The following is an 82,291-nucleotide window of genomic DNA, read 5'->3' as shown; positions in this document are numbered from 1 at the left end:
CTTTTTTAACAACACCGTATGCTAACCAAAAACGCATACGGTGTTGTCGTTCATAAATTGAAAAAACCTGGATGTCTATTCATTGACAAAAAGCAATTATCGTTGGTATTATTAGCATAAAATGTGATAGTTACGACAAATCGTTGAAATAAAACTTCCAACGTCGATCAGGCAAGGAGGGATACCTGTGTCTGAATTTGAGCGCTCTAAAAAAAGCACCGAAGCGACATCGAGCGGAAAATCGAGTAAATCAGGTCAAGCGAGTAAACAGGTTGCCCAGACGCAGCAGGAGCACTTGAACGGGATATCGCAGTTGGCGCCAGTGACGCCAAATCAGGTGACACCATATCAGGTAACACAACAACAAATCCTTCAACTGCAGAGGACGATCGGAAACAGGGCCGTTTATCAATTGTTGACCCAAAGGCCGGTTCAAGCCGTCCAGGATTCTCCGGAGGAGCAAGAGGAAACGGCGCAAGGGAAGTTCGGTGAAGTGACACAGAAAAAAGAAGGGGAAGCGATACCTAACCATACGGGCTTGCCTGATCCACTGAAGGCAGGTGTGGAATCCTTAAGCGGGATCAGCATGGACGATGTAAGGGTCCATTATGATTCGGACAAACCGGCACAGTTGGGGGCCTTGGCCTATGCGCAGGGAACGGAGATCCATCTGGGTCCGGGGCAAGAGAAGCATCTGCCCCATGAGGCGTGGCATGTGGCCCAGCAGGCGCAAGGACGGGTCCAGCCGACTCGGCAGATGAAGGATGTGCCTGTGAATGATAATGAGGCCTTGGAGAATGAGGCCGATGTCATGGGGGCCAAGGCCATGCATGAAGGAGGTCAAACCAGGGACATCCCAGCGAAAAACAGTCTCGGGAGAGGCGATGTGGCGCAAGGCATCCTCTATGAATATGAAAGAGCAAAAGAACCGATGCAACAGAGCAGGCTTGAAGATATTATTAGAGATGGCAAAAACATGGTTTTGGAAAAGGATTTGCGAGATGCTTTTGCAGATCCCGACAAAAGTTACTACCTGGTCATTCACGGGTCAACGACAGGCAGGCACGGTTTTGGCGTGGAGGAAATTAGAGAGTTTATCCCTACCTCTTCTTTCAGTGTGAAAGGCAAGGGCGGTCTCGGCGTAGAACCAAACAGTTCCGATTTGGGATGGGGTTTCACAGGGAGACCGGCATGGTCGGAATACATCATGAAAGCGATAAAAACCATCAAAGGCCAGGAAAATATCCGACACATCATCCCCTATCACATGATACGAGACGCCTTCGAAAGCTACCTAAATGGGCTCGTCTCTGCGGTGACAAATGGTGATTTTTCGGGTGTGGTGAATGAATTGAAAAAAATCGCCAATGGTACGGGAACACCCCTATCGGCACAGACAGACGCGGATAAATTCATCATCGAACAATCCATGTTGATATTAACAAAGCTGAATAGCTCCCCAGGGAATTTATGGGCGGGGTCGGCAGAAGAAAATCAACGGCTCAACACATTGAGAATACGAATTGAGAACATCATTGAACAAATAAAAAGTCTTCCCAATCCGGCCGATGCGGGGCAAGTGGCTTTGCTCAAGTTGAATGAATCTCTTGCGGGGGCTGGCAGCACAATCTACAAAGAGCTGATTCAAGGGGTTATCAACTTGCTTCCGGATCCAGCGAAACCGGAATTCCAAAATTCAAATGTAATCATCAACGCGTTGCAGACGGCATGGCAGACCTGCGAAATTGATGCGATGCCATCAATGAAGGAAATCGAACGCATTCCGAGAAATGAGGATTTTTTTTCGAATTTCCCAAACCTCAGCGAAGTCTATCGTTTGCTTAAAAGCGGTGATTTCCCCAAAGCCGCAGTATTGCTGGCGACGTTAACGTCTCCTTATTAGTGTTCTCAAAGGGCTTACTTGGATCAAGAAAATGACACACCGGTCAGACGGCATCAAAGATCGCCTCGTTATGCGGCGCTCCCCCGAATCACAGAGGGTGAGGCCGCGTAGGGAGGCGATCTTTGTTTTGAAAAAGTAAAAGAGAAAGTACCAGTAATGCTCTTGACGAGAAACTCTCTCGAACACTATATTGGGATTGTGCGAATTAACACATTCGGAATGAATGCGAAGGGGCAACCGTCGACAACACCCTACCCATCATTCCAGCAACATAGGGAAAGAGAGTGATCGACCTTGCAGAACTCATCGGAGCGTTTGTACTTCATCGACAACCTGCGTGTATTCACCATTTTCCTCGTCATCGTGCTGCATGCGTCCCTGTGCTATATGGTCTATGCGCCGCAATGGTGGTATGTCGTCGATCCACAGCGCAGTTTTGTCTTTGACATCAATGTGCTGCTGATTGATATTTTCATCATGCCCACCATGTTTTTCGCCGCCGGATATTTTGCGACGCCCACATTGAGGAAGAAGGGAACGGGCGCCTTCTGGATCGATAAAGGATGGCGAATCCTTCTTCCTTGGGTGCTGGGATCGTTATGCTTGGCGCCGCTGATCGCCTACATGATCATCTTCAGTCGAACGGATACGCCGCCGAATTACATCGGATTTTGGTTCGGTGATTTTTGGGGGCCATACTTTCAACAAGCCCATTACTGGTTTCTCGGTGTCCTCACCCTTTTCTTCCTGGCATTTACGCTGGTCAACGGGTTGATCCCTCGGGTATTTCAAAAAGAGGCAAGGGCCACGCAGCCGTCCCGATGGTTGTTTCCGGCTTTTCTCATCATAACGACCGGCGCTTTTCTCGCCGGCAATCTCTTTTACTCCGCCGATGCCTGGGAGCACATCAGTTATCTCTTTGTCATTCAACCGGCCCGGATCGGCATTTATGCCGCTTATTTTGCGCTGGGGATATACAGTTGGCGTTGCGGCTGGTTTACCGCGTTCGGATATCGACCCAGACCGCTTGGCTGGAGCTTGGCCGCTGTGATCACAGCCATCGCCTATCTCGCCTATCGCATCGCCCACCCGGCGCCCACGGAACTGATCGTCAAACTCGGATGGGGCCTCCTTCAAAATGCCTTCTCCATGACCACATTTTTCGCCTTGCTCGCCCTCTTCCAGAGATATGTCAATCAGGGCGGGTACTGGTGGCGGCGATTCGGGGAAAATTCATACGGGATTTATTACATCCACAACCTCATCCTGCTCCCCACGGTGTACCTGTTGAGACCGACCGGGTTGCCTGTATTGCTGAAGTTTGTCATCGTTGTTCTCTTTACGATGCTCTTTGCCTTTGTGTTTCTGGAGTATATCGTGAAGGTCCCCCTGCGTTGGCGGAAGGGAACCATAAAATCTCCGGGGTATCCTTCGAACCAAAAATCCGATTGAGAATAACCATTTCCCTTGCATACTTCCTTTGGCCTATTAAAAAACGCAAGCCGCACCGTTTATAACGATGTCAGCTTGCGTTTTCTTTGCATGTTCCATTGCGGGAGTGGCAGGTTGCGGTACGGGATACCAAGAGCGGCTATTTTGGGGGAACGGCCCATGAGCGGGTGACAGATGGGCGATCATTTTTCACCGAGTGCTTGGGTAACCATATCGTCTAAGGCCGACCAGGAGTGAAAGTAATTCGCCCGTAAACCATCTTTCGCGTGTACCACCGCAGATGTTTTGCCGTCAAAGTCGGCGAGCGGTACGGCCGCAAAACAGCGCTCCTCGATATTGTAACCGATGATGACATCAACCTCTGTGGGTTTGTAGGGGATCTGTTTTCCTGTCTCGATGTCTGTGCATGAGGCGTCAATATTGTAAACCGGTGATGGCGATTTTTTGTATTCAGGGTCACGTTTCAGGTTCTTAACCTGGGCTTTGATGCAGACGCCCTTTTTCTCAACGATAAAAACGTACTTGGATGCGCCGGACAGGGGCTTGCTCACATTGAAGCCAGCTAATATTAAAAAACCGGCCACCATGACTTCTCGCGCATCGGCTAAGTTTTGATTGTTTGCCATGACAATCCCTCCAATAATAGGCTTCTTTCGTCTTTGATTCGAGGCAAAGGGATCATTTCCTTCAATCGGCCAAGGCCAATGTTATCTTTTCCCCACAGGAATCGACTGTGGCGGCTTGCGCTGCCGTTTGTTTACTCGATCGATGTGTACCCATGCCTACGGTTTGCCGAGGCGGCGAAGAAGCGAACAATGCCAAGATTAACTTGATTTAAGACTCAGCAGACTGGATAATAAACGTATGTAAAAACTTTTCAAGGGTTTTATCAAAATAATGGCAAGATACTTTCTGGAATTTAACTTGCTACATCACCTCATCATCAGGAGCACTAAATATGCACTTTTTACGAATGATGTTATGCGGGATTCTACTGACCTCTGCGGTATTTGCTGTTTTGTCCTCCATCTACACCTATGAGAAAAAGGATAACATCAAAAAGTATTTTTCCTATTTGAGCTTGTGCATCTCCTTTTACTCCCTTGGCTATGCCATGGAATTCTACAGCGACTCATTGGACCGGATGCTTTTTTGGAACCTTGTTCAGTATATAGGAATCCCCTTTTTGCCGGCCTTTTGGATTCTGTTTGCTTTCGAGTACAATGGTAAAAAATTAGATGTCCTATCAAGAATGGGCACATTGTTCATCCCGTGCCTAACCATGTTTTTTCGGTTTACAAGTAGCGTCAACCATCTCTATTATTCAAATGTCCAAATAGCCTTCAACAATTACTTCCCTGTTTTGTTCATACAAAAGGGCCCCTGGTATTGGGTGCAGTTCATCTTTGCGACTAGCTGCTTTGTCGTTGCGAACTATCTTTTTTTGCTTATGTATCGCAAGTCAAACGGATCCATTCGCCGGCAGACTTTGTTTTTGCTCATCGCTTCCCTACTCCCCTGGATTTCGCTCCTGTTGAACCTATTGAACCTATCGCCGCTGACGATCGATTATGGCCCTTTTGCGATCACGTCTTCGCTGATTATTTTTTTTATGTCCTTCTTCCGGTATCAGTTTTTAAATATCAAGCCTCTGGCCAGAGACAAAGTCTTTGACTCTACCGCCAACGGGCTCATTGTTCTTGATTTAAATTACTGCATCATCGATTATAATCCCGCGGCCACGTTGATTTTTGCCGATTTGAATGAAACGGCGATAGGGAAAGATGTGCGGAGGGCGCTCAATGAGTATGAGGGGCTCGTTGATTCTATCGTCCACAACCAGGAATCCCAATTCGTCATGAAACCGAAAGGGCATTATAAAGTAAATACGGTAAAAATAGTGGATAAGAACCATGAGATCGGTTATGTGGTCTCTTTAACGGATGTTACAAAGTATATGGACCTGGTGGAAGAATTGAATTATCTGGCGTCAAAAGATGCCTTAACTGGGGTCTTCAACAGGCGATATTTTGTTGAACTTGGTTCCTTGGAGTTGGAAAAATCCAAGCGGTATCGCCGTCCTCTTTCGTTGATTATTCTCGATCTCGATTACTTTAAGCAAATCAATGACAATTATGGGCATCAGGCCGGTGACGCCGTTTTGCAAGCGGTTGCGTCCATTTGTCGCTCCTCGCTTCGTTTGACCGATATCTTGGGTCGCTATGGCGGAGAGGAGTTCGTCATTCTTCTTCCAGAGACATCGCTGGACGAATGCCGCATGATTTCAAACCGGATATTGGACAATATTGCGGAAGCGGAAACGGTTTATGAAGGCAAAGAGATTACGGTCACGGCAAGTTTGGGCGTGACCGGCGTCGATTGTGTCACCGTTGAAAGCCTTGATTATTTTCTCAAATATGCCGATGAAGCCTTGTACCGGGCGAAGTCAGAGGGGAGAAATTGTGTTCGATCCCTTGCTTCGTAAGGTGCGTCTTCTGCGTGTTTCCTGAAAGAGAAAGCCAATGCCCGCCCTGGCAACAGGGGGACATTGGCTTTCTCTGTTGTTGCTGTTGTGTTCGCCGGTCCAGGGACAGAACAGGACAGGGGCAGGGATAGGGATAGAAGAGGGACAGGGGGAAAGGGGATCCCCTCCTGTCGATCGCGTCAACTCATCAGGATTTTGCGATCTGGAGCGCTTTGACGATGAGCGCGGCCGCTTCCGCCCGTGTCGCGTTCCCCTGGGGCTGGAAGGCGCCGTCGGGATAGCCGGAGATCAGGTTGTTTTTGACGGCGGTGTTGATCGAGTTCTTTGCCCAGGACGAGATCTTGCCGTCATCGGCGAACCTCGCCGGATCTGTCGCCGCCTGCAGTTTCGCCGCTTTTACGACCATCACCGCCATTTGCTCTCGCGTGATGGGTTCATCGGGCCCGAAGCAGTCGTTGTCATAACCGTTGAGGATGCCATCGGCGTTTGCTGTGGTCACAAAGGGATTGGCCCAGTGGTCTGCCGTATCGTTGAAGCTTTTGCCGCTCTTTTGTTGGAGGTGAAAGGCCTTGACGATGATGGCGGCAAACTCGGCCCGCGTGATCCGGTTGTCGGGACGGAAGTCGCCGTCGGGGTAACCGGAAATCGCCTTCTTCGCCAGCAACGCTTCAATGCTTTCCTTGGCCCAGTGGTTTGCGATGTCTGCGATCGCCCCACCCGGTGATTCAACTGCCGGGGCCGGTTTCACGGTGGTGGCAAGAACAGCAAACTTGGTGAAGTGATCCACTGCGACGGAAATGCGATCGCCATCGACGGTGCCGCCCACGGCAACCCATGTTTTTTCTTTTTCATCGTAATAGCAGATGGCGGGAGTCTGTTCCTTGCCGATCGCCGAGGGATCAAACTTCAACGTGATGATCACCGGTTTCTCGAATTTTCCTTCTGTGTCTTTTAAAAATTCGAAGATCGCACTGACCAGATTGTTGTCTGCAGGAATAAGAGAGGGAGCATCTACCTGGATAATGCGGATTTGGACTGTTTCCGCGACTGCGCCCGCAGGGATTTCGACGCCGGCCAGATCACCGTAGCTGACGGTGGCGGAAGCGTGACTGCTTACTGTCTTTGATGATTCAGATGCTGCCGTAGGGGATGGTGAACTTGAGTGACCGCCGCCGCCACCGCTTTTTGGAGAACGAGTCAGCGTCAACGTGTATGTTTTTTGGCTGATGCCATCCTGGGCGGTGACAACGATGGGGAGCACATTGTTGCCGATGTTCAAGGTCACCTCTTGACTGTATACGGCATTGCTCACCGTGAACCCGCTGACGGATGCGCAGGGATCGGACGGGGTCGCGCTGACGGTGAGTTGGGTCACCCCGTAGTCGACGCCGGTGGAGTAATTCGTTATGTTGGCGGCAAAGGCGGGGGAGAGCGTGCCGGCGCTGAGGGACAAGCTGGACAAATCGGCGTTTGTCGAAGGAAGGATCGTTACATGGACAGTGGCAATGTTGGAATCTGCCTGACCGTCGCTCGCTTGGAAGGTGAAGGCGTCCGTTCCGGTTGCGCCGGGATTGGCCGTATAGGTGTAAGCGTTAACGGCCCCGCCGGTTATGTGGACCGTTCCCTTGCTACCCTGAGCGACGATAGGATAGGTCAGCGGGTCGCCGTCGACGTCCGTCGCCGCCAGCATCCCTGAAGCCGCCGTCCCGGACGTGGTCGTAACCGTTCCGTCGGCGGCCACCGGGGCGTCGTTTACCGGTGCGATGACGAGGGAAAGGAGGAACGGGCCGGTCGTGTCGCTGCCGTCGCTCCCTTGCCAGGACAGGCTGGTGAGCCCGTACCAGTCATGGTCGGGGGTGAAAACGAGGTGATTCAAGTCGCTTTTGTAGACCCTGTCGGCAACGGTTACTGCGGAATCGTTCAGGCTGAGGACGCCATGGGCAGGCAGGGAAACCAATTGAATATGGTCAAGCAGATGGATATCGGCATTTCCATAGACAAAGTCGGTGACGGTAAAGGGCAGCGGGGTGTCTTCGAAGCCGCTCTTGACCTGACCGCTCACTTCGTTCGGCTCGACAACGTTGTTGACGGTGACGGTAAAGGATTTTTCCGAGGAGAGATTGGCAAGATCGGTCGCCCGGACGCGGATGTCATAGCTGTTCTTCGTCTCGTAATCAAATGGGGCGACGGTTTTCAGGAGATTGGTGTCAACGGAGAAACAGTGATTATCGCCGTAACCGCTGACAAGCTCATAAGTAAAGGTTACTGCGGAATCGCTGTCCGACTCGTCGGTGTCATCAGCTGAAAAAGCGCCGACCATGGCGTTCGGTGGTTGATTTTCATTGATGCTGTCGCTGGTTAAATGGATGTCCGTGGGCGCATGGCCTGTCCATTGCGCAAAGAGCCGCAGATTGGCGCTGCTTACGGTCAGTGTATCGCCAGCCCCATAATGGTCGCCCCGTCCATCGGCCTGGGTGTTCCAGCCGTCAAAGGTGTAGCCTCGCTTCACAAGAACTCCTGTATTGCCCAGCACGGTGGGTTGCTCTCCAGGCTGATAGATATGGCTGTCTGCCGGCGCGGAACCGCCGGAATTTGCGTTGCCGTCATAGTAGACGCGGTAACAGGGGACAGTGGTATAGCCATAACTGGAATAACCGCTGGCGTCGCTTGGATAGTAAACCTTAAAATCGGCATTGCAATTGGCGAAAGCGCCGGCGCCGGTGGACGGCGCATTCCCGGTGAACTTGACAGTGCTCAGCGCGGTGCAACCGGCAAAGGCATTGCTGCCGATGGAAGACAGGCGGCTGGGGAGGGTCACGCTCGGTAGACGGCTGCAATTTTTAAATGCATCCTTCCCAATGGTGGTTACGTTATCGGGAAGGGTTACATTCTTGAGATTGGTGCAACCGAAAAAAGTCGAATCGTCAATCACCGTTACACCGTTGGGAATGGTGATGCTGGTTAATCGACTGCATTTATAGAATGCGCCCCAACCAATGCGGGTCACACTGTCGGGGATGTCCACATTCGTGAGAAGAGGGCAGTTGTTAAAGGCATGAACGCCGATGGAGGTAATGCGGTTGGGAAGGGTCACACTCGTTAAGTTGGAGCAGTTTTCAAAGAGCATTTCGCCAATGGTGGTCACACTGTTGGGAAGGCTGATCGTCGCGAGATTGAAGCAGTTTACAAAAGCGGAATCGCCGATCGTCCTTAGGGAGCCAGGGAACGCCCACGTCGAGAGATGTCGGTTGCCCAAAAAGGCGCCGCCCTCAATGCTGGTCACGCCGTCAGGCACAGCAAAAGATGAACCGGTTTTCCCACAAGGGTAAGCGATTAGGCGTGTCTTCGAATGATCATAGAGAACTCCGTCATCTGTCGCAAAGGCCCCGTTTGCGCTGTCCACATTGAATGCGGTAAGGGCAAAGCAACAGCCAAAGGCGGATTCGCCAATCGACTCCACGTTCGCGGGGATCGTCACGTTTGCTAATTGATAATCGTAAGCAAAGGCATAGCTACCGATGCTCGTCAAGGTGCCCGGCAGGGTGACGCTCGTCAATGCGCCACAGCCGTAAAAGGCTAAATCACCGATGGCGGTCACTCCCTCAGGGATGCTCAAAGTCGTTATAGACGATTTGTTAATAAAGGCCTGAGAGCCGATGGCCACCACGGGATATTCATTCGTACTGTCTACAAATTTATCGGGGATGGCAATGGCGCCGCCTGAACCTGCATAGCGAGTGATGGTCGCCTTGTTATCGGTTGAAACGGTATAGGTGTAAGGTCCATCGTAGTGGTCATCCGCTTGAGACATGGTCGGATAGGTTTGAAAGAGCAGCAAGGTGAAAAGCAGGCTAAATAGTGTCTTGATGATGAGTCGTTTATGTCTGTCGATAGCGAGCAACGAAATCTCCCCATTTCCTTTTTAGTATCCAAAAAACTATCATATTTTATAATAATTCCCTTTATAGGAAAATAAAGTAATAACATAAATTACAACAACACAGAATTATTTCACTGTAACAAACGATTTCTCTTAGATATTTTACCAAATAATTAGCTAATTACAACTAATTAACTCATGCTTTTTCGAATTCATGTCATTTTGTTATATATATTGAAAATTAATGGGAATTTAACAGGGCAATAAAACAAACGGGAAGGCATGCCAATATTGCGGGCATGCCTTCGCTGACGTGATAAAAAAAGCAAAAAACCCGGAATCTACGTCATTAAGACGTTTTCCGGGTTTTTGCCCTGCCGTAATGCTCTTCCATTGCCGGTAAGGGGGAGGGAGCGATGGTCAGGCGAGGGGAAGATGCACATAAAAGGTCGTCCCCTGGGCACAGGTATCAAACTCGATTTTTCCGCCGTGCCGGTTGATGGTGTTGTAGGATAGGGCCAGACCGAGACCAGTGCCGTCGGCTTTGGTGGTAAAAAAGGGGGTTCCGATCCGGCCGATGTTTTCCGGAGCGATGCCGGGTCCGTTGTCCCTGATAGAGACGGTGACATGCCGGGGTTCCCGGTGGTCGGTTCGGACGTGGATAGTACCGCCGGCGGTCGTCACATCAAGGGCATTTTGCATAAGGTTGAGGAGCACCCGGCAGATTTCCTTTTTGTCGATGAGCACATCGGGCAGGGGATTCAGCTCCAACAGAACTTCTTTCTTGCTTTCATAGGCGTTGGCCTGAATGGAGGGAACGATGTTTTCGAGCAATCGATTGAGATTATGAGGTTGGCGGTTGGCGGGTTTGGTTTTTGACAGCGATAAAAAATCAGTGATGATCCCATTCGCCCGGTCAAGTTCCTCGATCATCAGATCAAAATGAACCTCGCTTTCCCGATGTTTCGTGCTGAGTACTTGGAGGAATCCGCGCACCGTCGTCATCGGGTTGCGGATCTCATGACCGATGCCGCCAGCCATCTGGCCGATCAGGTTCAGGCGCTCGAGGCGGTCTATTTCGTTGAGCAGCTTCTTCTGCTCCGAGATATCGCGGGAGTATATGAGCACGCCGTCTCGCGTCGGGTAGACCCGGATGCCGGACCAGCGTTCGAAAAATGGAGAGTAGGCCTCGAAACTGACTTGCCTTCGTTCGGCGATGGCGCGCCCATATTCCCGGTGAAAAATAGTGTCTTGGATATGCGGATACAAGGACCATATATTTTTCCCCAACAGTTCCGCGCGACGGTGACCGAAGGCTTTTTCCGCCTCATCATTCAAATAGGTGAACCGGCACTCTGAGTCGATGGCGAAACAGACATCGGTGATGCTCCCCAGTAAGTTGGAGAGGTTCTCGTTCGATTTTTCCAATTCCCTTTCCATGCGCTTTTTTTCCGTGATATCCCTTCCGACGCAGTACATGAATCCCCGGTCGAGTTGAGGGCTCAGCGACCAGGAGATCCAACGGTCGGCGCCGTCGGCGCAGGTATAGCGCACCTCCATGTTTTGCTTCGCCCCTTCTTGAAAAGCATGACAAAAAGATTGGATGGCTTTTTCACGGTAATTGGGGTGAATGAAGGGGATGAGCGATGCAGTGGTATTGAGAGAAACCGTATCTTCTGGAACCCCAAGGTAAAGGCGCAGTTTTCCGTTGTCTCCGATGATTGAACCATCGCGATTGACGATCAGGAACATATCTGTGGAAAGGGAAAAGAAATTGGTGCTCATCTCAAAGGCATCGATTTGCCCTTGGCGAAGGGGGCTGGGAAGTCGATGTTTGATCCGTCTTTTTTTGACCATCCGATTCTCCTCGTCTCTTGATCTTGTTCTTTACAGTAATGATAATGCAGAGATAGGGGTTATTTTGTCGAAAATCGTCGCATAAATATCAGTATTGTTATTATTGATGACGTTACAGTCGGCCTCTATAGAGAAGGGCTCTCTTCCAGGCCTCAAAGGGATGACGGGAACGGCCTGTCCAGTAGATTACTGACAAGGAAGATGCACATAGAAGGTTGTCCCGCGGGACCCTGTATCCAACTCGATCTTTCCGCCATGCCGGTTGATGATGTTGTACGAAACGGCAAGGCCCAGCCCCGTGCCCTCGGCTTTGGTCGTAAAAAAGGGGGTTCCCAGCCGCCCCACCGTGTCCGGGTGAATCCCCGGTCCGCTGTCCGTAACGGCGAAGGTGACATAGTGGGGTTCGCGAAGCAGCGTTCGGACGATCACCTTGCCCCCAGCGGCGGTTGCGTCGAGGGCGTTTTGAACCAGGTTGAGCAGCACCTGGCGGATCTCTTTTTCATCGATGAGCGCGTCTGGCAAGGGCGTCAGATCGAGGATGACCTCTTTGTCATTGCGGAAGGCATGGGCCTGGATCATGGGGAAGATGGCGTCGATGATCCGGTTTAAATTTTGGGGTCCCAGGTTTTCCGGTTTCGTTTTGGAAAGGGATAAAAACTCGGTGATGATGGTGTTGGCCCGGTCGAGTTCAGAAATCATCAGGTCATAGTGGGCTTTGCTGTCGGGGTGTTTTGTTTCAAGGAGCTGCAGAAACCCGCGCACCGTGGTCAGGGGGTTGCGAATCTCGTGGCCGATGCCGCTCGCCATTTGTCCGATCAGGTGTAAGCGGTCCAAGCGCGCCATCTCAAGGAACATCTCTTTTTGTTCGGTAATGTCCCGTGCATACACCAGCAGTCCATCGCGGGTCGGGTAAAGGCGGATACCGTACCAGCGCTTAAAAAAAGGAGCGTATTCCTCCAGGCTGATGGGTCTTCGTTCAGTGACGGCACGGTGGTATTCCCGGTATAAATGGCTGTCGACGGCAGTGGGGATCAAGTCGACAATTCGTTTGCCTAATATATCCGACCGGGGTCTTCCGAAAGTCCGTTCTGTTTCGTCGTTTAAATAGGTGAGCCGGCACTCGCGATCGATAGAAAAACACAGATCGGTGATGCTTGACAGCAGGTTGCTCAATTGTTCATTTGATTTTTCCAATTCACTTTCCACGTGTTTTCTGTCGGTGATGTTCCGTCCAACGCAGTACATGCATCCACGCTCGACTTGAAGGCTCAGTGACCATGAGATCCAACGTTGAACGCCGTCGGCGCAGATAAAGCAAATCTCCACCTCTGACATGGTTTCTCCACGGAAGGAACGCAAAAAGATTTCCCGGGACTTTTTCAAGTCGTCAGGGTGGATAAAAGGGGCGAGGGATGATAAGTTTTCAAAAGCGCTATGCCGATCAGCGACACCGAGGAACCGGCAAAGTTTCCCGTTGTCACGGAGGATGGCGCCGTCGCGAGTGATGATGAGGAAGATATCTGTCGAGAGGGAAAAAAAGCTGGTGAGGATTTCTTCGCTGCGGAAGCGCTCCGTCCGGTCGATGAGCGTCAAAAAAAGGCGTTCCACATCCCCCTTTTTGTTGAGAAGCGGCGTCAATGTCCAATCCCAGTAGGTGTGGCCCCGTTCCGGATGCCTATCATAGACAAAGGGGCGCGCAAAGGTGATGAAAACTTCCTTGGTGGCGACGACTTGCTCGAATATCTTTTTTGCATCCGATGGATACAGGTCAAAATGGTTTTTGCCGGGGAAGAAAGACACGTCTTTTCCATCGGCTCGCGCGTAGGCCTCATTGACGCGGATAAAGTTGAACTCGCGATCCAGCAACGCATACAGGATGTGCGGGTTATGCAGCCAAGCGAAAGGCAGCATTTCCGATGTCTTTTGTCCAGCGCAAAAAATACAACCGATTCGTCTCTTCACCCGTCTCTTTTTGACCATCAGACTTCCCCTCACGCGATTGCAATACCTTAAACAATATGATAATAGAGATAGGGCTACATAATTTGTCGAAATGCGTTGCAACCGGAATTATATTCAATTTCATTGTGAGTGAAAAGGTGTCAGGCATACGCAGAGGTAGACATAGATGAGAAAAGCCCCGCAGACGCTTCGGTGATCGAACGAAGCGAGCGAGGCTTTCCGTCATTTCTTCAGCAGCACTTCCAAGAAGGCCTGCATGTATTGGGGCAGATCGGGCGGGCGACGGCTCGATACAAGGTTTCCGTCGATGACAGCTGGTTCGTCCAGCCAGGTGGCGCCGGCATTTTCCATATCATCACGGATGCCGGGCGTGCTGGTGACCTGTCTGCCTTGCAGGATCTTGGCCGAGATCAACACCCATCCGGCATGGCAGATCTGGCCAATCGGTTTTTTCTGCCCATCCATGCGGCGGACCAGTTCGAGGACGGTCGGAAAGCGGCGGAGTTTGTCGGGAGCCCACCCGCCGGGCACGAGCAGGGCGTCATAATCGTCGGGGTTCGCTTCAAGAAAGGAGAGGTCCGACAGGGCCGGTACGCCATACTTGCCGATGTACTTCTCGCCGGCTTTTTCCCCGGCCAAGTGGACAGTGACACCGGCTTCACGCAGGCGCAGCACCGGATACCAGAGTTCCAGGTCTTCAAAATCGTGGTCGATCAGTTGCAGGGCCTTCAATGTTCGCTGATTCACAGGAATCCTCCTCCATGCGTGTAATGGGCATCGGGATGCCCGTGATCAGATTGTAATTGAAATCACATTCATAAAAAAGATGGTAAAAGCCCCGTAACCATCAATCGAGCCGGATTGCGGGGCCTACTTTACATATTGGGGTGATGGCGTTGTCTATGCTGTGGGTTCGCCGCCCTTAGCATCGGCCGTTTCCGGTTCTTCCTGAGTCGCCTTTATATCGGTCAGGAGCTTCTTCACGTCCTGGTAGCGGTCAGAGGCCTGGCGATTCAAGGTGGGGTTGCCGCCTCGATTGGCGATGCCGCCACGGAAGAATTTCAAGGCTTCTTCGTAATCTTCGTTTCGCATGGAAAGTTCGCCCAACAGGATGGATAAGCGCTGGTCCTGATCGATGGATGTGCTTCGATTGGTGCCGTAGTAGCTTTGACGGAAAAACTCCAGCGCCTTCAGGGCCGTGAAATGAGACATGTCCTGATCGCCCACGTCGTCATAGAGCCAGGAGATGCGCAGCCACACCTTGGCGATTCGAGATGGATCGGGCATGCCCGACTGGAGGAAGAAGAGTGTTAGGTAGTAGGCGGTAAAGACCTGATCGACTGTCCGGGGGTGGCTGTACTGGAATGGGAGACGCGGGAAAGAGAGACGGGCGGGTTTTGTTCGGAATTGCTTCTTGACGATCTCTGACAACTGTGTGTATTCAAAATTAAAGTTGGCGTAGTAGCAGTTGGGGCAGACCCAGATCATGTACCAGAGAGGTTCAAAATCGTGAAAATGCTGGCGGAAATCAGCATCGACGCTTTTTAGTTTCTGCTTCGATGAACGGATGGCCTTGATGTCGAAGTTGTGGTTGCAGATGGGGCAGGCCGTTTTTTTGTCGAAGAGATAAGCCTCATCGGCGACGGTGGTGGAAGCGCCGTATTGGCGGTGGCCTTCAGGGAACAAGCCCGAAGTGGCGAGCGCTGGAGGGAGTGGGGCGCCGGCAGAGGCGGCGGACTTGGCGGCAGGAATCGCAGCGCGGGGATCCGGCGGAGCGGTGCCGGCAGCGGGGGCGCCAGCGCCAGTGCCAGTTACAATCCCAGTGCCGGTGGCGGACGTCGTGACGGCGGTCTTCGCGCCCTGCCCCGCAGCCGTGCTGGCGGCCGGGTGCGCCTTGACCGCAGCAACGGCGTTTCCAGATGGCGACGAGGGCGACGGGATCGACGGTGCCGGGGCCGGTGATGGAGCGGGCGATGAAGGGGTTGCCAGATGGGGTCGCCGGCCTTGCTTGAGGCGGCGCAATTCTTCGTTCAGTTGCCGGATGCGGCCGCTCATTCCCTTCATGATTTTGAAGACAAGCTGTGGCTGGCGAGAGAAGATGGATTCAAAGTTGCCCTGATTGATCTCGAGGAGGATCACTTTTTCCAGGGCGCGAACGGAAGCGCTGCGGGGCAGTTCTTCCAAGAGCGACATTTCGCCAAAAAAGTCTCCCGGCCCCAAGGTGGCGACAGCGATAGGGAAGCCGTCGACGGAGTGGATAAACACCTCCACCTGACCGGTGAGGACGATATACATCTCCTTCCCCGGTTCACCTTCCTGAAAGATCACATCGTCGGCCACGAACTCGCGCAGGTGTCCGGACTGGGCCAACTGGCCGATGCCTATCAAACGAGTTACCTCCCCTATGGCTGATTCGGGGATACTATCCATTGGAAACTATGGGACTGAAGTCCTGAAAGTGACCAACTACTTCTTCAACAGAGGAACACAATCCTGCTGAAAAAGAAAAATTACGATGAATGCCCTCGCCGAGTTCCCAGCCAGGAAGGCTATGGTTGCCCGTCGGATTGTCGTATAATGAAAAATAGGGGTATCAATTCACGAAAGGGGTCCTATCGATGCATGTTTTAGACGCCCTCCGGCAACGCCGGGCTGTGCGCGCATACAATAACGAGCCGGTACCGGCGGAAGAAAGGGAGCGGCTGCCCGGGTCAGCCATCACCTCCGGTGAACGGTGCGGGCACCCCTTTGCCGGCGGTGGGAAGGAATGAAGTTTCTCCCTTTGGGCCATTCGGCTGCCGTTGAAACATGGTATCTGCCGGGACGGGTGAACATCGGCGCCATCGTCTGTGATGGCGAGGCGGTCATCGTCGACACGGGACTGGAAGCGCAGGCAGGGAAGCGGGTCTGCCGGCTGGCGAAGGAGGCGGGCTGGCGGATTGTCGCCATCATCAACACCCATACCCATGCCGATCACATCGGCGGCAACAGCGCCATCGTGGAACAGTTCGGCTGCCCCGTCTATGCGCCCGATCTGGAGCGGGACTTTGTCAAGCACCCCATCTTCATGGCCTACTTCCTCATCGGCGGTGTCGCCCCCTGGCGGGAGATGAATAACAAGTTTCTTGTGGCGCCTGCCTCTGCCGTCGCCGCCGGCCTGCTGCCCGGCCCCTTTCCCTGGCCGGGGCGAGCGGACGCTCCCGAACTGACCCTGATCGACCTGTCCGGCCATACGGGCGGGCAAATCGGCGTGGCCTGCGGCGATGTCCTCTATGCGGGCGACGCCTTTATCGGCCCGGACGTGCTGCAACTGCATGGAATCCCATTTAACGTGGACATCGATCTCTATCGGGCCTCCCTGTCGCGTATCGCCCAGTCTACCTATGTTACGGTGCTCCCCTGTCATGGCGTTCCCCTGGAGCGACCGGCCCTTGAGGAGGTCCTCGGGATCAACGAACAACAGGTGATGGCGTTGGTTGATGATGTGTACGCCCTGTTGGAGGAACCTTGCGAGGTGGAAACGCTGGTGGCCCGCCTGTGCCCCCGTGTCGGCAAAGAGGTTGCCTCTGTCGGCAGCTATTTCCTCTACCGTTCCTCCGTTCAAGCCTATCTCACCTATCTGCACCAACAAGGCAAGGTGGAGACGAAGATCTGCCACAACCGGCTCTATTGGCAACGGAGCGGACAGCGGATGTCCCGGTAGTTACGAAAGTCAGCAGGAACAATTCCCTCCCAACGACAGATCGAACAACGGTTTTTTTTCACAATCTAGAAGGATAAGCGATGAAAAAAAAGAAAGATATACTCACTACATCCCGGGAGGGATCTTAATGAAGATTTTGGTTGTCGATGATTCGATTGTCTACCGCACGCAAATCGTCAAATTTCTGCGTGCCAGTCTCCCTGAGGCCGAATTCGTCACCGCCGGAGACGGTGTGGCCGGTCTGGCCAAATATTTGGAGGAAAAACCGGATGTAACCCTCCTTGACCTGCTTATGCCGGGCATGAACGGGCAAGAGGTATTGAAAAAGATCAAAGAGGCGAATCCCGAGGCGCGCGTGATTGTGTTAACGGCCGACATCCAGAAGTTTATTGAGGCTGAAGTCCGGGAATTGGGCGCGTGGACTTTTTTACACAAGCCGATCACCCGCGAAAAGGCGGAACAGGTAGCCCAATTGATCAAGGGGGCATGACCCATGTTATCGCCGCTTCAACAAGACGCGCTCAAAGAATTTATGAATATCACGATCGGGCAGGCGGGCAATGTCCTCTCCGAGATGGTGAACCAAAAGGTGCGCTTGGAAGTTCCTGAAGTCTATCTCTTGCAAAAACTGGAAAGTTCTGAGGCGGGAGAACGGCTCTCGGGATACCTGACCGGCCATGTGGTGTCCTCCGTGTTGCGCTTTGAGATCGGCTGCAACGGTGTGGCGCGGTTGGTCTTTCCGAGAGATAAGGGAAAGTTGCTCGTCAACCTCCTCCTTGACGATGAACCCCTGTACAGCGGGGAAAACGGTGAAAACGGCTTTTCGGAGACCGATACGGACGCGATGAAGGAAGTCGGCAATGTGCTGCTCAACGTGATCGTAGGCAGCCTGGGGAACCTTCTGGAGACGCGCATCGAGTACTCCCTGCCGGAGGTGGAGTTCCTGTATCTCTGCGACGGCGAGCAGCGCCCCGACCTTTGCGATGGCTATTATACCCTGGTCATTCGCAACACCTTCGTTGTCAGCGATACCCGCATCGAAGGGGCCATTTTCGTCATGCTCTGTCTAGATTCAGCCGTTCAACTGCTCGGGAAAATTGATGAATTGCTGGTGGAATTGTATGGCTGAAGAGTTGAGTCGACAGGCGGGCGATCCGGTTGCCGGACAAATCGCGGAGCAAATGATGGAGTTGCAAGCCCATGCCCTGGCGAACGCCGACATGGGCATTGCCGTTCTTGACGAAGAGTACCGGATCCTTGTTTGGAACGTCTGGCTCGAACGGTTGACGGGAAAAAAAGCCGGCGAGGTGCAAGGGAAGAAGCTGGCCGAACTGTTCCCGCGTTTCAACCACAATGTCTTTCGCCCTATTTTTGAGCGCGCTTTTTTTGACGGTCAAAACCGTTTTTTTTCGGGCGCCTTTCACCAGTATTTTATTCCCCCGGCTGACGCGTCGCTTTTGCCGTACATACGCCAGAATATGCAGGTTCAGCCGGCCTGCATCGGCGATCGGAAGTATGTGCTGATCCAGATCACCGATATCACCCGTCAGGAGTTGCGCGTTCACCAGTTGAAAGGGCTCATCCGGGAACTGAAGCTGGCCAAGGAGGAGTTGAAGGTGTCCCGGGAGATGGCCATTGTGGCCAACCGGGCGAAATCGGAGTTCTTGGCCAACATGTCTCATGAGATCCGCACGCCGATGAATGCCATCTTGGGTTTTGTCGATCTGACTCTGGCGACGGAATTGAACGCCGAACAGTTGAAGTATCTGGGCATGGTGAAATCAGCGGCCCAGTCGTTGATGCGGCTCCTGGAGGATGTTCTGGATATCTCCAAGATCGAATCGGGGCAACTGGCGGTTGAGAACCGGCCCTTTTCGCTCAGCGCTGTGTTGCGGAGCGCTGTCGATCTGCTTTCGGTCAAAGCCAGTGACAAAGCGCTCGAATTAAAGTGCCAAATCCCGGAGGGAGCGCCGGAAACCCTGATGGGTGACGCCAACCGGCTGACTCAGGTTCTGGTAAACCTCTTGAGCAACGCCGTCAAGTTTACCGATTCCGGGGAAATCACGCTGGGGTTGGATGTGCTGGAGCAGAATCAGTGCGGCCATTCGTTGCGCTTTTTTGTCCGTGATACGGGGATCGGCATCCATCCTGATCGATTGGAAGCGGTATTTGAGAAGTTTTATCAGGTTGACAGCTCGTCGACGCGACGTTTTGGCGGGAGCGGCCTGGGCTTGGCGATCGTGCGCCAACTGGTGGAAAATATGGGCGGGCGCGTATGGGTGGAAAGCGATTTGGGACAGGGGAGCACCTTTTTTGTGACCTTGCCCTTCGGCGTTGCGGCGCAGCAGCCCGATCTGTTCAGCGGAGATGCCCTTGGGGGAGAGAAGGAAGCGGTTGCCGAAAGCCGGGACGAACCAAGAAGCGTTCATATCCTCCTGGTCGATGATGATGTCTTTAACCGGACGATCATCGGCGCCTGGATTCGCCGCTGGGGCTATACGCTCCGTGAGGCGGCCAACGGCAGGGAGGCGCTGGCGGCCCTGGCGGAGGAAAGTTTCGACTTGGTGTTGATGGACGAGCAGATGCCCGAGATGAGCGGGAGCGAAACGGTGGCCCGGATTCGGGCCGATCACCGTTGGAAGAACCTGCCGGTCATCGCTGTCACCGCCAACGCCATGAAAGGCGATCGGGAGCGCTTTTTGGCGGCCGGGATGAATGATTACCTGTCCAAACCCTTTACCTCTGCAAATCTGCTGCAAACGGTCAAACTATGGGCGTTCCGGGAGAGGGAGGGGGGATAACCCCATCATGGCTGACGGGTTGTATGAACTGCAGCAGTTCATTTCGGCGCGAACGGGATGGCGCTTTGACCAGTCTCGCCGGGACAACCTGTTGCAGGCGCTGGAAAGGCGGATGGATGCCACGGCGATCGCCGATTACGGCGCCTACCGCCGGCTGCTTATGGATGAGGGACCCGTGAGTCAAGAGGAGTGGCGGCAACTGATCGGCGTCATCACGGTGGGGGAGACCTTTTTCTTCCGGGACCGCGGTCAGTTCGCCCTGCTCCGCGAGCGGATCCTGCCTTCGCTGTTGGCGAAGGGGACGGAAAAGAAGACGTTGCGCCTGTGGAGCGCCGGTTGTTCCACCGGGGAAGAGGCCTATTCCCTGGCCATACTCGTCGATACAATGATTGGGGGCGCGCCGGGGTGGACGATCGACATCATCGGCACGGACATCAACGAAGAAGCGCTGACCATTGCCCGCGCCGGCCGTTACAGCGAATGGGCCTTGCGCGCCACCGGGCCGGAACTGCGCAACGGCTACTTTCATATGGTCGACCCGGGACGCCGGCGACGCAGCGGGGCCATCTGGGAGGTGGCGCCTTCCATCCGTTCGGTCGTCTCCTTTTACCGGTTGAACCTGCTTGATGGTCTGTTGCCGGAGCGGTTCACGCCTGCCCTGTCGACAGACTTGATCATCTGCCGCAATGTCTTCATCTATTTTCAAACTGAAGCGATTCGACGGGTTCTTACCGCTTTTTTTCGTTGCCTCAATCCCGGCGGTTTTTTACTGACCGGTCATGGTGAACTGTTGGCCCTGGAAACAGGGCCGGAAGGAATCCCCTTCGATTCGAAGGTTTTCCCGGAGGGCCATATCTGGCAAAAGCCGGTCAGCCCTAGGCCCGCCGGGTATCGATCGACTTTCTCGGCGGTACCGAGGCCTGTGGCCCCGCAGTCGTTGCCGCCGCAGCCATTATTGACTCCACGATTTCCAAAACAGCGAGCGGCCAGCCAGCCGCCTCTTCAACCACCGGCGACTCCGGCCTCAAAGGCGCGAACGCCGGACTTGACCGATCTTGATGCGAGCATGGACAGAGCCCGCGATTTTGCGGACCGGCGTGAGTTTGCCAAGGCGGAAGAGTGCTGCCGGACGGTAATCGCTGCCGATGCCCTCTATCCCGAGGTGTATTACCTGCTTGGATTGATCCGTCTCGAACAGGGCGATTGCCAGGCCGCCCACGATTTTTTGCAAAAGGCGCTTTTCCTGGCGCCTGACCATGGCGCGGCTCAGACGGAAATGAACCATGTCCGGTTGCTGTTAAAGGAGAATGAACGATGATGGGGAACAGGCAATGAGGCAAAAGGAGAGAGGGACTGACGCGTATATGCTCTTGTCGCACCAGGGGCAGCGCTATGCCGTTCCGGCCCTGTCGGTCCGGCAGATCAGTCCCCTGCCCCATTTGCAGAAGGCGGTTGAATATCCGCCGCCAGTGGCCGGTTTGCTCAACTGGCGTGAACAGGTGATTCCGGTGCTGGATCTGTCCCTTTGCCTGGGACGGCGTGGTCGGCCCCTGTCCCTGAACGACCGGTTGATCGTGCTGGAGGCGGAAGGACAGATCTTTGGGCTCATCGTCGAGGATTGCTGCGAGATGCGCGATTTTTCAGACGAGACGCTTCGCCTGCCGACAGTCTTTCAGGGACCGGCAGGCTTTCCTTCCTATATGAAACGGGCCTTTTCCGACCGGGACGGCCTCTGCTTCCTGATCGACCTTCCCCGCCTGCTGGCGGAAGCGGTTACCGAGGCAACCTGGGGTGACGATGACCCGGGCGCAGTCGGGGGAAAGAATGCCGCCGGCGCCTGGACAGAGAGAGAGCGCCGGATTCTGTTGACCCGAACGCGGGCGTTGCAACGGGGAAGACACAGGGACAGTGACAGCGGGACCCGTATGGGCGCTGTCGTTGTCATCGGTCAGGAATCGTTCTGGATCGACATTCGCTTCGTGCGGGAGTTTGCGCCAGCCGATCCGTTGATCCCCATCCCGTGCACGCCGCCCTTTGTCGCCGGTGTCAGCAAGCTGCGAGGACAACTGATCACCGTCTTTGACCTCCGGACGTTGCTGGGCGCCGCCGGGGAGGGAGATGCGCGACAGGCGGGGAAGCTGGTCGTTGTCGAGGTTGACGGGGTGCTGGCTGCCCTTCTGGTGGAATCGGTGATCGATGTTGCGCCGATTCGCCCGGAGAAGATCCGCCGTTCGCCGTTGGCGCTGCAGCGGATACCGGAAGAGTATGCCGGCGGGGAAGTCCAATACGGGGAAAAGGCGAGGGCAACCATCCTCGATGTGGCGCGAATCCTCTCCGGAGGAGACATGGAGATTCACGACGAGGTTTGAGCGGGATGAATCGGCGACCATGGGCAGATCGCCCACGATGCAACAATAACTGTGGAGAGGAGGGATCTGGCCGATGAAGATGCATAGGAATCTGCGGGCCAAGATCATCGGAGGATTCGCCCTGCTTTTTTTATTCCTGGCTGGGCTGTTTGGCGCAGATACGTACCTCAGCTACCAGGTCATCGTCTTACAGGACCAAGCGTTGGACCAGCAGAAAGAGGCTCAGTTCATGCTGGAATTGGAAAACGCCCACCTGGTCTGGATGACGGATCTGAAAGAATCGCTGCTGACAGGAAAATCCTTTACGGGGACTTTGGATCATACCAAGTGCAAACTCGGCAGCTGGTACTACGAGTATATGACCACCGCCGAGTACCAGCAGATGTCGCCGGAGATGAAGAGCGCCCTGAAGGAGTTGGAGGAGCCCCATCGCTTGCTCCATGCCTATGGTGGAGAGGCGGCGGCGCTGATCAACAGCGGGAAGCTGGCTGAAGCGGAAAAGGTCTATCAGCAAAAGCTGACACCGGTGACGGAAAAGACCTACAGCCTGATCCGGCAGTTGATGAACGACAAGCTGACCCGTTCGGCAGACCTTTCTAAACAGGCCAACGAGCAGCATGAGAAGGTGAGCCGTCTCTTTTGGATCATCTCTGTGGCTGGCTTGCTGATTGCCGGGCTGGCGGCGGCCTATCTCTCGACGGGCATCGCCCGACCCATCCAAGAAACGATCGAGACGATCGCCACGACGACGGCGGAAGTGGCGGCATCGGTGGAACAAAATGAGCGCACCGCCATCTCTCAGTCTTCCTCGGTGGCGGAAGTCACCTCGACGATGGAAGAACTGCGCATCTCCTCGGACCAATCGTTCCAGCAGGCGCGCCGTATCGCCGATAATGCCCAGCAATCGGCGCAAGCCGCCGTCGGCGGCATGGGGACGGCCGAAGGGATGATCCGGGAGATGCGGGAGTTGAAGGAGAAAGTCAATTCCATCGCGGTGCAGATGTTGAACCTGAGTGAACAAGTGGGTCAGATCGGCGTCATCAGCGGCACCGTCAAGGAACTGGCCGATCAGACAAACATGCTCGCCCTTAACGCAGCAGTAGAAGCGGCTAGGGCCGGTGAGCATGGGCGCGGTTTCTCTGTTGTTTCCGCCGAGATCCGCAAGCTGGCTGATCAGAGCAAAAAAGCCTCCCAGCGCATCGGCGCCATCGTCAGCGAGGTGCAGAAGGCTACGAACACCACGGTGATGGTGACGGAAGAGGGAACGAAAAAGGTGGACGCCACTGAGCGGTCGACTTTGCATACGGTGGAGGCTTTCAGCGGACTGCATCAGAGCATGGACGAGATCTCTCACTATGTCCAGCAGGTTTCGCTGAACCTGCAGCAGCAATCGGAAGCAGTGTCCGGCGTAACGAAAGCCATGGAGGAGATCCTCCGGGGCACCAGGGAAACGGCTTCCGCCATCAGCCAGACGAAAAGCGGCATGCAGAACCTGAACAAGGTCGGGCTCATGCTGAAAGATATGGTTTAGGGCGAGGGTGAGTCACATGCGGATCGGCGATGATGAACTGCGCGAACTGTTCCAGATCGAATCGACGGAGCGCTTGGATCGCATGGAAGCCAATCTCTTGCGACTGGAAGCGGCGGGCGCCGACCCGTCCCTGTTGACGGAACTGTACCGGGACGCCCACAGCCTCAAGGGCGCCGCCCGACTGGTCGAACAGAGGGAAATGGAACAGCTTGCCCACCAGATGGAAGACTGCTTCGATCAGGTAAAGAGCGGCGCTTTACCGATTACGCCCGATTTAGTAACAGAATTGGAGGGTTCCATCGACCATCTCCGGCAGATGGCCTACCGGGCGGTCGTCGGCGAGGCGGCGCCGGCTTTGTCGCCCGACGCGCCGCCGAGCCCGTCGCCGACTGAACAGCCCGATAGGGCGCAGGATGCGCCGCAAGACGCGCCGCAAGACGCCGGAAGCGATGAGCCGGATAAGTCGCCTGAGTCGGCAGCGGCCACCGGTTTTTCCGGAACCTCTCAGATGCCCCCTCCGCTTATCGAGACGGCTATTTCCCCTGAAAAGCAGGCCACTGGCCCGGCGACGGCCGAGTCGGCCCCCTCGCGGGAACCGGAAAGTTCGGACATCGCCCGTTTTGAAACGGTGCGCATCGCCACATCCCGCCTCGATGATCTGCTTCAGGAAACGGGCGAACTGACGGTCGTGCAGCGGCGGATCGACGATCGCACCCACCAGATCGAGCAGTTGATCAGTACCCTGGAGGAGGCTGTGATCACCTCATCCAGCCTCCAGAGGAGCGCCGGTAAGGCGTCGTCGGCGTTGGGGCTGTCCCTGTTTCACGGTCGTTTCGCCCAGGTGATCCGCGACTTTTCCGAACTGCACAAACTCCTTCTGGCCGATAGCGAACGGCTCTCTTTTATCGCCAATCGCCTTCATGACGAGGTGCGCGACTTGCGGCTCATGCCCCTGAGCATCCTCTTTGGGCAGTTTCCCCGTCTGGTTCGCGACCTGGCCCGCGATCAGGGAAAGGAGATCCGCCTCGAAATCAGCGGTGACGACATCCTGGTGGATAAGTTGCTCCTGGAACAACTCAAAGATCCCCTCGTCCACCTGATCCGCAACGCCATCGATCATGGCGTGGAAAGGGCGGACCGCCGCCGGGAAATGGGAAAACCGGCGCAGGCGACGATTCGCCTGATGGCGAGCCAGACGGAAACCCATGTCTGCCTGGAGGTGGCCGATGATGGCGCCGGCCTTGACATCACCGCCATCCGGCGCAAGGCCATGAGTCAATCCCTGCGCAGCCGCGACGAACTGGAAGCGATGACACCGCACCAAATCGAAATGCTTGTTTTCGAATCCGGCTTCACCACGCGGACGGCTGTATCCAACATCTCCGGTCGTGGGATCGGACTGGATGTGGTCAAAGACAGGGTGGAAAAACTAAAAGGCGTCGTACAGATCCGGACGACGCCTGGACAGGGATGCCTATTCTCTCTCAAACTCCCCCGTTCGCTGATGACAACGGCGATCATCGTCGTTAAGGCGGGAGGATATCTTTACGGCATACCGGCCGAAATGGTCGTCAACCTGATCCGCGTCTCCACGAAAGACATCTATAAAAGCGGTGGCGCGCCGACGATTGCTTATGAAGGACAGCCCATCTCGGTGGCAGAGCTGCGGTCTTTGTTGGAGGTGGAGGGACCGGCAAAGCCGCCCGGCGGTGACTACCGGTTTTGCGTCGTTATCTCCACCGGAGAGACGGCGGATCGCCTGGCTTTGATCGTTGACGACTTCATCGCCGAAGGACAGGTGATCGTGAAGCCCTTCTGTTCGTTGCTCAAGCGGGTGCGCAATGTGCTCGGGGCGACGACCCTCGCGACGGGCGAAGTATGTATGGTGCTCAATCCCCATGACCTGATCCGGACGGTGCGCAAGGGCGGCGGGCGACAACTGCCCGACCTGATCCCTCAGGCGGCGGCCAAGCCCAGGGTGTTGCTGGCCGACGACTCGATCACCACACGGGTGCAACTCAAGCGCATCGTCGAAAGCGTAGGCTATGAGGCGATCACCTGTGTAAATGGCGCCGAAGCGTGGCAGCGTTTGCAGCAGCGCGATGTGCAAGCGGTGCTCAGCGACGTGGAGATGCCGGAGATGGACGGTTTTGCCTTGACAGAGAAAATCCGCCAGGCGCCGGCGCTGAAAGACCTCCCAGTGATCCTGATCACATCGCTCAGCCGTGACACGGAACGGCAACGAGGCGTCGCTGTCGGCGCTGACGCCTACATCGTGAAATCATCCTTCGACCAGGAGTTTCTGCTGGAAACGTTGAGGCGGCTCATGTAGCTGGTGTCGGGGGCAGCAAGGAGGCGAGCATGAAAAAGATCCGTGTGGTCCTCGTAGACGATTCGCCGGTGGCGCTTTTCGTATTGAAGAAGCTTCTCGCCCGTTCCGACCATATCGATGTGGTCGGAACGGCGTCCGACGGGCGCCAGGCCCTGGCGCTGATCCCGATGGCGGACCCGGATGTTGTCTGCACCGACCTGCACATGCCGGAGATGGATGGCCTGGAATTGACACGCCGGTTGATGGAAGAGTTTCCGAAGCCGATCATGGTTTTGAGCGCTGTCGACGGCAACGCCGAACGGACGTTCCAGGTCCTTCAGGCCGGGGCGCTCGAGTTTGTGGAAAAACCGGCGGGACTGGCTGAACCGGAACTGAAGGACAAGGCCAAAGAGATCATTGACAAGATCAGCATCCTCGCCGGCGTGAAGGTTTTCCGCAAACGCCGGCAGGCCGGTCTGGCTGGTCTGCCCACGGTTTTGTCGCCACTGCCGGGTTTCGCTCCGGCGATGGGGATAGGGCAGGTCCTGGGGCAGACGCTCGCCACCCCGGCGGTGATCGGCATCGGCGCGTCGACGGGCGGTCCGACGGCGTTTTCGGAGATTTTACGGGAGATCCCCGCCGATTACCCTGTGCCCATCGTGGCGGTCCAGCACATGGCGGCCGGTTTCATGAGCGCCTTTGTTCACCACCTGAACGGATTCAGCCGGATCGAGGCGAAACTGGCGGAAGAAGGCGAAAAGATACGCCCTGGCCGCCTGTACTTTGCGCCGGAAGATTACCACCTGGAAGTGGAACGGAGCGGCTGCCTCCGGTTGAGCGGCGCGCCGCCGCTGGAAGGTCACCGGCCGTCGGTAGGCGTGCTGCTGGCGTCACTGGGCAGACACTTTGCCGCCGAGAGTTGGGGCGTCCTGCTGACGGGAATGGGCAAAGACGGCGCGGCAGCGCTGAAAACCATCCGCAACACCGGCGGTTTCACCGTCGCCCAAGAGGAGGCGTCCTGCGCCGTCTACGGCATGCCCGGCGAGGCGGAAAAACTCGGCGCCGCCTGCCGGTTCATGGCGCCGAGGGCGATTGGAAAACTGCTTGCCGGGTTGGCCAGACGGTAAGGGCTTTCGTGAGTCACGCCCATCATGGGTATCACGCGCCTGCCGCGAAACAGGCCACCTGATTGCCGCCTACCTGTTTGGCCGCATACATGGCATTATCGGCGCTGATCATCAGGCTGTCTGCATCAGTTCCGTTCAGCGGGAAGAGACTGACGCCGACACTGGCGCCGATCTGGATCGTCACATCGTCGTCAATGACGATCGGCTCTGCCACCTGGGCGATGATCTTTTCGCTGACATGGACAGCGTCTTTGCAAGTGATAATGTTGGGAAGAATGACGACAAACTCGTCGCCGCCCAGCCGCCCAACCGTATCGGAATCGCGGAGGGTCTTCTGCAGGCGGCATGCCACAATCTGCAACACCTGGTCGCCAGTCCGATGACCGTATTGGTCATTGACCGGTTTAAAATCGTCCAAATCGATGTACAGCAGCGCGAGCATCGCGCTGTTTCGTTTTGCGGTGGCTAAAGCCTGTCCGAGCCGGTCGTCGATCAGATACCGGTTGGGCAACTTGGTCAACGGATCATGGAGCGCTAAAAAGCGAATCTCCTCTTCGGCCTTGTGGCGATCGGTGATGTCGACGGAGAAGGAGAGGACGCCGATGATGTTGCCGGCTTCGTCCCGGTAAGGCAGTTTGTCGATGCTGGCCCAGCGGATCTCTGTGGAGTGCTTTTTCTTGATGGGATAGGTCTTATTGAGAATGGGCTGGCCCGTTTGGATCACCGACAAGGCCTCCTCGTAACGGGTCTGTCCGTTCAAGATCAAAAAATCGAGGCTCTGTTTGCCGAGCACTTCCGCTTCGGAAAAGCCTGTCATTCGTTCGACCGCTTTGTTCACCCGGACAATTTTGGCCTCGCGGTCCATGTAGTAGATGGCCATCGGCGCGTGATCGAGGATCTGTTGGAGTTCCTCTTTTTGCGCCCGCAGCTCCTTTTGCGCTTGGGCCAGGTGGTCGCGGGTGTTTTCAAAGTAGACCAGAAGGATGCTGATCGAGATCACCTGTTTCAGGAGGGAGCCGATCAGGTATCCCCAGGTGGCCAGGGCAGGGAGGTCTTGCAGAAAGGGATAATCGGCGGTATGGATCCCCCACAGGATGATAGACCACCCCGTGAGCGCCTTGCCGACGCCGTGGATTTTTTCGGACCGTAAGAAACAAATGCCGGTCCACAGATAAATAGAGGACATGAAGAGAAAGAAAAGCGCGCTGACACTATGGCTGGCGGACAGGGTGACTGTGGCCGCAGCCGCTGCCACGCCAGCGACTGGAAGGAACAACCACCATTGCGGGATGGCTTTGCCGATAAAATCATAGGTGCCCCATAAGAGAAGGCAAGCAACGAGGACGGGACAGACGGTATCGAGAAACAGAAGTCCTGTCGACGTCATGCCCAACTCACGGAGCATGTCCAGGGCATTTCGCGCCGCGTAGAAGGCCCAACTGGCGGCCCAGATGGCGGTAAAGCGTTCTCCATATTTTTTGTAGAGGTATAAGAAAACGCCGCAGAGGAGAAGGGAGCTGAACGTGGAGATGATCATAACCGTCAATAAATCCATCGCGATCACCTTCAACCATATTAATTCTGAATCAGACCGGCGTCTTCTTGCAGGAAAATAAAGGATATGAAGAACAGCGAGATCCAAATAGGGTCAATTTCGTTTCTTTCGTGACGTGCCCCCTCGAATCCTTGTCATTTGCCGTTTTTTTTCAATTAAAAAGCTTGAAATGGTTGCCGCCTCTGCGCAGTTACAGGGGACTGCTGAGGGACCGCGTATGAACAGAGGACATGGGTTAGACTAAGGGTAGACAGCCCCGATACAGCAAGGAGGTATGGGAGATTCCATGTTCTCAAAACAACTTCAGGACGAACTGAATGAACAACTGAAACACGAATTGTTTTCGGCCCACCTCTACCTGGCCATGGCCGCCTACAGCGCCGATCAGGATCTGAACGGCTTTGAAAACTTCTTCAAGGTGCAGGCGGAAGAGGAACGGTTTCACGCCATGAAGTTCTTCGACTTCATCAATGAAATGGGCGGCAGGACAGTGATCAAGGGCCTCGACGAGCCCCACAACGAGTACGGGTCGGTCCTGGACGCCTTCGAAAAGAGCTATGAACATGAGCGCTTCGTGACCAAGCGGATCTACGCCCTGATGGACATGGCCACTGAAGAGCGGGAGCACGCCACGGTCAGCTTTCTCCGCTGGTTCATCGATGAGCAGGTGGAAGAAGAGTCCATGTTTTTGGGCTTGATCAAAAAGCTCCGCTTCGTGCAGAACAACCCAAGCGGCTTGTACATGATCAATGCGGAGTTGGCCAACCGGACCTTCACGCCACCGGCGGGGGAGGCGTAAGGCGCTCCAGCTTGTAGGCTCCGAATGAGGTGATCCACTGGGTGACGGGATGAATCGAAGGGTAGCATGGTGCAACCGATGGTTAAAAGAACCCATGGAGATGCACGGTTTTCGCCGTGTACTCCATGGGTTGTTGGATTTCAATGCCTGCCTGCACAATGGGCTCTATTTTCATTAGCGCCGATTTGCCTTATTCGCTTCCTCATCTGACGGAGACTCCGGCGGCTTTTCCCCATCTCCGCCGTTTTTCTCGACCCCCATCCCGTCGCGGACCTGACGAAAGGATTTGATCATTCCATAGGACACGCCGGATACACAGGCCACATAAACGCCATACTCTGCCCCGTGTTTGAAGTTGCTCCATGATAAAGCTTCTTTCATCCAGAGTCCGTACAGACCTCCCCAGAGAAACCCTGCTCCTAATAGGACAAAGGGGAGGAGCACTTTGAACTTTTCCGACTGCCGTTTCATCATGTACTTGACGAGTTCCACTGTGGTGGTGATCAGGACGAAGAGAACGGTGGAAAGGTACTCCTGGTCGACGATGAATCCCGTTGAAGCGGGCAGTGTTTCCATCGCTTCACCTCCGTGTTCGGGCGTCTTTAAGCAGAGACAAAGAGGGGAGGCAAAAGAATAGCCAACGATCATGCGCGTGCTAAGCGTGGGGTGTAGATAGGGGATGAAAAAGGTAATATATAGTAATCTGTTTTAGTGTAATGCGAAGATGGGGAAAAAGTGCTTGAATCCTTCAAGGATTGCTTGAACTCGGAAATAGGAGAAGCGGGCAAGAAGAAAGGGACACCCTTGTGCAGAGTGTCCCTTTCTTCTTGGTTGAACGGTGATACCCGTTCGCCGATGGTGGATAGCGAATGGTTACTGGCGGACAGAAACAGAGGCCGATGGGTCCTCAAGCCAGCCGGTGCCAATCCTGGTGAACCGGCTGATACCCCTTGGCGATCAGCATCTCGCGCACCGCGTCGACGGATCGCTCGTCAGAGACGCGGAACTGGCCGTCGTCGGCGTTTTCGTCGATGTGACCGCCGACGGCAGTGACAGAACCGGCGGACATGCGGGTGATGCCGAGGGGGAGCAGGTGATCGCGCAGTTCCGCCGGCTCCCGCGTCGACAGGCTGATGCCGGCGCGGGGCATGAAGAGGCGGAAGGCGAGCAGGATCTGGACTAGGTCCTGATCAAAGACGGGTGATTCCGGCTGGTAGGCGCCGGGGCCGGCCTTGATGCGGGGGACGGCGATGCCGATCTCTGCGCCCAGGTATTTGTTTTGAAGGTAACTGGCATGTAGGCCTGTGAAGAAGGCTTCTGAGGGCCAGTGGTTTAAGCCGAGCAGAGCGCCGATGTTGACGGCCCGGAAGCCGGCCTGGCAGCCTCGCTCCGGCGCGTCGAGGCGCCAGCGGTAGTCTTTTTTCGGCCCGGCCGGGTGGAGCCGGTCGTAGACGGCGCGATCATACGTTTCATGGTAGATGGTCAGGCTGTCCACACCGGCTTCGGCCAGACGGCAGTAGGCCGCCACATCCATGGGGTTGACCTCGATCCCGACGGCGGTGAAGTGGTTTCGGACGATCTCCACGGCGTTGATCAGGTAATCGAGGGCGTCCTTGCCCGGCTTTTCGCCGGTGAGCAGGAGGATCTGTCGCAGCCCGGTGGCGGCGATGGCTTCGGCCTCCCCTTCGATCTCCGCCGTTGTCAGTTGCCGCCGCTCGATGTCGTTGCGGTGGTTGAAGTTGCAGTAGACACAGCGGTTGACACAGTAGTTGGCCAGGTAGATGGGCGTGTAGAGTTGGATGACGCGGCCGAAGTGCTGCCGCGTCAGGCGATGGGCTTTTTGAGCCATCGCCTCCAACCGCTCTGCGGCGGCGGGGGATAGAAGGGCCAGGAAGTCATGGGGCGAGAGGTAGTCTTTATTCAAGACGCCATCGACCTGGCGGAGGGAGACGCCCTCCAGAAATCGGGCAAAGTCAAAGCCCTCATAGGCTTCGATCTGTTCATAAAAAGAGTGCATGGGCCTAACTCCTCAAAAAGCCTGTCAGCGGCGAGCTGGCCCGGGCGTACTCGGTGGTTTCGCCCGGCTGGGCCAGGTAGGCGAGACGACCGGCTTCGACAGCCTGGCTGAAGGCGCGCGCCATGACGAGGGGGTTGCCGGCGGTGGCGATGGCTGTGTTGACGAGGCAGGCGGCAGCGCCCATCTCCATGGCTTCGGCGGCTTCGGAGGGCTTGCCGATGCCGGCGTCGACGATGACGGGGACGCGGCACTCCTCGATGAGGATGCGGACGATCTCCTTCGTCTTCAAGCCCCGGTTTGTGCCGATGGGCGCGCCCAGGGGCATGACGGCGGCGGCGCCGGCCCGCTCCAGTTCCTTGGCGGCATAGAGGTCGGGGTGCATGTAGGGAAGGACGACAAAGCCCTCTTCCGCGAGGACGCGGGTCGCTTTGATCGTCTCGTTGTTGTCGGGCAACAGGTATTTGTTGTCGGAGATGACTTCAATCTTCACCCAGTCGCCGCATCCGGCGGCGCGGGCCAGGCGGGCGATGCGGATGGCTTCTTCGGCCGTCCGGGCGCCTGAGGTGTTGGGCAGCAGGACACACTCCTTGGGGATGCAGCGAAGGATGTTGTCGCCGTCGCCGGAGAGGCTGACGCGCCGCAGGGCGACGGTGACGATCTCCACACCCGTCTGGGCGACGATGTCGCCGATGATGCTTTCGTCGGCAAACTTGCCGCTGCCGATGAACAGGCGGCTCTTCAGTTCCCGGCCGCCGATGACCAGTCGATCCATGGTTCAACCTCCTCCTACGAATGACAGGATTTCCAGGGTGTCGCCGTCGCTGATGCAGGTGTCGGGCCAGCGATCCCGGTGCAGGATCTGGCCGTTGTGCTCGATGACGACGACGGCAGGGTTCAGTTTGCGCTCGGCCAGAAAGGCGAGCAAGGGGGTGACGCCCGGCAATTCCACCGGGGCGCCGTTGACAGTAGCGCGCATGGAGGCACTCCTTTCCGCAATGACAGCGGGTTGACGTAAAGGGTAACGCTGAAGGGCAAACGCTGAAGAAGGGGAAAAACAAAAGGGCTTGCCGCAAAGGGCAAGCCGTTCAGAAAGCGAAAAAATGGGCGCTTCCGATTGCTTCCCTCCGCTGGTATGACCCAGGTCAGGTTCAAAGGGTTGAGAAGGGACCTTCTCTCTCAGCCGTGCGACGGCACCCCTAGCAAGGTGTGGATTGTGAAATTGTTGTGCAGTGAATTCGATGGTGACGACATAGATTATACGCCGAAAAACCGGCAGGAGCAAGCGGGTTTTAGAAGGTTTTTCCTTTCTATCGTCTCCTCCTCAACCTCCTCTGCCGAAACCGCTCCCCATCGCTCAAAAGATCATCCCGTATCCCGCGCCCTGTCAGGGATAAAAAGACATCATCCAAGGTGGGCTCATGGAGGCGGATCGCCTTCACCTGGTTGGGAAATGCGCTGAGAAAGCGCGGGATGAAAGCGTCGCCCTGTTCCACCTGAAAACTCAACGTATCGTCCGAAAGCACCGCTTCCATACCGAAGCGGTTTTTCAATTCCTCCGCCATAAATTCATTGTCGTCAGCGGTCAGCGTGATCCGGTCGCCGCCGACGGTCGTTTTCTTCAGATTTGTCGGCGTATCGAGGGCGATGATCCGGCCATGGTCGATGACGGCGATGCGGTCGCAGTGCTCCGCCTCATCCATGTAGTGGGTCGTCAGGAAGATGCAGAGCCCTAGGCTGTGTCGAAGGTGCAGGATATGTTCCCAGATGGCGGTGCGGGTCTGGGGATCAAGGCCGATGGTCGGCTCGTCTAAGAACAACACCTTTGGGTAGTGGAGGAGGCCCCGGGCGATCTCCAACCGGCGTTTCATCCCGCCGGAGTATTTCTTCACCAGATCCTTTTTACGGTCGGTCAGTTGAACCATTTCCAGAACGGCATCCATCCGCTCCTGCAAGAGACGCCGGGGCACGTTGTACAGCATCCCGTGAAAGTAGAGGTTTTCCATGGCCGTTAGGCGGTCATCGAGGGAAAAATCCTGAAAGACCAGACCGATCGACTGACGCACCTTCAAGGGATCCTTTTCCACGTCAAAGCCGTTCAAGACGGCCCGGCCTGAGGTGATCGAGAGCAAGGTGCAGAGGATCTTGATGGTCGTCGACTTGCCGGCGCCGTTGGGGCCGAGAAACCCGAAAATCTCGCCAGGCTTCACCGCGAAGGAGATGTCGTTGACAGCGGGAAAATCGTTGTACCGTTTGACTAAGTGTTCGACAGTGATAATATTATCCATAACACATGCCCCTTCGGTCATCCTGCCCTTTTCGGCGCGTTCATTATTACTGTGCTAATCCTATACTAACGAAAAGCGGCTGGAAGGGCAATCGAAGGAAAGGGCGGTTTCACCGGCAGAAGCGGAAATGAAATCAGAAGGTCATCAATGCAGAAGAGGGTGTCATCATTGGAAAATGTGCTGAAGACGATCTATGTCATCTGGTACCGCGAACTGATCCGGTTCATCCGCGAAAAAAGCCAGTGGGCCGGCATGATCCTCCAACCCACCTTTTATCTCACCTTTGTCGGCACGGGCATCGCCGCATCGATGCGATTTCGCGTCACCCCAGGCGCTGACGATGTGAACTACATGACCTTCATCTACCCCGGCATTATCGCCATGTCGGTCCTATTTACATCCATGTCCTCAGGCATCTCGATCATCTGGGACCGTGAGTTTGGCTTCTTAAAAGAGATCCTCGTCGCGCCGGTTCCCCGCTGGGCCATCTCCGTCGGCAAGGCCCTCGGCATCGGGACCATCGTCTGCTTCCAGGGCCTCGTCCTTTTGTGCCTCTCGCCGCTGGCCGGCGTGCCCATCACCATCGGCACGGCGCTGCTCGTCTTGCCCCTTTGCGCCCTGATCGGCTTTGCCATCGGGCTCTTGGGGATCTCCATCGCCGGACGGATGGAGTCGATGCAGGGATTTCAATTGATCTCCAACTTCCTGACGATGCCCATGTTTTTCTTGAGCGGCGCCATGTATCCCATGCAGAGCGCCCCCCTGTGGTTGCAGTGGCTCATGCGCGTCGACCCGCTCACCTATGGCGTCGACGCGCTCAGAAACGTCATCTACCGGGGCATCCCCGAGGCGGCGGTGATGCTTCACCACAGCCTTGCCGTCGATGTGGCGGCCTTGGGCGCCTTTGCCTTCGTGACGGCGCTCACCGGAATGACGGCTTTCAACCGGCAGGGATAAAACGAGGCGGCACAGCAGGCGGCGCAATTCCCCCGTGTCCAGTCTAGCCGTCGCGGTCCAGGCCGCTCAGTCTCGCATCGCCCGCATCCATATATAGACGAGGGGCGCCAGGAAGGCGACGGCGGCCAGCAGATAGCTGGACCAGGCGGCGCCGGTATAGCCGCGCTGCTGGAGCCAACGGCCGTAATTGACCGTATAGATGCAGATGGCGATCACGATCAGCATGCCGAATGCTTGGCTTTTGGTCATCGTACCAGATGCTCCTCTTGTTTGAGTGGTTCGTCCGGCTGAACCTGATAGCCGGGACGGCGCACATGGACGTGGATGTCCGCGATGAATTCAGCGTCGCGAAACCATTCACGCCAGGGGATGTTCCAGTACTCCCCAGTGGTCAGGGTGCGCATGCGCAGCGTGCGGACGAATTGAAAGGGATCGGCCGGGATCTTCTGCATCCGCTTGACCAGTCGAATAGCCTGGCTGTTCAGTTCTCGATTGATGAACGCCTCCATATCACGAAACCCTTCCGGTGTCGCGTAGGGCTTACGGCTGCTGATTTCCACGATGGTTCCATCCAGTTCAACTTTCACTTCGATGCGTATGGGGTGGACGGAATCGTCGACAGTGACCCGGAGAGGATCGCCGTGATTCAGCCGCATGGAAACGTATTTGCCTGGTTGATGGGGATCGGGGAACGTCCAAAGGCCGGTGTTGTATCTCCCGATCAGCATCGACCAGATGCGATTTTCTGCGCCATCCATATACGTAACCAGTTTCCCGCCAATAAAAACAGCCGAACCGATGTATTCCAGGGGGTTGCCGCCGGAACGGTGCAAATGGCCGGCAGATGTTTCCGGTTCAACGCCTGGCGTTTCCGTGCCATCCTTTCTGAACTCCGGCGTAGGCCGCGGCTTCACTTTAGAGTCCGGCTTTTCCTTAAGAATCTGATCATTGAGCGCAAAGACCGAGATGACCGTGTCCACATGGTATTCTTCAATCGTCCGGTTGATATCGAGCAGGCGGGTGACGGGGGCGTAATCGGTTCGTTCTTCTGAAGTGGCGATGCTCTCCAGGTAGCGCGCTACGTTTGTTTCCAGCACAGGCGTCGTATTCATGAAAATATCCCGGACGGCCACGTCTTTGACGATAAAGACGAAGAGCGCCCGCCGAAACTCGCGGTAACGGTTAAACACGTCAAGATAGGGCACGATTCCGTGCTGTGCGATCTTTTCGCCCAGCAGGACGGTCCGGCAGTGCATGTAAGACACCTGACGTTCGACTTGACTGTCGAGGTGGGACATGGCTTCCGGTATGGTTCGACCGGTGGCGGTGATCACCTTGGAGACTTCAGCAGGCGATGATACGCCGCCGCGCCCCGCTTGTGCCGTCAAGGATGAAGGGATGGAGATGCGGACAGTCAGTTCGATCTCCTCCTGGGGCCCCAAGTCGACGCCCATGGAGAGAACGAAGGCGTACTGATCCAGTTCCCGTTTGTCCCAGCAACCGGGCAGGATGAGGCCGCAGAGGAGGATAGCGATCACAACCGGCAGTCGTTTCTTTTTCGGCATGTTGCTCAGGGTGTCGATGGCGTCCTCCCCCTTGGGGCGGCGCTTTTTTTTTGCGCCTGCCAGTAGCTTGCGACCAGCAACAGCGAGAGAAAGGCGACAAAAGGGACGGTGGAGGCGTAGCGAAGAATCCCCCATTCCCACTCGAGGGCGGTCAGGTAGTTGGGCGCCAGGAAGCAGAAGACCACTGTCAATACGGCCATGGGCGGCACATAGGGTTGGTAGAAGGGCGCTCCGATCCCCCGAGCAAAGGCGATTGAACCGGCGTAAAGGGAGAGCGACATTTTAAATATGGACATGATCACCCAGATGAAGGTGAACAGCGCCTCGACGCGCTGCAGGTAGCGGCCGAAATAGATGTTGCGGGACAACTGAAAGAGCGGAAAACCGACGTTTTGCGTGTTTGTAGGGGGGAAGTTCAACGCATAGGCCAGAAGACCGAGAGCGAGCAATAAGACATTGAGAAAGGTTCCGTACCAGATCACCTGCCGGAACTGTTTGTTGCTGCGGAAGTGGGGAAAGAGGACCGTCAGGATGACGATTTCGAGAAAATAGGGCACCCGGTACAGCCCGCCCCAGAACAGTCGATCCAGGCCGGGACCGAAAAAAGGGGTGGCGAAAGAGGGTTCCCCGATGATGTAAGCGCTTCCCAGCAAAAGCAGGTATCCGCCCAGGGTGATGGGCAGGAGCAGGTAATTGGCCCGGCTGATCGATTCTGCGCCATGGTACGCGCCGAAGGCGATCGCGAAGACAAAGGGGATGATCAGGTACGACGCCGGTGACAGGGGAAGGATGGCGTCGTTGATCAGGGATACGAACTGGCGCAGGTAGTTGCCGGTGGAAAAGGCGAAGAAAATCGCCACAAACCACGCCAACAGCGTCGATGCCCACTGGCCCCAGAGTTTGCCCGGTATTTCTGTGAAGATCAGTTGCGGATGGTAGGCGCGCAGCCGGATGATCATCCACAGGATCGGCGACAGAAAGAGGTAACAGAATAAAGGAAGCAGGTACATGGCGCTCTCTCCGCTGGCGGCGAAATAGCGGGGGAGGCCAAGAAAAATGTTGGTGTCGAGGATCACCCAGAGCAGGAAAATGGCCTCGACGACACCGATGTGATCGGCCTGTTTCATGATGAACCGCCTGGCTTGGGGGAAGCCTTTGGCGGCCCCTTTTCCTTGACGCGAACACGGGCCGCCGGATTCCAGTCCCGTTGCAGGGGCGATTGGCGGGTTTTATCGACGGGGCGATTTTCAGCAGGCCGTTGGGACTGGCTGAAAATGGGTGGTCGCAGGATGACATCATCGCCGTGAGAACGGGCCGGGACGACGGGAGAGAGCAGCGGTACGCCGAGGGATTTCAAGGTGACCAGGTGAAAGGCCAGGATCGTCGTCGTGAGGGCGATGCCGAAAAGGCCCCATAAGGAAGCGGCGAGGACAAAGAGCAGGCGCAGGAGCCGGATGCCGTACAGCAGATCGTAGGATGGGATGATGAAGACCGCCAGGGCCGTGACAGACATGAGGACGACGAGGACTGGCGAGATCAGGCCCGCTTCGACTGCTGCCTGGCCGATGATGATGGCGCCGACGATGCCGATGGTGGGGCCGATCTGCTTGGGGATGCGGATGCCGGACTCGCGAACCAGTTCAAGGGCGAACTCGAGAAAAATGATTTCAGCGAGCACGGGAAAGGGCACTCGTTCCCGTGCGGCGGCCGTGGACAACATCAGTTCTGTCGGCAGCATCTCAGGGTGGTAGGCGGTGACGGCGATATACAGTCCGGGGAGCAAGATGGTGATCAGTGTGGCGATAAAGCGGATGATCCGGGCGAAGGCGCCGTAGGGCCAGCGCAGGTACATGTCTTCCGGCGATTGCAGCAGGCTCCAAAAGGTCACCGGCGCGACGAGGGCGTAGGGGCTGCGGTCGAGCAGGACCGCCACAGCGCCGTCGGCCAGCGCAGCAGCGACACGGTCAGGTCGTTCCGTGATCATTTGCTGGGGCAGGAAGGCGTTGGGGCTGTCTTCCACATACTGGGCCAGCAGGCCGATGTCTTGAATGGCGTCGACGTCGATCGCCTCGATGCGCCGCCGCATCTCCCGCACCAGCGCCGGATGGGTCAACCCGGCCACGTAAATGAGGCTGTAGCGGATCTGCGCCAGTCGGCCGACGAAGCCGATCTCGGTCAGCAGCCGGCTGCTGCGCAAGCGGGCGCGCAGGAGGCCGATGTTGCTGTCGATGTTTTCGTTGAATGCCTCATGGGGGCCGCGCACGACGGCCTCGGTGACCGGCTGCTCCACGCCGCGCCCTGGTATGGATGCCGCTTCGAACATCAACGCTTCTGACTCGCCTTCTACAAAAAGCGCCACATGGCCGTTGATCAGGGCATGGATGACGGCGCCTTTAGTGGGCAACGGGGAAATCTGACCCACCGATGTGGTGAAGCGGGTGGCGAGGGCGTTCAGAAGCGAACTCTTGATGGAGGAAACCTCAGCGGCTGAAGAAAATGGGGCATCCCTCGCGCCGTCTTCGATGGGGCCATCAAAAGGCATCACCAGCGGGGTGATCACCATATCGCTCAGGTGTTCATTATTGACTTGGCTCTGGAAAAAGACGAGCAGCGCCGGGACCGGCTGTGGCAGCCCCAGCGTCACGTGGCGCAGTCGCAGGTCTGGATTGAGCCGGATCGTGAATTCACGGGACAGCCATCGCCGGATCTCGCAAAGCCCTGCCGGTATCCCTTCGTCCGGGGATGTCGCCGCAGCGCTATTTCCGTGCCCCTTGTACTTGATGGGGCCGCTGGTGGCGCCCTGTTTGCCTGTGTCTGCTTTGGGTTTCGGAAAATGCCGTGAAAGGGCCGGGGCGTAGAGGCTGCTTGTGGAAAGCCGCTTGTTGGCCCCAGCGTTCTCCCTTTGCTGCGCCAACCACTTGTCATAAGGGGAGAGAGAAAAGGACTTTTTCATCATGGGTGGATCGACCCGCAGCAGTTTCTTGAACGGCTGCCAGTTAAACGGCGACATCCTGTTCCTTCTTCCTCCCCAACGGTATCCTTCACCGGTAGTCTTTGAGAATCCCTGTTCCCTCTATGCAAGTTTCCTTGGGGGCGCATTTTGTAGAGCATGCCTTCTAAAAAAAATCCACCGCCCCTCGTAACGATGGGCGGTGGATGATAAGCACTCCTATTTCAGTTAAAGCGGTTCGCCAGAATCGAAAGAACCTGTTACCCCTTCTTCCCCATGAATTCCTTCATGAATTCCGCCAGAGCGACACAGCCTTCACGGGGCATGGCGTTGTACGTGGAGGCGCGCATGCCGCCGACGGAACGGTGACCTTTCAGGCCGATGAGGCCGGCTTTCGTCGCTTCGGCGGCGAAGGCTTTTTCCAGCTCTTCACTGGGCAGGGTGAAGGTGATGTTCATGGTGGAACGGCTGTCCTTGTTGGCGTGGCCTTTGTAGTAACCGTTGCTGCCGTCGATGACATCGTAGATCAGCGCCGCTTTCTCCACGTTGTGTTTTTCCATGGCGACCAAGCCGCCCTGGGCTTTGACCCAGCGCAGGACCAGGTTGAGCATGTAGACAGAGAAGCTGGGCGGTGTGTTGTAGAGGGAGTTGTTCTTGGCGTGGATGTCGTAGCGGAGCATGGTCGGCAGTTTGGTCGAGGCTTTCTCGATCATGTCCTGGCGGATGATGACGACGGTGACGCCGGAGGGGCCGAGGTTTTTCTGGGCGCCGGCGTAGATGAGGGCGAACTTGTTGGCGTCAAAGGGTTTGCAGAGGATGTCGCTGGACATGTCGGCGATGAGGGGAATGTCGCCGAAGTCGGGGAAGCTCTGCCACTGGGTGCCGAAGATGGTGTTGTTCGAGGTGATGTGCGCGTAGGCAGGCGCCTCGCTCAGTTGGATCTCGTCGGCCTTGGGGATGCGGACGTAGTTGCCTTCCTGAGTGGTGGCGGCCACATGGGTCTGGCCGAACTTTTGCGCTTCTTTCATTGCTTTTTCCGACCAACTGCCGGTGAGGATGTAGTCGGCTGTTTGGCCGGCGCCCAGGAAGCTCATGGGCACCATGGCGAACTGGGTGCTGGCGCCGCCCTGGAGGAAGAGCACCCGGTAGTTGTCACCGAGGCCAAGCAGTTCCTTCAAGGTGGCTTCCGCTTCATTGTTGATGGCCTCATATTCTTTGGACCGGTGGCTGATCTCCATGACCGACATGCCGGTCCCTTTATAGTTCAGCATCTCCCGTTGGGCTTCTTCGAGGACAGCCAGGGGCAGGGTGGCGGGACCGGGGTTAAAGTTGAAAACGCGCTCCATCTGTCAAATTAGCTCCTTCCGTTATGTAAAGTGGGGGGATAGACATTTTTATCTATTATAGCCTGTCCGTCCGTGGTATACAATGTTTGCGACACAAAAACGTTTTCCGGGAGAGTTAAAAAATGTTATTGAATCTCCGGCGCCGGACCGCCATATATGAGGAGCTTTAAAACGAAAAAACCGGCCTGAACAGATTTCTCAGACCGGATCCCCAAAAAAGTTACGCCTGACCTTGGACGGATTCTCGCTTCGTCTCGACGAAACGGAGGCTGGCGGCGTTCCATTCAAAGCGGATTTTTTCTCGTTCTTCCTTCTCCAGGTTGTACTGGGTGGGCATCTTTTTCGGGTCGCCGGGAATGGCGTAGTGGGAAACGGTCCGATCGACGACGATCACGCCGGGCGCTGGGATAGAGAAGCGGTTTTCTTCCTTGACGCGGTGCCAGAAGATGCCCTTTGGCTGATCCCAGGCGTCATGCCAGAAGTACTCGCTCTGCTGGACATGGGAAAAGACCTGCTGGAAGGCGTTGTTTTCGTCGAGGCGGAAGATGCGTTTCCAGGTGGTCTCCTCGAAACCGCCGGTCCGGTTGTCGTAGTATTCTTCGACAGAGATCCCTTTTTGAGCGAGTCCCGGCAGGTCGACCGTGGACAGGCGATGGACCGACGCCAGGTCTTTCGATAGGCCGATCAGCCGCCCGTCGGCTTTTTGCAGGCCTGCCAGGAAGCCTTTGTTTTTGCCCGCATTGATGCCGAGGATGATCTCCTCGCCGTCAAGGGGGGAGGCGTCCACCTCCAGCCGCAGGACGCTGGTCGGTGTGAGCGTCTCCCACCCCTTGGCTTGCAGGGCTCGCCGCACCAGTTCCCCTTCGTCGGGAAGCTGTTGAAAGTTAAAGGCCGGCAAGCTCGGCGCGTTGGCGAAGATGTAGACGACGGCGATGAGCAGGGTGACCAGGCCGAACAGCAGAGAAGACTTGCGGCGCATGGCTATCACCTCCTTGAATCTTTGTATCGTATGCAGGCCCGGCGAAAGGGTGATTGCGCCGCCGGGCGTCGCTTTGAAGTCCTGTGGCGATTTTGGTAAAATGATTCTGGCGTCCATCGTTGCCGGAAGTCAGCGCGAGGTGGGCGGAAAACTGGAGGGAGTATCATCATGCTCGTTGATTATCATGTTCACGCCATGGGCCATGGCACATCCCAGCATACGGTCGAGGAGATTTCCGCCTACCTGGAAACGGCGCGGCTGCGCGGCGTCGCCCAGGTGGGTTTCGCCGACCATGACCGCTACCTCGACGAATATGATGTCGAGGCCGTCCGCGAAGCGGCGTTAAAATTTCCGGACGTGCAGGTGCGGTTAGGGGTGGAGATCGATTATATCCGCCACGCCGATAGGGAACTCCAGGCGATGACATCGCGGTATCCCTTCGATTATGTGATCGGTTCGGTCCACAAGATCGAAGACTGGGATTTTGACTGCATCGAGTTTAAGGATCGTTATGACCGGTGGGAGATGGACGACCTCTACGGCACCTACTTTGACCATGTGCGGGAAGTCGCCGAAAAAGGGTTGTTCAGCTTCATCGGCCATCTGGATCTGATCAAGATTTTTAATTTCCGCAGCCGGCGGCCGATCGTGGAGTTGGCCGAGGAAGCGCTCCAGGCGATCCGCCGGGCGGGATTGCCTTGCGAGATCAACACGAACGGCTTGAACAAACCCGTCGCCGAGATGTATCCCCAGCGCTCCTTGTTGGAACGCTGCTTTGAACTGGCCATTCCGATCGTGCTCAGCTCAGACGCTCACTTCGCCCATGAAGTCGGGCGGGACTTGGACAAAGCCCGCGATCTGGCCTGGTCTGTCGGCTATCGCCAGGTGGCCACCTTCCATCGCCGCCGGTGCATCATGGAGAACTTATAAAAAGGCATCCCCGGGAGCGGGGCGTACATAGACCTAAACCGATGATCCGAAAACGACGGATGCGGGGTGAGGTCTGTGCGTGTCTACATATCGGCTGATCTGGAAGGGGTGGCCGGCGTCGTATCGCCGGGTCAATTGATGTCCGGACCGGCTTATGAGGAGGCTTGCCGCTGGATGACGGCGGAGGTGACCGCGGCCGTCCGGGGCGCCCAACGGGCCGGCGCCCTTCAGGTGATGGTGAATGACGCCCACGAGTCGATGACCAACCTGCGCTTGGAGGAATTGCCCCCTGGCGTTGAGGTGATCAGCGGCAAGCCGAAGGCGCTGGGCATGATGTGCGCCATCGACGAGGGGTGGGATCTGGCGTTTTTGCTCGGATGCCATGCCCGGCAGGGAAGCGGCGGCCTGTTGAGCCACTCCTACAGCGCCGCGACGATTGCCCGGTTGCGCTTGAACGGGTGCGAGGTGGGTGAAGTGGGCTTCAACGCCGCCCTTGCCGGTGGCTGTCATGTGCCGGTGGGGCTTGTCACCGGCGATGCGGCGGCGGCAGCCGAGGCGTTGGAACTGTTTCCGGCCATTCGGACGGTGGCGGTGAAGTGGGCCTGCGGACGCCAGTCGGCTCGCACACTGACGCCCGGCGAGGCCTGCCGGCGCATCGAAGCGGCGGCGGCGGAAGCGGTGGCGGCGACGGTGGCGAAAAAGGCAAACGACGCAGGTGTTGCATCAACGGCAGGAGCCCCTTCAGGCACAAGGGACGTGATTCCCGCCGGCGCGATTGCTTCCTGGCCGCCGCAGCCACCCTATACGCTGGAGGTGGAGTTCACTTCGCCCGTCATGGCCGATGCCGTCGCCTACATGCCCATGACCCGCCGTGAGGGTCCCTGCCGGATCGTGATGGAACAGGCGGAACTGCCGGCGCTGTTTCGGGCCTTTCAGGCGATGTTGACGATCGCCGGGGCCGTGGCGCCCTGAAGGCTGTTGTGCTGGAATCATCTTTTTGAAACAACCGGGCGGAAGCGAGGTGCGGCTGTGGAGAACCATGGGAACCAAAGGGCGCCCGAAGAGATGGCGCCGGCCGATGTGCTGGTCATCGGCGCCCATCCGGACGATGTGGAACTGGGTGTTGGCGGCACCGTTGCGCTGGCCGCCAACCAGGGATTGCAGGTGGTCATCGTCGATTTGACGGAAGGGGAGATGGCGTCGAGCGGAACCGTCGTGGCGCGGCGCGCCGAGGCCAAGGAGGCGGCGGAGGTCCTCGGCGTCCGGGAACGGATCAACTGTCGTTGGGAAGACGGCGGCCTCAGCGATCCGGCGCAGTGGCGGCGGCGGGTGGAAGAGCTGGCGCTTTTGCTGCGCCGCTACCGCCCCCGGTTGGCGCTGGCGCCGCAGGGGCCTGACCGCCATCCCGACCATGAGGCGGCAGGACGTCTGGCTCGGGAAGCCCTCTTTTACAGCGGCCTGAAAAAATTCGGCGACCCGGAGCTGGCGCCCTGGCGACCGAAGCGCTTCTTGGCCTACCGCATCAACGGCGCCCTTGACGGCCTGTCTGCCTATAGCGTCGATGTGAGCGCCGTCTATGACCGGAAGCAGGCGGCCCTCGCCTGTTTCCAAAGCCAGTTTTTCCGGGAACAGCGGGAAACCCGCCAGGCCTTGAACGTGCCCGACCTTCCCGCCCTTTTGGAGGCGCGCGATCGCTACCTGGGCGGGATGATCGGAACGGCCTATGCGGAACCCCTGTACCCGGATGGCCCCATCCGGATCGGGCGCCTCGACGCCTTATGGGAGTGAGGAAGCCATGAACATCGGCATCGTCTGTTATCCTTCCTACGGCGGCAGCGGCGTTGTCGCCTCGGAGTTGGCCCGCCAACTGGGCCGGCGGGGCCACCGCGTCCACGTCTTTTCCTATGAAACGCCCTTTCGCCTGGCCCACTTTGAGGCGAATGTCTTCTTTCATGAGGTGGAGGCGCCGGATTACCCGCTCTTTCGCTTCCCGCCCTACCTGCTGGCGCTGGCCGCCAAGATCGTTGAAGTGGCCCGTGAGGCCGACCTGCAGGTCATTCACGCCCACTACGCCGTCCCTCACACGGCGGCGGCCTATCTGGCCAAACAGATGCTGGCCGGTGAGCGTCGCCTGCCGGTGCTGACGACGATGCATGGCACCGACATCACCCTTGTCGGCAGCGATCCCCAGTTTTATGAAGTCACCCGTTTTTCCCTGGAGGCGAGCGACGGCGTGACGGCTGTGTCGCGAAGCCTGGCTGAGGAGTCGGCAGAGACCTTCCGGTTGAGCCGCCTTCCCCGGGTGATCCCCAACTTCGTTGACGCCGACGAGTACCGTCCGCGAAAGAACCCATCCCTGCGCGGCTGCTTCTCCCGGCCGGGCGAAAAGATCCTCTTGCATATCTCCAATATGCGTCCCGTTAAGCGAGTCGAGGATGTGATCCGCATCTTTGCCCGGGTTCACGAGCAGGTTCCGTCGCGGTTGCTCCTGGCCGGAGACGGCCCTGACCGCTTGGCGGCGGCCCATCTGGCAGAAACACTGGGCTTGCAGGAGCGCGTCTGTTTTCTCGGTCGCCAGGACAACGTGGCGGAGATCTTTCCGTTGGCCGATCTGTTCTTATTGCCGTCGGCCAAGGAATCTTTCGGTCTCGTGGCCCTGGAGGCGATGGCCTGTCAGGTGCCGGTCATCGCCAGCGATGCGGGCGGTCTGCCCGAGGTGATCGAGCAGGGCGTTACCGGCTACCTGGCGCCGGTGGGCGACGTGGAAACGATGGCCCGCTACGCCGTCCGGCTGCTCTCCGATGAGCAAGCATACGCCGCCATGGCGCGGCAGGCCCGCGAAAGGGCGGTGCAGCGTTTCCACACCGATCCGATCGTCGATGCATATGAGGCCTATTACGGGGAAATCTTGAATACGCCTTGACAAGCATCCATTCTCGCGATAGGATAAATATACACATAATAGTAATCATTACTGCGCATGGAGGTGAACAATATGGCGATTTACAAGTGCGCCAAATGTGGCGAGGTTATTGACAAGCGTTGCAAGCCCGGCAAGTGCCCCAAGTGCGGCGCTCCCAAAGATGAACTGATCAAACAAGAGGGCCAGGCGTCCGGCGGGAATTGCTGCGGTTGATCCCCAAGGGTGACCAAGATTGAAAATTCCTTCTCCTGAAGGGCTATACCGGGCGGACAAGCGTCCATTCGACACTGGCGAGCGCTTGTGACTTGATGGGAGCAGTGTCCCTTGGTTATACTTGAATAGTGAAGGAAGAGAACAAGCAGGGAAGTTGACCCTGCTTTTCTCATGAGGAGGAACCGGGAAGATGGCAAAGGTGTATTTCGTCTCGCCGAGAGCGAAAGCGGGCAAAGGGCTCGTGGACAAGCTGCGCCGGCTGATCAAGGCGGCGGGAACGGTCGACGGTGTGGAAAAAGGCGAACTGGTGGCCATCAAGATGCATTTTGGGGAACGGGGCAACACAGCCACGATCCGGCCGCCCTTCGTCGGCGCCGTCGTCGACGAGGTGCGGCGCAAGGAGGCGCGCCCCTTTTTGACCGATTCGAACACCCTCTACCGGGGATCCCGTTCGAACGCCGTCGACCATATGGACACGGCCATGGAGAACGGCTATTCCTATGCGACGGTGAAGGCGCCGGTCATCATCGCCGACGGGTTGAACGGGAAAGAGTACCGCAACGTTCCCATCGAGGGGAAGCGTCTCAAGGAGGCCAAGATCGCCGCCATTCCCCTTGACGCCGATGGGATGATCGTGCTGAGTCACTTCAAGGGCCATGAGATGACCGGCTTCGGCGGAGCGATCAAGAACCTGGCCATGGGCTTGGCTTCCCGCTCCGGCAAACTGGTTCAGCATCAAGACGTAAAGCCTGAAGTCAATGACAAGTGCAAGGTCTGCGGCAAATGCGTCCACTGGTGCCCTGTCGACGCCATCTCCCTGGGGGAGAGGGCCGTCATCGCCGGTGAGCGCTGCATCGGTTGCGGCGAGTGCACCGTCACCTGTCCCCACAAGGCCATCGCCGTCAATTGGAACACCGATGTGGGATTGTTGCAGGAAAAGATGGCCGAATACGCCTACGCTGCAGTGAAGGAGAAGCGGGAAAAGGGCAAAGTGACCTTCATCAACTTCGTCCTTGATGTGTCTCCCGAGTGTGACTGCTGTTCATGGAGCGACGCCCCCATTGTTCCCGACATCGGCATCTTGGCCTCGGACGATCCCGTCGCCTTGGACCAAGCCTGCTACGATCTGGTCAATCAGGCGCCGGGGTTGCGCGACGGCCGCCTCGGCGACGCCGGGCAAGGGGAACCGCATGCGGGCGTCGACAAGTTCCGCATCGTTCATCCTTCTGTCGATGGCGCCATCCAACTCCGTCACGCCGAGGAGATGGGCCTGGGCAGCCGGACCTATGAGTTAGTGCGGTTGGGCGAGTAACGGTTTCTTTCCTTGCTCTAGGTTCGATGGCGTGAGGCAGCCTGCAAGAGAGGGAAAAACCCCTGTTGACAATGAATCTCAATCACGATATGCTAATAGTAATAGATATCAGATTGGATTCTTTATGTCCTCTCTGGAAGGGTGGGAATGCCATGGGCGCCATCGGACCACGTATGACACGACAAAAATCGCTCGTTTTAGAAATCGTTCAAGGCACGACCTGTCATCCTACCGCCGATTGGGTCTACCAAGAGGCGCGCCAGCAGATCCCCGACATCAGCCTCGGTACGGTGTACCGCAACCTGAACGCGCTGGTTCAACAAGGCCTGATCCGGGAGATGACCTATGCCGGCGCCAGTTCCCGCTATGACGGCAACGTGGAGAACCACTGCCATTTTATCTGCGAGAACTGCCAGGGCGTCTTTGACATCTTCATCGAACCGCCGGAGCCATGGGTTCGGCAGGCCGAGGAGAACAGCGGCCATGATATCAAGGGGCACCGGATCGAATTTTTCGGCCGCTGCGCCGAGTGCCGTAAAGCGGTCAGCATGTGACCGGGACGATCCTGTTTCACTGCTGAGCGCGCAAGAACATAGGGCGATTGGGAGCGCGAAAAACCGCCGGAGGTCTATCTCCGGCGGCTTTTTTTGTTTTTTCCCTGATTTTAACTCATGGCAGCGCCATCTCTTGCTATAATGGAAAATGGCGATTTCAATTCATTGTTAGGAGGAAGATGCAATGGCCACGAGTCTGCCGGAGCGGTATGACGAGGATTATATTGGTGTGCTGGTCCGCGATCCCTACCACATCTTCATCTACTGGGAATTGACAGAAGCGATGCGCATACGAGTTTTACATAATTGGGGTCTTGGTCCCGATACGCCTTGCCGCCTGCGGCTGGAGCGGGAGGAGGGCAACCGATGGGTGACGGAGTACCTGGCAGAACTGCCGCCTGGCACTGAAAATTGGTACATCAACGGCATGGCCTCCGGGGAGTGCTATCGCGCCCAAATCGGCGTGCTTACCCCTGCCGGACAGTTCATCGTCATCTTGGCCTCGACGACGATCCATGTGCCGCCTTCCGGGCAGGCGAAGGGCCGGCCTGGCCGCGCCATGGCCATCTCCGGCGGGATCCGGCCCGTCGCCCTGGAAGACCTGGCCGATCGGTTGAACATCGAAGCGGGCGAGGCGACCGTAAGCTCCTTCTCGCTCTATCAGGGAGAAAGCGAAAGGGGGCCGTCTCATGACCGGTAAAGGCTGCTGGGCGCTGGTGCTCCATGCGCACCTTCCCTATGTGAGGCATCCGGAAAAGCCGGAGTACATGGAGGAGCGCTGGCTCTTCGAGGCGCTGACCGAGTGTTATCTGCCGCTCACTGAATCGTGGCTGCGCCTTCGCCAAGAACAGGTGCCTTTCCAGGTCACCTTCTCGGTGACCCCATCGCTGGCGGCCATGCTGACCGACAGTCTACTGCAGCAGCGCTACCTGCGCTATTTAGACAAGATGCTCACCCTGGCCGCCCAAGAACAAGAACGAACCGAAGGCGACAAGGACTTTGCGCCTCTGGCCGCCATGTATCGGGAAAAACTCGAGACCTGCCAGCGCCTCTTTCGCGATGATTGGAGCGGCCGGATCACCGACGCCTGGCGCTCGCTGGCCGAATCGGGCCATCTCGACCTCTGGACCTCGGCGGCCACCCACGCCTTTTTGCCTTATGCGTCGGAAGGGAGTTGGCGGCCTCAGATCCGGACGGGGATTAACCAGCACAAAGCCATCTTCGGCATGGCCCCCCACGGCTTCTGGCTGCCTGAATGCGCCTACGCCCCCGGGGTGGAAAAAGTGCTCGCCCAGGAGGGGGTCTGCTGTTTTGTCGTCGACAACGGCACCTTCCAGCGGGCGCTGCCCGAACCGGCCAGCTTCTACCAGCCGCTCCAGATCGGTCATCAGGTTTCGGCCTTCGCCCGCGATCCCGAGACGTCCCATCAGGTCTGGGACAAAAAAAGCGGCTATCCCGGCGATTACGACTACCGCGAATTTTACCGCGACATCGGCTATGACCTGCCCTTTGCGACGGTCGCGCCTTACCTGGATACGGACGTGCCCGCCGATACGGGCTTCAAGTATTACCGCATCACCGGAAATACTGATCACAAGGAACCCTACCGGCCCGACTGGGCCATGGGCAAGGTGAATGCCCACGCCGATAACTTTGTCCGCAACCGCTGCGCCCAGGTGGAACACCTGAGCAAGACGATGGCGGAACCGCCCATCGTGCTGTCGCCTTATGACGCGGAACTCTTCGGCCACTGGTGGTATGAGGGCCCTGCTTTTCTCGAAGCGGTGCTGCGCCGGATGGCCGCGCCCGATTCCCTTGTCGTCGCTTCGACGCCGCGACGCTACCGGGAGGCCCATGGCCCCGGGCCGGCGGGCCGCATCGCTTTCAGCACCTGGGGCGAGGATGGCTTCGGCAAAGTCTGGTTGAGCGAACAGAACGACTGGATCTACCGGCACCTGCACCGGGCGGAAAAAGAGATGGTCGCCCTGGCCCAGGCCTTCCCTGTGGCCGAAGGCGAGACGGGACGCGCCCTGAACCAGGCGGCGCGGGAACTGATGCTGGCCCAGTCCAGCGACTGGCCCTTTATCATGTACACGGGAACGACGGTGGAATACGTCACCCGCCGTTTGAACGAGCATCTGCGGCTCTTCTGGTCGTTGGCCCGCTCCTTGCGCGAAGGCAAGGTCGACGAGGCGTCCCTCACTGAGGCGCAATGGAAGCACCCCCTCTTCGCCGAAATCGATTATCACGATTATGTCCGCTTCAATCGCCCCTCCGCCCCGGCGGCGCCTTTTGTCCAGACCGAACCGGTCTGGATGTTGACCTGGGAATACCCGCCCCGCGTGGTGGGCGGTCTGGGACGGGCTGTGGCCGATCTGAGCAAGGCCCTCGTCGCCCAGGGCGTTCCGGTGACGGTGTTCACCTGCGCCGTCCCCGGCTGCGCCGAACGGGAGACCGTTGACGGCGTCACGATCATCCGCCTGCCTGTGCCTGGCGCGCCTCAGGAAGCCGATTTCCTCGATTGGGTCTACCGTTTCAATATGGCCCTAGTCTCCGGCGTGATGGCGGAAACCGCTGCCGGCCTGCCCGCTGTCATCCATGCCCATGATTGGCTGGTCGGCCTGGCGGCCCGGGAAATCCGCAAACAAACGGACATCCCCCTGGCGGTGACGATCCATGCGACCGAGCATGGCCGCCAGCGCGGCCTCTGGAACGACCTGCAGCGCAGCATCCACCGGGCGGAGGCGGAACTGGTGGCCGCCGCCGACGGGCTGATCGCCTGCTCTGATTACATGACCCGTGAGGTGTCCTTCCTCTTTGACGCCCCCTGGAACGAGATCTGCACCATCCCCAACGGCGTCGATCCGGCCAACGTGGCGCCCGTTCCCGGTGAGGGCAAGCCCCTGGAGGCCTTTTGTCAGCCCGGTGAAGAGATCATCTTCCATGTCGGGCGTCTGGTGACGGAAAAAGGCGCTCCGGTCTTGGTCGAGGCCATGCCGTCGGTGCTGCGCCGTCGCCCCCAGGCGCGCCTGATCATCGCCGGCAAAGGCCCCTTATTGGAGTCGTTGAAGGGACGGGCGGCGGCGCTGGGCGTGAGCGAGCGGATCACCTTCGCTGGTTTTGTCGATGACAACACCCGCAACCGTCTGCTCACGTCTGCTGAGGCGGCTGTCTTCCCCAGTCTCTATGAGCCTTTTGGCATTGTGGCGCTGGAAGCGATGGCGGCGGGAACGCCGGTTATCGTCGGCGATGCCGGCGGGCTCGGCGAGATCATCCGCCACGGAGAAAACGGTCTCAAAGTCCCCCCCGGTGATGCCGAGGCGCTGGCCGATGCGATCGTCCGGGTGCTGGCCGACCGTGACGGCGCAGCGGCGATGGTTCGAGAGGCCTTGCGGGAAGTGGACGAGATCTACGGTTGGGATACCGTGGCCGAGCAAACGGTCTGCCTGTATAGGCAGGCGACGATCAAGCGGTTGACCGCCGGCGCCGTCACCGAGGCGGCCAGTTAGGATTCCCGGCCCCCTTCCAGAGGATTTCCGCCCCCGCGTGTCTAACTGGATGATACCGAGAATCCCTCCATCATCGAAGGGGAAAGGCGGGTTCATGCCCGGTGGCCATTGGTGGAAATCGTAAAAAAAACAACCCCTGGGGGGACAGCCCCCCTTTGGGGATCGAAAAAAGGGATCAACAGCGGCTTGAAGACTTGACAGGGCGCAGCGGAGAGCGGCAGGAGGCAGAACGGCCTGATGCGGGGGACGATGATGAAGCAGCGTCCCCGGCCTCCCGGTCGATCAGCCGCCGCCGCGTCTTCATCGGCGCCCTGGCGGCGGTGACGGCCAGTCTGGCAGGCTGGTTTGGCAGTCGCCAACTGAATGCCGAAAAGCCCTTGCCTGCCCTTGCGCCGGCTGCAGGGCTGCCCGAACGGCGGCTCGACCTGGCGCGGATGCGCAGCCATGTGGCGGTGCTGTCCCAGCCGGATTGGCAGGGGCGTCTCGCCGGTGGACGCGGGGCGGTGCAGGCCGGCGAGTATGTGGCCCAACTGTGGGAAAAGTGGGGAATCCAGCCAAAAGGGGAAGGGGGAACCTATTTCCAAACCTTCCCCGTTCCGTCGTTTTCTTTGATCAATGTGAACGGGCGTATGCGGCTTGCGCCACAGGCAGGAGGCGGGGGAACGGCGGACAACCTGATCGGCTACATCCCCGGACGGGATCCTCGCCTGCGCAATCAGGTCGTGGCCCTGTCGGCCCACTACGACCATCTGGGCCTTTGGGACGGTTCGCTCTACCCCGGCGCCAACGACAACGCCTCCGGGGTGGCCGTGTTGCTGGAGATCGCCTGCGCCGCCATCCAGACACCACCGCAATGCAGTCTCGCTTTTTTCCTGTTTTCCGGCGAAGAGGGCGGTCTGATCGGGTCCAAATATTATGTGGAACATCCGACGATTCCCTTGGAGGATATGATCGGCCTGATCAACCTGGATACCGTCGGAAACGGGGAAGAGCGTGATTTTATCTGTTGGCTCCCCGACCGCCTTCCCTGGCTGGGCGTCCTCGATGAGACGGCCAAGGATGCCGGGGTGCGCCTCTATCCCCAGGATCACGGCAGCCACAACAGCGATCACCAATCCTTTGTCGATAAAGGGGTGCCGGCGATCTCTGTGCTGTCAGCCAGTTGGCTCGAGGGGAACCATACGCCCCAGGACGGCGTGGCCATGATCCGACCGGAGAAGCTGGCGCGGATTGCCGATTGGAGTTGGCGGGCCATGTACAGCTTGGCCGAGACGGCAGGGAAAAGGGGCGGATAAAATGGAACGCTACATCAAACAAATTCGCTTCAGCCCTTTCGGTGAAGCGGGGCAGCGGCGATTGGACGATTCGACGGTGCTGATCGCCGGCGTGGGCGCCCTGGGAACCCACTTGGCCAACAGCCTCGCCCGGGCCGGTGTGGGCAAGCTGGTCCTGGTCGATCGCGATTTTGTGGAGCTGTCGAACCTGCAGCGGCAGATTCTCTATGATGAGGCCGATGTGACGGCCATGATCCCGAAAGCGGTAGCGGCCAAAGCGAGGTTGCAGGCCATCAACAGCGAGATCGAGGTGGAGGCTGTCGTGGCCGACATTCACTGGGCTAACCTGCCCCGCCTGCTCGAAGGGGTGGATCTCGTTCTCGATGGCAGCGACAATTTCGACCTGCGCTACCTGCTCAACGACGCCTGTGTCCAGGCAGGCATCCCCTGGATCTACGGCGGCGTGACGGGGGCCCACGGGATGGCCATGGTCGTCCGGCCCGGACAGGGACCCTGCCTGCGCTGCCTGATCCCATCACCGCCGCCGCCCGGATCAGTCCCCACCTGTGACATGGCGGGCATCCTAGCGCCGGCGATCCAGATGATCACCGCCTTTCAGGCCGTCGAGGCGATGAAAGTGCTGGCGGGGCGGGCGGAAGAACTGGCAGGTGGACTTTTTTCCGTCGATCTCTGGGACAACCGCTATGACCTGATCGATCTGTCCCAGGCGCGCCGCGACGACTGTCCGGCCTGCCAGCGGAGGGAGTTTCCCTTTCTCTCTGGCCGGGAAGAGATGCAGGCGACCCCCCTCTGTGGCGCCAACGCCGTTCAAGTCACGCCGGCTCGGCCGGCCGAATTGGATCTGGAGATGATGGCGGGGCGGTTGTCCGGAGCGGGGAAGGTGGAGATCACCCCCTACCTGCTTCGCTTTTCCTCGGCCGAAGGGGAGATGGTGCTCTTCCGCGATGGCCGGGCGATGATCCGGGGAACCCAGGACCCGGTCCAGGCAAAAGCGGTCTACACGCGCCTGATCGGCGCCTGATCGGATAGAATAAGACGCATCATGCGGATAGAATAAGACGCATCATGATGAAGGGAATGGCGGCATTGGACTGGATAGTGGGCATCACAGGAGCGAGCGGTTCCATTTATGCCTTGCGGCTGATCGAGGCGATGGGCGAGTTGGGGATGCACCCGCATCTTGTCGTTTCCGAGGCCGGTGAGCGCGTCCTCCGGGAGGAGACGGGAAAATCCCTCACCGAGGTTGCCGAAGGGTGTCGCCTCCATGACGTGGGCGATGTGGGCGCATCGATCGCCTCAGGCTCCTTTCCGGCGGCAGGCATGATCGTCATCCCCTGCTCGATGCATACGGTGGCCGCCATGGCCCTTGGCCTCGCTGACAACCTGCTGACGCGGGCCGCCGATGTGACCTTAAAAGAGGGGCGGCCCTTGATCGTCGTGCCGCGCGAGACACCGCTTCACCTGATCCATTTGGAGAACCTGCGGCGGTTGGCTCAGGCGGGGGCGCGGATCGTGCCGGCCATGCCGGCCTTCTACCACCGGCCCACGACGATGAACGAACTGGTCGATTTTGTGGTGGGAAAGGTCTTCGATCAGGCCGGCATCGCCCACCAACTGTTTCGGCGATGGGGAGAGAGCGATTGATCCCTGGGAAAAACAAATCAAATCGCGAGTAGGACCAGAGGACTCCGGCACAGGACCGGGGTCCTTTCTTTTGGTTTAAAGCTAGTTTTTTCCTCAATCCCGGCAGGAAAACCGGGCGATGTGTGGAATGGAGTGGTGTGAAGTGGTAGAAAAGTGGTTTAAAGTGGTGGAACAGACCTATGTTCATGGGGGAATACCAGCACGCTATCGATCCGAAAGGCCGGTTGTTTGTGCCGGCCCGCTTGCGGGAGTCCCTGGGCGAGGCCTTTGTGGCCACCAAGGGGCTTGATGGCTGTTTGTTTGTATACCCCAAGGACGAATGGAAACAATTGGAAGAAAAGCTGAAAGCGCTGCCTTTCACGAGATCCGATGCCCGGGCCTTTCAACGTTTCTTTTTTTCCGGCGCCGGTGAATGTGAAGTGGACAAACAGGGCAGAATACTGGTTCCCGCGCACCTGCGCGAACATGCCGGGCTCGAAAAGGACGTCGTCATCATCGGCGCCGGCGCTCGCGTGGAGATCTGGAGTCAGGAGCGTTGGAAAGCCTATAACGAACAAGCGGCGCCATCCTATGAAGAAGTGGCCGAAAAACTGATCGATTTTGACCTGTAGGTTGACCGGGCCGGTCCGGCTTTCGGCGACGGGTCGCCGATCACTGGACGGAGGTTCACCTTGATGGTTTTTCATCACATCCCCGTGTTATTGCATCAGGTGCTGGAGGTGCTGCAGCCCCGTTCCGAGGGAATCTACCTCGACGGAACGGTAGGCGGCGGCGGCCACAGCGCGGCGATCTTGGCGAAAATGGCGGGGCGAGGGAGGTTGATCGGACTTGATCAGGATCCGGCAGCCCTGGCGGCGGCCGGACGCAATCTGGCCCCTTTTGGCGATCAGGTGACACTGGTGCGGTCTAACTTTCGCCGTGTCGGCGCCGTTGCCGATGAACTGGGACTGACAGGGAAGATCGATGGCATTTTGCTGGACATCGGTGTCTCATCCCATCAACTGGATGAGGCAGAGCGAGGGTTCACGTACCGGACAGATGCTCCCCTTGACATGCGAATGAACCCCGAGAGCGCCTTGACAGCGGCGAAGCTGCTTAATGAAGCGCCGGAAGGGGAGATCGCCCGCATCCTCCGCGACTACGGTGAAGAGCGGTGGGCAAAACGGATCGCCCAGTTTATCGCCAATCGCCGGGCGGAAAAACTCCTGGAGCGGACAGGCGAGCTGGTCGATATCATTCGCGCCGCCATCCCGGCGGGTGCGCGCCAGGAAGGAGGACACCCGGCGAAGCGCACCTTTCAGGCCTTGCGCATCGCCGTCAACGATGAGTTGGGGGCCCTCGAAGAGGCGCTGCCGGCGGCCTTGGGCGCCCTCGCGCCGGGCGGCCGTTTAGTCGTAATCAGCTTTCATTCCCTGGAAGACCGCATGGTCAAGAACTTTTTTGCGGAACAGGCGAGAGGTTGCCTTTGTCCGCCAGACTTCCCCGTTTGCGTTTGCGGAAACCAGCCGAAGGTGAAGATCATCACCCGAAAACCGCTGGTTGGCTCCGACGAGGAGATGGAGGCCAATCCCCGCGCCCAGAGTGCGAAGCTGAGGGCAGCCGAGAAGGTAGGATAACGAGGGTTGTTCTAGTGGACGAGGAGGTAGCATAGGTTTGAAACAAGCCACCGCCCGTGTGCTCGACCATTTCGAGGATGTACGGCCGGCATCGCCTCCGCCTGTAGAGCCGAAAGTCGTCCCGAAGGTAAAGGTCAGCGGAAAAAACAAGCGGCAGGTTGTCACCGCTGCGCTGTTGTTGATGACCTGCGCGCTTGCCGTGGTTTCTCAATATGCCGCCGTGGCGGTACAAGCGAAAACAGTGAACCAACTGCGTGACGATTTAACCAAGGAGAAAAACGCTCTTGACCGCTTGCGCGTCGATGTGAACCGGCTCAAGTCGCTGGAGCGCGTGGAAACGATGGCCGTTACGAAACTGGGAATGCAGGCGCCGACTTATGACAAGGTGCTTGCCATCTCGGCGGTCAATGGGACAGCCAAAACCGGCGCCTCTCCGGCAGTGGATGGGACCCATCAGGGGGCACAAAAATCCGGAGAGGAAAGAGCGCAGGCAGCCGTCAAGGAAGCAGAAGAGGCGCCTGTGGGCGATAATCCCTTTGTCGCCGCCGTAACCCGTCTTTTTCACCGCATCACCTTTGGCATGCTCTAGTTCTAGGGGGCGGAAGCCTCTTGCTCATGATGAGAAATTGATCCTATAATGGTAGGCGTGGACGGTCGGGCCCGTGTGTCCAGGCAGTTCCTCCCGGGATTGACCTGGGAGGTTTTGGCTTTTTTGGGTAATAAGGGGAGGATAACGTGTTCGCCACACCGGTACAGGTGCGCAAACGGACAACCCAGGTTTTTTTACTGATCACCGTACTGGTCGGCATCCTGATCCTGCGCCTCTTCTGGGTGCAGGTCGTGAACGGCGCATTTTACTCTGCCAAGGCGGAGGAGGTTCGCCTTCGTGATCTGCCGGTGGAAGCGAAGCGGGGAACCATCTATGACCGCAACATGAATTCCCTTGCCGTGTCGGTAAGTGTCGATTCTGTCGTCGCCAACCCGCAAGAAGTGCGTGCGACCACTCGGGAACGGGAAATCGCCCATGAACTGGCTCGCGTCCTTGAGATGGACGAAGAGAAGGTCTTCAAACTGATCACGCAGCCCAATGTCGGTTTTGTCTGGGTCAAACGGAAAGTGGAGCCCGAAAAAATCGACCAATTGCGCAATTCGACGGTGAAGCTGTCCGGTATCGACTATATCCCGGAAAGCAAGCGTTATTATGAAAAGGGCAAGCTGGCCTCCCACATCCTGGGGATCACCGATACGGACGCAAGGGGCCTCGAAGGGCTGGAACTGCGTTTCGACGAAGAACTGCGAGGGTTGCCGGGCAAGCTGATCGCCGAGTATGACGCTCGCAACCGCGAAATGCCGCAGGCGGAGCACGCCTTCATCCGTCCTGTTGACGGGCATAGCCTCGTGCTGACGATCGATGAGACGATCCAGTACATTGTGGAACGGGAACTGGATAAGTTGGAACGAGAACGGAAGCCGAAAGGCGCCACCATCATCGTGATGGATGTGAAGACCGGCCGGATTCTGGGCATGTCCAATCGACCCACCTATGACCCGAACGACCGCGCCAAATCGACTGACGCTACTCGCCGCAGCCGGGCGATCAGCGACGTCTATGAACCGGGTTCTACGTTTAAAATCGTCACGGCCAGCGCCGCCTTGGAAGAGGGAGCGGTCAAAGAGTCGGACCGTTTTTTTGACCCCGGTTACGCCATCGTCGGCGATCGCAAGGTCGCTTGCTGGAAAGACGGCGGTCACGGCGCCCAGTCCTTTACCGAGGTGGTGCAGAACTCCTGTAACCCTGGCTTTATCCAGATCGGCATGAATCTTGGCCTACCCAAGTTCTATAACTACCTCAAAGCATTCGGTTTCGGCCAACCGACGGGAATTACGCTGAACGGGGAAGCGTCCGGCATTTTGGTGCCCGAGAAGACAGCCAAACCGATCGATTTGGCGACCATGTCCATCGGCCAGGCCAACGCGGTGACCCCGATCCAACTGATCACGGCCGTGTCGGCGGTGGCCAACGGCGGGAAGCTGATGAAGCCGCAACTGGTGGAAAAAGTTCTTGACGCCCAGGGTTCTGTGCTCAAGACCTTTGAACCAGAGGTTGTCCGCCAGGTCGTCTCAAAGGAGACAGCGGAAAAGGTCAACCTGATCCTGGAGAAGGTCGTATCCAAGGGCACCGGCGCCAACGCCTATATCGAAGGCCAACGGGTGGGCGGCAAAACGGGAACGGCCCAGAAGATCAAACCGGGCGGCGGTTATATGGAAGGGGAGTATGTGGCTTCTTTCGTCGGCATCGCGCCTGCGAACGATCCGGCCATCGCCTGTCTCGTTGTCGTTGACGCGCCCCAGGGAGAGCCCCATTTCGGCGGTCTCGTGGCGGCGCCGATCTTCAAGGCTGTTGTGACCGATGTGATGCGCCATCTGGGGATTCAACCCCAGGTTCTCCCCTCTGAGCTTCCAGCGGTTGCAGCCGACGGTTTGAAGGAAATCGCCGTCCCGCAGGTCACCGGCCTTAGTGAGGACGAAGCGGAACAGCGGGTCATGCGTGTCGGTCTGAGTGTGGCGACGGAAGGATTCGGCGGCCGTGTCGTCAATCAGTCTCCCCGTCCCGGCGAAAAGGTGGCGCCCCAGACGGCAGTCATCCTCTATCTCGGTGAAGACGACAAAACGGCCCGGGCGGCGCCGGGGGAAGAAGTGGTCTGTCCCGATGTGACGGGCAAGGGGATTAAACAGGCCGGCGACTTGTTGGCCAAAGCAGGACTCTCCTTCGAGCCTGTCGGCAGCGGGCTGGCCAAGACGCAGAGTGTCAAGGCAGGGCGCAAGATCCCGGTGGGCACCGTTGTGCGCGTTGAATTTGCGCCGGTTGATGAAAGCGGTCCCTAATGGAACCCTTGCCCGAGGCAGTGCCGGCGGTGCGGTCGGACGGTGCGGATGAAAACAAAGCTTAACGGTAATGATTGTTAATAACAACCGTAATTTTCCATCGGTTGCCGCTGGTTTTATCTTTGGCGATTGCCATTCACCGGTGGCGAGAAGGTCCGGCAGGTGACACCGATGGGTAAAGGAGGGGAGCCCCCTTGGAACTGAAAGAGATCTTTGCAGATATTGAGGTATACGATTGCGGCTCTTCTGGGAATACAGCCGTCGCGCCGGTAGCCGGCGCGGCGGGCGACGATAGGCTTTTTCGACAAGAAATCTCGGGGCTCGCCTATGATTCCCGGCGGGTACAGCCGGGCTTTCTCTTTTTTTGTGTGCCTGGTCAAAAAACGGACGGTCATCGTTTCGCTGCCGACGCTGTGGCGCGCGGCGCTGCGGCGCTGGTGGTGGAGCGCTATGTGGACGCTCCTGTCCCCCAGATTCGCGTGCCCTCGACGCGAAAGAGTTTGGCCCTGGCCGCCCGAGCTTTTTATGGCAATCCCGCAGGTCGAATGCTCATGGTCGGCGTGACCGGAACGAACGGCAAGACGACGACGACCCATCTCGTCGAGGCGATTCTAACCGCTCAGGGGCGTCGTGTCGGCCTGATCGGCACCAATGGCAACCATTTGGGCGAAAAAACCTGGCCGGCCCAACGGACGACGCCCGAATCGCTCGACTTGCAGGCTTTGCTGGCCGAGATGGCCGCCGAGGGTGCTGACGCCGTCATCATGGAGGTATCGTCCCATGCGCTCGATCAACAGCGGGTGCTGGGCGTTGACTATGATCTGGCCCTGTTCACCAACCTGACCCAGGACCATCTCGATTACCACGAGACGCTGGAGCGGTACCGGGAGGCGAAAGGCATCCTCTTTCGCGGGCTCACCGGGGCCATGAAGAGCATCCGAGGGGTTGCTGCTTCCGGAACTGCTTCCTCACAGGGAGATTCCCATGAGGCATTCCTGGGTGGAGGGGGTAAAGGGGCGATCATCAACGCCGACGATCCGAACGCCGGTTTTTTCATGGCGTCCAGCGCGGCGCCGGTGATCACCTATGGCATTGACGCCGACGCTATGATCAAGGCGCGTGACTGGTCGGTCAGCCCCCAAGGCGTCGCCTGTGAAGTCCTTTATCCCGGCGGGCAGATTCGCCTGAATCTGCAACTGACGGGCCGGTTCAACCTTTCCAACGCTCTGGCCGCTTTTGCCGCCGGATGGGCCGCCGGGATCGCTCCGGCGGCAATCGCCAGCGCCCTCGGTTCGGTGGCTGGTGTGGCAGGACGGTTTGAGCGCATCGATCGGGGCCAGCCCTTCAGTGTCATTGTCGACTATGCTCACACGCCTGATGGCCTGGAAAACGTGCTGGTTACGGCCCGGGCGCTGGCAAAAGGGCGAGTGATCACCGTCTTTGGCTGCGGCGGCGACCGGGACCGGACGAAACGGCCCAAAATGGGCGCTGTGGTGGCCCGTCTCAGTGATGTGGTTGTGGTCACCTCAGATAACCCGCGCACGGAAGATCCCTGCCGCATCATTGAAGATATCCTGCCGGGGATTGAGGGGACTCCCGGCGTTACCGTCCATGTCGAGCCGGACCGGTCATCAGCGATCGCCCAGGCGCTGTCGCTGGCCCGTGAAGGTGATTTGGTCATGATCGCCGGGAAGGGTCATGAAACGTACCAGATCATGGGAGCGAAGATCATTCCTTTCGATGATCGCCAAATCGCCCATGCGTGTCTGAGGGGGATGGGGTATGATCAGCGCTGATCTTTCTCGCCTGGCCGAATGGATGGGAGGGCGGCTGATTGGGGATGGAGCGGCGCTCCTTTCCGGCTCAGCCGTCGTCGATAGCCGGCAGGTTGCGCCTGGCGATGTCTTTTTTGCGCTGCCGGGCGAAAAGGTCGACGGCCATGATTATGTGCCGGCGGCTTTGGCGGCCGGGGCCGCCGCCGCCGTTGTTCGGTGCTGCGATGATGACTGGATCGCCTCGCTTACGCCGGGACAGGGGCTGATCGTCGTCAAGGATGGCCTGCAGGCGCTGCAGGATTGTGCTCGCGCCTATCGTTCTCAACTGACGATTCCTGTCATTGCCGTTACGGGCTCGACGGGCAAAACGTCGACGAAGGATCTGTTGGCGGCTGCCATCGGCGCTCGTTTCGATGTGATGAAAAGTCCCGGCAATTTTAACAACGAGATCGGACTTCCCCTGACCCTGTCCGGTGTTCAAGAGCGCCATGAGGCGCTGGTGGTGGAGATGGGGATGCGCGGTGAGGGGCAGATCACCGCCCTTTGTGACATCGCCCGCCCCGTTGTGGGCGTCTTGACGAACATCGGACCTGTGCACATGGAACTGCTGGGAAGCATAGAGGCCATCAGTCGCGCCAAGGGCGAACTGCTGCGGTCGCTTCCTGCGCAGGGGACGGCGATCGTGAATGGGGAAGACCACCGCGCCGTAGCGGAGTCGTTGAGGTGCCGCTGTCCTGTTGTCTATGTGGCCACATCGGCGGAGGCCTTGGCCGAGGGGCTGCGCCGAGGCGGCGTCAATGCTGAAGCCACGGTTCAAGCGATCTGGGCAACGAAGGTGACATCCCGCGGTGAGCAGGGTTCTTGCGTCACCGGCGCGATCGGTTCGTTTATCCCCGGCCTGGCTGCCGGGAAGAGGGAGAGCGCTTTCGACTTTGTCCTGCCGCTGCCGGGACGGCATCAGGTGGCCAACGCCCTCTTGGCGATGGCCGCGGCGCGGGCGATCGGCGTTGCAACCGATACTGCCGCCGGCGGTTTGGCCCAGGCTCGCCTGTCTTCGCTGCGTTGGGAGACGCGAAGCCTTGACGGTGCGATGACATTGATCAATGACGCCTACAACGCCAATCCCGCCGCGATGACGGCAGCCCTGACGACAGCGGCTGAATTGGCCCGATCGAACCGGCTGGTTGCTGTTTTAGGGGACATGTATGAATTGGGTGCTGAGGCGCCCGAGCACCACCGGCAGGTAGGGCGCCGAGCGGCGCAACTCGCTGCCGGTCTCTTGGTCGCTGTGGGCGAACTTGGCGCCTACATCGCCGAGGGCGCTTTGGCAGCGGGCATGGCGAGGGAGCGCATCCACCGCTTTGCCGATGCGGAAACAGCAGCGGCGGCCTTGCCGGGATTGGTAAAGGAAAAGGATCTTATCTTAATCAAAGCGTCTCGAGGTATGCGGCTGGAGCGAGTGGCTCAAGCCCTTGCCGAAGCGCTGACAAACCCCTGAGGAGAACGTGAACGATGCAGACACAGGTGTGGGCCTTTATTGTCGCCGGCGCAGCCGGTTTGTTGATCGGTCCCTGGTTGATTCCTTACCTTCGCCGGCTCAAGTTCGGTCAGAGCATTCGCGAAGAAGGGCCAAAAGGACATCAACACAAGGCGGGGACGCCTACCATGGGGGGCCTTCTCTTTCTGATTGCCGTCCCGGTGGCTGTGCTTTCGACTACCGGTTTAACACCGGTGTCCGGAGTCCTTTTGCTCGGATTGATCGGTTTCGGACTTATCGGCTTTTTGGATGATTATATTAAAGTGGTAAAAAAACGCAACCTGGGTTTGCGGGCATGGCAGAAGTTTGCCGGTCAACTCGTTCTGTCATTGCTCTTGATCTACAGCGTTGTCCATGGAACGGACCGGGGAACGACACTCTACATACCGGGCTTCAATGCATGGTGGGACGCCGGGGCGCTTTACTACATTCTCGCCCTGCTGCTGATCGTGGGAACCACGAATGCTGTGAACCTAGCCGACGGTCTCGATGGCTTGGCTGCCGGTATGACCTTTTGGGTGGCGCTGGCCTTTACGGTTATCGCCTCGGCGGGGACGTCCGGCGCGACTGCCGCCTTTTCCGCCGCTTTGGCCGGCGGTTGCATCGGATTTCTGTTCTTCAACCACCATCCTGCCCGTATGTTTATGGGTGACACCGGTTCCTTGGCGTTGGGCGGCGCCGTGGCCACACTGGCGCTGCTGACCCGGACCGAGCTGATCCTTCCCATCCTCGGCGCTGTCTTTGTCGCCGAAACGCTTTCCGTGATCCTGCAAGTGGCGTCCTTCAAGCTGACAGGCAAGCGCATTTTCCGGATGAGCCCCTTGCACCACCACTTCGAGTTGGGCGGCTGGCACGAGACCACCGTCGTGTACACCTTCTGGGGCGCCTCGCTCATCTCCGCCTTCCTTGGCGTCCTGCTTGCCCTGCCGATCCGTTTTTAATGGTTTGACTGGAACTGCACATCAGCAAATGTATCTTCCACAACGAAAGGATGACACTCGTGAATAACCGCTGGCAGGACGGACGCAAAACCCTGGTTGTGGGCGCCGGAAAAAGCGGCATCGCCGCCGCCCGCGCGCTGGCCCGTTTGGGCGCCTCCGTCACCCTTTGCGATACAAAAACGCTGGAAGACTTGCCCTGCCGGAAGGAACTCGAAGCAGCCGGCATTACCCTGTACGGCGGCGGGTATCCCTCCATTCGGGAAAACGGATTCCGTGAAGTCGTCATGAGTCCCGGCGTCCCTCTGACCACACCGCCGGCGCAGGAAGCGCAAGAGCAGGGTGTCACTGTCACCGGTGAACTGGAGATCGCTTATCTCCTCTCACAGGCGCCCTTTATCGCCGTCACCGGCACCAATGGAAAAACGACGACGACGTCACTGGTCGGCGCGATCCTTCAGGAAGCGGGATGGGCGCCCCTGGTGGGGGGGAACATCGGACAACCGCTCGTGGAAGAGGTCGAAGAACTGGCCGGTGATCGCTGGGTGGTGGCCGAAGTCTCTTCCTTTCAGTTGGAGACGACCGATCAGTTTCACCCTCGCGCATCCCTGATCCTGAACATCACCCCTGACCATCTCGACCGTCACGGCGCCATGGAAAATTATCGCGCCATCAAAGCGCGCATTTTCCGCAACCAGGGGGGGGACGGGGACATCACCGTCCTCAACTATGATGATCCGCTGGTGCGCACGCTGGCGGAAGAGTGCCGGGGGCGAATCCTGTTCTTCAGCCGCCGTGAAAAGCTGGAGCAAGGCGCTTATGTGGACGAGGGCATGATCCGCTTTGCCGGTCCTCAAGGCGATCTGTCTGTCGTCGCCATCGATGACTTGCAGATCAAAGGCGCCCACAACGTGGAAAACGCCTTGGCCGCCTGCGCCGCTACAGTCGGTCTCGGCATTGAGCCCGCTGTCGCTGCGAAAGCGATGATCGCCTTCCAGCCGGTGGAACACCGCATGGAGCCTGCCGGCACAGTCGCCGGCGTCGACTATGTGAACGACTCGAAAGGGACCAATCCGGACGCTTCCATTAAGGCCATCGAATCGTACAACAAGCCCGTGATCCTGATCGCCGGCGGAAAAAACAAGGGCAGCGATTTTGCTGAATTGGCGCAAATCATCAAGCAGCGAGTGAAGGCTGTCGTTCTTGTGGGCCAGGCGGCGCCCATCCTGGAAAGGGCGCTTCGGCAGGCAGGCGTCGATAGGATAACAGGGGTGAGGGATTTTGCAGACACGGTGCCGGCAGCCGCTGCGATGGCGGAACCTGGCGATGTGGTGCTCTTAAGCCCTGCCTGCGCCAGTCTGGATATGTTTCCGAATTATGAGGTGAGGGGGCAGGTATTTAAGGACCTGGTCCGGCAAATGGAGACAAAGGCAGGCCGCCAGCAGTCCCGGTGAGGCCTGAAGGGGAGGAGAAGGCATGCGTCTAAAACCGAGGGCTCCTGATTTCGCCATCTTTTTGGCCGTGATTCTCCTGCTCACATTCGGCATGGTCATGGTGTTGAGCGCCAGTTCTGTTCGCGCCGCCTATGCCAACGACAATCCCTTTTACTTCTTCCAGCGACAAATCCTTTGGGCCATCGCCGGGGTCGTGGTGATGCTGGTGGTGGCGCGCATTGATTACCGAAAGCTTGGCCGTTACAACAAGCAGTTCCTTTACTTTAGCCTCGCTCTTTCGGCAGCGCTGTTCATACCCGGATTGGGAAAGAATGTCCTGGGGGCGACGCGCTGGCTGAACCTCGGGCCGGCGTCTTTTCAACCTTCCGAACTGGCGAAGTTGGCTGTCGTCATTTACTTGGCCTATAACATCTCTCGCGATCCCCACAAACTGGAGGATCTAAAAAAGGGGCTTGGCCCCTATCTGCTGTTGATCGGCGTGCTTGTCGCGCTGCTGCTGAAACAGCGCGATTTGGGAACGGCGATCGCCATCTGCGCCACCATTTATTTGATGCTTTATGTGGGTGGCGCCAAGAAACAACATATGATCGGGCTGGGCGTCATCGGGATTGTGGGCATCCTCGCCGCAGCCATCCTGGAACCCTATCGAATGCGACGCATCACCGGGTTTATCGACCCCTGGGCGGATCCCTTGGATACGGGTTTTCATACCCTTCAGTCGTTGTTCGCCCTCGGATCAGGCGGGATCTTCGGCGCCGGTATCGGGCAGAGCAAGCAGAAGTATTTCTATTTGCCAGAACAACATACGGACTTTATTTTCGCCATCCTTGGCGAAGAACTGGGTTGGATCGGCGCTGTCTGCGTCATTCTGCTCTTCTTTCTGCTCATCTGGCGGGGGATTCGCGTCGCCGTATCCTGCCCGGACGCCTTTGGCAGCCTGCTGGCCTTAGGATTGACGGTGCAGGTGGGCATGCAGGCGATCATCAACATGGGCGTTGTCAGCGGGATTCTGCCGGTCACGGGGATCACACTGCCCTTCATCTCCTATGGCGGTTCGTCTCTCGTCTTCACCTTGAGCGGCATCGGACTCCTGCTCAGCGTCTCACGCTTTAGTCGATAGCGGCGGTGGCAAACATGAAACAACAGGCGATTCATCGAAAAAAAAGAGTTTTTGTCCTCACCGGCGGGGGGACGGGCGGGCATATCTATCCCGCACTGGCCATTGCCCGGGGACTAGCGGAACGGTTCCCCGGTTCGACCATTCATTATGTGGGTGGAAAACGGGGGCTCGAGAACACCATCGTCCCCCGGGAGGGAATCCCCCTGACGACAGTCCACTGCCGCGGTTTGGAACGCAGTGTAAGCTGGCAGAATCTCGCCGCTCTCGGTGATACAGCGAGGGGGCTTGCCGAGTCTTTGTGGTTTCTCCGTCGCATCAAGGCGGATGCTGTCATCGGCACCGGCGGTTTCGTCGCCTTTCCGGTGGTGATGGCCGCGACCTTGCTGGGGATTCCGGCGCTGATCCATGAACAAAACGCTTTTCCCGGCGTGACCAATCGGTTGCTGGCGCCTCGGGTCGCCTCGGTCATGTTGACCTTTCCGGAGGCGGAACAACGGCTGAAGGCGAAAAAAACCGTCGTCACTGGACTGCCGATTCGGCCGGCCATCGTCGCGGCCAAGCGAGACGAAGGTCGCCGCTTTTTTGGATTGCCCGAGTCGGCGCAGGTTTTGCTTGCTGTCGGCGGGAGCCGGGGCGCCAAACGGTTAAATGAAGCGATGGTCTCTCTGTCCCGCCGGTGGGCCGGCGATGAACGGCTTCATATCCTTCATGTCACCGGAGAGGTGAACTATCAGGAGACATTGGCCCAACTTGAGGCCAGCGGAATAAACATGGATAAATGTGGCAACATTAGAGTAATGCCATACCTGGATCGCATGGACTATGGTTTGGCTGCCTGTGACCTTTGCGTCGGCCGCGCCGGCGCCGCTTTCATCTCCGAGGTGACCGTTCGGGGGTTGCCGTCGATCCTGATTCCCTATCCCTATGCGGCGGAAAACCACCAGGAGGCCAATGCCCGCAGCCTGGCTGCGGCGGGGGCGGCGCGCGTGATCGTCGATCGCGAACTCGACGGACAGCGCTTACACGATACGATTCAGGAACTGATGGAACAACCGGCACAGTTGGCGGCCATGGCCGAGGCGGCCAGAGGCGCCGGAAGGCCGGAGGCATTGGCGATGATCGTCGATGAAGTCTCACGGGTGGTGATGTCCCGGATGTAGCCGGGACTTCTTTTTCACCCACCATATAGACAAGCTCAGGAGCACCGGCGGGTAGGCTGCCATACTATGAAGCAGTCCCTGCCTGGCAGATACACGGCAGTGTTCAAGGTACAGTATTATCCCGGAAAGGAGCTGACAGATTGGTGTTGGCGAAGGGAACATGGTTGCATTTTATCGGCGTCGGTGGAACAGGCATGAGCGGCCTGGCCAGGGTGATGCTTCAACAGGGGTATCGGGTGAGCGGTTCCGATCTGGCTGATACGGCAGTTACGCAGCGTCTCGTCAGACAGGGCGCCACCGTATTTCAAGGGCATCGGGAGGAGCACCTGCAACCGGGTGTCGATGTGGTCGTCGTCTCGACAGCGGTCAAGGCAGACAATCCGGAGCTGCGCCTGGCAAAGGCGCGGAAGTTGACGATCTGGCATAGGGCCGATCTGTTAGCCTGGTTGATGGAGCAGAAAAAGGGGATCGCTGTCGCGGGCGCTCACGGCAAGACAACGACGAGCGCCATGATCGGGTTGATGTTGGAACAGTGTGAACTCGACCCCGCGATTGTCGTCGGTGGAGAAATCCGGGAGATCGAAGGCAACGCCAAATGGGGGCAGGGCGATTACATGGCCGCCGAGGCCGATGAGAGCGACAGTTCATTCCTAAAGCTCTCCCCTTGGATGGCGGTGATCACCAACATCGAGGCGGACCATCTGGACCACTATCATAGTTTTGACGCCATTGTGAAGGCCTTCTACCGTTTTACGGAACGTGTGTCCAGCGACGGATTCCTGCTGCTTTGCGCCGATGATCCCCATTTGCAGGAAATGGCGCAACGTGTGACCAGTCCCAGGGTGATCACGTATGGTATGACAGGCAAGGCCGATTATCGGGCAACCGATCTGATCGGCACACCGGAGGGATCGCAGGCCGATATCTTCCACGGCGAACAGCGGTTGGGCCGGCTGTCGCTATCGGTTCCAGGCGAACACAACATCAGCAATGCCCTCGCTGCGGTGGCTTGTGCCGATCTGATCGGGATCCCTTTTGATCAAGCGGCTGCAGCGTTGTCTCGTTTCCAGGGCGCCGGTCGGCGTTTTCAGCGGATGGGCGATGCCGGGGGCATTCGCGTTGTTGATGACTATGCCCACCATCCCACAGAGGTAAAGGCCACATTGGCGGCAGCCAGGCAGACACAGCCAAAGCGGCTCGTGGCCGTTTTTCAGCCCCACCGGTTTACGCGCACGCGCGATCTTTACCGTCAGTTTGGCGAGGCCTTCGATGCCGCCGATGTGGTCATCTTCAATGAGATCTATCCGGCTGGCGAAGCGCCGATTCCGGGCGTGTCGGCCGGGCTGATCATGGATGTCTATGAAAACCGTTGCGGCCGTAAAGCGCTGTATGCTGCAGACCGGGAGGAACTCCTCCGCTGTTTGCTCAATGCCGTTCAGCCCGGTGATCTCGTAATGACCATGGGGGCCGGAAACATCTGGATGGCAGGCTGTCAACTCCTGGAGGCGTTGGAAAAGGGAGCGGAACAGCAGGGGTAGCGCAGATCAGGGCTGGAGGAGGGGACAATGGGGAGTAAAGAAGACCTTTCGACGGATATGGCATTCCTCACGAAGGACTTACGCGGTCAGTGGATGCAGAACGAACCCATGTCTCGCCATACGACCTGGCGGATCGGCGGTCCAGCCGACCTGTTTGTGGATCCTGCCGATGAAAGCGACTTAGCCGGGCTGGTTCGCCGTTGTCGTGAAGCCGGAGTCCCCTGGCTGGTTGTGGGGATCGGTTCCAACCTACTGGTGTCCGACAACGGGATCCGGGGGGTAGTGATTCATCTGGGCCGTCCCTTTGCCGACAAGCGGGTAGACGATTGCCGGTTGACGGCGGGCGCCGGTTGCACGCTGCCGGCGCTGGCCCGTTTTGCCGCCCAGGCGGCTTTGCAGGGCCTGGAGTTTGCCTCCGGTATCCCGGCCTCTCTCGGCGGCGCTGTGGCGATGAACGCCGGCGCCCACAGCGGCTCAATGCAGGATGTGGTGGGCTGGGTCGACGTGATGGATGAGGACGGCGCGATTCGCCGGTATGAGCGGGAGGAGATGGACTTCTCCTACCGTCATTCCCGGTTGCAAGGGGAAAAGGCCATCGTGATCCGCGCAGGCATGGAACTGTGTCGTGGCGACCGGGAGTCGATCCTCCGTTTGATGGAGGAAAAGCTTGCCCGTCGCAAAAAGACGCAGCCCCTCGATTGGCCGAATGCGGGAAGCGTTTTTCTCAATCCCCCCGGTGACCTTTCGGCAGGTCGACTGATTGAAACAGCAGGCTTAAAAGGCTTCACCATCGGCGGGGCTCAGGTATCGGAAAAGCACGCCAATTTTATCGTCAATCGAGGGGGAGCGACGGCAGCCGATGTGCTTGCCCTGATCGAGGCGGTTCGGAACAGGGTAAAGGCAACCTGCGGCATTGAACTGAGATCTGAAGTTCGTGTCATCGGAGATGCAGGGGGGCAGGTTGATGGGTGGAGAACCGAGGATTCGAATCAAGGGGGGTAAGCCGCTCTTCGGAGAGGTGGCGATCAGCGGGGCTAAGAACGCTGTGCTGCCCATCCTGGCGGCTTCATTGATGTCTACCGGACAATGCCGGATCAAGGACGTGCCCCGGTTGACCGATGTGCAGATGATGGCGGAGGTGTTGGGCGCCTTAGGCGCTCAGGTGGCATGGGAAGCGGACTGTTTGTCGATCGACGCCTCATCGGCGAAGATCCAGGAGGTCTCTGCCGATCTAATGCGGCGCATGCGGGCCTCCAATCTCATCTTGGGGCCGCTGCTCAGCCGTTTTAAAAAGGTGCGTCTCTTTCATCCCGGTGGCTGTTCCATCGGCAGTCGTCCCATGGACCTGCACCTGAAGGGTTTGCAGAAGATGGGCGCCCGCTACCAGGAACGGCACGGTTATTTCGAGGTGGAGACGGAACGGTTGCAGGGAACGGAGATCCACCTCGACTTTCCCAGTGTCGGCGCGACAGAGAACCTGATGATGGCCGCCACCCTGGCGGAAGGAACAACGATCCTCCGCAACGCGGCGAAAGAGCCAGAGATCGTAGACCTGCAGAACTTCCTCAACGGGATGGGCGCCAAGGTTCGCGGCGCCGGTTTGGATGTCATCCGCATCGATGGCGTCCAGCGCCTCGGAGGATGCGCCCACCAACTCATCCCCGATCGCATCGAGGCAGGAACGTTCATGGTCGCTGCCACCATCACCGGCGGCGATATCACACTGTCCAACGTGATCCCCGAACACCTGGAACCGGTGACAGCCAAGCTGCGCGAGACGGGCGCCCAGGTCATCGAGGAGGATGACCGGATTCGTGTCATCGCGCCCCGTCGCTGCCAGGCCGTCGACATCAAGACGCTGCCTTATCCCGGTTTTCCCACTGACATGCAAGCCCAAATGATGGCGCTGATGGCGGTCAGCGAGGGCACCTCGGTGATTTCAGAGACCATTTTCGAAAACCGCTTCAAGCATGTCGACGAATTGCGGCGCATGGGGGCGAACATCCGTCTGGAAGGGCGCGTCGGCATCGTCAAGGGTGTGCCTGGTCTCAGTGGCGCCGTCGTGGAATGCACGGACCTGCGGGCCGGCGCCGCTCTGATTTTGGCGGGACTTGCCGCTGAAAATGGGACGACGGTCGAAAAGATTTTTCACGTTGACCGGGGATATGATCGGTTGGTTGAAAAACTGTCCGGCTTGGGCGCAAGGATCACTCGAGATGCCGGTTGAACAATAGCCCCGGTAAGCGCCGGGGCTATTGTTTTCTCTTTTTAGGGCTCTAGCCCTTGGACAGACGCAACGATTTTTGTTATAATGTTTTTATGGTAGTTTTTCCCACGGAGGGGGCTGACGAATGCGCCGGCAACAGGCCAGCGTGCTTGGATTCTTCTTTATTTCGCTCTTATTGCTGGCTGCCTACTATTTCCTGCAATCCCCCTACTTTGGCGTCTCTCAGGTGACAGTGACGGGGATCAGCCTGATCAAGGAAGAAGAGATTGTCCGGCTTTCAGGGATCCAGCCAGGAGAAAATATCTTGCGCCTCGACCAAAACCGCATCTGTGAGCAGTTGCGGTTTCACCCGCAGGTGGAGGATGTGACCATCCAACGGGAATTTCCTTCGACGGTGCAGATTCAGATCCAGGAGAGGAAGCCCGTGGCCGTGATTGGACAGGCAGGGGTTTTTGTGTTGCTCGATCGGCAGGGGATCCTCTTGCGCAAGCTGGACAGCCTCTATGGGATTCCGCTGCCGGTGATCACCGGCGTACAGGCGCCTCTAAACGTGGGGCCGGGACAAGTCGTCAGCGCTGACGGTCTTGCGGCGGGGCTGAAGCTGTGTCAGGAAATGCCGCCTACCTTGCTGGCGCGCGTCGGTGAAATCCATGTGATCAACAGCAGCCGCCTCGTCTTATATACGACAGACAGCATCGAGGTCCGCTTCGGGCCTCCTGACGAGATTGCCGCCAAGAGCCAGGCGCTGCTGGACATTCTCGACCAATGGATGAAGAACGGCAGCACGCCCAAACTCAACTATATCGACATCTCATCGGCCAAATCGCCTGTCGTCAAACCAAAAGAAGAGACAAAAATCTCGACAAATGCCGTTCACCCGGCTGTGGCTCATCCGACAACTCGGACGGCCGGCAAAACGGGCGCTGCCGGTAACGGGCATTAAACGACGCGGAAGAAAAATTTGTGGGAACTCTTCGAATGTAATAAAAAAAGCATAGCAAAAAAGAGGGAATGAAGGCTTTTTATCGAAGATCTAGCGTCGATACAATAAAATGCCAAGATGTTGACCATTACATAATGATTAATTTCACATTATTGTTACCGTACCCAAATATTTCATATCAGCCTGCTTGAAGGAGGAACTCCCTGTGTTCGAACTGGATGTGGACTTGAATCCGCTCGCCGTGATTCGGGTCGTCGGTGTAGGCGGAGGCGGCAACAACGCTGTCAATCGCATGATTTCCCATGGGGTACGGGGCGTACAGTTTGTATCTGTCAATACCGATGCCCAGGCCTTGCAGCTTTCGAGAGCGGAGACAAAGATGCAGATCGGCCTGAAGCTGACGAAGGGGCTTGGCGCTGGCGCGAACCCCGATATCGGCAAAAAAGCCGCCGAGGAAAGCCGGGAGGAACTGGTTAATGCCTTAAAAGGCGCCGATATGGTTTTTGTCACTGCCGGTATGGGCGGCGGTACGGGAACGGGCGCCGCGCCGGTGGTGGCAGAAGTGGCTCGTGAACTGGGCGCTTTGACTGTTGGCGTTGTGACGCGTCCCTTTACCTTTGAAGGCCGCAAGCGCGCCATGCAGGCGGAACGGGGCATCTCGGAATTGCGGGCCGCTGTGGACACCCTGATCGTGATCCCCAATGACCGGTTGTTGCAGGTTGTGGACAAGCATACCCCGATGAATGAAGCGTTCCGGCTGGCTGACGATATCCTTCGCCAGGGCGTTCAGGGGATCTCTGACCTGATCGCCGTGCCTGGCCTGATCAATCTGGATTTCGCTGACGTCAAGACGATCATGTCTGACACAGGGTCGGCGTTGATGGGTGTGGGCTATGCCTCCGGGGAACACCGCGCCATTGACGCTGTCAAGAAAGCGATTTCCAGTCCCCTGTTGGAGACCTCCATTGAGGGCGCCAAAGGCGTCCTGATGAACATCACCGGCGGCATCAACCTGGGGATGCTGGAAGTCAACGAAGCGGCGGAGATCGTCACAGAAGTGGCCGATCCGGAAGCCAACATCATCTTCGGCGCTGTTATCGACGAGTCGATGGAGGATGAGGTGCGGGTCACCGTCATCGCCACAGGCTTTGACCACCGCCACGCCCAACCGGCGCCCAAGGAGACGCGCCCTGCTGCGCCGGTAAAAGAAAAATACGCCCAACCCGTCGTCAATCAGGCGCCGGCGATGGAAGTGAAACCGGTTCCCCTCAGCGAGGATGTGGACATCCCTGTATTCCTGCGCAAATACCGGGGATAACCGATATAAACAGAAATGAGCGCTATAAACCCTGCAACAGATGTTGCGGGGTTTTATTTTTTCTCATTCCTCCCATTCAACGCAAGAAGTGACATATTTTGTTAAAAGAATTCGTTATAATTGATTTGTGGTTTCCGAAACGGTGGTGGAAGCGGCGATGGGCGAACGGATGATCGTTTACTGGGATATCCTGTGGTTGATCAATTTCGTCATGGATGCGATTCTTTTGGCCATCTGCGGGACCGTCTTGCGGCTACCCCTTCACCCCCTCCGGCTGATCGGCGCCGCCGCCTTTGGCGCCGCGCTTCCCCTCGGATTTTTGTGGTTTTCTGCCGGACCGGTGTCCGCCTGGGTCGCCAAGACTGCCCTCGGTTGGCTGATGGTTCGAGCCGCTTTTCCGATCAAGGGATGGCGGCAGACGGTTCAGGCGTGGCTGATTTTTTATCTGGGCGCCTGGCTTGCCGGCGGCATCATTTACTTCTTCGCGCCGCCAGGCGAACCGACGGGGGCCCTCTGGTTCTGGGCGTTGCTGTTGGTGGCTGGGGGCGGGACGGCGCTGCTTCTCTCCCTTTGGCGACGGTTGCGCCAGCAGGGCGCCTGGCTCGTTGAGCTGACCCTTCACCTGCCGGGGGGCGTCGTCCGGATTCCGGCGCTCGTTGACAGCGGCAACCGGCTTGTCGATCCCCTCTCTCGTTCACCGGTGATCGTTGTCGAAGAGGAGAGCGTCATGGCCCATTTACCGGAAGGATGGCAGGAGGGGGCCGTTGGGGCAGACGGTGGCCTATCTCCTCGCTATATCCCCTTTGTGTCGGTCGGCAAAGCCGACGGGATGCTCCTGGGCATCCGCCCGCTCACCGTGGAGGCGCGAAGGGATGATGGCAGAAGCATCGCCTGTTCGGGGGCGATCATCGGATTAACCCGGCAAAAGCTAGACCCAGCCGGTCGTTACCGGGCACTCGTTCCAACGGCCTGGGATTGGTGAACAAGGGAGGTAATGCGATTGTGAGCGAATCTGCTGCGACAAATTTTTCCGTCAAATCGGTAAAGCTCTTTTTCGAGACTGAATTACGAAAGTTACTGGAGCGGCTCAATCTGGTGCAAGAGGTTCATTACATCGGCTCCAGTGAGACCCTGCCGCCGCCGCTTTCCAATGATGAGGAGTACCGTCTCTTAGAACAATTGGAGCGGGGCGATTTAACGGTCAAGTCGATCCTGATCGAGCGGAACCTGCGCTTGGTGGTGTACATCGCCCGCAAGTTTGAGAATACGGGCGTCGGGATCGAGGACCTCGTGTCCATCGGCACGATCGGCTTGATCAAAGCGGTGAATACCTTTGATCCCCTGAAGAAGATCAAACTGGCCACCTATGCCTCGCGGTGCATCGAAAACGAGATCCTCATGTACCTGCGCCGGAACAACAAGACACGTTCAGAGGTCTCTTTTGATGAACCGCTGAACATCGACTGGGATGGCAATGAACTGCTCCTGTCGGATGTGCTCGGCACGGAAAATGACATCATCTACAAGTCGATCGAGGAAGAGGTGGACCGCAAACTGTTGCAGGCGGCCATGAGCAAACTGACGTCGCGGGAGCGGCGGATCGTGGAACTGCGTTTCGGTCTGCGGGACAGCCGGGAAAAGACGCAAAAAGAGGTTGCTGACATGTTGGGCATCTCTCAGTCATACATATCGCGCCTGGAGAAACGGATCATCAAGCGCCTGCGCAAGGAAATGAACCGGATGGAGTAAGGGTAAAAGAGAGTTTGACGATCCGGGGGGGGACGGTATAACCCGATAGGGCGGGGCAATACTAGAGAGGAAATATGCCGCCGTCGGGAGGGTTGCCCATGATGGTCAACAAGGTGGAAATCTGCGGCGTCAACACCTCCAAGTTGCCGGTGCTCACCAACGCCGAGATGCGAACCTTGTTTCAGGCCATGCAATCCGGTGAGATGTCTGCCCGGGAAAAACTGATCAGTGGTAATTTGCGTCTCGTCCTCAGCGTCATCCAGCGTTTCACCAACCGTGGGGAATACGTGGATGACCTTTTTCAAGTCGGCTGCATCGGTTTGATGAAGGCGATTGACAACTTTGACCTGGGTCAGAACGTGAAATTCTCCACCTATGCCGTGCCCATGATCATCGGCGAGATACGCCGGTATCTCCGTGACAACAACCCCATCCGCGTCAGCCGCTCCCTGCGCGATATCGCCTACAAGGCTTTGCAGGTGCGCGATCACCTGGTCAATGAACTCTCCCGGGAGCCGACGGTCTCTGAAATCGCCGATGCCCTCGGTTTTCCGCGGGAAGAGGTTGTCTTTGCCCTTGATGCAATCCAGGAGCCCATCTCTCTCTTTGAGCCCATCTACCATGACGGAGGCGATCCTATCTTTGTCATGGACCAGATCGGCGACGAGAAGAATCAAGATGCGCAATGGCTCGAAGGGATCGCTGTGCGCGAGGCTTTGCGCCGGCTCAATGACCGGGAAAAGCTGATCCTTACACTGCGTTTTTTTGAGGGCAAGACACAGATGGAGGTGGCCGATGAAATCGGCATCTCCCAGGCACAGGTGTCGCGGTTGGAAAAAGCGGCGCTGACACACATGCGCAAACACGTCTGAAATATTCCTGGCGATTGGTGGAAAAAAGGTCACAGAAGGGCTGCCTCCCTCATAGTATGTAGCACGAAAAGGGAGGTGGCAGACTGTGATCAAAATCTCGGACCTGCGCCTGCGGGACATTGTCAACATCCACGATGGGCGCCGGCTGGGAGTGATCAAGGATATCGACATCGATCCCGAGATGGGAAGGGTCAAGGCGATCGTGCTCCCCGGTCAGGGACGTTTTATGAGCTTCTTCGGGCGGGGCGATGACATGGTTGTTCCTTGGGACAGGATCAAGAAGATCGGCGTCGATGTGATCCTTGTCGATGTCAGCCAGTTCGGTGATGGGCATTCGGAGTATGTCTGACAGTCCTAGTCCTAGCGTGAGCGAAGGGTCGGAATCCATAGAGGTTCCGGCCCTTTTGCTGCCTATGTGGTAAATCGGGGTGGATTGGCGCCGGTCGATAAGGGCTGCGCGGCTGCTCGCTGGGTCGCTGCGCGGGCGCGCCAAAGGCTCTGGGGCTTTTCTGCATGTCGATGGCGCGCTGATCCGCTGCGCGACCTGCGCTCACGACGCCGCTCCGCCCAAACCGCTCCCTGCGCCAATCCACCCGGATTTACGTTCAGCATAGCGCTGGAGACGGTGGAAATCGGGGTGGATTGGCGCTGGTCGCTAAGGGCTGCGCGGCTGCTCGCTGGGTCGCTGCGCGGCTGTTGTCGTGACGTAAATGGGATGTTGTTCCGCTGTTTTCATTATGGAGGATTTTAATAAAAAACCGTAAGAACGTCTGGAGAGGAGGGCAGGAGGAGCCCTTTTCGCACTTTTTATCGAAATTGGTCCTTTGCCTTCTGCCGACTTTAGCGCTACAATAGGGCTCGCTGTCGAAAGAGATTGGATAAAAAGAGGACGCTCTGGGGCAACAATCGAATGGGACGGCCTATTGAATTTTCTTGTCGAAAATAGGACTGATGGCCCAAAAATATGGAAAAATATACCTTGACCATACACATCTAGGGGTTCTATAATAAAAGTGCTCCTATATCTAGTGTTGGGTAGGAGGACGGAAGATGCGGTGCTGCTACTGTGGACATGGCGAATCGAAGGTTTTAGAGACGCGCAGCGCCGAAGAAGGCCGGGTGATTCGTCGCCGCAGAGAATGCATGGAGTGCAACCGGCGGTTCACCACCTTAGAGCGAATCGAGGAGACGCCCCTGATCGTGCGCAAGAAGGGCGGTTCCCTGGAAGCCTTTGACCGCAACAAACTCTTGTCCGGATTGCTGAAGGCCTGTGAGAAGCGGCCTATCCCGTTGGATACGCTGGAAGAGCTGGTTATGACAGTCGAACGGGACCTGCGCAGCCAGTATGACCGTGAGGTTCCCAGCCGGGAGATTGGGGAGATGCTGATGGCGCGCCTGCGCAATATTGACGAGGTGGCCTATGTGCGCTTTGCTTCCGTGTACCGCCAGTTTACCGATGTGGGCCGGTTTCTGGAGGAGTTGGAAGGGTTGCTGAAGCGAAAGAACTAGCGATTGGATATCAGAGACACATGCAAATGGCGTCTCTTTTAATACTAAATACACTGTGCGAATAGTGTAAATTTGTGTGTTCTTGATCCAGAAAAAAGGGATGTTATCTGTTTGAGGAGGAATCGGAGTTGTTCAGCCAGATTCGCAAGCGTGACGGCCGGATTGTTGAGTTTCATGAATCGAAGATCACAGATGCTATTTTCCGCGCCGCCCGGGCCGTGGGCGGCGAAGACAAGCAGTTGGCGATGGAGTTGTCTATCGCTGTGTTGAAGGCGCTCAAGAGCCGCTATAACGGGAATATTTTCTCTGTCGAGGACGTCCAGGACATGGTGGAGAAGGTGCTCATTGAGAGCGGCCATGCCCGGACGGCGAAAGCCTACATAATTTATCGCAGTTCGCGGACCCGCATCCGCGACGCCAAATCGGACCTGATGGACGCCGTGCAAGAGATCCTGAGGGAGACCAATCGAGAGAACGCCAACGTTTCCAACAGCCCCTCCGCCAAAGTGCTCCAGATCTCCGAGGTGGCTTCTGTCAACTACTACCTCAACCGGGTCATTCCGGAGGATGAAGCCGTCGCCCACCGCGAAGGCGACATCTATATCCATGACCTGGCCTGGTACGGCAAAACGCTGACCTGTTTGCAGATCCCTCTTGACCGATTGCTTTCCGAGGGCTTTGACAACGGCCACGGACACATCCGTTCGCCCAAGAGCATCAAGACAGCTGCGGCACTGGCGGCGATCATCCTCCAGTCGAACCAGAATGATATGCATGGCGGCCAGTCTTTTGCCTATTTCGACCGCGATATGGCCCCCTATGTCCAGGCCGAGTACAGGCGTCAAGAAAAAGACCTGCGCAGCGCTCTGGCAGCTTTGGGGATAGAAGTCGATGAAGAGAAGATCAAGGCCTTGGTGATGGAGCGTGTGGAAAACGAGACCTATCAGGCCATGGAGGGCTTCATCTACAACCTGAACACCATGCACAGCCGCGCCGGCGCTCAGGTCCCCTTTTCGTCGATCAACTTCGGCACCGACATCTCCTGGCAGGGCCGGATGATCACCCGGACCTTCCTGCAAGCCTATGAGAAGGGCCTCGGCAAGGGCGAGGCGCCCATCTTCCCCAACGTCTGTTTCAAGATCAAAAAAGGGATCAACTATGAGTCGGGCGATCCCAACTATGATCTCTTCCAGCTTTCCATGCAGGTGGCCTGCAAGCGCCTCTTCCCCAATTTCGCCTTCCAAGATTCCTCCTTCAACCGGGCCTATAACGAACATGGGCAGGAAGTGGCCTATATGGGCTGCCGCACCCGCGTCATGGGCAACATCAACGGCCCTGAGGTGACCGACGGCCGGGGCAACCTTTCGTTTACCAGCGTCAACCTGCCGCGTTTGGGTCTGCGCGCCGGACACGATGTGGACGCCTTCTGGCGGTTGCTTGATGAGACCATCGACCTGGTCATTAAGCAACTGCTCACCCGGTTTGACGTGCAGAAAAACCTGCGCGTCAAGGATTTCCCCTTCCTGATGGGGCAGCGGTTGTATCTGGACAGCGAGAAATTGGGTTGGAACGACCGGATCGAGCCGGTCATCAAACACGGCACCCTCTCCATGGGTTTCATCGGCCTGGCCGAGTGCCTCATCGCGCTGACTGGCAAGCACCACGGCGAATCGCCGGCTGCCCAGGATCTGGGTCTCAAGATCGTTCGCCACATGCGTCACCGCATGGACGAGGCGTCGCAGAAGTATGGGCTGAACTTCTCCCTGCTGGCCACGCCGGCAGAAGGGCTGTCCGGCAAGTTTACGAAAAAAGACCGGGACAAGTTCGGCGTGATCGAAGGCATCAATGACCGGGAATGGTACACGAACTCTTTCCACGTCCCTGTCGAATACAAAATCAACGCTTTTGAGAAGATCGCCGTCGAGGGCCCTTACCACCAGTACACCAACGCCGGCCACATCTCCTATGTGGAACTGCCGTCGGCGCCCCAGCACAACCTGCAAGCCTTTGAGGCCCTCGTCAAGGCCATGTATGAGGCAGACATGGGCTACGCGGCCGTGAACTTCCCCGTCGATATCTGCAAGTCCTGCGGACTGAACGGTGTCATCGATCAAGACAATTGTCCGAAGTGCGGCAGTGACCGCATCTCCCGGGTGCGCCGCATCACCGGCTACCTTTCGACACTGGATCATTTTAACGACGCCAAGAAGGCGGAGGAGTCGAACCGGCGGGTTCACTTCAATCCGAAGTCGGATTGCTGCCATTGATGGTCATGCATTTGCCCAAGTAAGCTGAGAAGAAATGCCGAGGTGATGACGCCTCGGCATTTTTGCGCCCCCGGCTCGGCCGGCGGGGCGTTGATTCACTTGCACAAGTGGATTGGTTGAGAAGACGAGTACAACGGAGCGATTGTGCCCAACAAGCGGCTTTGTTTTGCCGAAAGTTGGAGAACTCCTGTTTTTTCATAAGCACACTTGACTTGGAGGCAACTCCAGGTGTTAAGCTGTTGTTGGAGGCGCAAATAACGTCTTTCACATCGTGCGGATGGGCGTGTGCGCTGGGCGAACGCACAGTACCTTGGCTGGATTGTCGGGGCCATACGATTTTACACGATGGTATTTCAGGAGAACATAGATGTGGTTTCAGGCGATTGTGGGAAACGCAGAGGAGGAGATGAAGGGCCAGAAGAAAAGGTGATTCAATACTTTAGAGGAAGTACATGAAAAGTGGGTAATAAAGATGTGGTTTGCCTTATTCATTAGCCTCATCCTGTTCGCTTTGGGTATTGGTCTGTACCTGCGGCATCCCAAGTTTGGCAGGTTGCCCGGTGGCGCTGACCTGGAAAGAATAAAAAACTCTCCCCAATATCGTGATGATCAATTTCAAAACCGAATCCCCACTCCTCAATTTACCGGAGAAAAAAGCAGTTCTTCAGTGCTGTGGGAGTTTCTTTTTACTAAAAAAGAGCGGCTGCGTCCGGTGGATGCCATTCCCACCGTTAAAACGGATCTGAAGACCCTGGACAGAGGGAAGGATATCCTAATTTGGCTGGGTCATTCTTCGTACTTCATACAGATGGGAGGCAAGCGGTTTCTGCTTGACCCTGTGCTCAGTTCCTATGCCGCACCGGTCTCTTTTGCAAACAAGGTTTTTGAGGGAACCAATCCATATGCAGCCGATGATCTGCCGGAAATGGATTATTTGTTGATCTCTCACGATCATTGGGACCACTTAGACTACCCTACGGTGACTGCCTTGAAACCGAAAGTGAAAAATGTGATCTGCCCGTTAGGCGTGGGCTCTTACTTTGACCAATGGGGATTTGAAAAACGACGCATCCACGAGGCGGACTGGTTTACCGCGTTAGAATTGGACAATGGCGTTACCATCCATGTACTGCCCGCTCGCCATTTTTCCGGCCGCCTGCTCAGCAGAAACAAGACGTTATGGGCTGGATTTGCGCTGGTCACGCCGCAGCGGCGGATATTCTTCAGCGGTGACAGCGGGTATGGACCCCATTTCAAGGAAATCGGAGAAAAAATGAATGGTTTTGACATTGTCCTTCTGGACAATGGCCAGTACGACAAGAGTTGGGCCAATATCCACATGATGCCGGAGGAGGCGGCGAAGGCGGCTGAAGAATTGAAAACCAAGGCCTTATTCGCGGGCCACTCCGGCAAGTTTGCGATCTCCAACCATCCCTGGGATGATCCATTGAAACGGATCGCGTTGGCCAGTCAAAATAAAAACTACCGGCTGCTTACCCCCATGATCGGAGAGCCGGTAGATCTTGAAAAGGAGCAACAAGTCTTTTCCCGTTGGTGGGAAAGGGTGAATTAAACAATCATTATTTGTGCATTGTTTAAGGCAGAGTGAAAAAAGATGGTGAAATTGCGCTTGAGCAATTCAGGCGCTTGAGAAAGGTGGCAGCAATATGTTGTATAGAAAGTATGGGAAGACCAATGAGATGGTATCTGTTTTGGGATTTGGATGTATGCGGTTGCCAGTTATCGACGGTGACCAAACGAAAATAGATGAAGAAAAGGCCATACCGATGCTCCGGTACGCCATTGATTCCGGCGTGAATTATATTGATACGGCTTTTCCCTATCATGGGACTGGCTTCGCCCGCGCTGGGGAGAGTGAACCCTTTGTCGCAAAAGCGTTGGAAGGCGGCTACCGAGAGCGGGTGAAGTTGGCCACCAAGCTTCCTAGTTGGTTAATCAAAACGAGAGCCGATATGGATCGGTACTTGAATGAACAATTGGAGCGCTTGAAGACCGATGTCATCGATTTTTATCTGGTTCATGCCTTGAATAAGAATGTCTGGCCTGTATTAAAAGAGGCAGGCATTCATGAGTTTCTCGATGAAGCGATTCAAGATGGAAGAATCAGATACGCCGGATTTTCCTTTCATGATCAATTGGGTTTATTTAAGGAAATCGTTGATGACTACGATTGGTCCTTTTGTCAAATTCAGTTCAACTATTTAGATGAAGATTTCCAAGCAGGCAGAGAAGGGTTAGATTACGCTGCCGAAAAAGGCTTAGGCATTGCTGTGATGGAGCCGTTACGAGGCGGTAACCTGGTTCGACTGTCTGAGCAAGCGAAAGGTATTATTGATCAAGCGGATGTCAAACGAACCCCTGCGGAATGGGCTTTGAGGTGGGTATGGAATCATCGCGATGTTTCACTTGTGTTGAGCGGGATGACAACGATGGAGCAAGTTATCGAGAATGTTCGTGTCGCCCAGGAAGCGGAAGCGAATTCGTTAACGGAAAAAGAAGCGGCCATCATTGACGCGGTGAGGGAATCATTCAAGGAAAGAGTAAAAGTCAACTGCACCGCATGCGCCTACTGCATGCCCTGTCCAGTCGGCATCAACATCCCGATGTGCTTCTCCACCTACAATGATCATTGGGTCTTTGACGGCACGCCTATAGCCAAATACATGTATGGTCGCTTGGCAAAACTGGGGGCCCCCGCCTCGAAATGCGTGGAGTGCGGCAAATGTGAGAGTCACTGCCCCCAAGGGATCGAGATTCGGAAGGAGTTAAAAAACGTCAAGGAGCAGTTTGAATAAATTCTTGTAGAGAAAAGAAAATCCGACAGCGCCATCCCGTTCAGCGCTGTCGGATTTTGTGGTTTTAAAAGGTGTAATGATTAATAACCCGCTCCAGTCATGGTGATGTCGGCACCCCGCCAAAGGGGCCTCCGGGCGAAGGCGTTCCGGGACTTGCAAAAGGTGTCGGCGTGGGAAAGCTGGTCAAGGGCAGGTAGCTGTTGCCGTCAAGGGCGATCAGCGCCTGCAGGGGCGGGCGACCGCCGGCTAGGCCGACGGCGTAGATGGTGAGGAAGCGGTTGGGCAGCAGACGCGCGTTCGGCACGGTCAAGACGACCTGTGAGGTGCCGGTCAGGCGAACCTGCAAGGTGTA

The 82,291-nt window shown here is 57.4% G+C and carries 69 protein-coding genes and 1 riboswitch (1 of these 70 running past the window's edge); of the genes, 50 read left to right on the top strand and 19 right to left on the bottom strand.

Annotated features, from left to right (window positions below; all coding sequences use genetic code 11):
* Positions 1 to 187 precede the first annotated feature (187 nt).
* Positions 188 to 1,903 (top strand): eCIS core domain-containing protein, encoded by a 1,716-nt coding sequence (locus GTO89_RS13175; protein ID WP_328793917.1) that lies wholly within the window; start codon positions 188 to 190, stop codon positions 1,901 to 1,903.
* A 294-nt stretch (positions 1,904 to 2,197) separates the two neighbouring features.
* A complete protein-coding gene (locus tag GTO89_RS13170; protein ID WP_161262548.1) occupies positions 2,198 to 3,355 on the top strand; it encodes an acyltransferase family protein in 1,158 nt (385 codons plus the stop codon).
* Positions 3,356 to 3,537: 182 nt separating this feature from the next.
* Here the strand turns inward: GTO89_RS13170 and GTO89_RS13165 are convergent, their stop codons facing one another.
* Complete coding sequence (locus GTO89_RS13165) at positions 3,538 to 3,981, bottom strand: group I intron-associated PD-(D/E)XK endonuclease (RefSeq protein ID WP_161262547.1); 444 nt, start codon at positions 3,979 to 3,981, stop codon at positions 3,538 to 3,540.
* A 332-nt stretch (positions 3,982 to 4,313) separates the two neighbouring features.
* On the opposite strand from GTO89_RS13165, the gene GTO89_RS13160 reads away from it, so the two are divergent.
* Positions 4,314 to 5,840, top strand: coding sequence for a histidine kinase N-terminal 7TM domain-containing diguanylate cyclase (locus GTO89_RS13160; RefSeq protein WP_161262546.1), 1,527 nt, complete (start codon positions 4,314 to 4,316; stop codon positions 5,838 to 5,840).
* Between the two features lie 187 nt (positions 5,841 to 6,027).
* Here GTO89_RS13160 and GTO89_RS13155 read toward each other — a convergent pair whose 3' ends face one another.
* The 5 genes from GTO89_RS13155 to GTO89_RS13135 form a co-directional block, all read right to left on the bottom strand.
* Entirely contained in the window at positions 6,028 to 9,741 is a 3,714-nt protein-coding gene (locus GTO89_RS13155) for a leucine-rich repeat protein (RefSeq protein ID WP_161262545.1), read from the bottom strand.
* 399 nt (positions 9,742 to 10,140) lie between these two features.
* Positions 10,141 to 11,577, bottom strand: a complete 1,437-nt coding sequence (locus GTO89_RS13150) for a PAS domain-containing sensor histidine kinase (protein WP_161262544.1) — start codon at positions 11,575 to 11,577, stop codon at positions 10,141 to 10,143.
* 186 nt (positions 11,578 to 11,763) lie between these two features.
* On the bottom strand, positions 11,764 to 13,557 hold the full coding sequence (locus GTO89_RS13145; RefSeq protein ID WP_161262543.1) for a PAS domain-containing protein: 1,794 nt from the start codon (positions 13,555 to 13,557) through the stop codon (positions 11,764 to 11,766).
* Positions 13,558 to 13,761: 204 nt separating this feature from the next.
* Entirely contained in the window at positions 13,762 to 14,286 is a 525-nt protein-coding gene (locus tag GTO89_RS13140) for a type 1 glutamine amidotransferase domain-containing protein (protein ID WP_204758237.1), read from the bottom strand.
* A gap of 153 nt (positions 14,287 to 14,439) precedes the next feature.
* A complete protein-coding gene (locus tag GTO89_RS13135; RefSeq protein WP_161262542.1) occupies positions 14,440 to 15,927 on the bottom strand; it encodes a DUF2225 domain-containing protein in 1,488 nt (495 codons plus the stop codon).
* Between the two features lie 230 nt (positions 15,928 to 16,157).
* Here GTO89_RS13135 and GTO89_RS13130 point away from each other — a divergent pair, with 230 nt between their 5' ends.
* From GTO89_RS13130 to cheB, 10 genes are all read left to right on the top strand, one after another.
* Entirely contained in the window at positions 16,158 to 16,310 is a 153-nt protein-coding gene (locus tag GTO89_RS13130; protein ID WP_161262541.1) for a hypothetical protein, read from the top strand.
* A complete protein-coding gene (locus GTO89_RS13125; RefSeq protein ID WP_161262540.1) occupies positions 16,307 to 17,242 on the top strand; it encodes an MBL fold metallo-hydrolase in 936 nt (311 codons plus the stop codon). The genes GTO89_RS13130 and GTO89_RS13125 overlap by 4 nt, the downstream gene beginning before the upstream one ends.
* Positions 17,243 to 17,369: 127 nt before the next feature.
* Entirely contained in the window at positions 17,370 to 17,732 is a 363-nt protein-coding gene (locus GTO89_RS13120; RefSeq protein ID WP_161262539.1) for a response regulator transcription factor, read from the top strand.
* Positions 17,733 to 17,735: 3 nt separating this feature from the next.
* Positions 17,736 to 18,371, top strand: a complete 636-nt coding sequence (locus tag GTO89_RS13115) for a chemotaxis protein CheC (RefSeq protein ID WP_161262538.1) — start codon at positions 17,736 to 17,738, stop codon at positions 18,369 to 18,371.
* Positions 18,364 to 20,043 carry an ATP-binding protein gene (locus GTO89_RS13110; protein WP_161262537.1) on the top strand — a complete coding sequence of 560 codons (1,680 nt, stop codon included), beginning with the start codon at positions 18,364 to 18,366 and terminating at the stop codon, positions 20,041 to 20,043. Before GTO89_RS13115 ends, GTO89_RS13110 begins: the two co-directional genes overlap by 8 nt.
* Positions 20,044 to 20,050: 7 nt before the next feature.
* A complete protein-coding gene (locus GTO89_RS13105; RefSeq protein ID WP_161262536.1) occupies positions 20,051 to 21,361 on the top strand; it encodes a CheR family methyltransferase in 1,311 nt (436 codons plus the stop codon).
* A gap of 46 nt (positions 21,362 to 21,407) precedes the next feature.
* Positions 21,408 to 22,412 (top strand): chemotaxis protein CheW, encoded by a 1,005-nt coding sequence (locus GTO89_RS13100; RefSeq protein ID WP_161262535.1) that lies wholly within the window; start codon positions 21,408 to 21,410, stop codon positions 22,410 to 22,412.
* A gap of 73 nt (positions 22,413 to 22,485) precedes the next feature.
* Positions 22,486 to 23,943: a methyl-accepting chemotaxis protein gene (locus GTO89_RS13095; RefSeq protein WP_161262534.1), complete on the top strand. Its 1,458-nt coding sequence runs from the start codon at positions 22,486 to 22,488 to the stop codon at positions 23,941 to 23,943.
* Between the two features lie 16 nt (positions 23,944 to 23,959).
* Entirely contained in the window at positions 23,960 to 26,275 is a 2,316-nt protein-coding gene (locus GTO89_RS13090) for a hybrid sensor histidine kinase/response regulator (protein ID WP_161262533.1), read from the top strand.
* A 29-nt stretch (positions 26,276 to 26,304) separates the two neighbouring features.
* The gene (gene cheB, locus GTO89_RS13085) at positions 26,305 to 27,381 is read left to right on the top strand and encodes a chemotaxis-specific protein-glutamate methyltransferase CheB (RefSeq protein ID WP_161262532.1); all 1,077 of its coding nucleotides are present in this window, start codon (positions 26,305 to 26,307) and stop codon (positions 27,379 to 27,381) included.
* Between the two features lie 31 nt (positions 27,382 to 27,412).
* On the opposite strand, the gene GTO89_RS13080 is transcribed toward cheB, so the two are convergent.
* Entirely contained in the window at positions 27,413 to 28,936 is a 1,524-nt protein-coding gene (locus GTO89_RS13080) for a sensor domain-containing diguanylate cyclase (RefSeq protein ID WP_161262531.1), read from the bottom strand.
* 286 nt (positions 28,937 to 29,222) lie between these two features.
* Between GTO89_RS13080 and GTO89_RS13075 the strand changes: the two genes are divergently transcribed.
* Complete coding sequence (locus GTO89_RS13075) at positions 29,223 to 29,735, top strand: ferritin (RefSeq protein ID WP_161262530.1); 513 nt, start codon at positions 29,223 to 29,225, stop codon at positions 29,733 to 29,735.
* A gap of 174 nt (positions 29,736 to 29,909) precedes the next feature.
* Here GTO89_RS13075 and GTO89_RS13070 read toward each other — a convergent pair whose 3' ends face one another.
* The 5 genes from GTO89_RS13070 to GTO89_RS13050 form a co-directional block, all read right to left on the bottom strand.
* Complete coding sequence (locus GTO89_RS13070; RefSeq protein WP_161262529.1) at positions 29,910 to 30,311, bottom strand: hypothetical protein; 402 nt, start codon at positions 30,309 to 30,311, stop codon at positions 29,910 to 29,912.
* Positions 30,312 to 30,642: 331 nt separating this feature from the next.
* Entirely contained in the window at positions 30,643 to 31,752 is a 1,110-nt protein-coding gene (gene thiH, locus GTO89_RS13065; protein ID WP_161262528.1) for a 2-iminoacetate synthase ThiH, read from the bottom strand.
* 4 nt (positions 31,753 to 31,756) lie between these two features.
* The gene (locus tag GTO89_RS13060) at positions 31,757 to 32,524 is read right to left on the bottom strand and encodes a thiazole synthase (RefSeq protein WP_161262527.1); all 768 of its coding nucleotides are present in this window, start codon (positions 32,522 to 32,524) and stop codon (positions 31,757 to 31,759) included.
* A gap of 3 nt (positions 32,525 to 32,527) precedes the next feature.
* Entirely contained in the window at positions 32,528 to 32,728 is a 201-nt protein-coding gene (gene thiS / locus GTO89_RS13055) for a sulfur carrier protein ThiS (protein WP_161262526.1), read from the bottom strand.
* Between the two features lie 126 nt (positions 32,729 to 32,854).
* Positions 32,855 to 32,960: riboswitch (TPP riboswitch) on the bottom strand.
* A 99-nt stretch (positions 32,961 to 33,059) separates the two neighbouring features.
* A complete protein-coding gene (locus GTO89_RS13050) occupies positions 33,060 to 34,037 on the bottom strand; it encodes an ATP-binding cassette domain-containing protein (RefSeq protein WP_161262525.1) in 978 nt (325 codons plus the stop codon).
* A gap of 147 nt (positions 34,038 to 34,184) precedes the next feature.
* On the opposite strand from GTO89_RS13050, the gene GTO89_RS13045 reads away from it, so the two are divergent.
* Complete coding sequence (locus tag GTO89_RS13045) at positions 34,185 to 34,994, top strand: ABC transporter permease (protein ID WP_235920458.1); 810 nt, start codon at positions 34,185 to 34,187, stop codon at positions 34,992 to 34,994.
* 66 nt (positions 34,995 to 35,060) lie between these two features.
* On the opposite strand, the gene GTO89_RS13040 is transcribed toward GTO89_RS13045, so the two are convergent.
* From GTO89_RS13040 to GTO89_RS13015, 6 genes are all read right to left on the bottom strand, one after another.
* Positions 35,061 to 35,243 (bottom strand): hypothetical protein, encoded by a 183-nt coding sequence (locus GTO89_RS13040; protein ID WP_161262524.1) that lies wholly within the window; start codon positions 35,241 to 35,243, stop codon positions 35,061 to 35,063.
* On the bottom strand, positions 35,240 to 36,559 hold the full coding sequence (locus GTO89_RS13035; RefSeq protein WP_235920469.1) for a Ger(x)C family spore germination protein: 1,320 nt from the start codon (positions 36,557 to 36,559) through the stop codon (positions 35,240 to 35,242). Before GTO89_RS13035 ends, GTO89_RS13040 begins: the two co-directional genes overlap by 4 nt.
* 5 nt (positions 36,560 to 36,564) lie before the next feature.
* Complete coding sequence (locus tag GTO89_RS17430; protein ID WP_161262522.1) at positions 36,565 to 37,686, bottom strand: GerAB/ArcD/ProY family transporter; 1,122 nt, start codon at positions 37,684 to 37,686, stop codon at positions 36,565 to 36,567.
* On the bottom strand, positions 37,683 to 39,569 hold the full coding sequence (locus tag GTO89_RS13025; RefSeq protein WP_161262521.1) for a spore germination protein: 1,887 nt from the start codon (positions 39,567 to 39,569) through the stop codon (positions 37,683 to 37,685). Before GTO89_RS13025 ends, GTO89_RS17430 begins: the two co-directional genes overlap by 4 nt.
* A gap of 200 nt (positions 39,570 to 39,769) precedes the next feature.
* Positions 39,770 to 40,855: a 3-phosphoserine/phosphohydroxythreonine transaminase gene (serC, locus tag GTO89_RS13020; RefSeq protein ID WP_161262520.1), complete on the bottom strand. Its 1,086-nt coding sequence runs from the start codon at positions 40,853 to 40,855 to the stop codon at positions 39,770 to 39,772.
* A 220-nt stretch (positions 40,856 to 41,075) separates the two neighbouring features.
* Entirely contained in the window at positions 41,076 to 41,834 is a 759-nt protein-coding gene (locus GTO89_RS13015) for a hypothetical protein (protein WP_161262519.1), read from the bottom strand.
* Positions 41,835 to 42,002: 168 nt separating this feature from the next.
* On the opposite strand from GTO89_RS13015, the gene GTO89_RS13010 reads away from it, so the two are divergent.
* From GTO89_RS13010 to GTO89_RS12840, 35 genes are all read left to right on the top strand, one after another.
* Positions 42,003 to 42,764, top strand: a complete 762-nt coding sequence (locus GTO89_RS13010; RefSeq protein ID WP_161262518.1) for a histidinol-phosphatase HisJ family protein — start codon at positions 42,003 to 42,005, stop codon at positions 42,762 to 42,764.
* Positions 42,765 to 42,839: 75 nt separating this feature from the next.
* Positions 42,840 to 43,736 (top strand): M55 family metallopeptidase, encoded by an 897-nt coding sequence (locus GTO89_RS13005; protein ID WP_161262517.1) that lies wholly within the window; start codon positions 42,840 to 42,842, stop codon positions 43,734 to 43,736.
* A gap of 57 nt (positions 43,737 to 43,793) precedes the next feature.
* Complete coding sequence (gene bshB1, locus GTO89_RS13000; protein ID WP_161262516.1) at positions 43,794 to 44,552, top strand: bacillithiol biosynthesis deacetylase BshB1; 759 nt, start codon at positions 43,794 to 43,796, stop codon at positions 44,550 to 44,552.
* A 7-nt stretch (positions 44,553 to 44,559) separates the two neighbouring features.
* Complete coding sequence (gene bshA, locus GTO89_RS12995; RefSeq protein ID WP_161262515.1) at positions 44,560 to 45,687, top strand: N-acetyl-alpha-D-glucosaminyl L-malate synthase BshA; 1,128 nt, start codon at positions 44,560 to 44,562, stop codon at positions 45,685 to 45,687.
* A 72-nt stretch (positions 45,688 to 45,759) separates the two neighbouring features.
* On the top strand, positions 45,760 to 45,900 hold the full coding sequence (locus GTO89_RS12990; RefSeq protein ID WP_161262514.1) for an RCKP-type rubredoxin-like domain-containing protein: 141 nt from the start codon (positions 45,760 to 45,762) through the stop codon (positions 45,898 to 45,900).
* A gap of 190 nt (positions 45,901 to 46,090) precedes the next feature.
* On the top strand, positions 46,091 to 47,212 hold the full coding sequence (locus GTO89_RS12985) for a DUF362 domain-containing protein (protein ID WP_161262513.1): 1,122 nt from the start codon (positions 46,091 to 46,093) through the stop codon (positions 47,210 to 47,212).
* Between the two features lie 152 nt (positions 47,213 to 47,364).
* Positions 47,365 to 47,766, top strand: coding sequence for a Fur family transcriptional regulator (locus GTO89_RS12980; RefSeq protein ID WP_161262512.1), 402 nt, complete (start codon positions 47,365 to 47,367; stop codon positions 47,764 to 47,766).
* A 184-nt stretch (positions 47,767 to 47,950) separates the two neighbouring features.
* Positions 47,951 to 48,466 carry a DUF4912 domain-containing protein gene (locus tag GTO89_RS12975; RefSeq protein ID WP_161262511.1) on the top strand — a complete coding sequence of 172 codons (516 nt, stop codon included), beginning with the start codon at positions 47,951 to 47,953 and terminating at the stop codon, positions 48,464 to 48,466.
* On the top strand, positions 48,456 to 51,275 hold the full coding sequence (locus GTO89_RS12970; protein WP_161262510.1) for a 1,4-alpha-glucan branching protein domain-containing protein: 2,820 nt from the start codon (positions 48,456 to 48,458) through the stop codon (positions 51,273 to 51,275). Before GTO89_RS12975 ends, GTO89_RS12970 begins: the two co-directional genes overlap by 11 nt.
* A 155-nt stretch (positions 51,276 to 51,430) precedes the next feature.
* The gene (locus GTO89_RS12965) at positions 51,431 to 52,570 is read left to right on the top strand and encodes a M28 family peptidase (protein WP_161262509.1); all 1,140 of its coding nucleotides are present in this window, start codon (positions 51,431 to 51,433) and stop codon (positions 52,568 to 52,570) included.
* A 1-nt stretch (position 52,571) separates the two neighbouring features.
* The gene (locus GTO89_RS12960) at positions 52,572 to 53,591 is read left to right on the top strand and encodes a ThiF family adenylyltransferase (protein ID WP_161262508.1); all 1,020 of its coding nucleotides are present in this window, start codon (positions 52,572 to 52,574) and stop codon (positions 53,589 to 53,591) included.
* 56 nt (positions 53,592 to 53,647) lie between these two features.
* Positions 53,648 to 54,214, top strand: coding sequence for a UbiX family flavin prenyltransferase (locus tag GTO89_RS12955; protein WP_161262557.1), 567 nt, complete (start codon positions 53,648 to 53,650; stop codon positions 54,212 to 54,214).
* Between the two features lie 179 nt (positions 54,215 to 54,393).
* Positions 54,394 to 54,825: a division/cell wall cluster transcriptional repressor MraZ gene (mraZ, locus tag GTO89_RS12950; RefSeq protein ID WP_161262507.1), complete on the top strand. Its 432-nt coding sequence runs from the start codon at positions 54,394 to 54,396 to the stop codon at positions 54,823 to 54,825.
* Positions 54,826 to 54,888: 63 nt separating this feature from the next.
* The gene (gene rsmH / locus GTO89_RS12945) at positions 54,889 to 55,830 is read left to right on the top strand and encodes a 16S rRNA (cytosine(1402)-N(4))-methyltransferase RsmH (RefSeq protein ID WP_161262506.1); all 942 of its coding nucleotides are present in this window, start codon (positions 54,889 to 54,891) and stop codon (positions 55,828 to 55,830) included.
* Between the two features lie 37 nt (positions 55,831 to 55,867).
* Positions 55,868 to 56,419 carry an FtsB/FtsL family cell division protein gene (locus GTO89_RS12940; protein ID WP_161262505.1) on the top strand — a complete coding sequence of 184 codons (552 nt, stop codon included), beginning with the start codon at positions 55,868 to 55,870 and terminating at the stop codon, positions 56,417 to 56,419.
* A gap of 146 nt (positions 56,420 to 56,565) precedes the next feature.
* On the top strand, positions 56,566 to 58,716 hold the full coding sequence (locus tag GTO89_RS12935) for a stage V sporulation protein D (RefSeq protein ID WP_161262504.1): 2,151 nt from the start codon (positions 56,566 to 56,568) through the stop codon (positions 58,714 to 58,716).
* Positions 58,717 to 58,910: 194 nt separating this feature from the next.
* Positions 58,911 to 60,512, top strand: a complete 1,602-nt coding sequence (locus GTO89_RS12930; protein ID WP_161262503.1) for a UDP-N-acetylmuramoyl-L-alanyl-D-glutamate--2,6-diaminopimelate ligase — start codon at positions 58,911 to 58,913, stop codon at positions 60,510 to 60,512.
* Positions 60,499 to 61,989, top strand: a complete 1,491-nt coding sequence (locus tag GTO89_RS12925; protein ID WP_161262502.1) for a UDP-N-acetylmuramoyl-tripeptide--D-alanyl-D-alanine ligase — start codon at positions 60,499 to 60,501, stop codon at positions 61,987 to 61,989. Before GTO89_RS12930 ends, GTO89_RS12925 begins: the two co-directional genes overlap by 14 nt.
* Positions 61,990 to 62,003: 14 nt before the next feature.
* Positions 62,004 to 62,969 carry a phospho-N-acetylmuramoyl-pentapeptide-transferase gene (mraY, locus tag GTO89_RS12920; protein ID WP_161262501.1) on the top strand — a complete coding sequence of 322 codons (966 nt, stop codon included), beginning with the start codon at positions 62,004 to 62,006 and terminating at the stop codon, positions 62,967 to 62,969.
* A 50-nt stretch (positions 62,970 to 63,019) separates the two neighbouring features.
* The gene (murD, locus tag GTO89_RS12915) at positions 63,020 to 64,420 is read left to right on the top strand and encodes a UDP-N-acetylmuramoyl-L-alanine--D-glutamate ligase (protein ID WP_161262500.1); all 1,401 of its coding nucleotides are present in this window, start codon (positions 63,020 to 63,022) and stop codon (positions 64,418 to 64,420) included.
* A gap of 22 nt (positions 64,421 to 64,442) precedes the next feature.
* A complete protein-coding gene (gene ftsW, locus GTO89_RS12910; protein ID WP_161262499.1) occupies positions 64,443 to 65,540 on the top strand; it encodes a putative lipid II flippase FtsW in 1,098 nt (365 codons plus the stop codon).
* Between the two features lie 14 nt (positions 65,541 to 65,554).
* The gene (murG, locus tag GTO89_RS12905; protein WP_161262498.1) at positions 65,555 to 66,700 is read left to right on the top strand and encodes an undecaprenyldiphospho-muramoylpentapeptide beta-N-acetylglucosaminyltransferase; all 1,146 of its coding nucleotides are present in this window, start codon (positions 65,555 to 65,557) and stop codon (positions 66,698 to 66,700) included.
* A 143-nt stretch (positions 66,701 to 66,843) separates the two neighbouring features.
* Entirely contained in the window at positions 66,844 to 68,238 is a 1,395-nt protein-coding gene (gene murC / locus GTO89_RS12900) for a UDP-N-acetylmuramate--L-alanine ligase (protein ID WP_161262556.1), read from the top strand.
* 27 nt (positions 68,239 to 68,265) lie between these two features.
* Positions 68,266 to 69,240 carry a UDP-N-acetylmuramate dehydrogenase gene (murB, locus tag GTO89_RS12895; RefSeq protein ID WP_235920457.1) on the top strand — a complete coding sequence of 325 codons (975 nt, stop codon included), beginning with the start codon at positions 68,266 to 68,268 and terminating at the stop codon, positions 69,238 to 69,240.
* Complete coding sequence (gene murA / locus GTO89_RS12890) at positions 69,203 to 70,465, top strand: UDP-N-acetylglucosamine 1-carboxyvinyltransferase (protein WP_170294518.1); 1,263 nt, start codon at positions 69,203 to 69,205, stop codon at positions 70,463 to 70,465. The genes murB and murA overlap by 38 nt, the downstream gene beginning before the upstream one ends.
* A 124-nt stretch (positions 70,466 to 70,589) precedes the next feature.
* Positions 70,590 to 71,408 carry a cell division protein FtsQ/DivIB gene (locus GTO89_RS12885; protein ID WP_161262497.1) on the top strand — a complete coding sequence of 273 codons (819 nt, stop codon included), beginning with the start codon at positions 70,590 to 70,592 and terminating at the stop codon, positions 71,406 to 71,408.
* Between the two features lie 205 nt (positions 71,409 to 71,613).
* The gene (gene ftsZ, locus GTO89_RS12880; RefSeq protein WP_161262496.1) at positions 71,614 to 72,726 is read left to right on the top strand and encodes a cell division protein FtsZ; all 1,113 of its coding nucleotides are present in this window, start codon (positions 71,614 to 71,616) and stop codon (positions 72,724 to 72,726) included.
* Positions 72,727 to 72,883: 157 nt separating this feature from the next.
* Positions 72,884 to 73,708, top strand: a complete 825-nt coding sequence (locus GTO89_RS12875; RefSeq protein WP_161262495.1) for a sigma-E processing peptidase SpoIIGA — start codon at positions 72,884 to 72,886, stop codon at positions 73,706 to 73,708.
* A 20-nt stretch (positions 73,709 to 73,728) separates the two neighbouring features.
* Positions 73,729 to 74,475, top strand: coding sequence for an RNA polymerase sporulation sigma factor SigE (gene sigE / locus GTO89_RS12870; protein ID WP_161262494.1), 747 nt, complete (start codon positions 73,729 to 73,731; stop codon positions 74,473 to 74,475).
* Positions 74,476 to 74,573: 98 nt separating this feature from the next.
* Complete coding sequence (gene sigG, locus GTO89_RS12865) at positions 74,574 to 75,347, top strand: RNA polymerase sporulation sigma factor SigG (protein WP_161262493.1); 774 nt, start codon at positions 74,574 to 74,576, stop codon at positions 75,345 to 75,347.
* Positions 75,348 to 75,432: 85 nt separating this feature from the next.
* The gene (locus GTO89_RS12860) at positions 75,433 to 75,696 is read left to right on the top strand and encodes a YlmC/YmxH family sporulation protein (RefSeq protein ID WP_161262492.1); all 264 of its coding nucleotides are present in this window, start codon (positions 75,433 to 75,435) and stop codon (positions 75,694 to 75,696) included.
* A gap of 701 nt (positions 75,697 to 76,397) precedes the next feature.
* The gene (gene nrdR, locus GTO89_RS12855) at positions 76,398 to 76,856 is read left to right on the top strand and encodes a transcriptional regulator NrdR (RefSeq protein ID WP_161262491.1); all 459 of its coding nucleotides are present in this window, start codon (positions 76,398 to 76,400) and stop codon (positions 76,854 to 76,856) included.
* A 128-nt stretch (positions 76,857 to 76,984) separates the two neighbouring features.
* A complete protein-coding gene (locus tag GTO89_RS12850) occupies positions 76,985 to 79,123 on the top strand; it encodes an anaerobic ribonucleoside triphosphate reductase (RefSeq protein ID WP_161262490.1) in 2,139 nt (712 codons plus the stop codon).
* A 472-nt stretch (positions 79,124 to 79,595) separates the two neighbouring features.
* Positions 79,596 to 80,696, top strand: a complete 1,101-nt coding sequence (locus GTO89_RS12845) for an MBL fold metallo-hydrolase (protein WP_161262489.1) — start codon at positions 79,596 to 79,598, stop codon at positions 80,694 to 80,696.
* A gap of 94 nt (positions 80,697 to 80,790) precedes the next feature.
* Complete coding sequence (locus GTO89_RS12840) at positions 80,791 to 81,939, top strand: aldo/keto reductase (protein WP_161262488.1); 1,149 nt, start codon at positions 80,791 to 80,793, stop codon at positions 81,937 to 81,939.
* A gap of 97 nt (positions 81,940 to 82,036) precedes the next feature.
* Here GTO89_RS12840 and GTO89_RS12835 read toward each other — a convergent pair whose 3' ends face one another.
* Positions 82,037 to 82,291, bottom strand: partial view of a DUF4397 domain-containing protein gene (locus tag GTO89_RS12835; protein WP_161262487.1) — the 3' end only. It continues 486 nt past the right edge of the window; only the last 255 of its 741 coding nucleotides appear in the window; its start codon lies off the right edge, out of view — the gene reads right to left on this strand; the stop codon is at positions 82,037 to 82,039.

Source organism: Heliomicrobium gestii (genome assembly GCF_009877435.1).
GTDB lineage: Bacteria > Bacillota > Desulfitobacteriia > Heliobacteriales > Heliobacteriaceae > Heliomicrobium > Heliomicrobium gestii.
This window is presented reverse-complemented; position numbering and strand designations above follow the sequence as displayed.

Bases quoted from the DNA above. Each gene is read 5' to 3' on its own strand.
- cheB (WP_161262532.1), top strand. From the start codon at position 26,305: ATGAAAAAGATCCGTGTGGTCCTCGTAGACGATTCGCCGGTGGCGCTT.
- GTO89_RS12975 (WP_161262511.1), top strand. From the start codon at position 47,951: ATGGCCACGAGTCTGCCGGAGCGGTATGACGAGGATTATATTGGTGTG.
- murA (WP_170294518.1), top strand. From the start codon at position 69,203: ATGGGTGGAGAACCGAGGATTCGAATCAAGGGGGGTAAGCCGCTCTTC.
- GTO89_RS13110 (WP_161262537.1), top strand. From the start codon at position 18,364: ATGGCTGAAGAGTTGAGTCGACAGGCGGGCGATCCGGTTGCCGGACAA.
- GTO89_RS13160 (WP_161262546.1), top strand. From the start codon at position 4,314: ATGCACTTTTTACGAATGATGTTATGCGGGATTCTACTGACCTCTGCG.
- GTO89_RS13130 (WP_161262541.1), top strand. From the start codon at position 16,158: ATGCATGTTTTAGACGCCCTCCGGCAACGCCGGGCTGTGCGCGCATAC.
- GTO89_RS13145 (WP_161262543.1), bottom strand. From the start codon at position 13,557: ATGGTCAAAAAGAGACGGGTGAAGAGACGAATCGGTTGTATTTTTTGC.
- murD (WP_161262500.1), top strand. From the start codon at position 63,020: ATGACACTCGTGAATAACCGCTGGCAGGACGGACGCAAAACCCTGGTT.
- GTO89_RS13045 (WP_235920458.1), top strand. From the start codon at position 34,185: ATGCAGAAGAGGGTGTCATCATTGGAAAATGTGCTGAAGACGATCTAT.
- GTO89_RS12990 (WP_161262514.1), top strand. From the start codon at position 45,760: ATGGCGATTTACAAGTGCGCCAAATGTGGCGAGGTTATTGACAAGCGT.
- GTO89_RS12985 (WP_161262513.1), top strand. From the start codon at position 46,091: ATGGCAAAGGTGTATTTCGTCTCGCCGAGAGCGAAAGCGGGCAAAGGG.
- GTO89_RS13035 (WP_235920469.1), bottom strand. From the start codon at position 36,559: ATGCCGAAAAAGAAACGACTGCCGGTTGTGATCGCTATCCTCCTCTGC.
- GTO89_RS13025 (WP_161262521.1), bottom strand. From the start codon at position 39,569: ATGTCGCCGTTTAACTGGCAGCCGTTCAAGAAACTGCTGCGGGTCGAT.
- murG (WP_161262498.1), top strand. From the start codon at position 65,555: ATGAAACAACAGGCGATTCATCGAAAAAAAAGAGTTTTTGTCCTCACC.
- rsmH (WP_161262506.1), top strand. From the start codon at position 54,889: ATGGTTTTTCATCACATCCCCGTGTTATTGCATCAGGTGCTGGAGGTG.
- GTO89_RS13100 (WP_161262535.1), top strand. From the start codon at position 21,408: ATGCTCTTGTCGCACCAGGGGCAGCGCTATGCCGTTCCGGCCCTGTCG.
- GTO89_RS13080 (WP_161262531.1), bottom strand. From the start codon at position 28,936: ATGGATTTATTGACGGTTATGATCATCTCCACGTTCAGCTCCCTTCTC.
- thiS (WP_161262526.1), bottom strand. From the start codon at position 32,728: ATGCGCGCTACTGTCAACGGCGCCCCGGTGGAATTGCCGGGCGTCACC.
- sigG (WP_161262493.1), top strand. From the start codon at position 74,574: ATGATGGTCAACAAGGTGGAAATCTGCGGCGTCAACACCTCCAAGTTG.
- GTO89_RS13095 (WP_161262534.1), top strand. From the start codon at position 22,486: ATGAAGATGCATAGGAATCTGCGGGCCAAGATCATCGGAGGATTCGCC.
- nrdR (WP_161262491.1), top strand. From the start codon at position 76,398: ATGCGGTGCTGCTACTGTGGACATGGCGAATCGAAGGTTTTAGAGACG.
- GTO89_RS12875 (WP_161262495.1), top strand. From the start codon at position 72,884: ATGGGCGAACGGATGATCGTTTACTGGGATATCCTGTGGTTGATCAAT.
- GTO89_RS12845 (WP_161262489.1), top strand. From the start codon at position 79,596: ATGTGGTTTGCCTTATTCATTAGCCTCATCCTGTTCGCTTTGGGTATT.
- GTO89_RS13050 (WP_161262525.1), bottom strand. From the start codon at position 34,037: ATGGATAATATTATCACTGTCGAACACTTAGTCAAACGGTACAACGAT.
- GTO89_RS17430 (WP_161262522.1), bottom strand. From the start codon at position 37,686: ATGAAACAGGCCGATCACATCGGTGTCGTCGAGGCCATTTTCCTGCTC.
- GTO89_RS13060 (WP_161262527.1), bottom strand. From the start codon at position 32,524: ATGGATCGACTGGTCATCGGCGGCCGGGAACTGAAGAGCCGCCTGTTC.
- GTO89_RS13015 (WP_161262519.1), bottom strand. From the start codon at position 41,834: ATGCGCCGCAAGTCTTCTCTGCTGTTCGGCCTGGTCACCCTGCTCATC.
- GTO89_RS12955 (WP_161262557.1), top strand. From the start codon at position 53,648: ATGGCGGCATTGGACTGGATAGTGGGCATCACAGGAGCGAGCGGTTCC.
- GTO89_RS12885 (WP_161262497.1), top strand. From the start codon at position 70,590: ATGCGCCGGCAACAGGCCAGCGTGCTTGGATTCTTCTTTATTTCGCTC.
- GTO89_RS13120 (WP_161262539.1), top strand. From the start codon at position 17,370: ATGAAGATTTTGGTTGTCGATGATTCGATTGTCTACCGCACGCAAATC.
- GTO89_RS12925 (WP_161262502.1), top strand. From the start codon at position 60,499: ATGATCAGCGCTGATCTTTCTCGCCTGGCCGAATGGATGGGAGGGCGG.
- GTO89_RS13070 (WP_161262529.1), bottom strand. From the start codon at position 30,311: ATGGAAACACTGCCCGCTTCAACGGGATTCATCGTCGACCAGGAGTAC.
- GTO89_RS12960 (WP_161262508.1), top strand. From the start codon at position 52,572: ATGGAACGCTACATCAAACAAATTCGCTTCAGCCCTTTCGGTGAAGCG.
- thiH (WP_161262528.1), bottom strand. From the start codon at position 31,752: ATGCACTCTTTTTATGAACAGATCGAAGCCTATGAGGGCTTTGACTTT.
- GTO89_RS13105 (WP_161262536.1), top strand. From the start codon at position 20,051: ATGGCTGACGGGTTGTATGAACTGCAGCAGTTCATTTCGGCGCGAACG.
- GTO89_RS13115 (WP_161262538.1), top strand. From the start codon at position 17,736: ATGTTATCGCCGCTTCAACAAGACGCGCTCAAAGAATTTATGAATATC.
- GTO89_RS13040 (WP_161262524.1), bottom strand. From the start codon at position 35,243: ATGACCAAAAGCCAAGCATTCGGCATGCTGATCGTGATCGCCATCTGC.
- mraZ (WP_161262507.1), top strand. From the start codon at position 54,394: ATGTTCATGGGGGAATACCAGCACGCTATCGATCCGAAAGGCCGGTTG.
- GTO89_RS12980 (WP_161262512.1), top strand. From the start codon at position 47,365: ATGGGCGCCATCGGACCACGTATGACACGACAAAAATCGCTCGTTTTA.
- murB (WP_235920457.1), top strand. From the start codon at position 68,266: ATGGGGAGTAAAGAAGACCTTTCGACGGATATGGCATTCCTCACGAAG.
- mraY (WP_161262501.1), top strand. From the start codon at position 62,004: ATGCAGACACAGGTGTGGGCCTTTATTGTCGCCGGCGCAGCCGGTTTG.
- GTO89_RS13075 (WP_161262530.1), top strand. From the start codon at position 29,223: ATGTTCTCAAAACAACTTCAGGACGAACTGAATGAACAACTGAAACAC.
- serC (WP_161262520.1), bottom strand. From the start codon at position 40,855: ATGGAGCGCGTTTTCAACTTTAACCCCGGTCCCGCCACCCTGCCCCTG.
- GTO89_RS12970 (WP_161262510.1), top strand. From the start codon at position 48,456: ATGACCGGTAAAGGCTGCTGGGCGCTGGTGCTCCATGCGCACCTTCCC.
- GTO89_RS13090 (WP_161262533.1), top strand. From the start codon at position 23,960: ATGCGGATCGGCGATGATGAACTGCGCGAACTGTTCCAGATCGAATCG.
- GTO89_RS13150 (WP_161262544.1), bottom strand. From the start codon at position 11,577: ATGGTCAAAAAAAGACGGATCAAACATCGACTTCCCAGCCCCCTTCGC.
- GTO89_RS13125 (WP_161262540.1), top strand. From the start codon at position 16,307: ATGAAGTTTCTCCCTTTGGGCCATTCGGCTGCCGTTGAAACATGGTAT.
- ftsW (WP_161262499.1), top strand. From the start codon at position 64,443: ATGCGTCTAAAACCGAGGGCTCCTGATTTCGCCATCTTTTTGGCCGTG.
- GTO89_RS13010 (WP_161262518.1), top strand. From the start codon at position 42,003: ATGCTCGTTGATTATCATGTTCACGCCATGGGCCATGGCACATCCCAG.
- GTO89_RS13165 (WP_161262547.1), bottom strand. From the start codon at position 3,981: ATGGCAAACAATCAAAACTTAGCCGATGCGCGAGAAGTCATGGTGGCC.
- bshA (WP_161262515.1), top strand. From the start codon at position 44,560: ATGAACATCGGCATCGTCTGTTATCCTTCCTACGGCGGCAGCGGCGTT.
- GTO89_RS12840 (WP_161262488.1), top strand. From the start codon at position 80,791: ATGTTGTATAGAAAGTATGGGAAGACCAATGAGATGGTATCTGTTTTG.